Consider the following 115343-nt stretch of genomic DNA (forward strand, 5'->3'; position numbering starts at 1 on the left):
CACGGGTTTTTGTTGGGTCCAGGCAAAAATCAAGCTGTGTTTTGGGGACAACATAAGGTGTGGGTTGATAATCTTCCAAACGATAAATGGGAATAGTTGGTTGTTTCATAAGTTTTTCCTTATTGTATTTGGGAATATAAGTAATTAAGCGTTTGTGTTTTAAGAAGAGAAGAAGCCAATGAGTTACAAAAGATTATTAAGGCGGTTTTTTACTTCTAGAAAATCCATCCATGTGAGCTTTTTTTGACTAGGAGTTCGTAGAAGATAAGCAGGATGAAAAGTTGGCATAACAGGTATTTTAATGTTATTTGTGCTTTCATAAATATGCCATTTTCCTCTTATGCGAATAATTCCACCTTGAGCCCCCGTAAGAAACTGCGCAGCAGTTCCTCCTAGTGCAATAAGAACACGGGGATTAGCCAGCTCAATTTGCCGTTCAATAAAGGGGCGGCATAATGCAACTTCTCTTGGTGTTGGTGTACGATTTCCAGGTGGACGCCATGGAATAGTGTTTGCTATGTAAACGTTTTTTCTTGTTAGACCAATAGATGCCAATATTTTGTTAAGTAACATTCCTGCTTTTCCAACGAACGGAATTCCTTGGATATCTTCGTCTCGTCCTGGTGCTTCTCCTATAAGCATAAGCGAGCTTCCTGCTGTTCCATCTGAAAAACAAGTGTTTTTAGCTGTCAATTTCAATGAGCAACCATTGAAAGAGAGGAGGGCAGATTTTAATTCATCAAGTGTATGAGCATTTTTTGCCATCTCTATAGCTGAAAGTGCACCATGTGCTTTATTGTCAAAGCTATGTGGCGATTGGCTATGCAGTTTTATCGTTTGTGAATTTTGTTTATGATGGGTAGAGCTTAATGTCTGTTTTGATTTTTGCTCTAAAATAGCAGATTGGCTAAAACGATCAATAGGCGTATCGTTAAGCGCAGCATCTACACCACTTTCTTTATAAAAGCTTAATAGTTCTTCATATGAGATTAAACATTGAGTTTGTTCTGACATTTCGCTTTTTTACTTGTAAACAATCCATTAATGGATAAACTAAGCAGAATTATTCTTCAAGCTTTATAATGTATTTTATTACAAATGAAGATGTAGTATATACTGTTCGATGATTTCTTAGAAACTGATCTGAAATTATAAGATTCAATAACAGAAGTGATTATAGTTTTTCTTCGGTGTATAAATGACTGGAACTTTTATTTGTAACCTTATTGATATATAGGTTTTCTGTATGATTTATGTAATGTACAAGATATAAGGATCAAAACAATTTTTTGAAGAAATGGAATAGTGTTGCAGTTTTAATGATCTTTTTGATGGTAGTTTAAAAATAATGTATAGAGATATTCTTTTGCTTTTTTTACGGCTGTCGTTATAGATTTGTTAAATGCCAAATGCGCAGTAATAGCACTTGAAAGGATGCAACCTGTTCCACGCATTTCTCCTTTTAAACGTGGGGCAGAGATATTTATTACTTGGTTTTTATCAATTAAAATGTCAGTTGCAAGGGTACCGTTCGCATGCCCACCTTTTATCAATATATGGCGTGGACCAAATGAAAGAAGTTTTTTGGCTTGTTGTATTGCTTCTTCACAATTAGAAGCTAATGGGCTTTGGCTAAGAAGAGCTAATTCTTCCATATTAGGTGTTAAAAGTTCAATATGAGGAAGCAGTTTATTAAGCATAATTTCTATAGTTTTTTCTGTTGTAAGTTTCCCTCCTGATGAGGCGGTAAGAACAGGATCAAAAACAACAGGGATATGGGAATGGTCTTCTAATACGTTGCAAATTGCTGCTATAATTTCTTTAGTACCTGTCATCCCGATTTTGATTGCACTTATAGGATTAGCTTCTAGGGCTACGCGCATTTGTGCGCTAACAAATTCTCCACTCATGGGTGTAATTTTAGCAACGTGATTGTTATCTTGCACATTAACACAAGTGATAGCCAAACTGGTTTTTGTTTGAAAATGTGCAGCTGTCTCTATATCGCAAACAATGCCAGCACCACCTGTTGGATCGGTACCTGCAACAATAAGAATAGAAGGAATCAGCGCCATTTTTGAGTCATCTTTATCCATTGTTGGGTGCGCTCTTCTGGTTTTTTATGTAAAATAATATCGGTTACAACAGCAGCGCTATTAGCTCCTGCTTCCAAAACATCAATCGCACGTTCTGGTGTCAAACCACCAATGCCAACTAAAGGCAGAGAACCAATGCGTTTCTTCCATTGTTTAATTTTTTCTAATCCTTGCGGAGCCCATTTCATTTTTTTTAAAATTGTCGGATAAATAGGACCAAGTGCAATATATTCAGGAGCAACAGACATACTAATATCCAATTCATGTTCATCATGAGTACTAAGACCAAATTTGATACCATTTTTACGGATTGTAGGAATATCAGCGTTGCACAAATCTTCTTGTCCAAGATGAATAAAATCGCACTTTTCATCAATTGCTATTTTCCAATAATCATTAATGATTAATTGTGCTCCAAATTTATCGCATATGTTTTTTGCTCGTTTTATATGGTGATTTATTATTTCTATATTTTTGTTTTTTATACGTAACTGTATAAGTTTGACCCCAAGAGGAACCAAACGTTCAACCCAGTCGGCACTGTCAACGATGAGATAAAATGGATCAAGTTTCATGAAAATACGGCTTGCCCAATAACTGGTGTTGAAGGTACAGCTACATTGCGTGCTTCAAGGATTCCTGCTTTATAACCCATACGTCCTGCTTTAATAGCTTGAGAAAATGCTTCAGCCATTAATACAGGATCATTTGCTTTGGCAACAGCGGTGTTGAGTAATACTGCATCATAGCCAAGTTCCATAGCAACAGCGGCATGCGATGGCCGCCCAATGCCTGCATCAATAACAAGAGTAAGATCTGGCAAGTAAGCACGGATAGAACGCAATCCATCAGTATTACAGGGGCCTTTGGCAGATCCAATAGGAGCACACCAAGGCATAATGACACGACAACCAACTTCTAAGAGTTTTTCAGCTACAATAAGATCATCTGTTGTATAAGCAAAAATTTGAAATTCTTCATTGTTTAGGATTTTTGCGGCTTCGACTAAGGCAAAAACATTTGGCTGCAATGTATCCGAATTACCGATAATTTCGAGTTTAATCCAAGGTGTTTTAAAGAGATCTCGTGCTAATTGGGCGGTGGTAACAGCTTCTTTGACAGTATAACAACCGGCAGTATTAGGAAGTATTGTTACATTAAGTTCTTTTAAAAATTGCCAAAATTGTCCCCCCTGTTTTCCGCCTGCGGTTTCTCGACGCAATGAAACTGTCACAATTTCCGTATTAGATTTATAAATAGCTTCGCGAAGGATTTCTGGTGAGGGATATTGGGCTGTTCCCAATAAAAGGCGGGAAGAGAACTGAGAGCCGTAAAAATTCAACATATAGCTTCAACCTCCTTGCATCGGACTTAGAATTTCAATTCTATCTCCTTCATGCAAAACAAATTGATTTCGTGCATCCGCAGGAACAACTTCAGAATTTACAGCGGTTGCTAACCAATTTCCTTCATAACCTAATTCTTCAAGAAGTAAATTGAGATAAGTTACTTCTGTGTGGAGCATTTGACCATTGACAAATATTTGCATGCTTTATTCCAGTGCTAGTTTTACTGCTTGTTTTGCCATTTCTGGAGACAAAAGAAAACCATGTCTATAAAAACCATTAATAAAGATGTGTTTACCATGTCTGTTAACACAAGGTAAATTATTAGGATAGCATGGACGTATACCAACACCAGACTCTATAATTTCTGCTTCGGCAAAAGCAGGATGCAAAGTATAGGCAGCGTTAAGAAATTCCATCATTGATCTTGCTGAGATTGCACTATTACAGTCACTTTCAATCATTGTTGCTCCAACCATAAAAATATTATCTTGTCGAGGAACGACATAGAGTGGAATACGTGGATGAAGAAGCCGAATGGGGCGAGAAATTTGAATATCTATACTGCGTATTAAAAGCATCTCGCCGCGTACTCCCCGTATATTTTTGTCTTTTCCTAAACGCGCTATTCCTGTTGCATCAATAATAATATCAAAATTCTTTTCAGATACTCCTATATCAGTAAAACATGCACCATTTTTTATGAGGATTTCTTTTAAAGTAATCAGTGCTTTACGGGGATCGATATGCGCTTCATTTTCATAAAAAAGTGCACAGTTAAAACGTTCTGAAAGGTCAGGTTCAAGATGAGCTATTTCTGGACCTTCTATGATTTTGTAATTATTGGTGCGCGCTGAAAATCGTTTAAGTTCTGCTATATCTCGTGTGGGTGCAATAACTAAAGTACCTTTTTGTATCACAATTTTAGGAAGTGTTTCCTTCCACCATTGCACGCCTTGTATACCAAGATCTTCAATAATTGGTTCAGAGCTTTCCCTTTCACAATAAGGTGCTAGCATACCTCCTGCATACCAGCTTGCAGTCTCTATGGGGGAATGGGAGGGAGAAGATATAGTAACGGCCACACCTTTTTGTTGTAACATAAAGGCAACTGTTAAACCGCCTACACCTGCACCTTTTATAAGAATATTTTTCAACCGTTTACTATTTCTTTTTTTTCAGGAACAGCTTTTTTTATATAGAGATCGCCGTTCTTTCGATATTGTTCGGCCATGGCGACCATACCTTCATCTTTTACTTTTTTTGTTGCTACTGAATCACGGATATCATGAGAAATGCGCATTGAGCAGAATTTGGGTCCACACATAGAACAAAAATGGGTCAATTTATGCGCTTCTTTAGGCATTGTTTCATCATGAAAAGCACGTGCCGTATCTGGATCAAGTGAAAGATTGAATTGATCATACCACCTAAAATCAAACCGTGCACGCGAAAGAGCATCATCACGCAATTGAGCTCTAGGAAGACCTTTAGCAAGATCAGCAGCATGAGCAGCAATTTTATAAGTGATAACACCAGTTTTTACATCATTTTTATCTGGTAGCCCTAGATGCTCTTTAGGTGTTACATAGCAAAGCATGGCAGTTCCAAACCAACCGATCATAGCAGCTCCAATTGCCGATGTAATATGGTCATATCCGGGAGCAATGTCAGTTGTAAGTGGGCCTAAAGTATAAAAGGGTGCTTCATGACAAAGAATTAATTGTTGTTCCATATTTTCTTTAATTTTATGCATTGGCACATGACCAGGTCCCTCGATCATAACCTGCACGTCTTTTTCCCACGCGATTTTTGTCAATTCTCCTAAAGCTTTAAGCTCAGCAAATTGGGCTTCATCATTTGCATCAGCAATAGAACCAGGACGAAGTCCATCACCCAATGAAAGAGAAACATCATATGTGCGTGCAATGTCACAAATTTCATCAAAATGCTCATATAAAAAGTTTTCTTTGTGGTGATGCAAACACCACTTAGCCATAATAGATCCACCACGTGAAACAATACCTGTTACGCGATTAATAGTAAGAGGAATAAAAGGTAATCTTACTCCTGCATGGATAGTAAAATAATCAACACCTTGTTCTGCTTGTTCAATGAGGGTATCTCGAAAAATATCCCATGTTAAATTTTCAGCAATACCGTTCACTTTTTCAAGCGCTTGGTAAATAGGAACGGTTCCAATGGGTACTGGGGAATTTCGAATAATCCACTCACGAATATTATGGATATTACGGCCTGTTGAAAGATCCATAACTGTATCTGCTCCCCAACGAATGGCCCAAACCATTTTTTCAACTTCTTCTGCCATAGATGAAGTGACTGCTGAATTGCCAATATTGGCATTAATTTTAACACGAAAATTACGCCCAATAATCATTGGTTCGCATTCTGGATGATTGATATTTTTAGGAATAATAGCTCGTCCACAAGCAACTTCATTGCGTACAAATTCTGCAGTATAGATTTCTGGTATTGATATACTAAATGCCTTATTTGGTGCTGTTTTTTGCTGGTTTTGTTCAGTTGAGCCTTCATTTTCACGGATAGCAACATATTCCATTTCTGCAGTAATAATACCTGCACGTGCATAAGCCATCTGTGTAATTGTTTTTCCATTTTTTGCCCGCAAAATGGGTCGCTTTTGTCCAAAAGCTGGTGTGTGAGTATAGCCATTATCTTCAGGTTTGACTAATCGAGCAGGATAAGATTCAGTGTCAGCACGTTCAGACAGCCAAGGTTCACTGATTGCAGGAAGTCCTTTAGTGATATCAATGATAGCATCTTTATCAGTATAGGGTCCTGAAGTATCGTAGACATTTAAAGATTGTTCGTCACAGCCATCTGTCAGTGAAATCTCGCGTAATGGTACATGCACATTAGCAAAGAGAGGACTCTGTTGATAAATTTTGCGTGAGGCAGGAAAGGGATTGCAACTAACTGATGGAGTGTTTTTCTGCACAAGTTTTTTCCTTATAAATCCATAATTAAAAAACGTATTGCAGGTTAACAGAAATGTATTTACCTCATAAGGTACATTTTAGTGAGGTTACATACAATATCACTTCTACCCTCAACACGTATCTAATCAAGCTCTGAAGATTTCATTTTGAGAAAATCAATAAAAACTTATATATTTGCTTATAATATCCCAACTATGATCAGAACATTTTATTTGCCAATTATGATCAGCTTAAATGTTTGTGTTGTCAATCGCAAAGATGTGTTCTCAACGATTTTAGAATATTTTGGAGGGATGAAGAAAAAATCATTGCAAGTAACTAGCTAACAACATTAAAAATTCTTCTTAAAAGAGTAATGTAAAGAATATGTTATTATTAGTTCATATATTATGATATCCAACGTAAAAGATGAGATATCTATTATTACTTATGCACTCTTGATATATGTTATAAGGTTCAACAGCGGTTTGGGATCAAAGAGCAAGCAGGACACAATACATTTATCAAGTAATACTAGATATAATAACTCCAATTTTGAGAAATATAATTGCTATTTCATAAGCGTATATCTCAATCTTAAAAAGATTATTAAAACTATATAAAATGGTGATTGATTTTTTGAATAGCTGTTATTGATGGATAATCTCAGTCTTATTATATGTGCGGATAAAATTCTCAACAGTATGTCGGGATTTTTAAATAAGCATTTAAAGATATCTACTATAATTTTATAAGAGATTGTTTGGTTGAGTAAAATTTACACTTAATTTCTTATGACTTATATAGAGGTTGAAATGTGTGTTTTATTAATACACTATCGAATTAATTCGTATAAATAATTTCCATAAAGCAATTTATTTGTGTCATAGAATGATAAATCCAAGGTGTTAAGATGCTTTATGACTGTTATGAATGTTTCTAAAAAATAAAAAAACTGGCAGTTTAAACTGCCAGTTTCTAAGAATATAATTCTAAAGCTTAGAATGAACGCTGGAAGCGAATCATACCTTGTAAAGCATTTTTTCCGTTTAAAGCAGCTGTATAGCTTCTTTCAGAAGCACTTTTATTTTCGAAACTGCGATTATCGTTCCAAGAAATATAGGTTAATTCAGGTGTAATAGTGAAACCTGGGACCAATGTGTATGCAATATTAACAGAAGTCGAGAAGGTTTTTGCTGCACTATAGGAAATTTGAGCATTTAACTTTGCTTTTGGCAAGATTTTATAGGTTGCACCAGCCCACGCAGCCCATTTACCACCCCAGTTTGCATAGATTGTAGTGTTTTCTCGTGACAATGAGTTGTCATCACTTACTGTGTAATAGTCAAGGTTGTTTTTGTAACCACCCATGGCCCAGAGGTTTAAATAGTCATTAACATTGAAGTCAACACGCATTTTACCCGCCCATTTTTTATAGTAAGCGTCGTAAGCAGCAACTGTTGACACGCCTCCCCATTCTTGGAAAAATTTCGCACCCAAAAGGATATTTGGAGTATAACCTTTTATATGTTTACTTGGAAGATCAATAACATCGGTAATTACACCGTTTTTATCAATGTAGTAATAGTTATTTGTAGAAGAAGGGCCTGAAGCATTACCTGACTCAGCTCCGATAATAGCAGAAAAGCCAGTGTTGCTACTGAAAGTGTAAGAAATAACATTGGTACGTGTATTTCCTGCTGGTGCTATAAGGTCATCATTCATGACGTTACCATAAAAATCAGTCCAATGATTGAAAATTGTGTCATCAAGACCTATACGAAAACCACCGAGTTCAATATAAGCAGAACGAAGCTCTCCACCACTTTTGTTTTTTCCACTGTTCCATTCTGAACGGATTTCTGCACGTGAACGAAGTGTCCCTAATTCAGTTTCAGAAGCTGTTTGAAAAATAAGGGTTAAGCGTGAGGCTACGCGATAAGTTTTTTGATCATTATTTAAATCGGCATTAGTTTTTGCATCAATTTTCTCCCCACTTTTGAAGTCAGCACGAACATAACCTGATAAACGAATGCATGTTTCTGTTCCAGGAATATAGAAATATCCTGGGCCGTATGCATCACAAACACGGACATATTCTATAGGTTTTGATTCTGCAACAACTGCTGAATCTGCGTGTGCTCTAGAGATTTCTGCAAGAATTACCGCAGAGCCTAAAAGAAGAGCTTTAACATTCATAATTAATCTCCAAATTGAAGTTTAGTTTTAAAGGCAAGATCATGCAGTCTTTGAATTGATTAAGATAACAACATCAAGAGAGATTCGCCCCCTCCTTAACTGCAACATACTAGTCTTTGCTCGATATACATAATACGAAATGGTTTTATTAAAAGTTATCCATGTATTATTTGGAGTATTGTGGCAAAAAGGTTACAATATATTCATTGAATATTTATTTCTTAACTTTTCAGTTTAATAAGATGCAAAAAAACTAAAATTCCAGATTTTTTGAAAAAAATCGAAAATGTCTTGAACTTTTTATCAATACCGTTTATGCACCGCTCTTGGAGAGGTGGCCGAGTGGTCGAAGGCGCTCCCCTGCTAAGGGAGTAGGGCTCAAAAGGCTCTCGAGAGTTCGAATCTCTTCCTCTCCGCCAGATTCTAAAAGTCACTAATAGTTAAAGTTAGGGATTTTTGATTCTGTTAGCTTGTTTTTTGCTATCTTACTCTTTTTGAGATTTTTGGTTACTTCTTTTGCAAATTGTTTTCTGCTAGGTGTTTTTGTATGAAGTGATGGTATAGTATTTATCTAACTTTTATTTGTAAAATTGTAGCTCTTGTGAATGCGCGCATTGTCATTCATTTTCTCACTCTATACGCTGATTTTTGATATTTGCTTGGTATAGGCTTTATAAGATGCTTTATAAAATTTTGCGTAATTAACTTTTTGCTTATTTCCAATAAATAAAGGTTTTATATCAATTGAGGCGACTTCAATATTATAAACTTATCTATGCCAAATCGACAAAACAGCTACCCAAGATTGACTTTTTTACTTCATGACTGACAATATCTGTTACATTTTCCAGATACTACAAGTTAGATTACTTCATTTACAAGCTCATATAGATAGAAATATAAATCCTATGTATTGATTGTGAGTTATGAGGCTAACGACGACAATATATGTTAGACGTTTTTTAAAGCTTATCGTAATTTAGACATATAAAAGAGCTTTCTATAATCGAACATAATTTTTGAAAAGTGTGTTACCATTAATTGTTATGATAGAGTACGAAAAAAATGAAAAGCCAATTAAATTGGCTATGATTGTAGTACATGATTTGATTTGTAACTTACTACAATATTCCACATCTTACTTAAAAAGCTATATATCTTAGCAACAACTCAATTGACATATTCGTAGTATGCTCATTTTCTTTTCACATCAATTTCAACATTTGTGAAACAAAAAAGTTGAAATTGTTACTCTAAATCAAGAGGAAAAAGAGCAATTTCTGGGAGGATTTAACAAATACCTATTGTTCAATAAGATATGATTTTTAAAAATTTCTTTTTAAGGGAAATTATACGAAATAATGAAAATGGATGGTTCTAAAAGAGAGTACATATTGGTTTTGTTGTTGATTATATTATGTCTTATGTTGCTGGGTGGGTATATACATAACTTCAGAGTATCTTATCTTTATTGACCTTGATTGAGAGGATAGATGAGAAGAGAGGGCCCTTTTAAATATCAAATAAAACAAAAGTAATGGCTAACTATAGTTTTTGTACAGGTGTTAGTTTTGTAATGACTGGTAATGTTATTTTACGTGCAAAGTACCATTACTCAAGTTTTGGAAAAAGTTCTCTAAAAACGGGTGAGGGGCGACTTTACTATAATACTATAATAGCTTTCCCGTTGGTGTAGCTTATAAATTTTAATTTTTATAAGACTCAATCCTGAAAGATATACTCAAAGAGAAGTTTTTTATTTTAATCATTTTTTATTATAAAATATTATCTTTTCAAGGTAAGTGTAGTGTATTTTATAGAGATAGCTTAAAAAGTTTTATACTTTAATTTTATTATAAACTCCATAGTCATTAGCATATCAAAAATCAATATATTATGAGAGTTATGATTTAATTTTTCCTCTTTTCCACTTTAGATTTTTGCATATTAATCAAAATATAAAAGAGAAAAGGTCTTTTTTAATGTATTTTCTAAAATATAAAGGTTGTAAATTTATTTTTTTATATGTTGGAAAATAAGTAGCGTAAAACTATAATATTTTATCATTTACGATAAAAAGAGCTTACTTAAAACAAAGCAATTCAAAAATGTTTTTTATGTTTTATTGTGCACTTATTTTTCCATTTAATCAAATATATCAGAAAATACACTTATTTCATGCTTATAAGTGAGTTGCTGTTTGTGGTAATATAAAGGGAATATCTGTTTTAGGTAATGTAGAAACGCTTAAAGGACAATGATAAACCTCACGCAAATTTTGCGTTGTTAAAACAGAAGAAGCGCTTCCTTCACAATAAACTTTCCCCTGATTAAACAATATTATTTTATCTGCATAACAGGCAGCCAGATTAAGATCATGTAGCACAGCAAGAACGCCACCACCACACCGAGCAAAATTTTGAGCGATATTCATAACAATGAGCTGATGTTGGATGTCAAGGTTAGCAATAGGTTCGTCCAATATCAGCCAATGAGGGATTTTATTATAAACAGGTGTCCACACTTGGCAAAGTACACGGGCAAGCTGTACTCTAGCTTGTTCTCCACCTGATAATTCATGATAATATAGATCACTATAGTTAGCTAAACCAACGCGTTCTAAAGCTTTTTGAGGTAAAATTTTCAATTCTGTTTTTGGTATATCGTGTTGGTGAACAGAAAGTCCAAGTTTTACCACTTCATGAACTAAGAATGGAGAAGTTAGTGTTGTTGATTGTGGCAGAATTGCACGCATCATTGCCATTTTACAAACTTTTGTCTTGGTAACATCATGACCATTCAATGTCATTTTTCCACTGTAGGGAATCTCTCCACTCAAGGCTTTAATGAAAGTGCTTTTTCCAGATCCATTTGGACCAATAATAACAGTGAAAGTACCACTTTTAATTTGAAGATTAATGTGATCAATAATATATGTTTTTCTGCGTTGAATGCAAATGTTAATTGCCTCAATCATAAAATCTTTATCCCCCGTTGATATATAAGGATCCAAAGGAAAAAGGGTGCTCCAAAAAGGGCTGTAACAATTCCGATTGGTAATTCTGCGGGGACAATAATAAAGCGCGCAAATGTATCAGCAGAAATAAGAAGAGCTGCTCCTAAAACAGTAGAACAGGGAATAAGATAGCGATGATCAGGCCCAATAAGCAGACGCAAAATATGCGGAACTACAATACCAATAAAACTAATACCACCACTGACAGCAACTGCACCACCGCACATGAGAGCAACAAGTAGAATAGAAATATTTTTAACTCTTTGAATATGGAAACCAATATGGCTAGCGACAGCTTCTCCAAGAGACAAAGCATTCAATGCGCGTGACAAAAATGGAGAAAAAAAGAGACCAATTCCAACAAAAGGCAAAATAAGTCCAACTTTTAACCATGTCGCACCCGCAAGAGATCCAAGGTTCCAAAAAGTAATATCACGTAATTGCTGGTCGTTTGCGCTAAAGATTAAAATTCCAACAATAGCGCTATTTAAAGCGCTAAGAGCAATACCTGCAAGAAGCATTGTTGCAATAGAAGTACAATTATGACGTGTTGCGATTGCATAGAGAATAATTGTTGATAAAAGTCCGCCCAAAAAAGCACTTATAATAACTTTATAAGATTCCAGAAAAGGTAAAAATAGGGGTGGGAAAGTAACGCCGACAATTGCTAAAACAGCACCAAGACTTGCACCTGCTGACACACCTACAACTCCAGGATCTGCGAGGGGATTACGGAAAATTCCCTGCATGAGAACACCAGAAACAGCTAAAGCTGAACCAACCAATAATCCCAAGATAATACGGGGGAGCCTTATGTCAATAAATACAAGATAATCACGGGTTTTACTGCTTACTGAAAAATCTTGTGTAAGAATTACGTGAATAAGATTAATAAAAGAAACATTTGATGCACCATTTAATAGCCCTACTAAAATGCTAAAAATAAGAAATATTATTAGACTTAATAATGCAATTTTTCCTCGGTTTGCACGTTTTTCTTCTTTTATTTCAGGCACTTGTGTTGAAGAGATGCTGTTGATCATTTTTATCAGTTCTTACCATTTTAATTCTCACTATAAAGCATATTAATCAGTTCTTTTGACGCTTCTGCAGTACGTGGACCAAAACTTAAAAAATACATAGCATCTATTTGTTTAATAGCGTGATTTTGTGCTGCAGATGTGGCCTGAATTGCTGGTATAGCTAAAATTTGATCAATTTGAGATGAATTTTTAGGGTGCGTCATAAGCAAGATAACATCGGGGTTTGATTGTAATAAAGTTTCATTATTTAAAGGCTTATATCCTTTATAACTAGAGATGGCGTTAATACCGCCTGAAAGTTTTATCATACCATCAGCAGCTGTATTTGTTCCAGATACCATGAGACGCCCATTTTGCATTGAAAGAACAACAAGAACGCGTTTTGGTTTAGTTATTTTTGCCAAAAGCATATCATTATCCATGAAGCTACGATTTACCTTTTTAATCAATGCAGCTGCTTGTGTTTCTCGATGAAGGGCTTTGCCAACAAGGCGAATCTTTTCTATTACATTTTCACGAGAAAAGTTTTCTGGTACGATCACTAACGGTATTGACGTTTTTTTGAGGATGTCAATTGTTAAAGAAGGACCACTTCCTTCAATCAGCAATATACCTTCTGGAGTGAGCGATAAAACTCCTTCGGGTGAAAGGGCTCGCATATATCCAAGTTCAGGAAGTTTCAGTGCTTCTTGAGGATATATGCTTGTACTATCGCGAGCAACAAGCTGATCTTTGGCTCCTAATGCATAAACAATTTCTGTGAGCGATCCACCAATGGAAACAATTCGTGCGTTTTTAGGAAAATTAGTTGTAAGTTCAGCAGTTGCTTGTTGAGAAAAAAAGGTGAAATAAAACAAAATAAAACTAAGAATAAGGTTTGATAATCTGTGCAAAAAAAATGTAGACATTTCTTATCTTACCTTTTTAATAAGTAATTGCTGTCTTTAATATAGAGGGAAAATCATTCAATAAAGAACGCCAATCTTCACGTTCTTTTTGGCCTTCTTTTCTTATACCAAAAAATTGAACAATCATTTCATCATTTTTATCAAAAACTTCAAGTGAACTAACATAGCCATCGCGAGTAGGCTTACGGACACGCCATATTTTATTGATGCCAGAAATGAGCAGATGAAGATTAAATTTTTCATCGAGAATATTAAGCCAAGGACCTATCTGCTTAATATTTTTGATTTGTCCACTAAAAATTTGAATACATCCTTTATTACCAACAAAACACATAATTGGTGTTTTTTGTTGTGCAATTTTGTTTAGCATCATTTTAAGAAATTCTATATTTAATTCATCAGCAAATTCGTTACCAGCATATTTCACAGCTTCATGTCGATTGATTTTAAATTCTGAAATAATTTCATGGAGCTGATGTACATCAGTCATTTGTCGCCAACGATCACGGAATTGTTCAACATTTATATCTACTGTATTATGCTGTGTGGGGGTAGGAGAGGATTGAATTTCAAGATTAGGTAATTGGTCTTTGCTGAGCAATTTTTTAACAAGTATATTCCATTCTTCCATATTTGTTGTATCTTTGGAATAGATTTTGAAGATAGCAACACCGTGTTGATCGAAAAATTGCAAACTTTTAATGGGTTTTCCAGAAACAACCATTTCATATTCAAAACCAAATTTCCATTGTTTTGGAAAAATACGCAAATCAATTTCACCAAGCGTTATAGGAACATGTTTGTTTTGCACAATTTTTTCAAAACATCCTGTTTTTTCATGAACAGCATATTCATTACGTGTTAATGCCATAATTGTTCCAATTTTAGGAGCGTTTTCAAGGAGAGTAGTCACATCAGCATTTAATTTTTTTGCTTTTTCTGTAGTACAATAAGCAGCAACGAGCTCTGCTTCAGATATGCCAATCGAAGTAGCAAAATCGCGATTACGCATTTCTTTTTTTTCTCGTAGTCTAATAATTTCTTCAGCTGTGTACAACATAAGTTTTCCTTGAGTCACTTATTTAGGGTAGACTTTCCATATTTTTATAATCTTAAAACGATAAGCTGAACTATTGCACAACTATAGTTCAGCTTATCATCAAACAAATCTTTATTATGGATAGTAGAACAATCAAAAAACAGGCAAATTAAAAACTAAAATACAATACCTCTCCTTTTATTAATATAATTTTTAAAATTACTAACAAAAGTGATTAAAATTTTTGCACAAGCGATACTTTAAAGTTACGACCTGGCTGACTGAAATAATCTCTAGGTGGTGGTGCCATACCCCTAGGTGAAGCAGAAGGAAGATCAACTGCATTCCAATATTTTTTATTGAAAAGATTATAAATACCAACCCTTATAATAGGACCTTTTTCACCAAAAGGCTCCCACCAGCCTAACACATCAACTAAACTATAGCTTGGAGTTTTTGCATAATCAGAGTTCTTTTCTACTTTATCACGTTTAGCGGCTAAAGTGAGCATAATATCAGCTCCCCAGGCCTCTTGTGCATATCCAACCCCTATAATAGCTTTTAAAGCTGGGATTGAGTTAAGATATTCATTTTTATCAAGATCTTTTCCTTGTGCATATGCAAAGGAAAAATTGCTATGGAAATTTTCATTAAGAGCTAAATATGTCTTTGCTTCAACACCAGAAATGCGGACATGAGCGCGATTTATATAATGTCTGCGCGCTAACATAAATTCCTGTGATGGTCCTTTATCTATAATATCAATAAAGTTTTTATATTGATTGGTAAAGACACTAATAGAACCATCAAAATTTACATTTCCATATTTTATACCAATGTCATATCCATTACTGATTTCTGGTTTAAGATTGGGATTGCCAGTCATATAATAGAAAGTAGGATTAATATAGGTGAGGTAGAGTTCTGAAACACTTGGTGCACGGAAAGCTTGCGCCCATTGACTATAGAACGTCACTTGATCATTAGCATCCCACTCTATACGCAATTTGGGAGAAAAATGTGAGCCACCATTTGTTTTAGGCTGTTCTTTAGAAACGGCTATTTTTTTATAAGAAGGCGTTTTTTGTGGGACGTGTTTATACCAGTCATAGCGAATTCCAGGTATAATGCGAACATGGTTATTAGAAAAACCAATTTCATCTTCAAAAGCTAAACTAAAACCATGGCTATGAGTATCTGGTGTATCAGATTGATTGGTGTGCAAAAAAGCACATCCACGAGCGTTTTCTCTCAAATGACAATTATCTTGACCAGACGCATATTGATGAAGCTTGGATGCAAAAATATCAGTAGAAAATTTCAGTGCATGATTGATGGCACCTATATCAAATTTCTTGAGACTATTGGCATTAAAGCCATAATTAATATTACGTATAAGGTTGTCTCTTACATAGTCCCCTTGTGGTTGTTTAATACGATGACCTTTTAAAACTTGGTTATTTGACAATTTCTGCCAATAAAGTTGCCCCTGAAATGCATCAAAAATAGCATCTCTGTTACCACTATAATCGTAAGAAAGTGAAAAACGCTCACGATATTTATTATTCTTGTTATAGACTGAACTTGGAGAATATGTTGTGGAGGAAGCATTCAATAAATGAGTGTCTTTATTATAGTGAAAACGCTCTGCCGTAAAACCAACTTTATGATTGCTGTTAAAATATTGATGAATTTTAAAGAGCAGATTATTTTGATCAAAATCAGCAGGATTGGCACGCGTACGCTCACTTCCGTAAACATCTACAGTTCCCATATTTTTACGTTCATGACCTCCTGCACGAGATCCTTGGAAAAGTAGAAAGGTTTGATAAGCTCGTACCGCAAAAGCTTCATCTATATGCCAGCTATCATCAGCAGAATTATAACTGCCCTTTGTAAGACTGCCCCAATTTTTCTCTTCTGTGAGAAGATCTTCAGGATCAAGAGTGCGCAAGGCGACGATTCCACTTAATGCTCCAGAGCCATAACGACTAGAATCTGATCCTCGAATGATATCAAGTGTAGAGAGGGCATTAAAGTCAAACATTGAACTCCCCCCCTTAATACCACGGACTCCATCGTTAAGCCATGGAAGGGGAATGCCATCTATTGTTACAAGAACACGATCAGCATCTAAACCGCGAATCACAAAACTATCATTATTTGAATTATAGGCTATAGACGGATTAAGACGTCCAATATCATGAACATCATTTATTTGTTTTTGTTCAATATCTCGAGCAGTTTCACGGTCGGTTAAAATTGTTATTGTATCCAGAGGATTTGCAGTTTTTCCTTTTTCAATCACAATTGGTTTGAGCCCAATTATAGCATTTGGATAGCTGTTTTGTGAAAGAATAATATTACTGTTTTGTGCAAAAACGAAAGAGGGAATCCAAATTGATAATGCGCTTAAAGCTATACAACTTTTATAAACACTTTTTGGTTTTGTTTGCATAAGACACCGTTAAAATTTTTTAAATTTCTCTTTAATGCCCCGCAACTTAAAATATTTCACACCACAAAACCCTGTCTCCAACCACAAAGATTAGTTAACCAAGTAATAATGATCCCAATATGAAATAAAGTTAATATATTAAACATGATAAAAAGCGTCAAGAAAAAAGTTGTAATTTGAAAATGATCAGTTTTAATACAATTAAGTACTAATTTAATATAGAATATTGGTGGATGGAGGTTATGAATTTTACAAATACTAGGCGGTTATCAATCCTTTGGATAGGGGCATTTATAAGCGCTCTTTCTTTACATACTGCGTTGGGAATACAATTTTATTTTCGCAATGTTGATGTGAACAATAGTGTACTTCCATCAACGATTATGCTGACTTTTGCACAAGAAATCACACGCCCTAATATTAATACGGATTTAGAAGTGTTGCAGTCTAGTTTTTCAGAGCAAGAACAAAAGATATCAGAATCAGCGCTTAATGAGATTCAATCAGAAGAGATTCAGTCTTCACAAGAGACTCAACCTATTATAGAAAAAAACGATTTTATAATACAACAAACTTTGAAAAAATCTCAAACTTCTAAAATAGAACGTAAAGCTCTTGTCAAAAAAGCGTTATCAGTGTCAAAATCTGCCGCAAAGCGGAGTGATGCAAAATCAGTACATTCGGTTGCTGTTAGTAAGGGTAATTATACCGAGCTTGATGATGCTTTATCTATGCAGTGGTTGGTAAAGGTGCAAGCGCAATTAGAAAGGCAAAAAAATTATATTATGAGACAACGTACTACTCACGCCAAAGGAGTAGTACAATTAGAATTTAAAGTGCATAAACAGGGGAATATTTTTTCCAAACGTATTGCACTTTCTTCTAATAATCAGGAACTTGATCGATTGGCTATGGCAGCACTTCAGCGTGTTGGTACTCTTCCTCCTCCCCCATCTTCAAAAGAAAATAAAATTATTAGAATATCTTTAATATTTAACTGATTTTTGTACAGCTTTATCTGTGAACAGAATATATCTTTTTACAAAAAAGATTAGATTAAGTTTGGTGGTATTTCATAAATCTTGTTGTATTAGACTTCTAAATCAGTTTTTATAGTGTATATTTTGAATTATGATGGCACTGTAATTTATGAATAACTAGCAATCAGAAAAATTTAAATGAATTAAATTTATAATTTTTAATGTCCAGTAACAAGGTGCGTTCTAATATCTGTTTCTCCATTGAAACGGGTTTTGTAAACTACATAATTCTCCATAACGCGCATTACATAGTTACGTGTTTCTGGATAAGGAATCCGTTCAATCCAATCGACAACTTTATCAAGAGATTGTCCTCTAGGATCGCCGTAACGTGCTATCCATTCATTTGCACGACGAGGTCCTGCATTATAACCAATAAACGTTAATATATAAGATCCGTTAAAACGTTCCAATTGTTCACCTAGAAAATGAGCGCCTAACGTAATATTATAACTAGCGTCGCTACTAAATTTTTGCGATGACCACGCAATCGAATATTTATCTGCAAGTTCTTTTGCTGTTGTTGGTAATAATTGGAGCATACCTTGGGCTCCTGCTTTTGAGGTAGCTATTGGATTAAATTCGCTTTCTTGGCGTGCAATAGCATAGACGAGAGCTTTTTCTGTTGCAGAAATATTAGCAGATGGCGGAATGGCACCGATAGGATGGGATAGTGCACCGACATTTTTACCTTGAACAACAGCAGTTTTACCTATTTTAAGACTGGTATGATAATCGCCATTTTTTTCTGCCATAACAGCCAGAAGAGCTAATTCCCCAGGGCTTTCTATTTCTTTACTGAGTTGTCTATAAAAAATGTTAGCAAGATCAGCGTACCCAGCAGCCTCAAGTCGTTGAATAGCTTTCACAGCTTGTCGAGTGCTAAAACGTTGCCGTTCAGCGGTTGTTGGTTTAGGAAAAGAAATGTTGAGTTTTTTTTGATTGAGTCGTGAAGCTGCTAATTGACCGTAATAAGTTATATTAAAACGGGCAGCACGATGAAAATAATGCTGAGCATTTTCATGATCACCTAAGATTTCTGCCGTTCGTCCCATCCAATAATAACCGCGAGATTTTGAAAAATGGTGATGAGATAACTGAGGAATACGTGTGAAGTGGAGCATTGCCAATTTAGGATCATGAAGAAATCTTAGTGCATACCATCCTGCATGGAATTCAGCGTCAGCTGCTAATGAAGGAGTTAAACCGGTATGAGTTGCAACAAGTTGATAAGCAATTTTAGGTTTGTTTAAGTCAAGCATTTCGCGGGAAATAGTGCGTCGTTCTATCCACCATGTATCAGGGTTGATAAGACTTGCTGCATCTTGGGGTGCTTTCATCATAAGTGTTGCTGCAGCACTATATTGTCCAGTTCGTCTAAGATAGCGAATATGAGCGAATTGTAAAAGAGGATCTTGTTTCCAAGATCTATCAACATTTTGTAATTTTTGTGCAGCTTTAGGGTCATTGTTTGCAACTGCAGCAAAGGCATTAAAAAGAGATTGGGCACGAGCCAACGTTGCGATGCGTCTAGCTGAATCAATACGATTTTCATAAAGCATAATCTGCATGCGTTTCAGATGGTCAATAGGTTTTAATGCAGAATCTGCGTTTTTAAGGATAAGCTCTTCTTCTTTTGCGTTAAGTTGTGCTTTATACCACCATGGTGCAACTATTTGTCGTGCACGGGTAGTTTTCCCAGTTGCTATAAGTGCTCTAGCAAGTGCAGCCATACCTTGTACTGTAAGGGGGGAGGTGTGAGCAAATTTTTGAATGATTATTTGTGGGGAATGAGTTTCATTGATAAAAGCACGTTCAGCATTACGTTTTATAATGGCCATGCCAGGCCACCCTTTTAATTCATTAATTGCATTAAATAGTTCAAAACTGGGTATGTCAGCATAATTTGATGTACTAATTGCCCATGTTAAAATATGGCGGTCAAGACTATTTTTCGCCATTGCATTACGAAGAGCTATCGTTTTTGCAATATTTTTGTTTGAAAGGGCATCTAACCCTAATTTAAGTTGGTTGACTGAAATGATATTGTTAATTGTAAGACTGTTGTTAATTGTATTGTTAATCGATTTAAGTGGTTTTTTAGGTTTTTCTGTTATTGTAAATGGGTAAGGTCGAGCCAAAGGGATTGGTAATTTTTCCGGTAGTAAAACTGTTTGAGCAAATGCATTTAAGCACAAAATTGCCAATATTAATGTAGTAAAAATTGGTATAAAAGAATGGGCAAAGAATATACGCATCGAAAAAATCTTCAGATTTTGCTTTTTTTAAGCATTTTATAAACTTTAAAATAGAAGCATGAAAAACGCGTTAACGGATTATAATATTTTTAAAAATGCTCGAAATTGAATAATATATTAAAGTTGTGAAAGCATTTATGGAGTTCTTCTTGTTTCAATTATATAGCAAGATTATGCTCTATAATAGGTAGTAAAAGACAACTGTTTTTTAATGAAACTTGAATTACGAGGAGTTTATCATGCTCGAGGGAGCGCTGACTGCACTTATCACACCATTTGATGAAAATGGTGCTGTTGATGAAAAAGCGTTTTGCAATTTTGTCGAGTGGCAGGTTATACAGGGTATTAATGGTGTAATCCCTGTTGGAACAACGGGTGAGTCACCGACTTTAAGCCATGAGGAACATAAGCGAGTTGTAGAGTTATGTGTTGAGCAGGTTGCTAAGCGTATTCCTGTCGTTGCGGGTGCAGGGTCAAATAGTACAGATGAGGCTGTGGAACTTGCACAACATGCAGAAAAAGCAGGTGCGGATGCAGTTTTGGTTGTAACCCCTTATTATAATAAACCTAATCAAAGGGGATTATATGCTCATTTTGCTGCTATTGCGAAAACTGTTTCTATTCCGATTGTAATTTATAATATTCCTGGGCGTTCTGTTGTTGATATGACTGTGGAAACTATGAAAAATCTATATCAGGATTTTAACAATATTATTGGTGTCAAGGATGCGACAGGAAACATTGAACGGGTAAGTAAACAACGCAAAGAGTGTGGCAAGGATTTTGTGCAGCTTTCTGGTGATGATAGTACAGCATTAGGTTTTAATGCACATGGCGGTATGGGATGTATTTCAGTTTCATCCAATGTTGCTCCAAAGCTTTGTGCACAGCTTCAAGCTGCTTGTCGTCGTGGTGATTATAAGATGGCGTTAGAATTAAATAATCGTTTAATGCCTCTAAATTATGGAGTGTTTATTGAACCAAATCCAGCAGGTATTAAATATGCTGCTGCAAAATTAGGGCTTTGTCGTGATACTGTTCGTTTACCGATTGTTCCCTTAGAAGATACTACAAAAAGGATTATAGATGCTGCTCTGCAATATGCTGGCCTCATTTAAGAATAAGATGGTATTGAAATAGCCATGAACAGAAAAAAAAATGCACTAGTGCGTACAGTAATTGCTTATAATCGTAAAGCTCGTTTTAATTTTGAAATTTTAGACAATCTTGAAGTTGGGCTTGTTCTTCATGGAACTGAAGTTAAATCTTTGCGTTCCAATAATGCTAATATTTCTGAAAGTTATGCTAGCTTTGAAAATGGAGAATTATGGTTAGTCAATGCCTACATTCCTGAATATACGCAAGCTAATCGTTTTAATCATGAACCACGTCGTTTACGTAAATTATTGCTTTCAAAGCGTGAAATGGCACGTTTTTTTAATGCAGTTTCTCGTGAAGGGATGACCATTGTTCCGCTTCAACTTTATTTTAATGAAAAAGGATGTGTTAAATTAGAGATTGCTATGGCGCGTGGTAAAAAGCTTCATGATAAGCGTGAAACAGAAAAAAAACGTGATTGGGGGCGTGAAAAGGCCAGATTGTTGAAAAACTACAGATAATTCGATTGGTTTATATATCTTTTTTTTAAGTATTAAGGGAATTTCAGCATTGATCTAAATATGCTTTTGCCGTTTGAAAGATTTGATGAAACATAGTATCTGTCAAACGGTTAGTATTGGTATTATAGCGGGAACAGTGATAGCTTGAGAAGATGCGTAATCTACCAATATCGTTTATTGCTCCGTGACCGAAAGGGTGTTCTAGGACTTTTGCATTTAAAGCGCGTACAGTTGAATGATGAGCAATGGTGCCAAGGGTAATAACGGCTTTGAGTTGAGGAAGATTTGTTAAAAGAGGTGCAAAAAAATATCGGCAAGTTTTAATTTCTGTGTTGGTAGGTTTATTTTCTGGGGGTACACAACGAACAGAGTTAACAATTGCTGCATCAATCAATTCAAGATTATCATCAGGTCTTTCTTCAAAAGTTCCCTGAGCAAAACCGAATTTTTTTAAAGTAGAGTAAAGCAGTAGACCTGCATAATCACCAGTGAAAGGGCGTCCAGTTCGATTTGCTCCACGTAATCCAGGGGCAAGTCCAACAATAAGAAGACGTGTTGTTGCAGCGCCTTTATAGGGAAAGAATGGGCTCACAGGTGCATTGTGCCAATGAGGTTCTTTTATACGCCAGCCAGAGATAAAGTTGTGTAAACGGGGGCATAAGTCGCAATTTTTCGGTGGTTCTGGGCAAAATGTTGTTAATTGACTATTCATGATCGTGGCATTAATCATCTTTAAAAAATTTTTGAGTTATTTGGGGTATACGGCAGATATTATTTTTGTAAATAACTTAATGATTTGTTTGATCACTAAAGTGTTGATTGGCACGATGTTAAATAAATTCAAAGCTTTTATTTTAGATTCATACGACTATAAGTAATACATTACAGTATTGTAATTCAGAAGATTTTTAAGAAATTTGAATAATTATATATAATTTCACAGTTGTGGAATCTGAAAGAGCTTCATTTTTGTTAATGGAGAGGGTTATTTTTGCGTTTGACCAATATCGTTCAATTTATTTTAGGAGTACTATTAGTCGCTTAATCTTAATTGATTGTGTTGTTTTTATCAATTACATTATCAAGCAGTTTCTACAAAAAAATGCTAAAACTTATATTGTTTTTCTTGTTTTTTGTTTTGATTATTGTATATACTCTAGAATTAGTATTGGATTTGAACTTTTAGAAAGGGGCATAAATGGCCCGCGTAACGGTCGAAGATTGTGTTGATAAAGTTGATAATCGTTTTGAATTGGTGCTTTTAGCCGGGCATCGAGCGCGCCAGATTTCACAAGGTGCACAGATTACAGTTGATCGTGATAATGATAAAAATCCAGTTGTAGCTCTACGTGAAATAGCAGATGAGACTTTATCGCCTGCTGATTTAAAAGAAGATCTTATTCATTCATTGCAAAAGCATGTTGAAGTGGATGAGCCAGAAACAGTTAATGAATTTATTTCTCACTCAAGTGAGTCTGAAAGTGCTTTTAGTACTGTACAGGAAGAGTCAAAATGTTCATTTGATTGTATATCGGAAGAGGGTCTTTTAGCAGGTATTGAGGGTTTAGTTGTGCCCGAAAAAAACGACGATTATTAATTTTGTAGTTTATTGAATGAGTATTGCTATACTTTGTTTAGAAGTGCCTATTTTATTTTAGACCTTTTACTGATAGAATATTCAATAATGTTCAAATTATGAAATTTCTGAGGATGTACCTATATGCTGCGTCAGCATGAGCTTATTGAGCGGGTGCGACGTTACAAGCCTGACGTAAATGAGGCTTTATTAAATAAAGCTTACATTTATGCAATGGAAAAGCATGGGCACCAAAAGCGTGCTTCGGGTGATCTTTATTTTTCTCATCCTTTGGAAGTTGCTGCTATTTTAACGGATATGCGCGTGGATGAAGCAACAATTGCTGTTGCTCTTTTGCATGATACGATTGAAGATACAAGCGCTACACGAGCAGAAATTGATCAACTTTTTGGATCTGAAATTGGTAAGTTAGTTGAAGGGCTGACAAAGCTCAATAAGCTTGATTTTGTCTCAAAAAAGGCAGTGCAGGCAGAAAATCTTCGTAAGCTTCTTATTGCTATTTCTGATGATGTCCGTATTCTTTTAGTCAAACTTGCAGATCGTCTTCATAACATGCGTACTCTTGGTGTTATGCGTGATGATAAACGTCGGTGGATTGCTGAGGAGACGATGGACATTTATGCACCGCTTGCTGGCCGTATGGGTATGCAAGATATGCGCGAAGAGTTAGAAGATCTTTCTTTTTTTTATTTAAATCCAGAAGGTTACCGTATTATTACTGACAGAATTTCTGAATTATCGAAGTGTAATCGAGATTTACTTTCCACAATCGAAAACGAATTGACGAGACTTTTTTCTCAGCATGGTATTAAAGTTGATGTTAAAAGCCGTCGGAAAAAATCTTATTCAATTTTTCGTAAAATGGAAAGCAAGGCATTATCTTTTGAGCAATTATCTGATATTTTTGGATTTCGTGTGATTGTTGAAACAGTAGATGATTGTTACCGTGCCCTTGGTATTATCCATACTACGTGGCCAATGGTACCCGGTCGTTTTAAAGATTATATTTCTATACCTAAACAAAATGAGTATCGTTCAATTCATACAACAATTGTAGGACCTTCAAGGCAACGTGTTGAATTGCAAATTAGAACCAATGCGATGAATACAATTGCTGAATATGGTGTTGCAGCGCATTCCATTTATAAAGATTATGGTTCTAATTATTCAGTTTCGAAGTTGTCGAAAGAAACCAATGCTTATGCGTGGTTGCGTCAAACAGTTCAATCTTTATCAGATGGGGATAATCCGGAAGAATTTTTAGAACACACAAAGCTTGAGCTTTTTCAAGATCAGGTTTTCTGCTTTACACCAAAAGGGCGGTTAATTGCGTTTCCAAAAGGCGCTACACCTATTGATTTTGCTTATGCAGTTCATACCGATATTGGTAATTCTTGTGTGGGGGTAAAAATTAATGGTCGTATTATGCCTTTAATGACCAAATTGAAAAACGGTGATGAAGTTGATATTATACGTTCACAGGCTCAAGTTCCACCGATAGCGTGGGAATCTTTTGTTGTAACGGGAAAAGCACGTTCCGCAATTCGTCGGGCAACACGTGCAGCAATGCGTAAGCAATATTCAGGTTTAGGTTATCGTATCCTTGAGCGTTCGTTTGAATGCGCAGGAGAACAATTTTCAAAGGATACACTTAAGCAAGTTCTGCCACGTTTGGCACGCAAAGATGTGGAAGATGTATTAACAGCTGTTGGGTGCGGTGAATTGTCTTATGTTGATGTGGTTAAAGCAATTCATCCAGATTATCAAGATCACAATGTAGTGCATAGATCGTTTTTTAAGTCTGAAGAAAAGGGGCGGTTTAATATTGAAAATTCTCAAAGTATGACTTTTAAAGTGACTGAAAATGAAAAGGAGGAAATTTTAGAAAAGAAAGATCAATACAGAGCATTACCTATTCGAGGAATTAGTGGAGATATTCCAGTACGATTTTCTCCTGAAGGAGCTGTACCAGGGGATCGAATTGTTGGTATTATGCAACCGGGTGCAGGTATTGTTATTTATCCAATACAGTCTTCAGCTTTGATGGCTTATGATGATCAGCCAGAACGGTGGATTGATGTACGCTGGGATGTCGATACCGAAATAAGCGAACGTTTTCCTGCTCGGATAAATATTTGGGCTATTAATAGTCCTGGCTCTTTGGCTAAAGTAACTCAGGTTATTTTTGCAAATGATGCTAATATTCAAAATTTATCTTTAGTCCGTATGGCTTCAGATTTCACGGAAATTGTGCTTGATTTGGAAGTTTGGGATCTAAAGCACTTGAATCGTATTCTTTCTCAGTTAAAAGAAACAGGCTCAGTTAGTGCGGTGAGTCGGGTGCACGGATAAAAGATATGAGATTTTACAATGAATACACAAGATGTAATTGATATTTTTAAACAGGCAGATGCGATTTTAGAAGGGCATTTTATTTTAACATCAGGTCGCCATAGTTCTATTTATATGCAGAAGGCGAAAGTGTTCATGCATGCTGATCTAACCGAAAAATTATGTTGTAGTTTAGCTCAAAAAATTAAGGATTGTGTTGAAGGAAAAATTGATTATGTGGTTGGTCCTGCAATTGGTGGCCTTATTCCTTCTTATGAAACTGCGCGTCACCTTGGTATACCTTCTATTTGGGTGGAACGTGAAAATGGTATATTTCAGTTGCGTCGTTTTGAAATTGAAAAAGGGGCAAGAGTTGTAATTATCGAAGATATTGTAACAACTGGTCTTTCTATTCGTGAGACAATTGAAGCTTTAATTAGGGAAAAAGCTAATGTTGTGGCAAGTGCATGTATTCTTGATCGCTCTGGTGGTAAAGTTGATGTTGGAGTTCCATTGATTTCGCTTGCAGAATATGAAGTAGTATCTTATGCAGCTGATGCAATACCTTCTGAGCTTGCTTCCCTTCCTGCAATTAAGCCAGGAAGTCGCAATATTTAACTATTTTTAAATATGCTTTGTTTTGTGCAAAAACTTCATTGAAATTAATTTGAATAACAAAGATTGTTTTGTATGAAGAGTATATGTATGAGTATCTTATGCTTTTTCATCATCGAAAATCAGTAGGTTTTAGAGAGCGTATTCGGCTTTGGTTTTGGTTGCGTCGCTCATTTTGTTATATGCGTAAACGTATTTTGCGCATATCAGAAACGCGACATAAAGTAGCGTTGGGGCTAGCTATTGGCATTTTTTCAGCTTGTTCACCCTTTTTTGGATTGCATATTATTTTGGCACTATTTTTTTCTTGGATTTTACGTGGTAATTTTACTGCAGCGATTATTGGGACCGTTTTTTCAAATCCGCTAACATTTTTGCCTATTGTTATGCTTAATTATAAAATAGGCTATCTGTTTTTATCACTTTTTGGAGATGTGGATAAAATTTCTCTTTCCCAGATTCGCACTATGTTTGGTGATTTGACGTTTTCGAAGGTGTGGATAATTTTTGAAAATACATGGGTTTCTATTATGCTGCCAATGATTTTGGGCGGCATTCTTTTAGGTTTTATCTTTGGAGGTTTATCTTATATAGGTGTTTACAGGGCAATAGGTCGTTTTCAGCAAAAAAGGTATCAGAAGATGATGCAAAGAATGCGTTTGCGGCGAGAAAATTCAAGTAATGTTTTATGATTATAGGTCTTGGCAGTGATATAGTTGATATAAGGCGAATTGAGAAAATGTTGGTTCGTTATGGTGACTATTTTATCCAACGCATTTTTACAGATATTGAACGGGCCAAATCTGAGAATGTCCAAAAAAGTTCTTTTTCTTATGCTAAAAGATTTGCTGCAAAAGAGGCGTGTGCTAAAGCTTTAGGGACAGGTATCGCCTGTGGTATTAGCTGGAAAGACATGGAGGTAGTTAATTTACCGTCGGGAAAACCGACTATGCAATTAACAAATGGTGCGCAGCTGCAATTACAGAAGTTATTACCTCCTGAGCATAACGCTATCATTCATCTCAGTATAACAGATGATTTTCCTTGGGCACAGGCAGTTGTTATTATAGAAACACTTCCACGTGGATAGACAGTGGAGGAGATTGTGCTTTTGTTATTTGAGCATTATGATGAAAAACAAATTTATTTATAACAAGAAGGCAGTGTATGATGAGTCAAAAAGAAAAAGTACAAAAAAAGAAAGAGAAAGGTGGAGTCTTTGAGTTGATTTCTGTTCTCATTCAGGCTCTATTTTTAGCTGTTCTTATTCGCACACTTTTTTTTCAACCCTTTACAATTCCTTCTGGTTCTATGCGTCCTACTTTACTTGTGGGGGATTATCTTTTTGTTTCCAAATATGCATATGGATATTCTCGTTTTTCCATTCCTTTTTCTCCTCCTATTTTTTCAGGACGTATTTGGGCATCTCAACCTGAACGCGGGGATGTTGTAGTATTTCGCTTGCCTAGTAATCCAAATGTTGATTATATTAAACGTGTTGTGGGATTACCCGGTGATTATGTTCAGGTTCGTCAAGGCGTTCTTTATATCAATGATAAAGCTGTTTCGCGTCAATTAATGGGGCAGATTGATGATCCTGATGTAACAGAAGTTAACCGCCCTGTGGATGTTTATCGTGAGACAATGTCTAATGGTGTAAGTTACAATACGCTTGATTTAGGTGTTTTTCCACAAGTTGATAACACAAAAGTTTTTGAAGTTCCTCCAGGGCATTATTTTATGATGGGTGATAACCGTCATAATTCAGATGATAGCCGTTTGGATGTAGGCTATGTTCCAGAGGAAAATCTTATTGGCCGAGCAAATTTAATCTTTTTCTCTATAAGTAATGGTTCAAGTGCATGGCAAATATGGCGTTGGCCGTTTGATGTACGTTGGGCCCGTTTATTTTCTTTTATTAATACTATTCACTATTTTCCACTGACTAAGTAGGGTTCAATGATGAAGCGTCACATCATTGATCAGCTTGAAAAGCTTACGGAGCATCGCTTTAAGAATGAAGATAGATTAAAAAGAGCTTTGACACATTCTAGTGTTCAAGGGCTAGAAGAAGGCAATTATGAGCGGTTGGAATTTCTAGGTGATCGCGTTCTTGGGCTTTTGGTTGCAGAAATGCTGTATCAATTTTTTCCACAAGCTAGTGAAGGTGAGTTATCGGTACGTTTAAATGGTTTAGTGAATACGCAAACATGTGCTGATATTGCACTGGAAATGAGTTTGCCTGACATGATTCACGTTGGTTTTGAAATGAAAAACTTAGAGGGTCGCCGGGTAGCTAATATGTACGCTGATGTCATTGAAGCGTTAATTGCTGTAATGTACCTTGATGAGGGGCTAGAGAGTGTAAGACCGTTTATCCGAAAATATTGGCAAGATCGAGCAAGGAAGATGGATGCTGGTCGGCGTGATGCCAAAACAGAATTACAAGAGTGGGCTCATACACAAGATGGTGTACAGCCGCAATATCGAGTTGTAAAGCGCTATGGACCAGATCATGATCCTATTTTTATGGTGGAAGTAAAAGTTTTTGGTTTTGCACCTGAGATTGGAGAAGGCAGTTCTAAACGACATGCTGAGAGAGTAGCTGCTGAAAAAATTTTACGACGTGAAGGTGTATGGAAATCAATAGAGAAAAGTGATCATGAATGATGTTATCAAAACACGCTGTGGTTTTGTTGCGCTCATTGGGGTGCCCAATGCTGGTAAGTCGACATTAGTTAATCAATTGGTTGGAACAAAAGTTTCAATTGTAACCCATAAAGTGCAAACAACACGAACTTTAGTACGTGGTATTGTTATTTATGAGAATACCCAAATTGTTCTCATTGATACCCCAGGTGTTTTTCGTCCTCATAAGCGATTAGAGCACGCTATGGTTTCTGCTGCTTGGAGTGGCGCTAGAGGTGCTGATATCTTGTTAATTTTAATTGACGTTCAAAATGGTCTTTCAGACGAAGTTGATGCAATGTTGAATATTTTAGAAAGTGTTAAACAGGATAAAATTCTTGTTCTGAATAAGATTGATACAGTTGCTAGACCATCTCTTTTAGCGTTAACAGCTAAAATTAATGAACGAATGAAGTTTTTGCAAACATTTATGATTTCAGCATTAAATGGTTCAGGTTGTAAGGATTTGCTTCATTATCTAGGTACAATGATGCAAGAAGGGCCGTGGTATTATTCGGAGGATCAAGTTTCGGATATGCCTATGCGTCAACTTGCTGCTGAAATTACGCGTGAAAAACTTTTTCTTCGTCTCCATGAAGAAATTCCTTATTCTTCAACAGTTGAAACAGAAAATTGGGAAGAGCGTTCAGATGGATCAGTTAAAATTAATCAAGTTATTTATGTAGAGCGTGATAGTCAGAAAAAAATTGTTTTGGGAGCAGGGGGGGATACAATTAAAGCGATTGGTCAAGCAGCGCGTAAGGAATTAATGGAAATCATGGAACAAAAGGTTCATCTTTTTCTTTTTGTGAAAGTACGTGATAATTGGAGCACTAATCCAGAGCGCTACCAACAAATGGGATTAGATTTTTTAAAATAAAATGAGATGGAAAGAGCAGGCTATCATCCTTGGTACACGCCAACATGGTGAAACAAGTGTTATTCTTGAAATTATGACGCGTCAGCATGGTCGTTATATGGGAATGGTAAAAGGGGGGCGTTCGCGTAGTATGGCAGCTCTTCTTCAACCTGGAAACTTTGTTGAGGCTGAATGGTGGGCACGTTTGGATGAGCATTTGGGGTTATTTAAGCTTGAAGCACTTGATTTACATGCTTCACGATTAATACTTATACCAGAAGCACTTTATACTTTGCAATTGATGGCTTTTCATTTACGACTTCTTCCTGAGCGTGATCCTCATCCTATTTTATATGATATGTTGCATATTTTTATGGAGAATTTTGATGAATGGTTTATCAATGCTGAATTACTTATACGTTTTGAAATGCGACTTCTTAAAGAACTTGGCTTTGGTCTTGATTTATCTTGTTGTGTTGTAACAGGCCGTCAGGAAAGCCTTCATTATGTATCACCAAAATCAGGGCGTGCTGTATGTGAGGAAGTAGGGCACCTTTGGAAAGATAAGCTTTTACCTCTACCGCAGTTTCTTATACACAGAGCCAGTCGTCCTATTGATTTTAATGATATGAAAAATGGGTTTTCTCTAACAAATTTTTTTTTAACACGCCATGTTTGGGAACCAAGGAGGATAAAACAACCATCGGTTCGCGTTAATTTAATAAAATTATTTGAACGACGATTTTGTATAAAAGAGTCAATTTACTGATTTTGTAAAATAGGTATAATTTAAATATGCAAATTTTAAAAACAATTGCTGAAGTACGGCAATGTATCGCAAAGGAGAAGCGTTTAGGATTATCGATTGGTTTTGTCCCGACTATGGGAGCATTGCATAGTGGTCATCTTGCCTTAGTGCAGCGGGCGAAAGTAATGTGTGATCGAGTATTAGTTTCTATTTTTGTTAATCCGAAGCAATTTGGCCCTCATGAGGATTTTGATACATACCCAACGGACCTTATGGGCGATTGTGTTTTGTTGGAAAAAGCGGGTGTTGAATATGTTTTTGCACCTTCTGTGGAAGAAATGTGGCCACTGGGAAATGAAACAGTTGTAAAAGTAGAAAAATTATCACATGTTTTAATGGGAAAACTACGTCCAGGACATTTTTGTGGTGTAACCAGTGTTGTTGCTAAGCTTTTTAATATTGTGCAGCCAGATAAGGCTTTTTTTGGGGAAAAAGATTTTCAACAGCTTCTTATTATTCGTCGTATGGTTAAGGATTTAGCTTTTCCTGTTGAAATTATTGGTGTACCTATTTTACGCGATGCAGATGGTGTAGCCAGCTCTTCACGCAATCAGCTTTTAACATTAGAAGATCGCAAAGCTGCAAAAATTATTCCTGAAAGTGGTAAGACTGTTATAAGGTTTTATAACCAAGGCGAACGATCAGTTAATAAACTGTGCAAAATTGCCCGTGATGTTTTGCAGCAAGAACCACGTGCTATCATTGAATCGATAGATTTAAGAGACATGGAAACTTTATGCGTGTTTAAAGGAAAACTGAATAAACCTGCGGTTTTATTATTATGCATTCGCTTTGGTAAGGTCAGACTTATTGATCAATATATTTTACAATAGGAAAATATAAAAATGACTTCATATAAAACCATAAATCGTATAATTGCTTCTGAAATACGATCCCAAAAGGGCCAAGAGCCTATTGTTTCTTTAATGGTTTACCAAGCTTATAGTGCGCGAATTGCTGACCCATATTGCGACTTTCTTTTAGTGAGCGACAGCGTTGCTATGATTGTGCATGGATTTGATACAACATTGCCTGTTGATGTAGATATGATGATTTTGTACAGAAAGGCGGTTATGCGTGGATCTGAGCGGGCGCTTGTGGTTGTTGATATGCCTTTTGGTTCTTATGAAGAAAGTCCACAACAGGCTTTTAGGAATGCATCACGAATTATTGCAGAAACAGGGTGTGGTGCAGTTAAACTTGAAGGTGGTGTTCATATGGCCGAAACAGTTAGATTTTTGTACAAACGCGGTATTCCCGTTATGTGTCATATTGGTCTTATGCCACATACAGCTCGTTTAGAAGGTTTTAAGGTGCAAGGGCGCGATGAGCAAAGTTGGCTCCAAGTTGAAGCTGATGCATTAGCAGTTGAGGAAGCTGGTGCTTTTGCTGTTATGGTGGAAGCTGTAGTAGAACCATTAGCAATAAAGCTTACAGAAAAGCTCTCTATTCCTGTTATTGGTGTTGGTGCGTCCAATCAGTGTGATGGGCAGATTTTGGTAATGGAGGATATGTTAGGTTATAATACTTGGTTAGGTTATGGTAGTTGGATGCCTAAATTTGTGCGTCGGTATGCTTCTTTTGAGGAAGTGATGGATGTAGCGGTAAAAGAATATGCAAATGATGTTAAATCACGCGCTTTTCCAGCAGATACAGAGGTTTATAAGCATTAAATTGGACTTTTAAAAAGCTCTATGAGAAACGTATTAGTGTTAAAGTTGGATGTAAAGAGAGTTTTTTGGGGTGTATTTTGCAACTTTATTGCTAACTTTTACTTTGGTGAAGTCAAACTTATTGATTAATGTGTTTTGCATATGGAAACTAAAAAATGAATTCACATAAAGCTATAAAGCGTGTTTCTGCTTCTGAAATACGGTCGAAAAAGGGACAAGAACCAATTGTTGCTCTAACAGCCTATCAAGCTTATAGCGCACGGGTTGCTGACCTATATTGTGATTTTCTTTTGGTTGGTGATAGCGTTGGTATGGTTGTGCATGGTTTTAATACAACATTGCCTGTTAGTGTGGATATGATGATTTTACACGGCCAAGCAGTTATGCGTGGATCTGAGCGAGCGCTTGTAGTTGTTGATATGCCTTTTGGTTCTTATGAGAAAAGTCCACAGCAGGCTTTTGAAAATGCTTCACGGATTATTGCAGAAACAGGGTGTGGTGCAGTCAAGCTTGAAGGTGGCATTTATATGGCGGAAACAATTGATTTTTTATGTCAGCGGGGTATCCCAGTTATGGGGCATGTTGGTCTTACACCACAAGCGGTAAATCGTTTTGGTAGTTTTAAAGTACAAGGGCGTACTGAAAATAATCGGTTAAAGATTGAAGCTGATGCAGTAGCAGTTGAAGAAGCAGGTGCTTTTGCTGTTGTGTTGGAAGGAGTAGTAGAACCGTTGGCAGTGAAGATCACAAAAAAGCTCTCTATTCCTACTATTGGTATTGGTGCATCTAATCAGTGTGATGGGCAAATTTTAGTAATGGAAGATATGTTGGGCTATGGGGCTTGGGTGCCTAAATTTGTACGTCGTTATGGTGCTCTTGAACAAGCAATGGATACGGCGATTAGAAATTATGCAGATGATGTTAGATCACGTGTTTTTCCATCTGATTTAGAAATTTATAAGCTTAAATAAAGTTAAGTTTAGGAGGAAAAACCTATAAAAATATGTTAATTGTTGAAGTCTAAAATAAAAAAATTTTCTTAAATACATTTTTCTTACACTGAGTTGAATTATTTTTTCATACGACTATTACGTTTTTATATCTTATTGATAAATGAAGTCATGAAATCTTTTGGTATGGCCTGAGAGAATTTATAAAAAAGCATAAAGATATTAATAATATTCATTTTTTTGTAGAAGTCAGGCACATATAAAAAAGGGCATAAATTATAGAGCAATGCAAATATTTATTGGACAAATAGATTAAGAAGGAAGGTTAATTTTTCTCTCATTTATAGGTCATATTCAAGTTAAGGTATGAATATGGTAAACAATGATACAATGTATCCAGAATGCTTTTTACATATCAGTAAAAATAAAAGTAAGATGGCGTTTATTGAAATATAGAAAGTTGCATGAGATATTTAATATTTGTCAAAATGGTAAAACTATAAGCTAAAATGCTTTGTGGTTTCTTCTGGTTACAACAAAAAAGATATGAATATCATCTTTGACTGTCTATATTACGAAATCGGGTTAAAAAGGCTTTTTCGATTTGTTGTGTAGAACAGGATTGCAAATTAAGCTTATCGGGTGAAATATTGCTTGGAGAACCAAAATAGCGAAGGGCTTCCTTTGTATTAAAGCCAGCAAGAGTGATAGCTTCATAAAAAGCAGCAATACGATCAGCTTTTTTGATTTTTTTTAATAGCTTTTGAGGTGGGTTAACAGGTAAAGAAAAGCGTATACAGATGGTATCTTGTATACGTTTTTCAACAAGCTGATACTGTTTTCCTATAACAGCTTTAAAAGGTGAAATCATGTCACCAATAACATATTCTGATGCATCATGGAGAAGAGCTAAAAGACATTCGTCATTGTGGGATTGTGGGAAGAGTATCTGAAATATTTGTTCCACTAGAAGTGAATGTTGTGCGACAGAATAGGTATGTTCGCCATGTGTTTGACCATTCCAACGTGCTACACGAGAAAGGCCGTGCGCAATATCTTCAATTTCGACGTCAAAAGGAGAAGGATTAAGTAAATCAAGCCGACGACCAGAAAGCATTCTTTGCCACGCACGTGCTGTTCCATCTTTTGATAATTCAGCTTTAGCCATTAGTTAGTTTCCACGGTGTTTTCAGGAAAGCTGAAGTTCATATTTTCAGCAATACTTATTGTTACAGGAAGGTTTTCTATTGTAAACGGGATATGTTTGTTCATAACATCTTTGACATGATCAATACGCATTAAAGCTAAGGCTTCATTTTCTACACATGTTCCTAGTTCACCAAGTATTTTAGTGCCTGCTTCAATGGTGGATCCTGGCTTTAAATTGTGTTGGCCTTTTACTATCAAAAGACGACGACGAGCCGCTTTGCGGTGGTACATTCGTGAAACAACTTCCTGTCCTATGTAACAACCCTTATTGAATGATAGTCCACTGATTTGATCATAATTGATATCATGAGGAAAGACTTTACCTATTTCATAGTCTTGCCCACTTTCTGCGATTGCATAACGGATACGCATTCGGTTCCAATTATCATTATGTTCTGGGGCAAAAAAAGGTATTTTTTCATAGATACGTACCATTTTTTCTTTTTGTGGAAATCGTTTATCAATAAAACTTGAATCAAAATCAAAAGTATTTATTTCATTTTTCCAAGAAACGCTAATAACTTCTTGTAATGGTTGTGTAATTTCTACTTTTGCATGTAATTTATAAAGGATAAGACGTTTTTGAAAACTATCGGCTAAAGGTGCTGAGATATCGATCATATAGCCTTGGTCTATTTTACCAATTAGAAAATCAGCGATAATTTTTCCTTGTGGTGATAAAAGAGCACTAGGGAAGAGTTCTTGAGAGTTGATTTTTTCAACATCTATTGTAATCAAGGCTTGTAGGAAGCGTGTTGCTTCTTCACCTATAATTTTAATAATTTTACGATTTTTTAGGCTAATAGTATTTTGTTTTTCGATCATGGTCCTTGCCTTTCTGCTCAGAGTTACATAATCGGTAAAGAAGTGATTGTGTAAGGAGTATGGCTGTGTTTAAAACATTTGATACAATTTTTAAAGGTGCAACACTTGTTAATCATGATGGAAATGGCAAGCGTGATATTGGTGTCACGAATGGCCGTATTGCTGAAATTGGTGATCTTACACGTGCATCTGCTAATGAGGTAATCGACTGTACGGGGCTTCATATTTTACCAGGTATCATTGATAGTCAAGTTCATTTTCGTGAGCCAGGGCACATACATAAGGAGGATCTAGAAAGTGGCTCTCGTTCTGCAGTTTTAGGAGGGGTTACAACAGTTTTTGAAATGCCTAATACAAATCCACTGACGATAACAGAAGAAATGTTGACTGATAAAGTTAAACGTGGATTTCATAGGATGCATTGTGATTTTGCGTTTTGGGTTGGAGGAACACGTGAAAATGCGCATGAATTGGCTGAGTTAGAAAAACTTCCTGGAGCTGCTGGAATTAAAGTGTTTATGGGGTCTTCTACAGGTAATCTTTTGGTAGATGATGATGAAGGTGTTCGTCTAATTTTGAAGAATACACGTCGTCGTACAGCTTTTCATTGTGAAGATGAGAAGCGGCTTAATGAACGTAAAACGCTTTGTGTTAAGGGAGATGTGTCATCACATCCAGTTTGGCGTGATGAAATTGCTGCTTTAAAATGTACACAACGTTTAATTAAAATTGCACGCGAAATGGGGAAGCGTGTCCATATATTGCATCTTTCTACAGCGGAAGAAATTGATTTTCTGAAAAATCATAGGGATTTAGCAACGGTTGAGGTAACTCAACATCATTTGACCTTGACTTCTGATGATTATCAAAGGTTTGGCACATTGATTCAGATGAATCCACCCATTCGTGAAAGTCGCCATAGTAAAGGTCTTTGGTACGGTGTTCAGCAAGGTATTATTGATGTTTTAGGTTCAGATCACGCTCCTCATACGTTTGAAGAAAAGCAAAAGTCTTATCCTCTTTCACCTTCGGGCATGACAGGTGTTCAAACTACAGCAGCAATTATGCTGACTCATGTGAATATGGGAAGGATATCTCTTGAACGCTTTGTTGATCTCACTTCACATGGTCCTAGTCGCGTTTTTGGTATAAGCTGTAAAGGGCGCATTGCAGTTGGGTATGATGCTGACTTAACCATTATTGACCTTAAGAGGGAAGAGATTATAACCAATGCACATATTGGTTCACGTGCAGGGTGGACCCCCTATGATGGCAAAAAAGTTAAAGGTTGGCCAGTTGGGACAATTATTCGTGGGATGCGAGTTATGTGGGAAGATGAAATTGTTACACCTTCGCAAGGTGAGCCTGTTAAATTTATAGAAGCATTGGCATAAAAGACTGAAAGTTTGATCTATTGTTGAATAATTGTTTGATTGTAAAAAGGGTATTTATAGTAATTTTGTCACGCATATACAAAAACAGCTTAGAGTTCATTTTTCTGATTATGTTTTATGAAGGTGTTGATATTATGAACATGGTATATCAAAAACAGTTGTTACAAGAATTTCTGATTTAATACCATTTATAAGTTCCATCAAAATTTACGTTTCAGTTTTGAATAATTATTGTTTTTACAAAGTAAGTCCAAAATTTGTCAGCACGCGTTATCTTATCTATTTTTCACGATAATTTGCTACGCATTAAGAATTCATTCCTCTTTAGATTTGCAATGTGATATTGATTATTGGTATTCAATATTCGTTCGGAAATAATGAAAAAGAGAGAACAACCTTTATTTATTGCATTGAATTGTTGACGTATGATGATACCGACAAACGCATTCTCTAAAAGTAAAAATGTGGTGTGAAAAAATCATAGCTTTATTTGTTAAATAAAGGTCTCATTGGTTCAGATAAAGTTTATGAAAATATAAAATGATACGAAAGAATTGCAAAAAATACTATAGTGATCATTATACGTTTATCTGTTTAAATAATATTATCTTCCATTTGTCATTTTATGCTTACGATTATAAGTTGTAACAGTGTTATGCAGTGATTTGATTGTTATTGTTGGAAGACAAGATATATAGAATTTATCAAAATGTCAGAATACTGTAATTTTGAGTTTTATTCTGTTGCAGATGAAGTAAATAATATAACTTATATATCACCATATATTCTTGAAATAGTATCATTTGCTAAATGAAATGTTTTGTTTATCCAATATCAAAATGATAAATAGCTTGATCTGTTTTAATTGCTTTATGTACGTATAATGTATTTATTAATTATCGTTGATTAATATTTTTTGCATTATATGGATCAAATAGTTCGATGTTAGAAATAGAAAATCCAATATAGTGATATTTTTTCAAGTAGCGTTCATTAGTTTCATAATATGAGTAAGTTTTGTTGGAGCAACACCAAGCAATATCACTACGGAGTATAATTATGGGAAATTTGCGGTTTTATAATACGCTTACACGCAAAAAAGAAGATTTTACACCGATTGATGCTGCTAGAGTACGTCTTTATGTTTGTGGTCCGACAGTTTATGATTATGCTCATATTGGTAATGCACGTTCTGTAATTGTTTTTGATATTTTATTTCGTTTATTACGTCATGTTTATGAGAAGGACCATGTTGTATATGCTCGTAATATTACAGATGTAGATGATAAGATTAATGCACGTGCAGTTCAAAAATACCCAGAGCTTGCATTAAATGATGCTATTCGTCAATTAACAGAGTGTACATATGACCAATTTCAAAAAGATACAGCAGCGCTTGGTTGTTTATTGCCAACCAGTCAGCCACGAGCAACCGATCATTTGGAAGAAATACGATCTTTGATTGAAAGACTTCTTGAGAGAGGACACGCTTATATAGCAGGAAATCATGTATTATTTTCTATAAATAGTATGGGGGACTATCCCCGTTATGGTGAATTTGCAAAACGATCGCTTAATGAAATGAGAGCAGACTCACGCATAGATATTGCTATTTATAAAAAGGAGAAAATGGATTTTGTTTTATGGAAACCTTCTCAGGAATGGGAACCAGGTTGGCCATCACCAGCAGGAATTCCTGGTTTAGGGCGCCCGGGTTGGCATATTGAATGCTCAGCAATGTCGATGGCAAAGTTGTTGGCTCCTTATGGTGGTGGTTTAAATTGTGATGATCCTGCAGCAAATGTTTTTGATATCCATGGTGGTGGTATTGATTTGCTTTTTCCTCATCATGAAAATGAAATTGCACAAAGTTGTTCAGCTTTTGGGACTGAGCGAATGGCTAATTTTTGGATGCATAATGGTTTTTTGCAGGTTGAAGGCCAAAAAATGTCTAAAAGCCTTGGTAATTTTATCACTATTCGTACTTTATTAGAAAGTGATTTTTTTGAATTCAATGATGCTTTGACAGATGAAATAAGACAAAGCTGGGCGGGTTTGTCTATCCGTTTTTCAATGTTGCAAACTCATTATCGTGAACCTCTCAATTGGACAGCTCATCGTTTAGCGCAATCTAGTAGCGAATTATATCGTTGGTATGAGTTGCTTCGTGATAAGACAGATTGTTTAGATAATAATGAATCTATAGATGAATCTTTAATTAATACATTAAGTGACGACCTTAACACTTCAAATGCATTTACTATTTTACGAAAATTTTATAAAGAAGGAAATGCTATAGCTCTTGCACGTGGTATGGATTTATTTGGGTTGTTACGGCAGGAATGGGTTCAGGAAATAGAATGTCCACTTTTTGTTAAAAAGACATGCCTTGATTCAAAATTTATTGATCAGTGTATTGCCGAAAGGTTACGACTTATCCATAATAAAGAATGGGAAGCTGCGGATAAAATTCGTGATGAGCTTGCGGTAGGAGGGATCTCATTAAAAGATGGAAAAGATCCGCAGACTGGCGAGCGTATTACTACGTGGGAGATAAAATGACAATAATTCCCGTATTCCAGCAGCTTTCATAAAAAGGAGAGAGTTTGATGGAATTTTTACATTTTTATGGATATATCGCGTTTAAGTTAGTTGTGGGTCTTATTGCTTTTTTGTTGATTTTAAGAACAACAGGTCGCGGTAATCTCAGTCAAATGACGCCAATCGATTTGGTGAGTAATTTTGTAATGGGGGGCATTATTGGAGGGATTATTTATAATCCAAGTATTAGTAGTATTCAATTATTGCTTGTTTTATTTATTTGGCAAACTTTAATTACATCTCTTAATTTTTTTGCACGATATTCGGTTTTTTTTCACCGACTTATTGCGGGAGGAAGTGTTGTATTAGTTTCAGATGGTATATTTCAAATAGATAAAATTAAGCGTTTGCGCATTAGTATAAGCGATCTAATTACAATATTACGTATTAAAGGCTGTAGTTTGCATGAGGCAGCTTTTGTTCGTTTGGAAACCAATGGTGATTTTTCTGTAATTAAAAAGGAAGAAGGCAAGAGATCTACTATTGTAGTACAAAATGGTGAAATTCTTGAAGAAGGCCTTAAAGCAATTAATAAATCAAAAACGTGGCTTAAAACAGAATTGAAAAAAAAGTATGTAAAAGTAGAAGATTTATTCGCAGCAGAATGGTACGAAAATACAGATAAAAACGATAAATCCTATAGCGGATTGTTTCTTGTTCCTTTGTCTAAAATAGTCTAACCTTAAATATTCCGTAAGCACATAGGTTTTTTAGAGGTGAAGGAAAGATATAAATAATCTATGAAGAGCAGTTTTAAGAATTATTTTTTGCATGTTTATAAATAATAAAAGAAATTAAAGGCTTTATGAAACAGAATGAAATAGTAAAAACCATTTCAGTAGATTCAGATCAAACTCTACGCACCCTTTATAATTTGTGGCCTTATATGTGGCCATCAGCTAGGTCTGATCTGAAAATGCGTGTGGTATGGGCAATATTTTATCTTATTTTGTCCAAACTTATTCTCATATCTGTGCCATATTTTTTTAAATATGCTACAAATGCGCTAGATGTAAATTTTTTTCAGCTATTTGCGAGGCCTTCATCCATTTGGGTCATACCTATTATGTTGGTGTTGGCATATAATGTTGCTCGCATCGTTCAAGCTGGATTAAATCAGTTACGTGATTCTCTTTTTGCAACTGTTGGTCAATACGCTATTCGTCAATTAGCATATAAGACTTTTGTTCATATTCATGGATTGTCTTTGCGCTTCCATTTAGAGCGGCGAACTGGTGGGCTTTCTCGTGTGATTGATCGTGGCACAAAGGGAATTGAGGCCCTTGTTCGATTTTCAATTCTTAATACAGTGCCGACCATTTTAGAATTTGTTTTAACAGCATTTGTTCTTTTGATAAATTATGGGTGGCGCTATTTTCTTGTTGTTGTGGTGGTGGTTGGCTTGTATACTTGGTTTACAATCAAGGCGAGCGATTGGCGCATTAATATTCGGCAAGAAATGAATACGGCTGATACTGAAGCAAATACACGTGCAGTTGATTCTCTTTTGAATTTTGAAACAGTCAAGTATTTTGGCAATGAAGCTCTAGAAGCAAGCCGATTTGATTCTTCTATGGCGGGATATGAAAAAGCTGCAACAAAAATCTGGACATCTTTAAGCTGGCTTAATTTTGGTCAAGCTCTTATTTTTGGCATTGGAATGACAATCCTGATGTTAATGTCGGCTTACGAAGTTTTGCATATGACGCAAACTTTAGGAGACTTTGTTTTTATTAATGCGCTTTTAATACAACTTTCCATTCCGTTGAATTTTATTGGCTCGATTTATCGTGAAGTTCGGCAGAGTTTAAGTGATATTGAAGCTATGTTTGATCTTTTAGATGTTCAGCAAGAAATTGTTGATAAACCAGATTCTAAACCATTGATAGTGAGTAATGGTACTATTCGATTTAATCAGGTAAAATTTTCCTATGATTCAGATCGTTCAATTCTCAAAGATATTGATTTTGAAATTCCTGGAGGTAAAACAGTTGCAATTGTTGGGCCGTCAGGCGCTGGTAAATCAACGATTTCTCGATTACTTTTTCGATTTTACGATATAGAGTCAGGCTCGATAATGATTGACGGACAGGATATTCGGGATGTAACTCAAAAAAGTTTACGTGAAGCAATCGGTATGGTGCCGCAAGATACAGTTTTATTTAATGATACCATTGAGTATAATATTCGTTATGGGCGCCCTAGTGCAACAGATGAAGAGATGCGCAAAGCTGCTGAAATGGCACAGATATTAAAATTTATTGAAATGCTTCCAGAAGGTTTTCAATCCACAGTAGGTGAACGAGGTCTTAAATTATCCGGTGGTGAAAAACAACGTGTGGCGATTGCGCGGACACTTTTAAAAGCGCCTCCACTTCTTATTTTGGACGAAGCAACTGCAGCTCTTGATACGACGACAGAACAAGAAATTCAGCGAGCGTTGGATATTATAAGCCGTGGTCGTACGACATTGATTATTGCTCATCGTCTTTCTACTGTTATTAATGCTGATGAAATCTTAGTATTAAAAAATGGTCGTATTATTGAGAAAGGAAATCACACTGATCTTTTGAGCAAGAAAGGTTTATATGCTTCTATGTGGAATAAGCAACTTGAAGCTTCACAGGCTGAAGAGAAATTACGCAAAATACGTGAAGAAGATGAACTAGGCATTGTTAATCGTAAGAAATGATCTAACATGGAAATCATATCTAGTTTTATATAAAGTAATTGATTAAATATACAAAAGAGAAGAGGGGAAAAATAGGAGTTATTTATTGTTCAATCATTCTTAAATAGGAAATTATATGCGTATTGTTCAATCTATCTGTAATGGTTTTGTCCCAATTCATAAAGAAGGCTATCCTTTTATTATAACATTTTTTATTATTTCACTCGTTTTTAGTTGGATATGGAGCCCGTTGTTTTGGTTTGGCCTTATTTTAACAGTTTGGTGTATATATTTTTTTCGTGATCCAGAGCGTATAACGCCTATAAATTCAAATTGGATTATTTCTCCTGCTGATGGCCGTATTTCGTGTATTAAATCATGCGTTCCTCCTGAAGAGTTAGGGTTGGGGAGCAACGAAATGATTTGTGTTTCTGTTTTTATGAATCTTTTTTCATGCCATATAAATCGCATTCCTATAAGCGGTACAATAGAATCTATTGTTTATCATCCGGGTAAGTTTGTGAATGCTGAGCTTGATAAAGCCAGTCAATTTAACGAGCGTAATGGGGTGGTAATTAACAGCGAACACGGCAAGATTGGTGTTGTACAAATAGCAGGATTGATTGCTCGTCGAATTGTTTGTTGGTCTCAAAAAGATGATGCCGTTATTACTGGGCAACGTTTTGGGTTGATACGTTTTGGTTCTCGTCTTGATGTTTATATGCCTACTGAAGTAAAATTATGTGTCGGTGTTGGTCAGGTAGCAATTGCTGGAGAAACAGTTTTAGGTTCTTTTGGTGATGCTGCTGAGATAACTGATTTTAGACGAGATTAGGATGAGTCATGAAATTTTTTTCGCTATTTTCTTCATTTGATCCTGAAGAGCAACGTGGCGATATTACGCATCGGTTACGTTCACCCATGCCGATGCGGTTTGTTATTCCTAATATTATCACTATTTTAGCAATTTGTGCTGGGGTAAGTGGTATTCGTTTGGCTTTTGAACATCACTATGAGTTAGCTATTTTGATGGTGTTTTTGGCAGCAGTTTTAGATGGAGCTGATGGTCGTGTTGCGCGTTTGATGGATGGTAGTTCATCTTTTGGAGCACAGATGGATTCACTTGCTGATGTTATTAATTTTGGTGTTGCTCCTGCTCTTGTTGTTTATTCTTTTATTCTTGCTCAGGTTCATCAAGTAGGCTGGGTTGCAGCGCTTGTGTATTGCGTTGCTTGTTGTTTGCGGTTAGCTCGTTTTAATGTCATGTTAGATAGTACTGATATGCCAAAATGGCGGAGGAATTATTTTGTTGGTGTTCCTGCACCGGGTGGGGCATTATTGCTTTTGTTACCTGTTTATTTAGGGGCTCTTGGTTTGATACCCAATAGGGGGTGGGCTTTATTTTTTAGCTTATATACTGTGATTGTCGCTTTTCTTTTAGTAAGCCGCTTACCGGTATGGAATGCAAAAGAAATTGGTCAAAAGTTAAGGCGTGATATTGTTATACCGTGTATGCTGATTATTGTTATTTATGTTGGTTTTCTTGCAACTTACACATGGTGTACTTTATTGATAACAGCTGTTGGCTATATGATTTTTCTACCTTGTAGTGTTTTAGCATATAGTAAACGCGCTGCTTTAGAAGCAAAGAAAATAACTGCTCAAACTGACCAAGAGTCGTAAGATTTTATCTGATTTTAAGAAGTAGAGTAAAATTATAGAAGTTTAGTTCGGTATATAAACTGTTATCAATGAGGTGTATGATAGTTTATGAACTGGTTTTTACGAACATCAAAAAGCCTACCTGTTTCTTTTAAATCAGGTGAAAATAAATGGACTATTTTTGCAGCGACTTCTTGGGGAGGTGGTAAGGTCTGAGGATTTTCATCAGGCATAGCTTGTGCTCGCATTGCAGTGCGTGTTGCACCTGGGTTAACGCAATTAACTTTGATTGGCGTTTCCTTAAGTTCTTCTGCCCAGCAACGAGCAATAATTTCTAAAGCAGCTTTGGAGGCTGCATAAGGTCCCCAAAAAGCGCGTGCACAGTGAGCAACGCTTGATGATAAGAAAATAGCGCGTCCGGCGTCAGATTTGCGTAATAAAGGTTCAACTGCTTTCATTAAACGCCATTGATTAATGAGATTCACCTGAAACACTTCTTCAAATACCGTATTTTCAATATCGGTTATTGGTGAAAGAATTCCTAAAATTCCTGCATTTACAACCATAATATCAAGTTTTTTCCAACATTCAGCAATTGAAATACTTAAAGTATCAATGGCTTTTGTGTTATGTAAGTCAAGTGGCACCAGCGTTGTGGAGGAACCTTTCTCTTGGATTTGGGTATCAAGCATGGTTAAATCATTAATTGTTCGTGCAAGGGCTATAATGTGAGCACCCCGTGCTGCTAGCTCTAATGCTAAATGATACCCAATTCCTCTAGAAGCACCTGTGACTAGTGCGACACGTCCAGAAAGGTTAAAATCAGATTTCTTCATTATTAATTTCTTGTTTTCAGGACAGATAATTTATGAATTTTTGGAATACTTTTTTGATCAGTAAGATGTGTGGGATAGTGGCCGGTGAAATAATGGTCAGTAAATTGAGGGGCAGAATTATTTCGTTTTTCTCCTATAACAGCGAGGTAAAGGCCATCAATTGAGAGAAATTCTAATGAATCAGCTCCAATGAAATTACACATAGATTTTAAGTCTGGATATTTATTAGCTAAAAGATCTTCAATTTTAGGTGTATCGATTCCATAAAAATCAGGATAAAAAATCATTGGGCTGGAAATGCGCATATGAACTTCTTTTGCTCCTGCATCACGGAGCATGCGTACAATTTTAGTAGATGTTGTTCCACGCACAATAGAATCATCCACTAAAATGACACGCTTTCCTTCAATAATAGGGCGATTGGCAGAATGTTTTAATTTCACGCCAAAAGCACGAATTTGTTGAGTTGGTTCTATAAAAGTGCGACCAACATAATGATTGCGAATAATGCCGAGTTCAAAGGGAATACCAATTTTTTGTGCGTAGCCAATTGCAGCAGGTGTTCCTCCATCAGGAACGGGGACAACAATATCACCCTCACATGGTGCTTCTTGTGCTAATTGGATGCCCATATTTTTACGAACTGTGTAAACACTACGCTCTCCAACGATTGAGTCAGGTCGGGCAAAATAAACATATTCAAAAAGGCAAAGTTTTTCTGGTTTTTCTATTTGTGGTTTAATAATTTTTGTAGTGATTTCACCATTGTCTTGTATTTCACATATGATGATTTCACCATTTTTGACATCACGAATATATTTTGCTCCAATGATATCAAGTGCACAGGTCTCTGAACAAAAGATTGGTTTACCATCAAGTTCACCTAGAACGAGTGGTCTAATACCTATTGGGTCCCGTGCAGCAATAAGCTTGGTGCGTGTTAGCGCCAACATGGCATATCCACCTTCCACTTGGCGAATGGCATCAACAAAACGATCAGATGATGACTCATAGCGTGAGCGGGCAATAAGGTGGAGAAAGACTTCAGAATCTGAAGTGGATTGACAGATAGCACCAGAGGCAATTAATTTATGGCGTAGTGTAAGACCATTTGTTAAATTACCATTATGCGCAATAGCAATACCTCCAACTTTTAATTCAGCAAATAGAGGCTGTACATTGCGTAGTGCTATTTCTCCTGTTGTTGAATAACGAGTATGTCCAATCGCACGATCTCCGGGCAAACGGGCAAGTGTTGCAGGATTTGTGTAGTGATCTCCAACAAGACCTAGGTGTTTTTCTTGATGAAACATCTTGTTATGATAAGAAACAATTCCAGCAGCTTCTTGTCCACGATGTTGTAGTGCGTGGAGTCCAAGAGCTGTTAGTGTTGCTGCATCTTTGTGTCCAAGAATACCAAACACTCCACATTCTTCATGGAGGGTATCGTCATCAAATAAGTGTTCCTGATAAGGAATATTAATTTTTGTCATCATATTACTTTCAGTAATGATGTTAAATGATTAATATCACACACACTACACTACATATTATTTAAGATTAGTTCTCAATAAAAACTATAATTCATTCTGTAGAGATATGTTTTGGTTAGTATTTTTAAAATCTTTCGGACAAGTCATCTTTGTCAAAGAGCTTTTCTAGTTTTTCGAGGACATAATCGGGATTTTTAGGCAACAATTCCCAAATCTGTTGGCTTAATGAATCCAAAATAGGCTTTGTTTTTGCATCTTTCAGCCAATCAGATTGTTGTTCGGGTTTAATAAGTGCGTTAATTAATAAAATACCAATAACTGCGATTAATAAGCCGCGAAATGCTCCAAAGATAAAACCAATGGTGCGATCAAGTTTGCCGATTCGACTATCAATGATAAAGTCAGAAATTTTCATTGTAATGATAGAAACAATAATCAAAGTAATAATGAAAATCGTAACTAATGTAGCTATTAATGCAACTGTTTCGTTAGAGAGATATTGTTCAGCAAAAGGCAATACAGGTTTAAATAGAAACAGTGTAATAACGGCTGAAATTACCCAAGAAAGCAATGATAAAACTTCGCGCGAAAAACCTCGGAGCATGGCTAAAAAAGAAGAAAACATAATGATTGTAACGACAATACCATCAAGAACTGTTACACTCATTTATTTGCTCCTTATATAGGTTGTATAAAATTACGTTCTATTTTAATTAGTATAAAAGTGCGCAGAAAAACATTTTCTGTTATGTCAGTTTTTATTTTATAGCAAGGCTCTTTTGTACTTAATAAAGGCTGATTCTTGATTCTATATTATTATTTGTATGACAATCATTTTTTACTTGCAACAATAGTGGCAACAAATTCAGAAAGGTCGGAAAATGTTTTTTGTTGAAAGTTTATTGACTTTATAGTTTCAGTTGTTGTTGCAGGCTGAACAGCACCTTGAAAGCCAAGTTTTTGAGCTTCTTTAACGCGTTGTCCTGAGTAGGTAACGGCGCGGATTGTTCCTGAGAGGCTAACTTCACCAAAATATACATAATGAGTTGGAAGAGGAATATTTACAAGGGAAGATACCAAAGCTGCTGCAACGGCTAAGTCAGCTGCGGGTTCTGATATTCTATAGCCACCTGCAACATTAAGATAGACATCATGTTGTCCAAAGCGAACACTGCAGTGAGCTTCTAATACGGCAAGAATCATTGAAAGACGATTTCCATCCCATCCTAAAACAGCACGTCGTGGTGTACCAAGCGAAGAAGGAGCAACAAGAGCTTGGATTTCTACTAATATAGGGCGTGTTCCTTCCATTCCTGCAAAAACAGCAGCTCCTGGAGCTTTTTCATTACGTTCACCTAAAAATAGTTCGGATGGATTGGTAACTTCTTTTAGTCCTTTGTCGGACATTTCAAAAACACCAATTTCATCAGTTGGTCCGAAGCGATTTTTCACAGTTCTAAGAATTCGATAATGATGACTATTCTCGCCTTCAAAATAAAGAACACCATCAACCATGTGTTCAACAACACGAGGGCCAGCAATTTGCCCATCTTTTGTAACATGTCCAACAAGAACAACAGCCGCTCCTGTTTTTTTAGCAAAGCGGATAATCGCTTGAGCGCTAATGCGTACTTGTGTCACACTTCCAGGAGCTGAATCAGCTACATCTGACCATAGGGTTTGAATTGAATCAATAATGACCAGATCAAGTTTTTTATGTGCACTTAAAGTTGTTAAAATATCTTCAACATTAGTTTCTGCGGCAAGTTTAACTGTTGTATCATCTGCACCAAGCCTGTGCGCCCGTAAACGGATTTGTGCAACAGCTTCTTCACCTGAAACATAAATGATATTATACCCTTTTCGCGATAATGCAGCTGCTGTTTGTGTAAGCAATGTTGATTTGCCGATACCTGGATCTCCACCAACAAGTAACGCTGATCCGCGAACAAAACCACCACCGGTCACACGATCAAGTTCAGAAATACCAGAGTGAATACGTGGAGCATCCTCAAGATTTCCAGAAAGAGAAGTCAGTGTTATGATACGCCCTTGACGAATATTTTGTGTTGGGCCGCTACCAATGCCACTGTTTGTACCTTCTTCGACAAGGGAATTCCATTCACCACAAGAATCACATTTGCCAGCCCAGCGTGAGTAGACGGTATTACAATTTTGACAGATAAATTGAGTGCGATTGCGTGCCATAGTGGTTTAATTACGTTGTTCTGGAAGATAATCACTTTCTGCCAAGTCGCTAAAACGTGTAAATTCTGACTGAAAAGCAAGATGAGCTGTTCCTGTTGGTCCGTGTCGTTGTTTTGCTATAAGAATATCAGCTATTCCGAAAACTTTTTCCATTTCAGCTTGCCATTTTAAATATTCGGGAGTTCCTTCTTTAGGTTCTTCGTTTTTGAGATAATATTCTTCACGATATACAAAAAGAACAACATCAGCATCTTGTTCAATCGAGCCAGATTCACGTAGATCTGATAGTTGTGGGCGTTTATCGGTTCGGTTTTCGACTTGACGTGAAAGTTGTGAAAGGGCAATAATAGGAACATTAAGCTCTTTAGCTAAGGCTTTGAGCCCTGTAGTAATTTCTGTAATTTCTTGAACGCGATTTTCAGAGGAACGTTTTGAATTGCTTGTCATTAACTGTATATAATCAATAATCAATACATCTAAACCATGTTGTCGCTTCAGGCGACGTGCGCGCGCAGCCAATTGAGGAAGCGATATACCACCAGTTTGATCGATGTAGAGTGGCGCTTTTTGTAGGCGACGCGTTGCATTTACTAGTTTTTCAAATTGTTCTTCTGAAATATTACCACGCCGAATTTCAGAAGAAGATATTTCTGTTTGTTCAGAAATAATACGTGTTGCAAGTTGTTCTGATGACATTTCAAGCGAGAAAAATCCGACAATACCTCCTTCATTTTCTTGTGATGAATTATTCATTTTAGCGTCATGATTGTAAGCGTCAGCGATATTAAAGGCTATATTGGTTGCAAGAGAGGTTTTACCCATACCGGGGCGCCCAGCTAGGATAATCAAATCAGAGGGCTGCAATCCTCCCATTTTTTCATCGAGTTTTTTCAGATGGGTAGCTATACCTGATAGGTGCGAAGACCGTTTTTTGGCAGCAGATGCCATATTAATGGCTTTTTGGATAGCGTCATTAAAACTTTCAAATCCACCACCATATTTTCCCGTCTCTGCCAATTGAAATAAATTACGTTCGACAATCTCAATTTGTTGGGTTGGTGTAAGTTCAATGGGAGCATCAAAAGCTGTATTTACAATTTGATTGCCAATATCAATCAAAGATCGCCGGATAAAAAGATCATAAATTACGCGTCCATAATCTTCAGCATTAATGATGGTAACTGCTTCTTTGGCTAAACGGATAACGTAATTAAATACAGTGATATCTCCAATTTTCTCTTCAGCTGGAATAAAAGGTTTAATGGTAACAGGATTTGCAAGTTTTCCTTTTTTTATAATTTGTGATAAAATATCAAAAATTTTTTGATGCAATGTTTCGAAAAAATGTTCTGGTTTTAAAAAATCTGAAACACGATCAAGTGCATCATTGTTAATGAGAATAGCACCAAGGAGTGCTTGTTCGGCTTCAATATTATATGGTAGTTGCCGGAAAGACGAAGTCTCTTCTTTATGTAAAGGACTGAAATTAAGGATGCTTGTTTCTTCCATTAAATTTTTTTCCTAAGATTTTAAGTTTAGTTATCTTAGACAACGGATTGAATGCTGTACATTAAAAGAGCAAAATTGCAAATTTTCACTTTCAATTAAAATCACATTTTTAATTTTTAATGATACTTTTTTCAACAAATCAATCGCTTATAACGTGTAATTTATATTGTTGTATTTTATATTTTATAATTACAATTGTTTTTGGCAAAATATCAGAAGCTATTTTATATAATATAGTTATGGGTGTGGAGGGTATAATTTGTATACAAACTATTTGAATTTGAAAAAACACAATTTTCTATCAGAGAAAAAGAATATTTTCAGAGATTATGAAAAGGTATTCCATAAAATTCAAATGGATGCTCTAAAGGAATTTTTATTTCTCCCAGAATTCTAAAAAATACAAAGTTATATTTTTAATATTTTAACTATAATACAATCTCAAAATTATTATTAGCTGAAAATAAAGTTACTTTTCTCATAATAGGAATAACTTCAGATAAAGTAGGGATATAATCATTTTCCCTTTAATATAGGTTTTTCTAATTGGGGTATGATATTTTAGATCATTGTAAATACCCTGCTTAAAAACAGGGTATTTTGTAAGATAGCAATATACTAAATAGTAAAAATAAGAACAGAAAATCAACCAGATAGGAAAGATATCTATTAAGCTTTTTCATTCACGCTTTTTTCATCATTGTCATCAATTTCTTCTGTTAATGGCTGTTCTTGAATACCATATGTTGCTTCAATTGAGGTGAGATTTTCACCTTCTGCTTGACGCTGTGCTTCATTAGCCGAACGTGCAATATTAATTGTTACAGAAATTTGAACTTCAGGGTGTAGACTAATTGTGATGGTATGAAGACCGATTGTTTTTATTGGGTGATTAAGCTCAATCTGATTACGTCCAACAGAAAAGCCTTCTTCCGTTATAATTTCTGAAATATCACGTGTTGATACAGAACCGTAAAGTTGACCTGTTTCACCAGCAGAACGGACAACAATAAATGATTGACCATCAAGTTTTTCAGCCACTTTTTGAGCTTCATTTTTACGCTCAAGATTACGGGCTTCAAGCTGTACGCGTTGTGTTTCAAAATATTTTTTATTAGTTTCATTAGCTCGTAAAGCTTTACCTTGAGGCAACAAAAAATTACGTGCGTAACCATTTTTAACTGAAACAATATCACCGATTTGACCAAGATGAGGAATGCGTTCAAGTAAAATAATATCCATAGTTTATTCCTTTCGAATAAATAAATTAATGAAGTTTTTTGTATGATTGGAAGTTGTGTTGAATAGTTGCCCAAATGCCCATTAGCATGGTCATAAAAGCAATAGGTGGGGCAAAAACAACTGTTAAAGCAGCTATATAAACGAGCGATAATATAATTATCCGTCCACTTATCCTTTTTGTAATATGATGGAGATACGCTAAGCCACTGATTGATATAACAACAGTATATGCAGTGGTGAAAACGCGTGTACCTAAATTAAGAATAGGACCGAGTTCAAGCATTGATGCTATGCAAACGATGATAAAAATAATGAGTCCAGCAAGTGGGAGGCGAAAAGTTTGTCTCCAGTCATCACGAGGTCTTGTCAACAATTTCATATGTCGCGCTGTTGTCATTGAAAAATAAAGATTACCAATGAGAAAAATCAAACTGTAGGTAGTAAGTGCAATAGCTGTTAAGGTAGCTGCATGTGTTGTTAAAAGTTCGCTAAATGCAAGAATATCAGCTTCATTTATAGACTGCGATTGACGCATAACTTGTACTATGTTTGCAGTAATTTCTTGTGCAGCGATAGGAGTTATTGGGTGCATTTGCACATAGGTTCCAACGAGGGTTAGTGTAAGAGCAATAAAATTAGTTAAAAAGAAAATAACTGATGGTAATGGATACCATATAAGCGCATTTTCTTCTTGCACTAGTCGTGCAAGTCCGAAGAGCCAAGAAGTGTAGACGGCAGGAAGAAAAAATAGCAACATAAAACCAAAACCAATATAAATATTATTAGTGATGGTGAGAACAAAAGTGGCACTTATCAAAGCAATAAGACTGGGTAATGTTCCAAAGCCGAAGGCCACAACAAAGATTGGAAGTGAAATAAAGCAACCAAGAAGAAGAGAAAAATAAGGCGCAATATTGGCAACACTAATGATTGCCATTCCTATAACAGCAGCAAATAGTCCCGCTAAAATACCAATCATTATTTTGTAAAAATGAAAATGTTCCATTTATCGCTGTCCTGCCTTTTGCAGTTAGAGGCAATGCCCCAACTTTGGGTGTTTTATACGTTTATGTACTTGTATATGAGTAATATGTGTTTCTAACATACCAATAAAAACAGTTAAGAAATATTCTGATTCTATTTTGTATATGTAATAGTCTATTTAATAACATATGGAAGCAACCCGAGAAAACGAGCACGTTTGATAGCATTAGCTAATTCGCGCTGTTTTTTCTGGCTAACGGCTGTAATACGTGAAGGAACGATTTTGCCACGCTCTGAAATGTAACGTTGTAGTAGCTTAATGTCTTTATAGTCAATCTTTGGAGCATTTGCACCTGAAAACGGACACGTTTTACGACGACGATGAAAAGGACGACGTACAGGGGTTTGATTAATTTCAATCATTATTCCATTCCTTCCGTGGTGTCTTCACGTTGGTGACGTGTAAGGCGAGACCGCTCTTCATCTTTGTTAAAGGAGTCTTCATGATTAGATCGTGAAAGCATAGCAGACTGTTCTTTTTCATGCTTTTCTACGCGGATTGTCATATAACGCAAAACATCTTCATTAATACGCATTTGGCGTTCAATTTCAGCAATTGCTGCAGCTGGAGCGTCAATATTAAGCAATACATAATGAGCTTTGCGATTTTTGCGAATACGGTAAGCAAGAGCACAAAGACCCCAATTTTCAACACGCCCGATTGTTCCTCCGTGCGCTTCAATAACATTTTTATAAGTTTCTAAAAGTTCATCAATTTGTTGTGGTGTGATACCCTGTCGGGCAAGAAACACGTGTTCATAAAGAGCCATTAATTCTGCCTTTCTTCAATTAAACTTCACCAGTTTTGGCGCAAAGCCTCTGCGACTTGCCTTTTCAGGAAACCTAAAAAGAAGAAAGGACGCATTTACAATTCGAGACATTCGAGAGTGGAGATACGGGAGGTCGGAATTATTACATTTCCTACTGGTATTTTCCAGCCCTCCGTTCAACCTCCAGCCAAAATGCTGGTAATGAGCAGCTGATATTTACAGCTTATCTCAAAAAATAGCAAGTTGATGATTACAAAAAATGTGACTTAATTAAGTTTTGATATATTTTATATATCTGTTGCTTTTAAATATATAAAATAACAGCCTGTGGGTTGTGAGAATGAAAGAGGTAAAAATGGTTTTTTTAAACCAGATTGATGTAGCGCTTTTTGAGATTCTTTCTGGCAATCATCAAATGGGGATGGTGTTGGTTTGGATTAGTATTATTTGCGCAAAGTTTTTAATTTATGTGATTCCTATACATCTTTGTGTGCTGTGGTTTTGCAATGGATATGTAGAACGGCGTGTAGCGCTAAGTATTTGTGTTAGCATTTGTGCTGCTCTTCTTTTTAGTTATTTTATTTCTCTTATTTATTTTCGTCCACGTCCGTTTGTTGCAGGTTTAACACAGTCATTGATTGAACATCGAGCAACAGCTTCTTTTCCTAGCCATCATGCTCTAGTTATTGCGTCTTACACTACCTGTCTTTATTTATATAGATATAAATTTATCTCTAGGTTTGCATTAATACTTTTGTTTTTGATTTGTTGGGGGCGTATTTTTACTGGCGTACACTATCCTTTTGATGTTTTGGGTGGCGCAGTTTTAGGAAGTCTAATAAGTTGGGGCGTTATTAGATTAATTGCACCATATTTTCCTGAGTTTTTGTATCAAATTCCACCCTTGAAATATAATTTTAAGGCAAATATCTGTCCTAAATAGGTTGCTTTGTTTTGATTTATGCTTATTTGTTGGGGCAATAAACAAATATTAATGCTCGATTGAGGAGTTAATTGATGGTAGCGGCATTTACTTTTCCAGGGCAGGGAAGCCAAGTTGTCGGTATGGGTAAAGTGCTTGCAGAGCAATTTGTTGAAGCACGTATGGTCTTTGAGGAAGTTGATGATGCTTTAGGTGAAAAATTATCACATATTATTTTCGAAGGACCTGCAGATGTTCTTGCATTAACAATGAATGCACAGCCAGCGTTGATGGCTGTATCGCTAGCAATTGTTCGTGTGATGGAAAAATTAGGGTTAGATATAGAATCAAAGGTAAAATTTGTTGCAGGGCATTCTTTAGGGGAATATTCAGCGCTTTGTTCGGTTCGTACATTGAGTTTGACTGATACAGCAAGGCTTTTACGAATTCGTGGAAATGCTATGCAAAAGGCTGTCGCTGTTGGTGAAGGTTTAATGGCAGCACTTATCGGTTTGGATGAGAAAGATGTTGAAAAAATTTGCAGCGCTATTTTAGGAGAAGGTCTATGTCAGATCGCTAATGACAATGGTGGTGGGCAAATTGTTATTTCAGGTGAAGCAAAAGCTGTTGAAGCGGCAATGAAAGCTGCTTTAGAAAAAGGCGCTAAGCGTACGATTCTTTTACCGGTTTCAGCGCCGTTCCATTCAGCTTTAATGCAACCTGCTGCTGATGTAATGAAAGAGGCACTTTTAACTGTTAACAAAGTAGCGCCTATTGTTCCGATTGTTGCAAATGTTTCTGTTGCACCAGAAAGTGATCCAGAACGCATTCTTATGCTACTTGTTAAACAAGTGACTGAGCGAGTGCGGTGGCGCGAAACGGTTGAGTGGTTTGAAACCAACGGAGTTGATACGCTTTTCGAAGTTGGTTCTGGAAAAGTGTTAACAGGTTTAGCTCGACGTATTAATAAAGATATTAAGGGGTTAACAATTGGTACGGCTGAGGAAATTGAAGAAGCATTACGGGTGCTAGGTGTTTAATTTTAGGAAGTTTGAAAAATGTTTAAATTAACAGATCGTAGAGCTCTTGTAACGGGAGCATCAGGAGATATTGGTGAGGCAATTGCACGTTTTTTTCATGCGCAAGGAGCAATTGTTGGGCTTCATGGAACACGTGAAAAAAAGCTCCAAGAAATTGCTGCAGATCTTGGTCAGAATGTTTTTGTCTTTCCTGCTAATTTTTTTGAGCGTGAAAGCATTAAACAATTGGCTGAAACGGTGGAAAAAGAGATGGGTGGTGTCGACATTCTTGTTAACAATGCAGGAATCACTAGAGATGGACTTTTTGTGCGTATGCAAGATCAACATTGGGATGATGTACTGGCTGTCAATTTGACAGCTACTTTTGCTCTGACGCGTGAATTGATACATGCTATGATGCGGCGTCGCTATGGACGTATTATTAATATAACATCTGTTGTTGGTGTTGTTGGTAATCCTGGGCAAACAAATTATTGTGCTGCGAAAGCTGGTGTGATAGGTTTCTCTAAATCATTGGCACAGGAAATTGCATCACGAAATATAACTGTTAATTGTGTTGCTCCAGGATTTATTAAGTCTGCGATGACTGATAAACTTAATGAAAAACAGAAAGAAGCAATTATGGCTACAATTCCCATGAAGCGTATGGGAATAGGTGAGGATATAGCTTCTGCAGCTGTTTATTTAGCGAGTGATGAAGCAGCGTATATTACAGGCCAGACTATCCATGTTAATGGTGGTATGGCAATGATCTAAGTATTTATTTTTCTACGTTGATTTATAAGTTTTATTATTTTAGATAATGATGAATGAAATAAAGCGATGCGTTTATTTCTTTGACGGGGTGGTTGCTCAATCTTATATCGGTATGCAAAATTAGTTCATTTTTAAGGGATATCCACAGAGTGTTCTAAAAATCATCGTTAAAATTTTGAAGCAATGCATCTATTGCTTGATTAGATGAGCCTATATCGTTAATCAAACAGGGAAACAATACAAAATTGAGGATTTCAATATGAGTAATACAGAAGAGCGCGTTAAAAAGATTATCATAGAGCATCTTGGAGTTGACGCAGATAAGGTTGTAGAGAATGCGAGCTTTATTGATGATCTAGGGGCAGATAGCCTTGATACGGTTGAGCTCGTTATGGCTTTTGAAGAAGAGTTCGGTATAGAGATCCCAGATGATGCTGCCGAAACAATTTTCACAGTTGGTGATGCTGTAAAATTTATTGATAAAGCTTCTGTGTAATTTTATGTAAAACGGCAAGAGTGGTAGAATGCTTTTGCCTTTATTCTTTACTTAAAGCCATTTGAATTTAAACATATGGTTTTGAGGGGGTGAAGGGTTTATTCAAGGTTAAAAGTATGAGACGGGTTGTTGTTACTGGTTTGGGATTAGTGTCTCCGTTAGCTGGTGATGTCGAATATAGCTGGAAGCGGCTTCTTGAAGGGAAAAGTGGTGTTCGACGTATTACAGAGTTTGATGTAACTGATTTACCGTGTCAAATTGCTGGACGTATTCCTTTGGGGGATGGAACAGACGGTACATATAATCCTGATTTGCATATGGAGCCTAGGGAACAGCGTAAAGTAGATGCATTTATTACTTATGCAATAGCTGCTGCCGATCAAGCACTTGCAGATGCTGAATGGTATCCCAAAAATGATGAAGACCAAATTCGTACAGGTGTGATGATTGGTTCTGGTGTCGGCGGTATTGAAGGCATTGTTGAAGCCGGTTATACACTTCGAGATAAAGGACCAAGGAGGGTTTCTCCTTTTTTTATTCCAGGGCGTTTGATTAATCTTGCATCTGGTTATGTTTCTATTAAATATGGTTTACGTGGTCCTAATCATTCGGTTGTAACAGCCTGTTCAACGGGGGCACATGCGATTGGTGATGCGGCTCGTTTGATTGCATTAGGTGATGCGGATGTAATGGCGGCAGGTGGCGCTGAATCTCCGATCAATCGGATATCTCTTGCTGGTTTTGCTGCGTGTAAAGCTCTTTCTACTGGCCGTAATGATGATCCTGAACGTGCATCACGTCCTTATGATGCAGATCGTGATGGTTTTGTTATGGGAGAAGGGGCTGCGATTGTTGTTTTAGAAGAGCTTGAGCATGCAAAAAAACGAGGTGCTCGTATTTATGCTGAGGTCATTGGTTATGGTTTGTCTGGTGATGCTTACCATATTACAGCTCCTTCAGAAAGTGGTGAGGGTGCTCAACGCAGTATGGTAGCTGCTCTTAAGCGTGCACAAGTGAATGTGAGCGATATTGATTACATTAATGCCCACGGTACATCAACAATGGCTGATGTTATAGAATTGGCAGCTGTTGAGCGCGTTTTGGGTAATCATGCATCGCAGGTATCAATGTCATCAACAAAATCATCTATTGGACATTTACTTGGTGCTGCTGGCGCGGCTGAGGCTATTTTTTGTATTTTAGCGATACGGGATAATATAGCGCCGGCTACCCTTAATCTTGATAATCCATCAATTGAAACAAAAATTGATCTTGTGCCACATAAACCACGTGAACGAAAAATTGATACGATTCTTTCTAATTCATTTGGTTTTGGAGGAACAAATGCGTCTTTGGTGATGCGACGCTTTGGGGAATAATAAACATTTTTTATTATTATCGCTTCTTGAGTTTTTTTCTTTATAATAAATTTAAGATGAAAAATGATAGCGTAATACTTAAAAGTTACTGAAATTAATAAATTATGTCCGATGCGAAAAACGAAATACCGCCACAGGACGTAAATGATTCTTTATTGAATCATTTGCTAAGTAATAGTGATGCGTTACCGTGTAAAAAACGGAAAAGGTCGTCTATTTCTCGTAATCCATTTGTCATTCTCGGTAATTTTTTTCTAATGTTGATGATGGTTATTATTTTGGCTATCAGCATCCCTCTTTATATTGGGAAAGGTATATTTGAAGGAAAGGGAACAGCTGAGAAAGAAGAAGTTATTTTGATCCATCCTGGAACAGGAATTCGCGAAATTGCATCATTACTTGAGCAACGTGGTCTCATTCGATCGTCTGATGTCTTTGTTTATGGGGTTGGTTATCATCAGAGTACGACACGTCTTAAAGCGGGTGAATATTTAATTCCAGTTCATGCTTCGATGAAGGATATCATGAATATTCTTGTGAAAGGAAAGTCTATTGAGCACACATTTACAGTTCCAGAAGGTTTAACGGTTCAACAGGTTTTTGATCGGTTAGCTGCTAATGAAGTGTTGGTTGGTGATCTTCCTGAGGTTTTGCCTCCAGAAGGGAGTTTGATGACTGATACCGTTCATTTCATTCGTGGTACAACGCGTGCAGAGATTATAAAGAGGTTACGTGAAGAACAAACAAAATTAATTAATGCGATATGGGAATCTCGTTCTTCCGATTTACCAATCAAAACTATTGACGAATTTGTTATATTGGCATCAATTGTGGAAAAAGAAACAGGGATTGTATCAGAAAGGCCGCAAATTGCTGCGGTATTTTATAACCGTCTTTCTAAGGGTATGCGCCTTCAATCCGATCCAACGGTAATTTATGGTATTTTTGGTGGAAAGGGCAAACCTTCAGGTCGTCCGATTTATCGTTCTGATCTTGAAAAGGAAACTCCGTATAATACTTATAAAATTGATGGGTTGCCACCAACAGCTATTGCAAATCCAAGTCGTGATTCTTTAAAAGCAGTAGCGCATGCACCAAAAAGTGATGCACTTTATTTTGTGGCTGATGGTTCAGGTGGGCATATTTTTTCTAAAACTTTAAATGAGCATAATATGAATGTCCGCAAGTGGCGTACATTAGAGAAAGTACGTTAAATCTCTTTAAAATCTAAAAATTCATGACTGAAATTTTAATATATCGTTTTAGAAAAAAGCTTTAAAAAAAGAGTGACATGATGACATTGCTAGATAGTAAATTAAGCGCTCAAACAACAAATAAACGTCGTGGTTTTCTATTTATTCTCTCTTCGCCTTCAGGCGCTGGTAAATCAACTCTTTCTCGGTTAATGCTGAAAGATGAACAACTAGAACTATCTATAAGTGTAACAACACGACAAAGACGTCCCAGTGAAGTAGATGGTATCCATTATCACTTTATTTCAAAGGAAGAATTTGAACATATGCGTGATAAAGATGAGTTTATAGAGTGGGCTGAAGTTCATGGAAATTATTATGGAACTTTACGTAAAAACGTTGAAAATGCACTGATAAATGGTCAAGATATGTTATTTGATATTGATTATCAAGGGACCGAACAACTTCAAAAAAAAATGCCAGGGGATACTGTATCGGTTTTTATCCTTCCCCCATCAATGAAAGAGCTAGTCTCCCGTTTACATCGTCGAGCAGAAGATAATCAGAATATCATTGATCTGCGGTTAAATAATGCACGAACAGAGATACAACAATGGCGTTCTTACGATTATGTTGTAATTAACGAAGATTTAAATCAGTCCTTATTGCTTATTAAATCAATTTATCTAGGAGAAACAGTGAAACGTGAGCGTTGCAGCTTTGTTGAATCTTTTGTTAATACACTTATTACTGAAAAGATTGATTGAGGCATTATTATTAAAAAAAGCTTTTATATGAGCACAAGTTTAAAGCTTTTAAATAACTAAATTTGCTAAAGACACAAATTCAGAAATAGAGAGTGTTTCAGCTCGACGTGTTCCATCAATTCCGGATTTTTCTAAAAGCATTTCGCCTCCAATAGTTTTAAGACTTTGACGAAGCATTTTTCGTTTTTGTCCAAAGGCAGCTTTTGTTACAAAGCTTAATTTTTGTGTTGAGCAGGGGAGAGGTTGTGGGCGTGGAATAATGTGGACAACGGAAGAAGTAACTTTAGGTACTGGCGTGAAAGCTTGTGCAGGAACGTCAAAAGCAATTTTTGCAATGGTACGCCAACCAATTAATACACTAAGACGGCCATAGTGGGGAGATTGAGGAGTGGCGGTAATACGTTTGGCTACTTCACGTTGAAACATCAGAGTCATGGATTTATAAAAAGGAGGCCATGGTTCAGTTAAAATCCAGTTTAATAAGAGCTGTGTTCCAATATTATATGGAAGATTTGCAATGATATGTGGCTTTTCTGAACATGTTTCAAAAATCTCTGAAAAATTTTGCTTTAGTGCATCATTACAAATAATCTTTAATTTTTGCGGATAGTGCTTTTCTATATCTAATAGCGCCTGTAGACAGCGTTCATCACGTTCTATTGCTGTTACAATGGCACCTTTTGCGAGCAAGGCACGTGTTAAACCTCCGGGGCCTGGGCCAACCTCAATAACAGGTTTTCCTGCTATATTTCCTGCTTGTTGGGCTATTTTAGATGTTAAATTAAGATCAAAAAGGAAATTTTGACCAAGAGATTTATTAGCTTGCAATCCGTATGTATTAATCACTTCGCGCAGAGGAGGGAGGTTATCTATTGGCATGTTGTAAAACTATTTTTAGCAAGTTGATTTGCAAGTGTAAGAGCAGCAATAAAACTTTCAGGAGAGGCTATTCCTTTGTTGGCAATATCAAAAGCAGTTCCGTGATCTGGAGATGTTCGAATAAAAGGCAATCCTAAGGTAATATTAACGGTGGTATCAAAATCTAAAGTTTTAACAGGAATAAGAGCTTGATCGTGATACATACAAAGAGCAACATCATACATTTGTCTTGCACGTTGATGAAACATTGTATCGGAAGGCAAAGGACCTATGATATTAAGTCCTTTTTTCTTAAGGTATTCAATTGCAGGAGAGATAATTTCAATATCTTCTTTTCCCATTGTACCATCTTCTCCAGCATGAGGGTTAAGACCGGCTATAGCTAAACGGGGCGCGGTGATAGAAAATCGCTTTCTTAAATCATTTTCAACAATTAATGCAGTTTGAGTGATTAAATTACAATTGAGACGTGAGGGAATTTCATTGAGTGGAATATGAACAGTAATAGGCACTGTTTTTAATTGTGGCCCAGATAACATCATAACTGGGTGATGATGTTTATTTGAAGCTTTATAAGAAAGATAAGCAAGAAATTCAGTATGACCTGGAAATTTAAATCCAGCGTCATAAAGGCTTTTTTTTGCAATAGGGCACGTGACTAGTGCGCACGCATGACCATCTTGAATCAATTGAACACCGCGTGTAATAGCTTCAATTATTCCAAAGATATTGTTTGATGAAGGCATTCCTAGTTGATGATTTTGCCTATTTTTTAATGGCATTATAGGGAGAGCCGTTTGGAAGTTTTTTACAAGATTATCTACAAAAACAGATTCTATATCAACATTAAGTTGCAAAAAATGAGCACGTGAGCGCATAACTTCAGGATCAGCCAAAAGAACAAAAGGTGGAATATGTCGTACATTACGCATACTCCACGCTTTTAAAACTATTTCAGGGCCAATACCAGCTGGATCACCACTACTAACGACTAGCGGAACCATGATGATTTTGAATATACGCTCTTTGTCGCAATTCTTTCAAATATTTCTCACTTAAAGCTTCAAGTTTTTGGGGAGTTCTTTTTTGACTGTCTTGAATAGAAAACATAAGTTGGGCAACACGATCGTCAGAAACTTTTTTTATTTGGCATACAGCAAGTGCTTCAATACCATTCGCAGTCTCGTGCGGCTGAGTCATTTTCCCAGCGGGTGTTGCACGAATAGTTTGTTCCCAATCTGTAGGAAGTTGGGGTTCTAAAAATTTACCTAAATTACGAACAGTAACATCTAAAATGCCTCGCACTTGCTTTTTGGTGTTATTACATCCTTGGAAACGTGCACGAAAATTATTTATTTCTTCCATACGTTTTGTGAGAAGTTCTGCACGACGATGAGCAGGAATAACAAAAATAATTTGCTGTAATGTATATTCATTTGTTGAAGGTTTTATACCGCCATTTTTTAATATTCTATGTGCGGCTTCTTGTTCAGTAAGGTGCCCATCTTCAGATTGATAACGTGCATTAACAAGGCGCCCCCACCCCATTTGTCCACGGATATATGCTTTAAAGTGCTCTTCTGTAACCTCGGTTTGATCCAACATTTCGCGAAGCTGGTCAACGGTCATATTATTTTGTTCTGCAAAATTTTCAAAAGCACTATTAACTTCATTATTGCTAACTTCAATATTAAGACGCTTTATTTCAATATCCTTAAGCATTTCATCAATAAGTTCATTTTTGGCTTGTGCAGAAAGATCACCTTGTTTTTGTTGTAATTTGAGAAAAGCTATGCGCCTTTGAATATCGTAGTTTGTAATAGCATTACCATTAACTGTGATAGCAATTGTTGTTTGCGCGAATACTGATGATATAAAAAGTGCTTTTGTATGGTTACTTATACTCAAAGCAGCGATACAAAATGCTAAAATAGAGGTACAAAATAAAACAAAAGAATTATTTTTTAATCTGTTCATATAAGTAAAGTTTCACATTGTTTATCAATTTTCATTGGCTAACTAAGATATATGTTTTCCTATATAAAGACAACAATAAGTTAAAGTATTTCTACATTGTTACTACATTCATTATAAATCTGATTTTATCTTTTGCTCAATATCTGTAATTGTACGCAATGAAAGAGAGAAATTAAAATTCTGCAAAGGTGCATTTCTTCCTGGATTAGTTATCTGTTGATAGCCGATTTTTATCTCAAAACATTCATCTTTATAATTTAGATTTATTCCTCGTTTTACAAATGTACTAGATACTAAGTCATAACTAACATTATTATATATAGACCAATACTTAGAAAATTTAATACCAGTTTGAAAAGAAATTTCTTGACGATCCTGTGTATATTCATAATTGGGTTGGTTGTGTATATACGCATATTGTAAGGATGCTCTAAAATTTGCCCATTTTTGAGATGCTTCTACTTCACCACGGCGGACTTGACCTGTCTTTTTATCAAAACGTCCACGAGATTCTAAAGAAAAACCACTATCATGGTTTGCATTAAGCATAGCAACATAGTCTGAGTGTGATGTTTCAAGACCAGAATTAGCACTTACATTGGCAAAGTTTTTTTCTGCAAAAGAATTTTTTCCTGCAAGATGAAAAGATTGTCCAATAAGACCATAAAGAGACCAATCATTGTTGAAACTTCCAGAATATCTTAAGCCTATATTTGCTCTTGTTCCGCCTTCGACACGGTCATAGCCAGAGAATTTATCGCGTTGAAATAAAGTGGTTGCATCAAATATAAAGCTTTGCGCATCTTCATTTGGTAATAATCCGGCATATTGTTCATTATTGCGTATAAAGAGTTGTGCTGTTGGTTCTAAGATATGTGTAGAGATTCCAGAAGTTACAAGGAGGGGATAACGTAATTCTAAACCTGCCGTTGCCATGCTGCGGATAGCTGGTGAGGCAATGTTAAATTTTTTCGACGAGTCATGTGTAAAATAGGCAGTATGATTTTCGTGAGTATTTGTTGTTATTGTATCAGTACGTAATGCGAGAATAGGGGTGATTATTAACCCGTTTTGTGTGTAAAAACGTTTTTTCCATTCTATTTCACCTGTTAACCTAAAACTATTTTCAGGTATATCAGAAGGCCGAGAGGTATGGAGGGGATGGTCTTGCCAATCAGTATAGTTGAAGTCAGCATGATTACGATAAATTGATTGCATATTACCATGAAAAGTGAGTTCTCCAGTGTAGATTGATTTATCTGGTGTGAAAAAATAATCAATGCGAGGTAGAACCCATGCTTGTTGAGAATAACGTTTGTTAAAGGTATTTGTAGGTATCGAATCTTGAACTGTGAAATGGTAAAAACGCGTGTCAAAATAATTTTTTGCTCCAAGGCCGTTCAAGTAAAGCTGAGAAAGTTGTACAGGATTACTATAGTTTTCAAGTTTATATGTACGGCTAAAATGCTGATCTGACTGGGCAAAAATATCCCAACCATAAGTCCAACGTGAATTAATACGGAAATCACCTTTTGTTGCCACCATATAACGGTTGTTTTTTTGTGCATCAATTATATCGTTATCGAATTTATAAGGATTGATTTGATATATATGAGCAAAACGGATGTTATAATTGCCTGTTTTTAAACGCTGACGCCATTCTCCTTCAATTAAAAGCCCTTGTTTTGTGTAGAAAGTGGGGGAAAGTGTAAAATCATAATAAGGAGAGAGGTTCCAGAAATAAGAATTCTTGATGCCAATACCAAGATGATCAGTGTAGGAAAAATGAGGAGCAAGTAAACCGCTGACGCGTTTTACATTTGGATCAGGGAGTTCAAAAACAGGAAATCGGACAACTGGTACACCAAAAATTTCAAAATGACCGTCTTCAAATCGAATTATTTTAGTGGTGTTATTCCATATGATCTTTTTTGCTTTAATTTGCCAAAGGACTTCGTTATCTGATTTGTAATAATGAGGTTCACACGCTGTATAGACAGCATTATTAAAGATTGTAACTTGACCGCCCTTGCGTTCAGCATTTTCAGCTGCAAAATGTGTGTTGTTAATAGCTTCAACGCGTAAAAAGTTTACAAATCCTTCACCAAGATCTTTGGTCATATCAATATAATCAGAATAGACTTTATTACCATCCTTTTGAACAATTTCAACATTTCCTTGCGCTATAACACGTCCTGTTTTTTGATTGTAAATGACTTTTTGGGCAATAACTTTATTGTTATCATATTCAATTTGAACATTTCCTTCAGCGGAGACAGTATCTGCATCATAGTTGTAAGTGAGTTTGTCGGCAGAGAGTAAAAAGGGGGATGTTAAGGATTGAATGTGATTTTGAGAAAAAAGATTAGAATTTTGCGCTATTGCAGCATAAGATAAGATTATTCCTAAAACAAAACTAATAGCACTTTTAAAAGCCAATGTGCTCAGTTTTGTCAAAATTATCCTCTTACTTGTTAGTAATTTCACCTAACCATCCTCTTTGTGAAGTAAAAAGGAAACTCCAAAAAACAACGCAATGACAACTGGTGTCCAGGCAGCAATAACTGGAGGAATATATCCAGCATTACCAAAAGCTTGAACGAGTACGGAAATAACATAAAGCATGAATCCAGCGATTACACCACCAAGAATTAATATTTTAGATTGTCCAAGACGTGTGAATTTTAGCGATACTGTTGCTGCGATAAAGGTCATTGCTACAAGTAATGCTGGTAATGCAATCAATGATTGCAAATACATATTGAACTTGTTTGCAGAATAACCGAATGATCGTGCAGCTGAGATTTTTCTTGGTAGTTTGTAAAATGGAATAGTTGCAGGATCGGCTAAATATTCAGTTAAAAACTCAGGCTTTAGATTTGTTTTTATCCGAAATTCAGTAAATTTTTCAGGAACATGCCCTGTTTTATAGATTGTTCCATTTGTTAATAACCAAGCGCCATTTTTTAATGTTGCTTGTTTTGCGTGGATCCAATTCTTGATTGTTGCATTATCATTATATTGCACAAAGGTTGCATCAATAAGAGAGAGACCTTGCTGTGTGATTGATCTGGCTCCAATAGTTGTTATCCCTAAATTTGTATGTTGTGTTAACCATGGGATACGATTCTTGTTGATAGATGTTTGAACATTATTACTACGCCATTCAGCAATTATTTTTTCTGCTTGAGAAGATCCCCATGCGGCAAGTGGATTTATAAAAAGAATCGAGAATAACCCAAAAAGAAAAGCTCCAAAACAAGCGGGTATGAGGAACTGCCATGCAGAAACACCAATTGAACGAGCAACAACAAGCTCAAATTTTTTGTTAAGCGATATTAGCATGGTCATTGCAGAAAATAGTGCAATGAAAGGAAAGAGTTGCTGCATAATGAAAGGAATACGCAATGCTGAAATGAGAAGTGCGCCTTTTACTGTATAATGGGGAAGAGAAGCTAATCGACCAGAATTTTCCGTAAAGTCAATTAAAAGGGCGAGAATAAAAATACTCAATATAAAATAACAAGTTATTTTGATATAACGTACAAAAAAATATCGTCCAAGCGTCCATCCAATCATGATGTTTTGTCCGAAGAATGATGAGATTTTCGATATCCAGATTTGTTCGTCATTTTTTGAAAAAGTGCTTGAATAGTATCATTAAGTTTTGCAGGCATACTAGTTTTATGGTTTGTCAGTAGCATAAAAAAGATTAATGTGCTTACTCCTATTGGTATAATATAGAGCAGAGGGATGTAAGTGAGATCATTCTTTGTTTTTTCAGCAAAAAAATATTCTATCCAATAAATCAGCAAGGAAAAAGTAATAGTAAAAATAACTGCCGATGTGCGTACTTGTCGATGTGAACGCGCATCTCCTGTTGCAGCCACTGCAATTAACGCAAAAACAATTGGGTAAAGCCACTCTGTAAGTCGACGGTGAAGCTCGGCTTTATATTGAAGCGGGTTACGCTGATAGTAGGGGTCATATGGGTCAGGATGTAATAAATAAGAAAGAGGTCTGTCTTTAGGATAAATAGTTGGTCCTCCATTATTGGGGATGAATTCACTTAAACTAAAAGTATAGGAGTTAAATTTAATAATTGAAACACTATCATTTTGATAATTAAGTCTTTCAATTTCACCGTCATTGAGGACTAAAAAATTTCCATTTTTATTACTAACAATTGTACCTTTGGTTGCGTAATAGAGAAGATCAATTTTAGCGTCACGCTGATCAGCAATAAAAAGACGTCCAATGGTTCCATCTGGGTACCGTTCGCCAATTTCTATATAAAGATTGTTTGTTAGTGCTTGAAAGCTGCCTTCACGAATAAAAAGATTAATGAAGTCCGAGTGAGTATTTGCCAGCATTTGTCGCATATTAAGGCGCGCGTGAGGAGCAACAAAATTAGCGATTGAAAAGGACGTGCATGCAGTAAGAATAGCTAAAAGAAGAATTGGTTTTAAAACAGTGTTTTTGGAAAAACCAGAGGCACTGATAATAGCTAACTCTGAATCTTGATTCATTGTTGAAAGGATAGTTGTAATCGCAATCACTAATGCAAATGGGATAATAAGGGAAATAACAGGAGGAACCAATAACGATGAAAAATATAAAACTGTTAGGAATGTTTGTCCACTTGTTGTAAGAAAATCAATTCGTGCAAGGATTTGCACTGTCAAGCTAATACCGATTGCTGCAACCATCACAGCACTAAATAAAATAAAAACACGCTTTAGGATGTATAACTCAATAATACGCATAAATTGGGTAACATCCTTAGTCTTTAATTTAAAAAAAGATACTATATAATGTGCCAAACTAAGACATAGTAGTCAAAATTAAAAAACAACCTCTTTGTACTCTTTTTTCTAATAAGTAACAGGAGATAATTAAATAATTTTAATTCATTTTACCATGTTTTTTTTAAGCGTGGTATCAAGAAAAGCTAAGAAAATGGCACAGAATAAATTTTTTATTTATTTTAAAAATTATGATTCTTCTTCTTTCTTTTTACTATCATTTAATACATTGAATAGAAGACGATATGCATAATGAGAAAAAGGAGAAATTATAGTGTTCCGAGCCATTCCTTCTCTTTTTAGAAATATAGAAATGTTTCAAAAAGAGTGCTATACTTTTTCAATAAAAAGTGATGAGGGTTAAGAGGTGGATATTCTATTCTATCATTTAACACAGTCAACACTAGAAGATATTTTGCCAATGTTGGTAGAACGTGCTCTTGCACGTTTTGATAGAGTAACAATACAATGTATAAGTGAAGAACAGCGTGATGCCATAGATGCTCGTTTATGGGTTTACGCTGAGGGAGCATTTATTGGGCATGGAACTGAGTGTGATAAATATCCAAATTTTCAGCCTGTATTTCTCACTACGGGACATGAGAATCCCAATGATTCCAAAATACGCTTTCTTATAGAGGGAGCAGTTTGTCCGGATATTAATATTTATCAAAGGCTTGTAGTGATATTTGATGGTCGTAACGACGAGCAATTAAATCTCGCTCGTGCACAGTGGAAGGAATATGTCACAGAAAACCATAATTTAACTTATTGGAAGCAGACTGAAAATCGCTGTTGGGAGAAACAAATTTGATATACATTCTACTATTCTAATTTTTATTGATATTACTGTGATAATTAATAATAAAAAACTCTTCCTTATGAAAGGATAGGAAGAAAGTTGTTAGGTTTTTAGTGTTATTTTGGGGGGGAGGGAGCAATAAAAATTGTTGCCTGTAATTATAATATTCAAATGGAATAATAGCGGTGGTTGATCGGATTTTACTTGCTTTATGGGCAGTAATAGTGGCTTTTTTTTGTGTTTCGTGGTTGGGTACAACGCATATTCTATCACAGATATTTTCTATTATTCATATTGATTATATTGTAGATATTTTATTCTTTTTTCTTTGTATATTATTTTCTGGGATATTATGGTGGCGTGTGCCTAGACCAATATCTTTAAAAATAAAATTGGCGGCATTTCTGCCGCCAGCGTTAATCTTATTATACTTCATTGTATGTTAGTAAGATATCTCTTTATCTGTAAAGCAAATAAAGCAAATAAGTGAAATAAAAGCAGAAAAGAAGAGATAATAGCCAACGTAAGTTACATCAAAATACCGCACCAAAGATTCTGCAATATAAGGTGCAAAAGATCCACCAACAATACCAGCTAAGTTGAATGTTAAAGATACACCAGTGTACCGAATGGCTGTTGGGAATGGTGAAGCAAGAACGGTACCCAACGGACTATATGTAATTCCTAGAAGCATTAAGCCAATGATAGACATTGCAAGGACGCCCACGATTCCAGAATGCAAGAAGTAAGGGATTGCAAAAGAATAAATACCAGTACTTATTGTTACCCAAATCATCAAAGTTCTGCGGTTAATACGATCAGCAAATTTTCCTGTGAAGGCAATAGAAAGGCCAAAAACAATAGCTCCAATCATTTCTATTTGCAGCGTTTGATTAAATGGCAATTGTAAATGATTTTTTGAATAACTTAATAAATAAGCAGTGACCAAATAAAACAAGACAAATGCTGTCATGCTGGCAAATGTACCAAGAAGCACAATCCGTGGATGTTTGAAGAATACATTGATGATAGGTACTTTGACGCGCTCTTCATGATCAAGCGCTTTTTTAAACTCAAGTGTTTCACCAATTGAAGTACGTACCCATAATCCTAAGATGATGAGAAAAGCTGAAGCAATAAATGGAATACGCCATCCCCACGTGAAAAGTTGGTTAGAATCAAGCACGTTCCACAACCCAAAATAAACTACAATAGATAAAAGTAAACCAACTGGAGACCCTAATTGCGGAAACATTGCATACCAACCACGTTTTTCTGGCGGAGCATTTTCTGTTGCAAGTAAAACAGCTCCACCCCATTCTCCTCCTAATCCAATTCCTTGACCAAAACGACACATAGTTAAAAGAAAAGGTGCCCACCAACCGATTGTTTCATAAGTGGGGAGAATACCAATGATAACTGTTGAAATACCCATTGTGAGAAGAGCAGCGACGAGTGTTGCTTTCCGTCCGATTTTATCACCAAAGTGTCCAAAAATAATAGATCCTAGAGGACGGGCAAAAAAAGCGACACCAAAAATAAGGAAAGATTGTAGAATAGCAAGTTGACTGTTTTGCTGTGGAAAAAACAAGTAAGGAAATACAAAAGCTGCAGCAGTTGCAAAAATATAAAAGTCAAAATATTCAATTGTTGTACCAACAAGGCTTGCCAACAGAATTCGAATAGGTGAATTTGTTTGATTTACGCGCTGTCTTTCTACGCTTATAGACATGAATAGGATATTCCTTTGATATAGATAATTAAAATATTAAGATAAGATTTTAATAGTTATAAGAATTTCATATTAGTGTCGAGTCAGTATTATTACGATTTAAGTGTATCAGAATAAATAATAGGGTACGATAAGAGTGAGGGAATATGTATCGTTAATACCAATCATGCTATTTATTAAATTTAACATTAGATTAAATGCGATAAGAAATCTTTTCTTTAAAACTATAAAATATATCATCCTACATAAACGACTTAATCTCTCAATTGTTTCATTTTGTATTTTTAATTGAAGAATGTTGTTCTCGTTTTTTTCATACAGTTTTTCTTTCACAATCCAAAATAAGCCGTTAAAAAGCACTTTAGTAGTATCTAATTAAAATTTATTACTACTGCAAATAAGATACATTACGACATAAATAAAACACATTATGATATAAATAGGAACGACCTATTAAGAAGGAGGGGTGTTTATCTGATTGTTGATAATGGAGTGTGTATTGTGCAGCACAAATATAAACTAAGTTTTTCAATATTATTAATGAGCAGCAGCTTTCTCCTACAAGATGCAAATGCACGTGAAGAAATTACTGAAAATGTAGATGAGCTGTTAAAAAAATTAGTGCTTGATAAAGGGAGGGTCCAAGGAAACGTACGCACTATTACTTTTAGTAATAATTCTAAAATTGGAAGAGATGATATTGAGATTGTTAAACACGGATATTCAATGAATGCTACCGTTACCGAAGGTGGAAAACAGATAGTTATGGGCGGAGCTACTGCGATGGATACTAAAATCGCAGGTGGTAAACAATTTGTTTTCGGGGAGAGTGATTCTAAAAGTAAGAAGAGTAGTGCTTATAAAGCTGTAGTTTCTGGTAAAAATGGAATTTGGGGGCAACAGAATGTATATGATGGTGGGGAAGCTTGGGAAACAAAAGTTATGCAAGCAGGAGAGCAAAATATTTATAAAGTACAAACAGGAAAGGGTGGTACTGCATCAAATACTGAAGTCTCTGAAAATGGTAGACAGCGCATTTTGGCAGGAGGTGAAGCAAAAGGTGTTACTTTAACAGACAACGCTATTCAAATAGTATATAGGGATGGGGTTGTAGAAGATCTAACGATTAAAGGTTCTGCTAATTCATGGGTGTATACTGGTGCAACATTAAAAGGAAAGACAATAGTTAATAATCCTGGACATCTTCATCTTTATGCTGGTGATCCTAAACATCATATCACCAAGGAGGATATTACTGTAACTGGGCAACCAAATATATCGTTGTTTTCTGTTGGTGCGTGGAGTGATGCAAATAACTCTCGGATTAATATTGAAAATTTAAGTGGGGATGGAACTGTTAGTTTTACTTCTGTTGGATATGATCCTCACCATTTACATCTTTATGTTAAAGATCTTTCAGGCAATTTACATTTCCAGTTTAATTTAAGTGACGTAGGGAATCCTAGTGATTACCTTTTAGTTGAGAATGGTGCAGGTAATCACAAAATAAGCGTTACCGATTCAGGCACTGAAATTACAGACTCTTTCTTACAAAAAAACAATAGAGTTTCCGAACTCAATTTAATTACGGATAAAAGCGGAAAAGCTAATTTTACTTTGGTAAATCAATCTGGCAAAAATATTGGTGCTATTGATGGTGGAACTTACATGTATAATTTGTACTCCAGGGAAAATATGAAAAATGGAAAAAATGAAAAAATTTGGTATTTAAGTGCAGGTATTACTGAGTCAAAATATCTGAGCCGATCTCGTCGGCATGTGAGCTCACAATATCTAATTGCTAATCCGTCAACTGATCCATCTGCAGAAGATCAGACAACTGAACCTAGATCTCGAAGGCGTGCTCCTCGACATTTGAGTCAGCATGAGCCTGAAGCTCCGGTGTTTAGCTCAGAAGATTCACAGTTTTCTGATCTGCCAACAATTACTTCATCTGCAGAAGATCAGATCGCTCAGTCTAAATCTCGAAAACGTTCTCGTCGACATGTAAATCAGCATAAACCTGACGTTGCAGTATTTAACTCAGAAAATTCACAAGTTTCTGCTATATCCACTGCTCCATCTATGGAAGATCAAACTACTGAGCCTAAACCTAGAAGACGTTCTCCTCGGCATGTGAGTCAACGTGAGCTTGATATTCCGATGGTTAGCTTAGAAGATTCACAAGCTTCTAATTTTTTAACTACTCCTTCGACTGATGCAGTACTGTCTCTAGCAGTTGCTCCTGAACTTGTTTTTAACAATGAGTTACAAAGCTTACATGTTGGAAGGGGCATTTTAGATAGAAATATAGAGAATGCGGCTCTCTGGACATATACGATCAAGAGCAAAGAACGAATTGCTACAGGTCATACACATTTTAAACTGGATCAAGCAGGAATAATGTTGGGTACTGATCGGGTCACACAGTTGCTATACGGAAAGCTCTACATTGGTGGTTTTGGCAGTTATGATCAAGCACATATTACCCATGCTCGTCGTGGTGTCAGTGGTGTGGATACTTATAGCTTTGGAACTTATGCTACCTATTTAACTGAGTATGGTTGGTATTTGGATAGTATTTTGAAATATAATCATTACCAAAATCATCTTAAAGCAGTTTCCACAAGTGGTTTGGCTATTCAAGGAAATTATAATCAATGGGCGATAGGTACATCCTTTGAAGGAGGTTATCGTTTTCAGACAGGGCAAAGCACTTGGGTGCGTCCTTATAGCCAATTCATATGGTTACAGGTCAAAGGTAAAGAAATACAGCTTTCCAATGGTATGACAGGTGATATAAGCTTATCTACTTCATTACGTAGTGAAGTTGGATTATCTATCAGGCATACATTTAATTTTAATACAAATACTTCGTTTATGGGTTATATAACAGCCGCTTGGTTGCGTGAGTATATAGATAACAATCATACGACAGTTAATAAACTGCATAAATTTATTACAGACTTGTCTGACAATGCAGGTAAATTGGCAATAGGTTTGAATAGTTTTGTCAGCAAAAACTTAACATTTTATACAGAAGCTCAATATCTTAAAGGTCACAAGATGACGCAATCACTTCAGGGTATTTTGGGTATACGCTATAGTTTTTAAGTATGCGGTTATTTGTACTCTGATCAACTTTGGGTATGTATTTGCTTATTTGTAAATAAGTAAATGCTGCAAAAAATGTGAGAACCATTTTTGAAAAGTGTATTTTGTTATAATAAAACTTATACATTATTGTGGGTTGTGTTTTTGTATTTTGCTCTCTTGTTTGATCCTTGATCTTAAAAAGGGGCATATTTTAGAACAGACAGGGTGTTATTCTATATTCTTAAGTCAAGTAAATCTCATGGGATGAAAAGAATAGCTTTGTTTTTCTTGCTTTTGAAATATATGCGTGATTTGATCTAATTAATTGATAAGGAAAATTGAGGGTACAAAAAACATCCCTTTTATAAAAGAGAATATAAATGAAATAGTAATAGCCTTTAATTCTTACGTTTATTTGTATTTTATATTGATTAAACAATATAAATTAATGCGTTTGAAATCTTTTTATTTTTTATGCTTGTGCATATTGTATATGCTTTTTCAAAGAATAAGTTATAAAAATAGGTAAAAGTTCATTTTTCGTTGAGCTATGCAGTTTGTTTATTGGAAACTCTTATCGACACTTTGGTTTTGGTTATTTATGTGTGTAATAAATAGGATTGGAGTGTTTTTAAGGGTGTTGTTTTATTGGTTTTTTAGAAAGAAAAGCTGTTTTTCTTAGATAAAGTTAAAAACTTTTATTAAGCATTATATTTAATAAAAATAATAGATATAAAATTAGTTACTAATTTTATTGTGAAAAAAGATAGAGCATATTTTGTCTTAGCCAGAACAATTTCAAGCAAAAGGTTATCCGTTTTTGTACTTCTTAGATAGTTTACCAATTCGCTACTTTGCAATATGATAATATCCATTATTTATGATTTATGGGTGAGAGGCCACCTGTAGTGGTGTGAGAAAGATTAATTTCCAAGTGCTATGCTGGTGAATAGATCGAGTTTTGGGATAAATGAGAAAAGCCATGTTGGAGCGTACCCAATCAAAAACATCTAGCTATCTGTATGAAGTATTATTGGATATTAAATGGAATGGAAATTCTTCCTTTTTTATTGGATTTTTAATCAATACAATTAAATTGGACTTGTAAAAAATAAAAAATGATTTTGTAAGTGTGAAGTCATTAACTGGTAGCATTTCTATTTTTAGTAGGCTCTATAAAAATTACAATTTTAAAATTGATATAGATTCACTAACGGTTACTTGGCAAAAAGCTCTTTATAGAATAACAAGATAATTTTTTATGGAAATTAAAGGTAATCAAATGGCTGTAGAACGTACTTTTTCGATGATTAAACCCGACGCAACACGTCGTAATTTGACAGGAGCAATTACAAAAATGCTTGAAGATGCAGGTTTGCGTGTTATTGCATCTAAGCGCGTGTGGATGAGTCAACATGAAGCTGAGGGGTTTTATGCGGTTCATAAAGAACGCCCATTCTTTGGAGAGTTAGTAAAGTTTATGTCTTCTGGTCCAACTGTTGTTCAGGTTTTGGAGGGTGAAAACGCAATCGCTAAAAACCGTGAAGTTATGGGCGCTACAAATCCTTCTGATGCACAAGAAGGAACGGTTCGTAAAGTATATGCTTTATCGATTGGTGAAAATTCTATTCATGGTTCAGATAACGCTGAATCTGCAAAAATAGAAATAGCTTATTGGTTTTCCGATATTGAAATCGTTGGTTAATAAAAGCGTGTAAGAAAAGTAGAAATCCTGAAATAATGTTCAGGATTTTTTCTTACTAAGTTATGAATCTTTATTCAAAGGTTAGTAAACATCATATAAATTTTTCGATTATTTTGAGATAATACTCACTTTCAAATATATGCAATGAAGTGCTTTTATCACGGCAAGAGTTCGAAAATGCATCATTATGATAGATGGCTTTATTATTTGCATATTTTCCGATTTTACCCATTGATATTTAAAAATATCGCGCTTCAATATAGATGATATCGAATATTTCTTTGGCTGCTAATTAAGGCACAATTTTATCATTTATCTTTTATATAATAACGTGTTTTAAGCCTGCACGAAAATAATCCCATCCTGTCCACAATGTGAGAAGGGCTGCAATCCATAGCATAATTATACCAAATTCCATTGTGTAAGGGAAAATTTTATTACCAGCTGGGCCTGCTAAGAGAAAGACAATGGCTACCATTTGTACAGAAGTTTTCCATTTTGCAAGACGGGAGACAGGAACGCTAACTTTTAATTCAACCAAATATTCACGTAATCCTGATACAAGAATTTCCCGGCAAAGAATGATAATAGCTGCCCAAAGTGTCCACCCAGCGATAGTACTATCTGCAGCAAGCAAAAGCAAACAGGATGAGACGAGCAGTTTATCAGCAATTGGATCTAGCATACGGCCGATGTTGGATGTCTGTTCCCAAATACGGGCAAGATAGCCATCCAAAAAATCTGTAATAGATGCGATCACAAAAATAAAAACAGCAATCCAACGTCCAATATCACTTGATTGTAGCCGTCCTTCTAAAAAAAAACACGCAACAACTAGTGGAACCGCAACAATTCGTGCGTAAGTCAGAATATTTGGAAAAGAAAAAGTGTGATTTTTCATCGAGCCGTTTTCAGTCCTTTGTGAAGTACAGCATATTTTATAAACGTAACAAGGCAATGAATATGAAGCAAGTCCTTATTTTTCATTAAAATGGTTATGAATTTTTTGTGCAATTGCGGTGGAAATACCTGTCACTTTGTTTAAATCTTCGACAGAAGCATTGGCAATGGCTTTGGTGCTTCCAAAATGATTAAGCAAAGCGTATTTTCGTGTGGGTCCTATATTTTCAATTTCATCAAGTAGATTTTTAAATGTTTCTTTTTTTCGTTTTGTTCTATGGGTTTCGAGTGCGAAACGGTGTGCTTCATCACGTAAACGTTGCAAAAAATAAAGAACAGGATCATGTGGGGGGAGTGTGAAAGGTGGTTTTCCTTTTATAAAAAATCGTTCACGACCAGCGTTACGGTTAGCACCTTTAGCTATACCGATTGCTGTGACAAAATCACCTAATCCCAATTGAGATAATAATGTACGAACGATATTTATTTGTCCTTCACCACCATCAATCAAGATAAGATCAGGCCAAATGGCAAAAGAATTATCACTATCATTTTTTGTATCTTTATTTTTATTAGGCAAGCCATGTTCTTTGATAAGGCGTGAAAATCTTCGTTCAATAACTTCTTTCATCATACCAAAATCATCACCAGGTGTAATATCGGTTGAACGAATGTTGAATTTACGGTACTGATTTTTAATAAATCCTGTTTGATCAAAAACAACCATCGCACTTACCGCATTGGTACCCATGATATGTGAGTTATCATAGATTTCTATACGGCGTGGAGTATGAGGTAGTTGAAATGTTTCAGCAACACTCTGAAGGAGTTTTATATGTGTTGCTGTTTCAGCAAGTTTGCGTCCCAGAGCTTCATGAGCATTGGTATAAGCGTGGTTAACAAGAGATTTGCGTTCACCTTTTTGCGGTAAGGATAGGGATATTTTGTGATTTGCTTTTAGATTTAATGCTTCTGTAAGAAGTGCCTCTTCTTCGATTTTTTCCGATAAAAGAATGAGTTTTGGAATTGGCTTATCATCATAAAATTGGGTGATAAAACTCGATAAAATTTCAGCGTTAGAGAAAGATGAATCTGCTTTTGGAAAATAAGCTCGATTTCCCCAATTTTGTCCCATGCGGAAAAAAAATACTTGAATACAAGTCATTCCTCCTTGTTGTGCAATTGCAAATACATCCGCTTCTTTTATCGTTTGAGGGTTAATGCCTTGATGGCTTTGTACATGAGAAAGGGCTGATAAACGATCGCGATACGCAATAGCTTGTTCAAAATCAAGATTTTCTGAGGCTTTATGCATAGCTTGAGCCATATCTTTTTTTACCGATTGGCTTTTTCCAGAAAGGAAAGCTTTTGCTTTTTGAACCAGTTTTATATAATCGCTATCATTGATTTCATGTGTACAAGGGGCTGAACATCGCTTGATTTGATAAAGCAAACAAGGTCGTGTACGATTGTTAAAAACTGAATCAGCACAAGTCCTTAATAAGAAGGCGCGTTGCAAGGCATTGATTGTTTGTGCAACAGCACTAGAAGAGGCAAAAGGGCCAAAATAATGGGCTTTTCGTGTTCGAGCACCACGATGTTTGTAAAGTGCGGGTGCTCGATGATCGTTAGTGATAATGATGTAGGGAAAGCTTTTGTCATCACGCAGCAATACATTAAAACGTGGATGTAATCTTTTGATGAGATTAGCTTCTAAAAGTAATGCTTCTGTTTCTGTATGGGTAACAACAAATTCCATATGACATGTCGCACTAATCATGCGGATAATACGGTTATTATGCCCTTGTTCACGGGTGTAGCTTGAAACACGTTTTTTTAAGTTTCGTGCTTTACCAACATAAAGAACATCACCATTTTCATTAAACATTCGATAAACCCCTGGTTTATGAGGAAGATGTTTAACAAATTCTTGTATGAGTGCAGCTCCTTTAAGTTGAGGATTATCATTTCTTTGGTGAGCGTTGTCCCATGTGATGTTGGATAGAAAAGATAGTTTTTTTTCTTTATTTGGAAGACAGGATGTATCGTTTTTCAGGGTCATTCAATTTTTCCAACAAGATTTTTTGCATTTGCCACATGAAATGTTGTTTTCTGTCAAGTATTATTATTTGTTGTTTGAAGTTTTATCTCCCAATAAATAAACGCAATTATAATATTAATGCTATGATTTTTAGTTATCATTTTAACCAAAAATCACCAAGCTGATTCCGTAAAGCAGCCTATAAACTGGCTATCTTACTTATAAATTAATTGAAAAAGTAAGTCTAATTGCGATCTGATTACCAAAAATTTTTAGAATGTTTTGTTAAAAAGAAGATCAAATTTACACTGTTAGCTATCATAGCTATTTCTATTTTATGGTCATCTTCAAAGGTTGCAGAATTTATAGTGTAGTAAGTTTTTTTAATAAGCTTGATAAATTTATTTTCATTGTGAAGAGTGCTTTGTTTTAAAGTAAAATACTTTCATATTATAATTATTCTTTATTGAGCCATTTATAAGTAATTTGTGCGCTCTTATCTTGTCCAAGACGGTTGATAAGGAAGGGGCTAAGTTTTTGTATTTCTTTTTCAAGAAGATAAGGAGGGTTGATAAGAATCATACCGCTCCCATTCATTGTTGTTGGTGTTAATTTTTTTCGAATACACATTTCAAGTTGGAGAATTTTTGGAATTCCTGTTTTATGTAGTGCGTGAAGAAAATTCTTAATTTCTTTATTGTATTTAACAGGATACCATAAAGCGTAAGTACCTCCAGAAAAACGTTGATGTGCTTTCACTACTCCATCAATGAGGCGAGAAAATTCACCAGATTTTTCAAAAGGTGGATCAACAAGAATAAATCCACGTTTTTCTTTTGGTGGTAAGTGAGAATTTAAGGAAAGCCAGCCATTTAAATGCAAAACTTTTGTTTGATAATCGCCGGCAAAGTTATTTGCTAGAGCTTTATAATCTTCATTGTGCAATTCAATTGCAGTGAGCCGGTCTTGTTTACGCAATAATTGGCGAATAAAGATAGGTGATCCAGGATAAAATATGAGTTCTTTGTTTCCTTTATTCATTGTAGAAATGATATTATACCATGGATGTAAGAGTGTTTTTATGTCTTCTGGAATGGGCGTTGACAAAAGTCTTCCCACACCATCGCGCCATTCTCCTGTTTTATGTGCTTCTGGGGAAGAGAGATCATAAAGCCCAATTCCTGCATGTGTATCTATAACACGAAAAGCTTTTTCTTTACGTTTGAGATACTCTACAATGCGTGTGACAATAATGTGTTTAAAAACATCAGCAAAATTGCCAGCATGATAAATATGCCGATAATTCATAACCAAATTTTATCATAAATATATATTGATTACTAACCAAGATTCTTTTTATTGCTTTTTAAAGCTCTTTTTGATGAAAAGGACAAGTTTATTATCAATGAGAGCTCTATTATAAAAACAATATATTGATTGAAAAGGCTGATGCATTTGGAAAGCTATCAGTGTTATGTATTGGCATTTGTCTATTATATTATTCTTTATATCGATGCGATTTATATAAATGAAGTTCATCATTAGTATTCAATCAGCTATCAAAACAATGTAAAAGAAAAAACACAAAATTAGTCACTCCAATTGAAATGCTAATTTATAAGGCTTTGTAATTTTTTATTTATTTTGAAAATTTAGCACGTTAGAGAATATCTGATGATGAATACAAACAAATAATTACAAGCAAGTTCGCTTCTCAATAAAACAATATTAATTTGTGAAGAAAATGTAGTTATTTTATCGGAACTTTTTTCAAATTATAAGATCATAGCGAAAAAACCTCTATCTTTTATTAATATGATTATCTCGTGTTAAAATAATAAGATGACTGTACATGATATTTATCAGGATATGACTTTTAAAATTAGCATGGGTTTGAAAGATCTCAGTTTACTCAAAATTTGTTGAGTGAATAATTATAAAATAAACGTTAGGGGTTCGTAATAATGTTAAAAATGAAAGCTATGATTACCGGTATTTCAGGTCCGGCTCTAACAAATGATGAAAAGGCATTTATTACTGAGCATAAGCCTTGGGCTTTTATTTTGTTTGCGCGTAATATTAGTACCTTAGACGATATCAAAGCGCTTACTACATCTTTATATGAAGTTAGTGGACGTGATGATATTTTTATCTTTATTGATCAAGAGGGGGGAAGGGTACAGCGCTTGCGCCCACCTTTAACACCTAATTATCCAATGGCTGTGACTTTAGGAACTATTTATAAAAAAAATCAGGAAAAAGGGCTTCGTGCTGCTTGGATTATGTCACGACTTCATGCTTTTGATTTGATGAAGTTTGGCATTAATGCAAATTGTCTTCCGCTGTTAGATGTACCAGTGGTAGGAGCTCATGATGTTATTGGAACGCGTGCTTATGCTCAGGAACCAGAAACGGTTACTGCTTTGGGGTGTGCAGCTGCTAAGGGGCTTTTAGATGGTGGTGTTTTACCAGTAATGAAACATATTCCCGGACATGGTCGGGCATTGTGCGATACGCACTTAAAGATGGCACGTGTAGATGCATCCCTTGATGTTTTAGAACAGTGTGATTTTATGCCTTTTAGAAATTTAGCAGATTTTCCAGCTGCAATGACTGCTCATATTGTTTATGAGGCAATTGACGATAAAGTACCTGCAACACTGTCTAAGAAAGTTATAGAGGATATTATTCGTCAAAAGATTGGTTTTGATGGTCTTTTAATGACAGATGATGTGTCAATGAAAGCTCTTTCAGAGAGTACATGTTCGAATGATCTTTCAGATTTAACACATAAAATTTTTGCAGCAGGTTGTGATATTGTTCTTCATTGTAATGGTAATTTGGAAGAAATGCTTGTCATTGCTCATGCTGCTCCATTTTTATCAGGAAAAGCCTTAGAGCGTGCTTATAGTGCTCATGCTAGGGTTGGGAAACCTGATGCATCAGATGAAGTTTCTTTAAGAGAAGAATTTTCAAGTCTCTTAGCTTTTGCTTAAATAAATGCCTCATTTTAAGTTGGTTGGGTTTATTTAGATATACTGAGTAAGAGTGAAAATAGCGTAACAATATTAGTTTGAGACAATCGATGTTTTGTTAAATTTCATTTAGGAAAGAAATATACAAATAAGATATGATTATATTTGAAATATCACTTATATAGTGGGTATTCATTTTTATGAATATGAATGAATTAAGCCAAATTTAAAAAGTGTAGAGAGAGTGGTGGGTAATATTTTCACCAACATATTTGATTATAATTTTACTTATTATTCTGGTACTTTTCGGGCATGGTAAGGCCTCTGAATTGATGGATGATGTTGCTAATAGTATCAAGGCTTTTTTTAAAAATATGAAGGAGGAAGAAGGCAGTGTTGAGAATAAGCTTGAAGTAGCTAGTTATTTCACAATAATTGATGTTGATTTCTCAACAATTTCAATTGTTATCAGTAAAATGTGCAGCAAGTGCCAAAAAAGTTCTTCTTCCGTTAAAACAGAAAAAAAGTCTGTGTCTAAAAGGTAATATGTGAAGTTATAAAGACAAAATCACAATTTTAGCATTGAATCATTTTAAGTGAGGAACTCAAGTGTAAACAATGTTTGGAATTAATGGTGCAAAGTTTTTAGTTATCTTACTTGTTTTCATTATTGTAGTTGTGCCAGAAGATTGGTCTAAAATGCTAAATAATAGTAAAAGCTAATGCATATATATGTTCCACAGCCAATGAATTTCGATATCAGTTTGATGATGCAATGAAACAAGCTGAATTGAATGATTTGCAAAAGATATTATAGGATGGACAAAATCTTAGTTTTTACAATGAATTAACAAAATTTTTTGATTCAATTCATGATGTAATGAAGGATGTTCACGATAGTCTGGATGTGAATACAATATTTCATCAATTGGAAAAAGATAAAGACGTTTTTGCATGCTATAAAAATGCATCGGATTCGGATAAAGTTATAACAGTATCTGTTGACCTTCATAAAGTCATGAGGTTATCAGTATGACTTCTAAGGATAAAAAAATAGAAAAAATGCGTTGTGAATTTAAAAAAGATACAATTAATACCAATACGGCATCGATTTTAGAGCATTTAATTGAATTACGTCAGTGAATTAATTGCATCTCTAATTGCGTTTTTATCGCTTTTGTGATGTATTGTCTCATCAAGGATTATATTTTGAATTTTTTGATGTGGTCTTATCAGGGGGTGATAAAGATATCGAGTGGTGATCTTAAAAATATTCGCCTTCAATCAACGCAAGTGTGGAAAACTTTTTTAACAAAAGTGCAACTTTCTGCTTTTGGAGCAGTTATTTTATCATTTCTCTATATAGTTTTTTACCATTTCTTATTAGCGCACCGGTTTTATTTTTGATTGGCAATGCGTTTTTTTATGATTTATTAGCACTTCTAATACTTTAGTTTAGTCTTTCTCAGCAATTTCTAGCGGACCTTCATTTAAGAATAGAATTTATAGTTCGTATCTCTGATTATCTGAGCTTTATGACATCATTTATCTTGATTTTTGGTTTTATTTTTCAATTATCTTTTATTGCTAGCCTGTTAACGAAGGTTGGATTGTTGACATCTCATATGTTATCATCCAAACAAAAATGGGCCATCCTGATTTTTTTATAATTGCGGCTGTGGTAACATCATCAATTTTTTCTATGTTTGCGTAGTTTTGCCGACGATAATTCTTTATGAAATATCAATTTTAATTGCTGCTGAATGGAAAAGAAAAAGAAATCTTCTTAATAAAAGTTTAGATTTTGTATGATAAACAATCAAATAGAAATGATGTAAATAAGGAGTTCTAATGCTCGATATTAAATGGATCCGTGAAAATCCTGAAAAATTAGATGCAGCACTAGAAAGTAGGGGTATTGAACCACAAGCCCAAAAGTTGACAGAGCTTGATCTTGAACGTCGGTCGCATGTTGCAAAAATACAATGTGCACAAGAACGTCGTAACGTAGCTTCAAAAGAAATAGGGCAAGCTTTAGCTGCGGGTGATCAGAAAAATGCTGAACGCATTAAAGCTGAGGTTGAAGAAATTAAAGATTTTCTTTCTACTGCTTCAATAAAAGAAAAGCAATTGACTGAAAACTTTGAAAAGACTCTTTCAGCTATACCAAATATTCCATTAAATGATGTTCCAGAAGGCAAAGATGAAAGCGCTAACATTGTCGTTCGGTACTTTGGTAAACCTACAACATTTGATTTTATACCGAAGGAACATTTTGATCTTGGTCAGAATCTTCAACAAATGGATTTTGAGCGGGCAAGTCGTTTGTCTGGTGCACGCTTTACAATACTTTCAGGTGCATTGGCGCGGCTTGAACGTGCATTGGGTCAATTTATGCTTGATATGCATGTGGATGAACATGGTTATACAGAGGTTTCATCACCTCTTCTTGTACGTGATGAGATTGTTTATGGAGCAGCACAATTACCAAAATTTTCTAAGGATCTTTTTCGAACTACAGATGGCAGATGGCTTATTTCCACAGCAGAAGTACCATTAGTTAATTTAGTAAATAGTGAAGTTCTTGATGTATCTGATTTACCTCTGCGATTTTCTTCTCTAACACCTTGTTTTCGTTCAGAAGCAGGGGCGGCTGGGCGTGATACACGTGGGATGTTACGTCAGCACCAGTTTTGGAAGGTAGAGATAGTATCAATTACCACTGAGGAACAATCCTTAATTGAATTAGAGCGTATGACAGAGTGTGCTGAAAGTGTGTTGAAGCGACTTGGGTTGCCCTTTCGTACTGTACTTCTTTCTACTGGTGATATGGGATTTGCTGCCCGTAAGACTTATGATATTGAAGTTTGGCTTCCAGGCCAGGGGTGCTATCGTGAAATTTCAAGTTGTTCAGTTTGTGGAGATTTTCAAGGGCGACGTATGAATGCTCGATATCGTAAAAAAGGTGAAAAAGCGTTACACTTTGTGCATACTCTAAATGGTTCTGGAACAGCTGTTGGTCGTTGTCTTATCGCTATTCTTGAAAATTATCAGCAGGCTGATGGGTCAGTTATTGTCCCAGATGTTTTACAGCCTTATATGAAGGGAATAAGTCGTATCACTATTTAATTTTTGAGAAATGAGCACCTATACACATTTTGTTACTGCTAAGTGGTAATAGTGTTTATTCGAAAAAATTTAATGTTTTTAAAAAATAATGCGCATGTGAATAGAGTAGTTGTTGCGTTAAAAATCGAATAATATTATGGAGCAGAAGAGAAATTTACAATTTCGTGAGGAATTGGCAAGCCTTGTACTGAAAATGCGCAGTAAAGGGGTTGATGATTTGCGCTTTTTTGCTGCGTTTGAGAAAGTTCCACGTCATCATTTTGTTGCTGTTCCTTGGCTTAAGAGTGCATATGACAATAAAATTATTCCAATTGAGTGTGGTGAATATATTGAGCGCTTAGAAGAACAACTTTTGATTCTCGCTGCGTTATCGTTGAAAAAAAAACACCGTGTTTTGGAAATTGGTACAGGTTCTGGTTTTTGTACTGCTCTTATGGCATGCCTTAGTGATCGAGTGGTAACGGTTGATCGTTATAAAACACTTGTTGAGTTAGCACGACAAAGATTTCACACTTTAGGGCTTGGCAATATTGTTGTGCAGCAGATTGACGCAAACAAAGGTGTTACGGGTTTTGGATCATTTGATCGTATTCTTATTTGGCCATCACGTTCTAATGAACCGGAAGAGTTTCTAGAAATTTTGACCGGAAATGGAATTCTCATTCAAGCTATTGGGCCAGATGAGGGAGTACAAACTGTTATGCGTTATACAAAAATTGGTAGTCAGTTTGAGCGTTCAGAAATGTTTCAAGTGCGTTATCAGCCTTTTATTAAAAGCGTTGCAGAAATACTTTGATTTTTAAATTAAAAGGTTGTGAAACAGCCTACGTGCTCTATTTATAATGAATTCATTTTGATATTTTTGTGAAATTTTTATAAGTAAAGTATCTAATCTTTAACTCTTAGGTAATATTAGCAAGATTTAATAGAATGAGTTGGGTGTTGGCCAAATAAATAAACCATATATTTGAAATTTTTGAGTAACATTATGCGATATAATTTTCAGGGGATAGCTCTTTGGGTGGTAGCAACGATAATAACGGGTTGTAGTGCCGGTACGCAGCGTTTTCATGATGGTTTTTATAAAGAGCAAACTCCTGCTCAGTTGACTACGCTCACAACGATGTCTAATGATCCAAAGATGTTATCACAAGGTGGAGTAATACAAAGCAGTGAACTACCGCCTGTGGAGTCACCTTATAATTCAGGGATTAACGATAGTTCATATAATTCTCTAGAGCAGGAAGCCACATCTTATTCTGATGGGCATAGAGAGTTTTCACCTGATGGGCGAATTATGGGTTCTCCACCGAAAAATCTTGGAACACTTTCTCGTTCACAAGTGAATAATTCTTTTACTTCTAGGCGAGGGTCTTACATTGTACAGAGTGGAGATACTCTGTTAAGTATTGCACGGCAGGTAGGAGTTAGTGTTGAAGCCTTAAAATTAGCAAATGGTATGAATAATCATTCGATCCATGTTGGTCAGGTTCTCATTATCCCAGATGAACGTACAGTTGTATCTTCGAGTGCTCCTAATAGTGCTCAAATAACATCAACAACTCCATCCCCAACTCGATCTGCAACTGTTTCTTCTGTTGAAAGCAAAAAGGATCCATCATCTTATGGAACTCCTGTAAAAACATCTGCTACAAAAACTGATCCATCAAATATTAAGCAGGATTCTTCTACGCAAAAGCCTGTAACTGCTTTATCAGATACAATGGCTGATTCAGATAATGTTGTTGCTCCGCAAGCAACAGGGATTTCTAAAATGCGTTGGCCGGTACGAGGACGTTTGTTAAGCCATTTTGGTCAAAAGAAGGGAACGGTAGTCAGTCGAGGAATAGAAATTACTGTACCTGAAGGTTCATCAGTAAAGGCAGCGGAAAATGGTGTCGTTATCTATGCAAGCGATGGATTAAAAGAGCTTGGAAATGTTGTCATGATTCGGCATGAAAACAATATTATTACTATTTATGGACATAATAATAAACTTGTTGTTAGTAGAGGGCAAAAGGTACGACGTGGTGATGAGATTGCTAAGTCTGGTATTTCAGGAGATGCTACAACGCCGCGCATTTATTTTGAAGTCCGTAAGGACACTGTACCTGTCGACCCTATCAAATATTTAGAAAATTAACGAAGAGTCATTTTTTATATAAACTAAGCTCCTCTGAATTGCTTTTTGTTGTGTATTAAAACAAAATTTTAGACTGTTGTTCAAGTTCTTATCTGTTATAATTTTGCTATTTTTATACTAGAATGATTTTTACATATTATTGCTCATTCTAAAATGTGATTATGAGTTTTTTCGATGTTCAGTGTATTTGATTACACTTATAATTTATTGAATCACTAATAACTGGTCTATGTTGCATATACTCTACAGCCCCATAATAAATAGGCTGCTCTTTAACAAATTATAATGTGTTTTCAGTGAGATGTTTTTTGTATTGAAGATTACAAATAAAGTTTATATCAACATTAATTGATGTTATTTACGAACCCAAAATGTAATTTACAGGAAGTTAAAAATAATCAGCTCAGCTAGTTACTTAAGTGAAAGATATTATACGATTGGGGTTAGTGATCAATTAACCTAATTTTGGAAACAAAAAATTATTTTATATTAATTATTTTTTTGATTTATTAAAGATTTTATATTTTTGTATGTAATGGACAGAATGAAATCGTTTTTTAGAAGTATTTACTTGTTGTATTTTAGCTTTTAAGGCTTTATTCCCTTTGGAAAAGCTAAAACTGTATGATGTAGTGGTTAGAATATATAGTATCTAAGGATTTTTTCTTTCTCTAAGTCAAAAGCTTATTTTAGTAGAGGAGAAATATATGAAGTTTAATCTATAGGAGATCAAAATGTTTATTACTAGCGCTTATGCTCAAGCTGCAGGCGGCATTTCCGGTGGGTCGTCACTTATTACTTTTGTTCCTTTCATTCTGATTTTTGCGATTATGTATTTTTTAATTATTCGCCCACAGCGTGCGCAAATGAAAAAAAGACAGGAAATGCTTAATGCTGTGCGCCGTGGTGATACAGTTGTAACAGGTGGTGGTATTATCGGCAAGGTTACAAAGGTTTATGATGAACAGGGTGAGTTAGAGGTTGAAATTAATGACAGTGTACGCATTCGTGTTGTTCGTTCAACATTGGCTGATGTTCGTGTTAAAGGTGAGCCACTTTCAGAAGAGAAGCCGAAATCTACTGCTAAAGTAAAGGCATCAAAAAAAACTGAAACCAAAATTGTAAAGCAAGCAAGTACGGTAATAACGAAAAAAGAAAAAGCTGCACCAAAAGGAGATAAACCGAAACTATAATTGCAGTTTGTAAGATTTTTCACCCTTATAAAGGTAAAATGGCTTTTCATAGAAAAGCCATTTTTATTTTAAGGAATATTGTAAGCTTAATAAATGAAGATTGTATCTTTGTGTATTATTCTATGAGGGGGTGTTTTGTTTAAATTATGAAGGATTATAGCAATTTTAGCTATTAATATAATTGTTATGTAACTGAAATTATTTATTTTTAAGAAAATAGGCTGAAATAAAGCTTCCCTTTTTTAATATAGTTATTTAAATATCATTTATAATATTTTTGCGTATTTATCTGCTTTATTTGTTCATTTTGAGATAAGATTATGTATCAGTGTTGTTATAAGAGTTATTATAGCGACTTAATTTATCAGTAGTCTTTTGTTGTTTTTTTAAAAAAAGGCGCTTATTATGTTTCATGCAATTCAAATCCGTGAAGCACATTTTCCAGGACGTGCACCTATTGATGCTTATGGAAATGGTGGTTTTCGTTTTGCTGATATGTCACATCGTGGTTCTATTATGTGTGTACCATCGGGCGTTTACGGTATTGATATGGTAGAGCCTATACCTACTCAGGATAATATTTTTCGTATTTTAGAAGAAGCAGATCAAATTGAGGTTTTGTTGGTGGGTACTGGAGTTGAATTATTGAGGTTACCTGAAACATTACGAGCACTTTTACGAGAAAAGCATATTTCAACAGATACAATGAGTACAGGGGCAGCAGTGCGTACATTTAATGTTCTTTTAGCCGAAAATCGTGCAGTTGCTGCATTGTTGTTTGCAGTAGAATGACAAATTTTCTTTCTTATTGTCTTGATATTTTACGTGCTACAGATCGTGATCGCTATATATCAGTTTTATTTGCACCTAAAAAAAAGCGCAGAGCATTAGCTGCTCTTTACGCTTTTAATGCAGAAATTGCTCGTATTCGTGAAAGTGTACACGATCCGCTTATTGGTGAGATACGGTTACGTTGGTGGTATGATTCTATTGCTAATGGTGAAATAAAAAATAATAAATATAATCCGATTTTGAACGATTTGTTGACAACAATTGCTTTGTTTAATTTACCTAAGACAGCTTTTTTACATTATTGTAATGCACGAGTTTTTGATCTTTATAATGAGCCAATGACAACCATTCATGATCTTGAAGCTTATTGTAATAAGACAGCAGGTACAATTTTACAGCTTGCATGTCAGATATTAGATTTTGATGCAGCACAAAATTTCACAAAAACATATGAACATGGAGGAATTTCTCAGGCATTGAGTGGTATATTGCGTCTTTTATCGTTTATGCAATTACGATATCAATGTTATTTCCCTTCTGATATGTTACAGGCTCTAGGGGCGGAAAGGGAAGAATTGGAGGCCAATCGTATCAATAATGAACAAAAACATCATATCATTAAAGCTATGGTAGCATTATCGAAAGACCATTATCTTAAGTTTTACGAACATTTTATTACTTTACCTAAAACACTAAAACCAGCATTTCTTCCATTGGCAATTACACCAGCATCTCTTCGAAAAACGATGCAATTAGGAGCTGCAGCTTTTCAAGAGAATGCAACTTTATCACAGCTTCATCGCTATTGGTTAATAACAAAAGCAGCAATGAGTGGTCATTTTCCAAAATTATTATAAATCATATCATTTGGTAAAAAATATCATCTGGGAAAGAGTTTATTTCAGTTTTTCCATTGTTAAGTAAAACGCTTATTATAATTTATCATTGATACATAAAATTGTTCATAAACTTTTCACTAAAAAGTATTGAAGATATGGTTATAATTAGAATTGTTAATTTTCACCGGGTGTTCTTTATTTGCAACTTGGAGTATTTCTAGCTTTAAATCTTCTCTTATCATCATATCCAGATTAGTACGAACATCAGGTGAAATAGCTTGAGCAGTGATATTGTCAGGTACCATAGAGGTAGTTATTTTATAAATAATACGGTTTGTTGTGACTGTACCTTTTGCGATACCATAATGACCTTTAGGATTAGAAAATAATGCTTTAATGTCTTCAGGTCTAAAAACTTCTGATGAATCTTGGCGCCGTAAAGCTTGAGTCGTTTGTTTTCTAACGCCAAATTCAGCAGCAAGAAAATCAAGACTTTTTCCTTTATTTAGCTGTTTGAGAGCGTTTTCAGCTTTTTCGTCAAGAAGACGTTGGATTTCTTCGTTTTTCCATTGAGCGATAGCATCTTGTTTTACTTCTTCAAGTGTTCTGTCGCGGACAGGGGTAATCATATCCACTTGATACCAGAGATATCCTCCTCCTTGAAGAGAGAGCACGTCTAGCTCAGCTTCTGCATTTGATTGATAGATAGCATCTAACAAAATGTCTTTTTCAGGTAAATCTGTCAGTATTATCCCTTCAATTGTTTTTCCTTTTTTATCAATAGTAATTTTACGGAGAGGCAATTTATATTGATCGGCGATTTCTTTAAGAGAGGCTCCTTCAAAACGAGCATTTTCAATTTCTGTATACTTATTATGCATATCAGTAGCAGCGCAGTTTTGTGCAAGTGTTTGGCGAATATTCTTTTCTACCGTTTCAAAAGGAATAGGACTCGAAGGTATAATATCTATAACACGAATGATTACAGGACCTTGCAGATCATCGATAACAGTACTAACCTGCCCTTTCTTGAGTTCAAAAATCTCAGATTCCAGATGATTAGGACGTTCACTTTTTAATAAAGGCCCTTTTTTAATGTCGTTGAGAGTCTTTTTTTCAGCTTTAACTAGGTCATCAAAACTTAAACCATCGGCTATTTTGTTTGCAGCCTTATCAGCCGCTTCACGTGTAGGAAAGCGTAATTCTTCAATTATACGTTTCTCAGGATTTGTAAAACGTGAGATATTCTGAGTGTAATAGGCTTTAGCTTCATCTTGAGAGATATCTTCTAATTGCACAAACTTTTCTGGCGTTATAGACAATAAAGAGACAGTGCGATATTCCGGGGCGCGAAATGCATTTTTGTGCGTATCAAACCATTTCTGCAATGTTTCTTGATCGGGATCGGCAGTGATTTCTTTTTCTTTTAGATCGATAATAAGATAATCAGCGATACGCGTTTCTTCCTGATAAATAGCAAAGGTTTTATAGAAAAGCTCTGGCATCTTCATACCAGAGAGTAAAGCTAGAGTAAGCTGATTGCGTTTTTCTTTTTGAGTATAATACTCAAAAAAATCACTTTGGTTGATACGTAATTGCTGAAGAAAATTGAGAAATAAATCTCTACTAAAGGCTCCGTTTTCCTGAAAAATACTGTCAGCACTAATGGCTTTTGCTATCATATCCTTTGAAAGGTTGATTTTCATTTTACGTGCTTGTTCATTAAAAAGTATATCGTGTTGTAACTGATTAAGAACAAAAGAAGGAATTCTGTATTGTTGTATTTCCTCTGGGGTAAGCATTCGTCCAAGACGTGAATTGAGTGCTAAACGTACACTCTGATCAGCAAGTGCAAGGCGATAACTATCAACAGTTACTGTCGATTTGCCAGAGGTGAGTAAATCTCTCTCGCCTTGTGTGTATAACTGTGGTATACCCCATAAAAAAATGAAACATAGAAGTAAAATAGCAAAAAAAAGCCTAGCAAACCAAGAATTTTTAGCGCTTCTTAGGGTATTAAGCATCGTTTAATTCCATTTATGTGCACAATGATTATCAAAGTAATGGCCGAATTTGCAATAAAGATGCACAAGATGCAAGCTTAAAGACTTGCTTTCGTTTTATAATTTGGTACTTAAAGCGGTAATTTTTTGTAAAAAAGCTTTTGAGGTAGAAACATGACTCCAAATATTCGGCCTTTAATTGCTGGAAATTGGAAAATGAATGGAATAGGTGAATCTCTTAAAGAGTTACATGCCATCGCTACTGGTATTCGCTCTGATTTAGGTTGTTTATTTGAAGCGCTTATTTGCGTTCCAGCAACGCTTCTATCTCGTGCTTCTAATACATTGAGCGGTGAAAAGTTGCTTTTAGGAGGGCAGGATTGTCATTTCAGGGATAGTGGTCCTTATACTGGGGATATTTCAGCTGTTATGCTTAAAGAGGCAGGGGCTAGTCACGTTATTATTGGACATTCGGAACGTCGTACAGCTTATCATGAAAGTAATGCAATTGTTTGCGCTAAAGTACAAGCTGCATGGCGAGAAAATCTTGTTGCTCTTGTTTGTATTGGTGAGACATTGGAAGAGCGCGAAAATGACAAAATATTGGATGTAATCGCACGCCAGCTTGAGGGTTCTATACCAGATAACGCGACAGCACAGAATACAATTATCGCTTATGAACCTATATGGGCTATAGGTACGGGTAAAACCCCTACTACAGGGGATGTTGCACAAGTGCATAGTTTTATTCGTGATAAGGTCAGCTATCGTTTTAGTGATGATGGATGTAACATGCGTTTGCTTTATGGCGGGTCAGTTAAGCCATCAAATGCACTTGAACTTTTGAGTACTGCTCATGTTAATGGTGCCCTAATTGGTGGAGCAAGTTTAAAAGCGGTTGATTTTTTAACTATTTGCGATGTTTATCGTCAATTATAAGAAGAGAATTCATAATTGTCTCTTGGATTATAGGCAATTTGTATATAAATAACTATAAGAGTTTATAAAGAGCAGAGCAGAGTTTATGCAAACAGTACTCATTGTAATTCATTTTTTGATTGTTATTACTTTAATTGGCGTTGTGTTGATTCAGCCTTCGGAAGGTGGCGGACTCGGTACTAGTGGTGGTTCAGGACTTATGAGTGTTCGTGGGACCAAAAACATGTTGACACGTTTAACGACTATCTTGGCAATTTGTTTTTTTACGGTATCCATTATACTTGTTGTAGTTGGCAATATATCCAACTCTGATTCTGATATTCTTAATCGTATTCCGATTAATTCAGAACAAAATCCGGCAAACAAAAATACGTTAGAAGAAGGTAAGCCATCATCTACTCAAGGTTCCAAGCCTTCTATTCTCGAACAATTAGGTGGTGCTTCGACATCTTCTCAACAACAAAGTAAGCCTGCTACTCCTACAGGTGAAAATCCAATTCCATCACCAATTGGGAATTCAAGTAGTGATGGCGTCAAATAATTTTAAAAATCAAGTATGGATTTTAAAAAATATTGTTTTTGCACCTTTTTTAGTTTGAGAAGATAAAAATTACTTTTTAGTACTTTTTTGACTAGAAAAATTATAATAAACTGCTTATTACCGTAAGCCCATGGCACGTTATGTTTTTATTACTGGTGGTGTGGTTTCTTCTCTTGGGAAAGGCATTGCTGCGGCAGCTTTAGCTGCGATACTACAGGCACGTGGATATCGTGTACGGATCCGTAAACTTGATCCTTATTTGAATGTTGATCCAGGCACGATGTCGCCTTATCAGCATGGTGAAGTGTTTGTTACCGATGATGGTGCAGAAACAGATCTTGATCTTGGTCATTATGAACGTTTTACTGGGCGTTGCGCTAATAACCAAGACAGTATCACGGCAGGGCGTATTTATCGCAATATCATTGAGAGAGAGCGCCGCGGTGATTATTTAGGGGAGACAGTTCAAGTTATTCCTCATGTTACAGATGAAATTAAGGCATTCATTACTACAGGAAACGAAGAGTTTGACTTTGTCTTATGTGAAATAGGTGGAACGGTTGGTGATATTGAGGCGATGCCTTTTTTAGAAGCAATTCGTCAACTGCGTAATGAGTTGCCAAGGCAAAGCGCTGTTTATATGCACCTTACATTAATGCCTTATATTGCTTCTGCAGGTGAATTAAAAACTAAACCAACACAACATTCTGTTAAAGAGTTGCAATCGATAGGTATTGCTCCTGATATTTTATTAGTGCGCGCAGATCGACCTATTCCAGAATCAGAACGGCGTAAATTATCACTTTTTTGTAATGTTCGTCCAAGTGCAGTGATCCAGGCGTTGGATGTTTTGACTGTTTATGATGTTCCCATAGCATATCATAAAGAGGGTTTAGATTCAGAAGTTCTTTTTGCTTTTGGAATTGATTCGGCACCTCAACCAAATATGAATTGTTGGGAGGATATTACATATCGCATTCATCATCCTGAAGGGGAAGTAACGGTTGCAATTGTTGGAAAATATATAGGTTTGAAAGATGCTTATAAATCTCTTATTGAGGCAATTGCGCACGGTGGGTTAGCTAATAGAGTGAAGGTTAATATTGAATGGATTGAAGCAGAGCTTTTTGAAAAAGAAGATTCTGCACCTTATTTACAAAAAGTCCATGGGATTTTGGTTCCTGGTGCTTTTGGTGGACGTGGCGCAGAAGGTAAAATCCGAGCAATTCAATTTGCGCGAGAACGTAAAATACCATTTTTGGGCATTTGCTTTGGAATGCAATTAGCTTGTATCGAGGCGGCTCGCAATCTTGCAAATATTAAAAATGCTTCATCGAGTGAATTTTGTGAGACAAAGGATGCAGTTGTAGGTTTAATGACGGAATGGCTTAAGGGGGATTTGCTTGAGAAACGTACAGCATCTGGAAATCTTGGTGGAACGATGCGTCTTGGTGCTTTTGCGGCTCAATTAAAAGAAGGTAGCCGTATCTCTAAAATTTACGGAACAACAAATATTTACGAGCGACATCGCCATCGTTATGAAGTTAATATTCATTATAAAGAAAGACTAGAACAATTTGGATTTATTTTTTCTGGTATATGTCCAGACGGTATTTTACCAGAAACAATAGAATATGTAGATCATCCATGGTTTATTGGGGTTCAATATCATCCAGAGTTAAAGTCACGTCCATTTGATCCGCATCCACTTTTTTCTTCTTTTATTGAGGCCACTGTGGAACAGAGCAGATTGGTTTAGTTTTATAAATTTGTGTGCTCACTTTTTGAGGAATAAAATGTCTACACCAAATATTTGTGTTAAAGTTGGAAATGTTGTTTTTTCCAATGATGCGCCTCTGTCTTTAATTGCAGGTCCTTGCCAGATGGAAAGTCGAGATCATGCTTTTGAAATAGCAGGTCGGCTTAAAACAATTACAGATCAAATTGGTATTGGATTTGTTTATAAATCTAGTTACGATAAAGCCAATAGGACGTCTCTCAATGCAAAGCGTGGTATTGGTTTTGAAAAAGCAATGATTATTTTTTCTGATCTTAAGAAAGAATTTGGCTTTCCGATATTGACTGATGTACATACAGAAGAACAATGTAAGGTAGTCGCTTCCACAGTAGATGTTTTGCAGATACCAGCTTTTTTATGTCGTCAAACAGATCTTTTAATTGCAGCAGCTAAAACGGGGCGTGTGATCAATATTAAGAAAGGTCAATTTTTAGCTCCTTGGGATATGGAAAATGTCTTAAAAAAAGTAACTCAAAGCGGTAATCCTAATGTTATGCTTTGTGAACGTGGCACTTCATTTGGTTATAATCGTCTTATTTCTGATATGCGCTCGTTGCCAATTATGCGCTCATTTGGAGCGCCTGTGATTTTTGATGCAACGCATTCTGTTCAAGAACCAGGTGGTAAGGGTGATTCATCTGGTGGGCAAAGGCAGTTTGTTGAAGCATTAGCACGCGCGGCTGTTGCTGTTGGTGTTGCAGGTATTTTTTTAGAAACACATCAAGATCCAGATAATGCGCCATCTGATGGGCCTAATATGATTAAAATTGATAACTTACAAAGATTGCTTGAAATTTTGATAGATTTTGATTGCTTAGCAAAAAAAAGACATTGAATATCAAGTATAGATAATTTCTATGAATGACGTTATGAATAATGTGAATCAGATATTCATTATATAAGAGAATTTGTATGACTGTAATTGTAGATATCATTGGGCGTGAAGTGCTTGATAGCCGTGGTAATCCAACTGTGGAGGTTGATGTTTATTTAGAAAATGGAGTTTTTGGTCGTGCCATGGTTCCTTCAGGAGCGTCAACTGGTACGCATGAGGCAGTGGAACTTCGTGATGGTGGTATGCGCTATCAAGGTAAGGGTGTTCAAAATGCTGTTGCTGCAATTAATGGCGAAATTCTTCAAGAACTTAGTGGGCAAGATGCAAAAAATCAAATGACAATTGATCAAGCAATGATTACTTTAGATGGAACTCCTAACAAAGCACGTCTTGGTGCCAATGCTATTTTGGGTGTTTCATTGGCAGTTGCAAAAGCGGCGGCAAAATCATTAGGTTTACCTTTGTATCGTTATATTGGTGGGACGCGAGCGCATCTTCTTCCTACACCGATGATGAATATTATTAATGGTGGTGTTCACGCTGATAATCCAATTGATTTTCAAGAGTTTATGATTATTCCAGTGGGAGCATCAACATTCAAAGAAGCAGTTCGCTATGGTGCTGAAATTTTTCATATACTAAAAAAACGTTTACAGGATGCAGGCTATAATACCAATGTTGGTGATGAAGGCGGTTTTGCACCTCATCTTAAAAGCGCTGAACAAGCAATTGATTTTATTATAGAATCCATTATTGCATCTGGGTATAAACCAGGTGAGCAAATTGCCATTGGTTTAGATTGTGCTTCAACAGAGTTGTATAAGAATGGTTCGTATTTTTATGAAGGTGAAGGTAAGTGCCGTAATACACACCAACAGGTGGAGTATTTAGCTCAGCTTGTTGATGCTTATCCCATAATAACAATTGAAGATGGAATGGCTGAGGATGATTGGGAAGGCTGGAAGCTTCTTACTGATTCGATCGGTAAAAAATGTCAGCTTGTTGGTGATGATTTATTTGTAACAAATTCAGTGCGTTTGCGCGATGGTATTAAAATGGGTGTTGCCAATTCTATTCTTATTAAAGCCAATCAAATTGGCACGTTAAGTGAAATGCTTGATGCTATAGAAACAGCCTATAAAGCAGGTTATCGTGCTATTATATCTCATCGTTCAGGCGAAACGGAAGATTCTTTTATCGCCGATCTTGCAGTTGCAACAAATTGTGGGCAGATTAAAACTGGTTCGCTTGCACGTTCAGATAGATTAGCAAAATATAATCAACTTATTCGTATTGAAGAAATGCTTGGAACACAGGCCCATTATGCGGGTGATTTATATCGTTAATGGCTGTTAGACAAAATTATTATACTCTTTATATTAACAGCATTTTTTAAGTTTGCTATTTTATTAATGGCTTTGCTATTCTATTAATAACAAGTAAATAATAATTTTATAGGTGGTGGTGATGAGAGGAAGAATTATTAGTCAAGAACAGGGGACATACCTTATTTCAGGAGATGATGGTGAACGTTATCAATTTGCACTTTGTGATTGGTTAGGAAAAAGCTCACCAAAAGTTGGTGATTATCTTGACTTTGTAGGCAAAGATGGTGCTGCCACTTCTGTTTTTCCATTGGTGAAACAACAATATTCAAAATTAGTTCTCGCACTCGTTTGTCTCTTTATAGGTACTTTGGGTGTTCATCGTTTTATAGTTGGTAAAACTGGGACTGGTATTTTTATGCTTATTCTATCTTTATCTATTTTGGGGTTACCTATTTCTGGAATTTGGGCATTTATTGATTTTATCGTCATTTTAACAGGAGGTTTTACTGATAAAGATGGAAATAAAATCAAAAGTTAACGAGTGCTTTGTGTTTCAATATAAAATGTGATATTTTTATTTTTGATGATAAAATTAATATAAACTGTAAAAACAAGGTGCGTGCTGTTGTTTTGATAATAAGCTGTTAATCAAAGTCATGCATAAATTTGGATAGAGTATTTAAAAAAGATCATGACTGTTATGTGGACAAAACAAAAACGTAGATCAATTACAGCACGCTTTATTCTACCATTTATGACGGTTGGAGTTTTAAGTTATTTTGGTTATCATATTTACCATGGTGATTATGGGCTTTCTGCGCGCAGCAAAATTGTTCAGCATATTACTGAATTGAATGAGGAGCTTCATAAAATAGAAGCTGAGCGAGTGTCTATTGAAAAGCGTATTTCTCTTTTACGTGATGGGCATATTGAAAAAGATATGTTGGATGAGTATGTGAGGAGGAATTTAAACTTTTCCAAATCAAATGAATTGACAATTTTAATTTCTCCTGACGAGATAAAAAGTTAACTAGAAATCGATTAATTTAAAAAAATAATTTAAAACAGTCACTTATGATGAGATGTGAACTGATCTTATAATACTTGTAACTTTTGTTCGTAAAGGTTATTTCTAGATAATCATCGAAGGGAGTTTAATATGGCAGAACGGGCTAAAAGAAAATCTGCGCCAGTAATACAAGCCACATTATCAAATATTACCAAAACAGCCAAGAAAGCTAATTTTACAAAAGATGAGGCAATTGCTGCTTATCGTGAAATGCTTTTGATTCGTCGTTTTGAAGAAAAAGCAGGTCAGCTTTATGGTATGGGCTTAATTGGTGGGTTTTGTCACCTTTATATCGGGCAAGAAGCCGTTGTTGTTGGCACATTAAAAGCGGCAAAAGAAGGTGATCAGATTATCACATCTTATCGTGATCATGGACATATGTTGGCAGCTGGTATGAGTCCGCGTGGTGTTATGGCAGAATTGACAGGGCGTCAAGGTGGCTTTTCCAAAGGAAAAGGTGGCTCAATGCATATGTTTTCCAAAGAAAAGAATTTTTATGGTGGGCATGGCATTGTTGGTGCGCAGGTTCCAATTGGTACAGGTTTGGCTTTTTCGAATCAGTATCTTGGTAAAGATAATGTGACACTGGTTTATTTTGGTGATGGCGCTGCAAATCAGGGGCAGGTTTATGAAAGCTTTAACATGGCTTCGCTTTGGAAGCTTCCTGTTGTCTATATTATTGAAAATAATCAATACGCTATGGGAACGTCAGTTTCTCGTGCATCTGCGGAAACGGATTTTTCTCGTCGTGGTCTTTCTTTTGAAATTCCAGGTATTGTCGTTGATGGTATGGATGTTCATGCAGTAAAAGGGATTTCTGATGAGGCAATTGCTTGGGCACGTTCAGGGAAAGGGCCTATCATTCTTGATATGCAGACTTATCGCTATCGTGGCCATTCCATGTCTGATCCAGCAAAATATAGATCAAAAGAGGAAGTGCAGAAAATAAAAGAAGAGCACGATCCGATTGATCAAGTAAAGCAACAAGTTATAAAACAAGGTTGGGTTAGTGAAGACGATTTGAAGTCTATTGATAAAGAGGTTCGTGCGATTGTTGCTGATGCAGCAGATTTTGCACAAAATGATCAAGAGCCAGATGCTTCTGAGCTCTATACTGATATTCTAGTTTAAAGTGGGGAACGTGAATATGTCTATTGATATTTTGATGCCAGCACTTTCACCGACGATGGAAGAAGGTAAATTGTCTAAATGGCTCAAGAAAGAGGGTGATACAGTCAGTTCCGGTGATGTGATTGCTGAAATTGAAACTGATAAAGCAACAATGGAAGTAGAAGCTGTTGATGAGGGTACTATTGGTAAAATTTTGGTTCCTGAAGGTGCTGAAGGTGTGAAGGTTAATACTGCTATTGCTGTATTGTTGGAGGAGGGTGAAAATGCTGAAGACATTTCACAAAGCACAACTAAAAAGACAGAAAAAGTTTCTCTTTCTTTATCAACGCCGGTTAGTCCTGTTTTTAATGGTGCGAGTGATCCTGATATTCCCGCGGGCATTGAAATGGTTACAATGACGGTGCGCGAAGCACTGAATCAAGCTATGGCTGAAGAAATGCGACGCGATGAGATGGTCTTTTTAATGGGTGAGGAAGTAGCGCACTATCAAGGTGCTTATAAGGTTAGCCAAGGTTTGTTAGAAGAGTTTGGTACGCGCCGAGTTATTGATACGCCAATTACAGAGCATGGTTTTGCGGGGTTGGGTGTTGGTGCCGCATTTGGAGGTTTGCGTCCTATTGTTGAGTTTATGACATTTAATTTTGCTATGCAGGCAATTGATCAAATTATTAATTCAGCAGCGAAAACTCGTTATATGTCTGGTGGACAGATGGCTACTCCTATGGTTTTTCGTGGTCCCAATGGTGCTGCAGCACGTGTAGGGGCTCAGCATTCACAGTGTTATGCTGCATGGTATAGTCATATTCCGGGTCTCAAAGTTGTTATGCCTTATAGTGCAGCCGATGCAAAAGGTTTGCTAAAGGCAGCTATTCGTGATGATAATCCTGTTATTTTTCTTGAAAACGAGATTCTTTATGGTCATCAATTTGAAGTTCCTAAAATGGATGATTTTGTTTTACCTATTGGTAAGGCACATATTCATAAATCTGGCCAGGATGTGACAATTGTTGCTTATGGAATTGGAATGCACTATGCAATTCAGGCATTACCGGAAGTTGAGAAACTTGGCATTGATGTTGAATTAATTAATTTGCGTACTATTCGCCCAATGGATCTTCCAACAATTATTGCTTCAGTTAAAAAAACTGGTTGTTTAGTAACGGTTGAAGAGGGGTACCCTCAATCGTCTGTTGGTACTGAAATAGCAACACGTGTTATGCAGCAGGCTTTTGATTATCTTGATGCGCCAGTTTCTACAATTGCTGGAAAGGATGTTCCCATGCCTTATGCTGCTAATCTTGAAAAATTGGCTTTACCGGATATTACTGAAATTGTCGAAGCTGTTAAGGCTGTGACTTATCGAGCATAACGAAGGAAAACGCACTATGCCTATTAAGATTACAATGCCTGCGCTTTCTCCTACAATGGAAGAAGGAAATTTGTTAAAATGGAATATCAAGGAAGGCGATAAGGTCTCTACGGGTGATGTTATTGCTGAGATTGAGACAGATAAAGCGACGATGGAAGTAGAAGCCGTTGATGAAGGAACAGTCGCAAAAATTGTTGTTCCTGCTGGAACGCAGGGAGTTAAAGTTAATACTTTAATCGTAGTTTTAGCAGAAGAAGGCGAAGACTTAAATGAAGTAGCTAAAATTGCGGAAGATAAGTCTTCTTTTGTTTCACAGAGAGTACCAGTTGATGAAAAACAGGTAGAATCAAAGGGTGTGCAGGTTTCTGATTCATCACAAACTCAGCTATCAATGCAGAAGAATGAAAATAATATGCGTCTTTTTGCGTCACCTTTGGCGCGGAGGTTAGCGGCTCAAGAAGGTGTCAATTTATCACTTATTTCTGGCACAGGCCCTCATGGGAGGATTATTAAGCGTGATGTTGAGAAAGTCCTAAGTGATGGTGATCTTAAAGCTTCTTGTTTATTACAAGTGGGGCAGCCAATAGAAACTGGTGTTGCGGATGAACAAATAATGAAACTATTTAAAGAAGGTGAATATACGTTTACACCTCATAATAGTATGCGTAAAACAATCGCTAAACGTTTGACTGAATCAAAGCAAATGGTACCGCATTTTTACGTAACAATAGACTGTGAGCTTGATGCGTTGTTAGCGTTACGTGCGCAACTTAATGCTGCTGCTCCAATGGTTGAAACGCCAGAAGGTGCTAAACCCGCTTATAAATTATCCATAAACGATATAGTTATTAAAGCTATAGCACTTTCTTTAAAAGCTGTACCTGATGCTAATGTATCATGGCTTGAAGGTGGAATGCTTTATCACCAACACTGTGATGTTGGTGTTGCTGTTTCTATTCCAAATGGGTTAATTACGCCAATTATTCGCCATGCAGAAGAGAAATCTTTGTCTACTATTTCCAATGAGATGAAGGATTTTGCAATGCGTGCTCGTGAGCGTAAATTGAAACCAGAAGAATATCAAGGCGGAACAACAGCGGTATCAAATATGGGTATGTATGGTGTGAAAGAGTTTTCTGCCATTATTAATTCACCACATGCAACAATTTTTGCGATTGGTGCGGGTGAACAACGTGCAGTTGTTAAAGATGGTGCATTAGCGATTGCTACTATGATGTCAGTTACACTTTCCACTGATCACCGTGCTGTTGATGGTGCGTTAGCAGCAGAACTTGCTCATGCCTTTAAAAAACTAGTTGAAAACCCATTAGCAATGTTAATGTAGTGATTTTTAAGTACTCCACATAAATTGTGTATGTAACCACAAGAATGGGGAATATGAAAAAAAGCAGATCTAAATAGTTTTAATGGTAGTTTTACGGCTTCTTTTGATTTAATGAAGGTGTTCATGTTGGTTCTTAGAACAAGATATACGAAAAAGATTTATCCTTTTGGTTTTCTGTTTTAAGCTCAGATAGTCTGGATCCGTTTGTATATGTCCATGGAGGGATTACTGTGGCAAATCTTTACGATATAATTGTGATTGGTTCAGGACCGGGTGGATATGTAACTGCAATTCGCGCGGCACAATGTGGTTTCAAGACAGCGATTGTCGAACGTGAACATTTAGGTGGTATTTGCTTAAATTGGGGTTGTATTCCAACAAAGGCCCTTTTACGTTCAGCGGAAATGAAACATTTTGCTGAACATGCGAAGGATTATGGGCTAAAACTTAATGGTTCAATTGAAGTAAATATTAAAGATGTTGTAGCACGTTCACGTGGGGTTTCAGCACGTTTAAATGCTGGTATTGGTTTTCTGATGAAGAAAAACAAGATTGATATTGTTTGGGGTGAAGCAAAGTTAACTAAAGCAGCTAAGGGTGGTCAGCTTGCAGAGATTGTAGTTTCTCCATCATCAAAAACGATTATGCAGCCGCAAAATCCCGTGCCTAAGGGAACATTAGGTGAGGGGACTTATCAGGCAAAACATATAATTATTGCAACTGGTGCTCGTCCACGTTCTATTCCCGGTATTGAGCCAGATGGGAAGCTCATTTGGACTTATTTTGAAGCGATGGTACCGCATACATTACCAAAGTCACTATTGGTGATGGGGTCTGGAGCAATCGGTATTGAATTTGCTTCTTTTTATCATGATATGGGTTCTCAGGTGACTGTTGTTGAAATGATGCCTCAAATTATGCCGGTCGAGGATATTGAAATTTCAACATTTGTGCGTAAACAATTAGAGACAAAAGGCATACGTATTTTAACTGAAACAAAAGTGACAAAGGTTAAAAAAGCTGTTGATTCTATTACGGTGCATATCGATGTTAAAGGTAAAACAGAAACATTGACGGCTGATCGATTGATTTCAGCTGTTGGAGTTCAAGGTAATATCGAGAATCTTGGATTAGAAGCATTAGGTGTCAAAACTGATCGTGGATGTATTGTAACTGATGAATGGAGCTGGACAGGTGTGGAAGGGATTTATGCTATCGGTGATGTGGCTGGCCCTCCTATGTTAGCTCATAAAGCGGAAGAAGAAGGCGTAATCTGCGTTGAGCATATTGCAGGTTTAAAAAGTACGCATGCGCTTGATAAAAAGAAAATTCCTGGATGTACCTATTGTACACCACAAGTTGCTTCTGTAGGGCTTTCAGAAAAGGCGGCAAAAGAGGCGGGCTACGATATACGTATTGGTCGCTATTCTTTTTCGGCTAATGGTAAGGCAATTGCTTTAGGTGAAGATCAAGGACTGGTTAAGACTATTTTTGATAAAAAAACAGGGCAGCTTCTTGGTGCCCATATGGTAGGGACAGAGGTAACAGAACTTATTCAAGGTTTTGTTATTGCCATGAATCTTGAAACAACTGAAGAAGAATTAATGAGCACTATTTTTCCACATCCGACGTTGTCGGAGATGATGAAAGAAAGTGTATTAGATGCTTACGGTCAGGTTTTAAATGCTTGATGGTGAGATTATGTGAAAAATTTTGCATTTTTTGGTTTTTTATCAGCATTTGCTATTGAAAAAGCAGAGGTCTTAGATGGTTACGGTGGTTGATAGAGTTACGAACAGACGTGTCCGTCATCCTGAAAAGGCACATCGTCCAGATACGATTATTCAGAAAAAACCAAATTGGATTCGTGTAAAAGCACCAACATCACAGATCTATAAAGAAACTCATAATATTGTACGTTCCAATAAATTGGTGACAGTGTGTGAAGAAGCGGGCTGCCCGAATATTGGTGAATGTTGGAGCCAGCGACATGCTAGCTTTATGATTTTAGGTGAAATATGTACGCGAGCCTGTGCTTTTTGCAATGTTGCAACGGGTATTCCACTTGCAGTTGATGATGATGAGCCAGAGCGTGTGGCAGATGCTGTTGCGCAGATGGCGTTAAAGCATGTTGTTATTACATCTGTTGATCGTGATGATTTGGCTGATGGTGGTGCACAGCATTTTGCGAAAGTTATTCACGCTATTCGTCAAAAGACTCCTACAACAACAATTGAAGTCCTTACACCTGATTTTCGCCATAAGGATAATGCGTTAGAAATTGTAGTTGCTGCTAAACCTGATGTTTTTAATCATAATTTGGAAACAGTTCCATCTAAATATTTGAAGGTGCGTCCAGGAGCACGTTATTTTCATTCAGTTCGATTGTTACAACGCGTTAAGGAACTTGATCCAACAATTTTTACAAAATCGGGAATTATGGTTGGTCTTGGGGAAGAGCGGAATGAAATTTTTCAATTGATGGATGATTTACGTTCTGCTGATGTAGATTTTATGACAATTGGACAGTATTTGCAGCCTACGCGAAAGCATCATCCTGTCATTCGTTTTGTAACTCCTGATGAATTTGAATCTTTTGCCAAGGTTGGTAAAGCGAAAGGTTTTTTACATATGGCTTCCAATCCTCTGACACGTTCATCTCATCATGCTGGAGATGATTTTAAAGCTTTGCAAAAAGCACGTGCTGAAAAATTTGCCTGATTAGAGAGAGTTATGCCAACTTTTACAACACATCGGCAAATTGCCCATACTGCTCATGAAATGTTTAACCTTGTTGCAGATATTGAATCTTATCCTGAATTCTTACCAATGTGTGAAGCTTTAATAATACGTTCTCGAAAGGAGTATGAGGAAAAAACACTTCTTCTTGCTGATATGACAGTTGGTTATAAAATGATTCGAGAAATGTTTACGACGCAAGTGCTTCTTCAACCTAAGAAAAATCTTATTGAGGTTAAATATATTGATGGTCCATTTAAATATCTTGAAAATCATTGGGTATTTAATCAAATCCAAAATATGAATGCATGTAATGTAGAGTTTTTTATTAATTATGAATTTAAAAGTAAAATGTTAGAACTACTGACGGGATCGATGTTTGATGTCGCTTTTCATAAATTTACTAATGCTTTTGAGAAGCGTGCTCATCAGATTTACGGTGTTTTAGAGGCATAATAATTGGGTTAGCTTAAGACGCGTAATGAATATTACATTTTGCGGGTTGCATTATAACAAGACTAAAAACTAAAACTTGAATGCAAACAATATTATGAAAATGCACAAATTTCATAGATTTATTGAGGTGCTATTTTTAAAATTTTTCATGTTTATAACGAACTTGGAATTATCGTCTTTTGAGTATTTTTTTATTTTTAGCTATTAGTAGGAACAAATTTTTGCAAAATGACAAAGTGTATTTATAAATTTAGTGCATATGCTCATAGGTTTGTTTTAATTTCATTTGAATAAACAATAAATTTATCAATTGGATCTCTCCAATGATTTTATGATATCGGTAGGATTTATAACAGTGATTTCTCTATAAAGATGCTATAATTATGAGTAACAGATCTTTTGAATGATAAGTTGTTTAAATTACATGAGTCTGCATTTCACAAATGCATATCATTTTGAAATTTCTCCTGGATAAATGACAGTAGCCGTTGCAAGAGAAGCAATACCTTCTTCACGACCAATGAATCCTAGTTTTTCATTAGTTGTTGCTTTAATAGAAATACGATCGGCTGAAATTGTGAGTATATTCATAAGGTGTGTTACCATCATATGACGATAGGAACTGATTTTAGGTTTCTCGGCAATGAGCGTGATATCAACATTAGCAATACGGCCTCCTGCTTGCTTAATAATATTAACAGCATGGCGTAGAAAAATTTCTGATGGTGCATTTTTCCATTGAGGGTCAGAGGGAGGAAAGTAAATGCCGATATCTCCTGCGCCTTGAGTAGCTAAAAGAGCATCTGTTAGTGCATGAAGAGCAACATCAGAGTCTGAATGTCCATTTAATTTCTTTGTAAAAGGAATTTTTACGCCACATAATGTAATATAATCACCATCTATAAAAGAATGGACATCATAACCATTTCCAGTGCGAATATCAGGAAACATGGGTGCTCTTTTCTGGAGATATGAATGTGCGGTTTCAAGATCTTCCGGCCATGTAATTTTTATATTATTAGGATTTCCAGGAATGATTCGTATAGGAATACCAAACCATTCGGCGATTGCTGAATCATCGGTGAAATTTTGTTTGCAAGATTGTATCGCTTTTTCATGAGCTGCTAAAATAAGTTCAAATGGAAAACATTGTGGAGTTTGTGCACTATAAAAATTGCTACGCGGGATTGTTTCTAAAACATAATGTGCATTATTTGCACGTTTAAGTGTATCGGAAATAGGAAGAGCAGGAAGCACACCTTCTTGATGGTTGATAGTAGCGTGAATTTGCTCAAGAAGCTTATTTTCAACAAAAGGGCGTGCACCATCATGAATATGGACATATTCTGGTTTGATATCTTTGAGTGCATGAAGTCCGCACAAAGCAGATAATTGACGTGTAGCACCTCCTTCCACAATGATGAGATCTTTCTTAAAATCAGCTATAGCATTTTTACATATTTGGTGGTCATCTGGGTGGATAACCAAAATAACGGTTGTGATAGCTGAATGTTGTAAAAAACAACGCACGGTATGATAAATAACCGGCTTGTGTCCTAAAAGCCAGTATTGTTTGGGACTATTTTGTAAAGATCTCGCTCTTTTGCCACGTCCAGCGGCTAATATTATAGCTGCAATAGAAATACTTAATTCCTTTTTGAAATTTGATTTAAACTAATTATTTTGTGGTTTTTCTATGATCAACTCTTTATTAGCGTTGTAATAATGGTTGTTGCAAATCAGAAATGGATGTTGTTGATAATACATCAAAAAAAGCATTTAATGCATTTTTGAGTACGATATTTAAATTACAAGAATTAACCAGTGGGCAATTAACTTCTGTTTTATCAAAACATTCTGCCATGGAAAAATTATCTTCTATTATTTTCACGACATCAGCCACTGAGATCTCTGTTGCTGGTTTAGCTAATTTGATACCACCATTGCGTCCGCGTACTGTTTGCAAAAAGCCTGCTCCCACTAATGGTTGAAGAATTTTAAATAAAAAAAGCTCGGAAATGGCATATGTTTTAGCAATTTCAGGGATAGAACTTAAACTATCCTGATTAGACGCGCAGTACATGAGTATTCGGAGAGCATAATTTGTTTTTTTTGTTAATCGCATGACATCTCCTTGAAAAGTATTAATCAAACATACTTTATTTTAAAACTCTTTCAAAAATGTAGAAATTCTTTCTTAATTTTTGAATTAGTTATATTGTAAACATAGCATTACTAATTTTTATCACAAAGGGTTGTGTGAGAACAAGGAGATAAGTAACGTAAGATCATCATGAATACAACATCTGTGACAGATCTCCAGGATATAAACCAAAATACTTATAGCGATGAGACGCGTCGTTTAAGTAATATGTATACATTTTGGGGTATCACAATTATTATATTAGCTTTGCTAACAGCTTTTGTTTCATTTATTATTCTTGTTGGATTGACCTCTATTGTACCCAATAGAGCTGTGACACTAGTCCTTATAGGAATTAATAGCATTTGGATTTTGGTGCTGGGAGTCATTGTTTTATATGAGATAGTTCCTATTATTCGTGCGTGGCGGTCAGGGCGTGCTGCTTCACGTCTTCATGTGCGCCTTATTTCGTTATTTGCGCTTGTTGCAACATTGCCTGCTGTTGCTGTTGCTCTCATTTTAGGGCCTGCTCTTAATTTAGGGCTCGATCGGTGGTTTGATACAACAACTCGGCAAATTGTGGGTTCTTCTATCGATTTAGCTAATGCTTATGCCGATGAAATGCTTCAAAATTTGAAAAATTTATCTTATGCTATGGCGTTTGCGCTTGATAATAAGAAGCTCCTAGCACACAATCCAGTTGAATATCGGTTACAATTAACACGTCATGCTGCAGGTCGCAATCTTCGTGGTGCGTTTTTGTTAAGCTCGACAGGGACTATTTTTGCTTCAAGTGATCTTGGTGATGAAGATAAATTGCCCATTCCACCATCTCATCTTATTGCTCAAGCAACCAGTGAAAGACCTTTTTCTTTTCAGCCGGGAGTTCATGATTATTTTGGTATCGTTTTGAAATTTACAAATATCTCAAATACGTTTTTATATTTGGTGCGTGATGTTGATAAAGATGTATTATCTGCTTTACGTTTAACGGAAATCAATACAGATCGTTATCGTGATTTGAATAAAAATCGTCTACCAACACAAATTGCGTTTGGTATGCTTTATTTATGTCTTTTTTTAAGTTTATTTTTATCAGCTATTTGGGCTGGTATCGCCGTTGCTGATCGCTTGGTACGTCCCATTCGGCTTCTTATAGGTGCAGCTGATGATGTTGCTTCTGGGAATATGGAAGTGTTTGTGCCGGTACGTGCGAGGGATGGGGATATTGGGCAGTTATCAAAAACTTTTAATTACATGGTCAACGAACTTAAAAGTCGGCGTAATGAGTTGATAGCAGTTCGCGATCAAATCGATGAAAGGCGACGTTTTTCTGAAGCTGTTTTATCTGGTGTAACAGCAGGTGTGGCCGGAATTGATGATAATGGGAATATTACAATTATTAATAGGTCTATTGAGACAATGTTTGGTATTAATTCTGAACAAGTTATAGGACACAGTCTTTTATCATTAAGTGCTGAAATCGGGAAGGTTTTTGAGTTCGTTCGTTCGTCAGGGCGCAAAAACCATCGTGAGCAGGTGACTTTAAACGTGGCAGAACAAGAGCGTGTCTGTAATGTACAAATTACAATGGAGGAAGATGATGGGCAAGGGCAATCTTGGGTTCTAACAATTGATGATATTACAGACCTTGTAGAAGCGCAACGTTCATCAGCGTGGGCAGATATTGCACGCCGTATTGCGCATGAAATTAAAAACCCACTTACACCTATTCAGTTATCGGCTGAGCGTATTCGTAGGCGTTACGGTAAAATTATTACGCAAGATCAAGAAGTTTTCAATCAGTGTGTTAATACAATTATTCGACAGGTTGGAGATATTGGGTGTATGGTTGATGAATTTTCTTCTTTTGCACGTATGCCCAAACCACACATGCGTTTTTCAGATATACGTGGGTTACTGCGTGAAGCGTGTTTTTTGATAGAAGTTACACGACATGATATCCATTTTGAGCAAGATTTTGGCGATATACCACTTATAGGTGAATTTGATAGTCGTCTTATTGTTCAGGCATTTAGTAATGTCATTAAAAATGCAAGTGAAGCAATTGATTCAGTTGCGCGAGAAAAAGGTATTCACGGCCATATTTGGGTACGTTCTTATCGTCAAAGAGAGCATTTAGTTGTGGATGTTATTGATAATGGTAAAGGGCTTCCTAAAGAACAAAGGCAAAAATTATTAGAGCCTTATATAACAACGCGAGAAAAAGGAACAGGGCTTGGTTTAGCTATTGTTCGTAAAATTATTGAAGATCATGGTGGCTACATGGAATTGCATGATGCATTAGATAGTTTTTATGAAGGTCGTGGTGCGATGATTCGTATGGTATTTCCGGCGGGTCGAACAAGATAGTATGGCACAAACCACAAATCATAAGATAAGGGAATGAGATGGTAGCAGATATCTTAATTGTTGATGATGAAGCAGATATTCGTGAGCTTATTGCTGGTATTTTGAATGATGAAGGCTATGAAACACGTATTGCGTGTCATGCTGATGAAGCGTTAGCACAAATTAGTGAGCGTGTTCCAAAACTAATTTTTTTAGATATTTGGTTGCAAGGAAGTCGTCTTGATGGCTTAGCATTGCTTGATGAAATCAAAGCTCGACACCCCACTCTTCCAGTAGTTATGATTTCTGGTCATGGTAATATTGAGACAGCTGTTTCTGCTATAAAACGGGGTGCGTATGATTTCATTGAGAAACCTTTTAAGACTGATCGTCTTATCTTAGTTGCTGAACGAACTCTTGAAAACTCAAAATTAAAACGTGAGCTTTTAGAATTACGACAACGCTCAAATGAGGCACAAGAATTACTTGGAACATCGACTGTTATGAAGCATTTGCGCCAAACTATAGAAAAAGTGGCGCCAACCAATAGTCGTGTCATGATTACTGGTCCTTCAGGGGCAGGGAAAGAAATGGTGGCACGTACTATTCACGCACTTTCAACACGTTCTAATGGACCATTTGTTACGATAAATGCCGCAACGATTGTTCCCGAGAGAATGGAAATAGAATTATTTGGTAATGAAGTAGAAGGTAGTGAACGTAAGATTGGTGCACTAGAAGAGGCCCACGGCGGGATATTATATATTGATGAAATTTGTGATATGCCGCGTGAAACTCAGGGTAAGATTCTTCAGGTATTGACGACACAAACCTTTGAAAGGGTTGGTGGTACAAAGCGTGTCAAAGTGGATGTTCGTGTGATTTCTTCAACAGCGCAGAATATTGAAAATTTAATTTCTGATGGGCGTTTTAGAGAAGACCTTTTTCATCGTCTTGCAGTTGTTCCTATTTGTGTTCCACCTCTTTGTGCGCGTCGTGAAGATATTCCGGAGCTCGTTCAGCATTTTGTTAGAACAATATCACATCAACTTGGTATTAAACCGCGTGAAATTAGTGATGATGTTATAGCTGTTTTGCAAGCGCATACATGGCCAGGTAATGTACGCCAATTACGTAATAATATTGAACGCCTTCTCATTCTTGTGCGTGATGATAAACCAATAACAACAGAATTACTTCCTGTTGAAGTGAGTGATTCTTTTCCACGTGTTCAAATAGATACAGATGAAAATATAATGGATTTACCATTGCGTGAAGCACGTGAATTATTTGAAAAGAGATATTTAGTGGCACAGATCGGACGTTTGGGTGGAAATATATCTCGTACTGCTGAATTTATAGGTATGGAGCGCTCAGCTTTACATCGTAAACTTAAAGCGCTTGGAGTTTCGTAAATTATGCGTGTTATTATTTGTGGGGCAGGGCAGGTCGGTTATGGGATAGCAGAGCGTCTTTCTGCTGAAAATCATGATATAACCGTTATAGATGTTGAAGCGAGATTAGTTGAAAAAATTCGCGATGCGTTAGATGTTAGAAGTTTTGTTGGTTATGGTTCACACCCTGAAGTTCTTTTAGCCGCAGGCGCTGATGAAGCTGATATGTTGATAGCAGTAACTTTATTTGATGAAGTCAATATGGTGGCTTGTCAGGTGGCCCATTCGTTATTTAATGTTCCAACTAAAATAGCTCGTATTCGTTCACAATCGTATTTAGAGCCATGTTATAAAACTCTGTTTGCGAGAGAGAATATTCCTATTGATGTAGTTATTTCGCCAGAAGTTGAAGTTGGGGAAATGGTTCTACGACGCATTGCCTTGCCTGGGGCGATAGATGTTCTCTATTTTTGTAATGATGATATTGTTGCGTTTGCTTTGGAATGTATGGAGGATTGCCCAGTTATTAATACGCCTCTGCGGCAGTTAACTGAGCTTTTTCCCGATCTTCGAACAACAGTTACTGCTATTAAGCGTGGTTCAGAATTACTGGTAGCGCACTCAGATACACAATTGCGCATTGGTGACGTTATTTATCTTATTGCAGCTCGCGATCAGGTACGTCGTGCAGTTGGACTTTTTGGTCATAAAGAACAAGAAGCACATCGCATAATTATTGCAGGGGGTGGTCACATTGGTCTGTATGTTGCTCAGGCTATTGAAAAACGCCTGCATAAGTTAAAATTGAAGATTATAGAGGCGGATAGAGAGAGAGCACTAACAATTGCCGATCAACTCGAAAAAACGACGGTTTTATATGGTGATGTGTTAGATCCGGTAATTCTTCAAGAAGCTGGAATTGACCAAGCTGATTTAATGATTACATTAACCAATCAAGATCAGGTTAATCTTTTAAGCGCTATTATAGCTAAAAGACTAGGGTGCAAAGCCAATATGGTTTTGATTAATAATGTTGCTTATCAAGAATTTAGTCGTACAGTTGGTGTAGATGCGCACTTAAATCCTCGTAGTGTTACTGTATCAAAAATTTTACAGCAAATGCGTCGTGGACGCATTCGTGCTGTCCATTCGGTTTTTAATGGCACTGCAGAAATTATTGAAGCTGAAGCAATGCAGACTTCCTCACTAATTGGTAAGTCATTATCAGAGCTTAAGTTATCAGAAGGTTTAAGAATTGGTGCAATTTATCGCAATAATACAATTATACAGCTTTTAGCAGATACGCGTATTTTACCTGGTGATCGAGTAGTGATATTTGCTCTTGCTGATAGTGTTCGTGATGTTGAGCAATTATTTCGTGTAAGCTTAGAATATTTTTAATACGCTTAAGGTATTATACTTTTCAGTGTTATGCGTATTCAGTTGGTTAACTGGCTTTTGTTAAGCAATCAAGGATTGGGTTTGGGTTAGTATGTTAAGTTTAGTGATGAAAAAATGCACTTTTGCCTATTTGTATTAATCATATAAAGCGCGAATCGCTTCTATAGTGTTTTTAGTACACTATCGCTTTGACTCTAATTTTTTAAGTTATGATCACGATTATATAATTGCTCAATTTACAGATTTTTTTTGCGTTATATTCATGTCAAATCAATAAAATTTTTGGTTAGATCTAAATATTTATTTTGAAAATGGTTTCAGTTGATAGTGAATCAAATATGATTAGCAAGAACAATACTACAGAAATAAAATTTTAGCGTTTTATTATTCATTCTGATAACCTCGTGAATAAAAATGTTTGAAGGTTATTTTGCAAATTCAAAAATTATTTCTGATATTAATTGAAGTTTAAGCACTGTATTGAAAACCATAATTAAAAAAGAAAAATCCTTAATTCTACCAAGAAAGCTTGGAATAAAGATATTTCGCAATAATGATATTGCATGATTAACTAAATAATATGATTTTTCATGAACAAGAAAATTATTATTAAACAAGATGCAAAACTGAAAGGATTTTTAACTTTAAAATAATGAATAAATTACCTTGCATAGAGTTTCATTATACAAAATATTAGAAATGTCTCATTTAAAAAGAAAGTTTTTAGCATTAGGCAAAATTACGCATGTCTGATGCTCAGAGTTTTTTTTGGAGTGGAGTTTTTATAACTATTTTAACTGTTGAGATTTTAATTCTATTTTATCATGATTGATTGTGGCTTGCGTCAGGGAGTATTGGTAGCTTATGACTAATACAATTAAATGCGTTAATAGCAATTCTTATTAATGGAAGTAAAAAGTATGAGCGATCCAATAAAAACAGCGCTGAATCTGGTTCCTATGGTTGTTGAACAAACTAATCGTGGTGAACGTGCTTATGATATTTTTTCCCGCCTTTTGAAAGAGCGAATCATTTTCATTAATGGCCCTGTTGAGGATGGTATGGCAATGCTTGTGTGTGCTCAATTGCTTTTTTTGGAAGCGGAAAATCCTAAAAAGGAAATCAGTCTTTATATTAATTCACCAGGTGGTGTGGTAACATCTGGAATGGCAATTTATGACACTATGCAGTTTATTCGTCCTCCTGTTTCTACGTTGTGCATGGGGCAAGCTGCATCTATGGGGTCGTTACTTTTAACAGCTGGAGCAAAGGGTCACCGTTTTTCGTTGCCAAATGCACGTATCATGGTACATCAACCATCTGGTGGTTTTCAGGGGCAAGTCTCTGATATTGAACGGCATGCGCAAGATATTATAAAGATGAAACGACGTTTAAATGAAATTTATGTTCAACATACAGGTCAGGATTATGAAATTATTGAAAAAACGCTTGATCGCGATCATTTTATGACAGCAGAAGAATCTAAAAAATTCGGTCTAATCGACGATGTTATACAATATCGTATGGTAACTGAAAAAGAAGAGACAGATTAAGAATTTTTATAGAAAAAATAGCTAATTCTGAAGTACATAAAAATTGCCTTTAAAATAGCTATTTTAAAATATAGATTTTGTAAAAATTGTCATAAAATAATAGGGAAATACTCAAAAATATTGTGATAATTGTAGTTTTGTATATATTTGGGTTGTTGTTATAAAAAACCTCTTTGTGAAGATAAAGTATTCAGATATTGAGGTGAAAGGAAAATGAGATGAGCAAAGTTGGCAATAGTGGGGGCGAATCAAAAAATACTCTCTATTGCTCATTCTGCGGCAAAAGCCAGCATGAAGTGCGTAAACTCATTGCAGGACCTACTGTATTCATTTGTGATGAATGTGTAGAACTTTGTACAGATATTATTCGTGAAGAAAATAAATCTTCAGGGGTTAAAGCACGTGATGGTGTTCCTACTCCACAAGAAATTTTAACAGTTCTTGATGATTATGTTATTGGTCAGCGGTATGCAAAGCGTGTTCTTTCTGTTGCTGTTCATAATCATTATAAACGTCTTGCGCATCAATCTAAGAATAGTGATATTGAATTATCTAAATCGAATATTCTTCTTGTTGGACCAACAGGATGCGGTAAAACTTATCTTGCACAAACATTGGCACGCATTATTGATGTGCCTTTTACTATGGCAGATGCAACCACTTTGACTGAAGCAGGTTATGTGGGTGAGGATGTTGAAAATATTATTTTAAAACTTCTACAATCTGCAGATTATAATGTTGAGCGTGCACAACGCGGCATTGTTTATATTGATGAAGTTGATAAAATTTCTCGTAAAGCTGATAATCCTTCTATTACAAGAGATGTTTCGGGAGAAGGTGTTCAGCAAGCATTATTAAAAATTATGGAAGGTACAGTGGCTTCTGTTCCTCCTCAGGGTGGGCGTAAACATCCGCAGCAAGAGTTTCTTCAGGTTGATACAACAAACATTTTGTTTATTTGTGGAGGTGCTTTTGCTGGTTTAGAACGAATTATTTCAGGGCGTGGTGAAAAAACTTCAATAGGTTTTTCTGCTACTGTGAAGGCTCCTGATGAGCGTCGAGTTGGTGAAATTTTTCATGATTTAGAACCTGAAGATCTTGTAAAGTTTGGTTTGATACCAGAGTTTATTGGTCGTCTTCCTATTATAGCTACTTTAGAAGATTTAGATATTAACGCACTTGTTCAAATTTTATCACAGCCCAAAAATGCGTTAGTTAAGCAGTATAAGCGCCTTTTTGAGATGGAAAATATTGAATTGACATTTCATGAAGATGCTTTGCGCGTTATTGCCAATAAAGCGATTGAACGTAAGACTGGAGCACGCGGTTTACGCTCTATTATGGAAAAAATTCTTCTTGATACTATGTTTGAGTTGCCAACCCTTGAAGGGGTCCAAAAGGTGGTGATCTCGAGTGATGTAGTTGAAGGAAAGGCTTGTCCTCTTTACATTTATTCGGAGTGTGCAGAAGATAAAGAAAACGTATCAGCATAACGTTATAGTAAATATCGTTAATGAGTACTATTTTAAAGTAGATCTTCTGAGTATTATAGCGTAACGCTTGATTTGTTTATTCGTAATTACTACTTCATTTATTATAAAGAAGCTGCTATTTTTAAAGATAAGCTTATGTGGGGGTGAATTGTAGGCTCCAGAAAGGAAAAATATGCAATATATTGATGAAAAGACAAAAAGGGTAACAGAAGAGCTTTACGCTGTTTTACCGCTTCGTGATATTGTTGTTTTTCCGCATATGATTGTTCCACTTTTTGTTGGTCGAGAAAAATCAATTCACGCTCTTGAAGAGACGATGATAGTAGATAAGCAGATATTATTAGCCACACAGAAGAATGCTTCTGACGATGATCCAAAGTCGGAAGATATTTATGATATTGGTACTTTTGCCAATGTTCTTCAACTTTTAAAACTTCCTGATGGAACTGTAAAAGTTTTGGTTGAGGGTACTGCGCGTGCAAAAATTAATCAATTTACTGAAAATGAAAATTATCATCAAGCTTATGCAACTATTATAGAGGAGTCTGAAGAGAATGAAGTTGAAATTGAAGCTCTTTCTCGGTCAGTGATTGTTTATTTTGAAAATTATGTAAAGCTTAATAAGAAAATTTCTCCTGAAGTTGTAAGTGCTATCAGCCAGATTGATGATCCTTCTAAGCTTGCTGATACTATTGCTTCACATTTGGTGATTAAACTTTCAGAAAAACAAGAAATTTTGGCACTATTGTCTGTTCGTGATCGTCTTGAACGTATACTTTTCTTCATGGAAGGAGAGATTTCTGTTTTACAAGTTGAGAAACGGATTCGTTCACATGTCAAACGGCAGATGGAAAAAACTCAACGGGAATATTATCTCAATGAGCAGATGAAGGCTATTCAGAAAGAACTGGGAGCGGGCGATGATA

Annotated in this window: 100 protein-coding genes, 1 tRNA gene and 1 pseudogene (2 of these 102 only partly in view); 62 read left to right on the forward strand and 40 right to left on the reverse strand. The window is 35.9% G+C overall.

The genetic code is table 11. The features are described 5' to 3' along the window. The 9 genes from pepN to BBBE_RS02180 form a co-directional block, all read right to left on the reverse strand. Nucleotides 1-109, reverse strand: partial view of an aminopeptidase N gene (pepN, locus tag BBBE_RS02140; RefSeq protein ID WP_010700974.1) — the start only. 2519 nt of this gene lie to the left of the window's left edge; 109 of the gene's 2628 nt are visible here — the first part of the coding sequence; the start codon lies at nucleotides 107-109; the stop codon falls past the left edge of the window. Nucleotides 110-183: 74 nt separating this feature from the next. Further along, nucleotides 184-1014: a uracil-DNA glycosylase gene (locus BBBE_RS02145; RefSeq protein ID WP_010700975.1), complete on the reverse strand. Its 831-nt coding sequence runs from the start codon at nucleotides 1012-1014 to the stop codon at nucleotides 184-186. A gap of 302 nt (nucleotides 1015-1316) precedes the next feature. Beyond that, nucleotides 1317-2075: a hydroxymethylpyrimidine/phosphomethylpyrimidine kinase gene (locus tag BBBE_RS02150; protein WP_010700976.1), complete on the reverse strand. Its 759-nt coding sequence runs from the start codon at nucleotides 2073-2075 to the stop codon at nucleotides 1317-1319. After that, nucleotides 2066-2671, reverse strand: coding sequence for a thiamine phosphate synthase (locus BBBE_RS02155; RefSeq protein WP_010700977.1), 606 nt, complete (start codon nucleotides 2669-2671; stop codon nucleotides 2066-2068). The genes BBBE_RS02150 and BBBE_RS02155 overlap by 10 nt, the downstream gene beginning before the upstream one ends. Beyond that, a complete protein-coding gene (locus BBBE_RS02160; RefSeq protein ID WP_010700978.1) occupies nucleotides 2668-3441 on the reverse strand; it encodes a thiazole synthase in 774 nt (257 codons plus the stop codon). Before BBBE_RS02160 ends, BBBE_RS02155 begins: the two co-directional genes overlap by 4 nt. A gap of 6 nt (nucleotides 3442-3447) precedes the next feature. Next, nucleotides 3448-3645, reverse strand: a complete 198-nt coding sequence (gene thiS / locus BBBE_RS02165; protein ID WP_010700979.1) for a sulfur carrier protein ThiS — start codon at nucleotides 3643-3645, stop codon at nucleotides 3448-3450. Nucleotides 3646-3648: 3 nt separating this feature from the next. Continuing rightward, the gene (locus BBBE_RS02170) at nucleotides 3649-4599 is read right to left on the reverse strand and encodes an FAD-dependent oxidoreductase (RefSeq protein WP_010700980.1); all 951 of its coding nucleotides are present in this window, start codon (nucleotides 4597-4599) and stop codon (nucleotides 3649-3651) included. Continuing rightward, complete coding sequence (gene thiC / locus BBBE_RS02175) at nucleotides 4596-6422, reverse strand: phosphomethylpyrimidine synthase ThiC (RefSeq protein ID WP_010700981.1); 1827 nt, start codon at nucleotides 6420-6422, stop codon at nucleotides 4596-4598. Before thiC ends, BBBE_RS02170 begins: the two co-directional genes overlap by 4 nt. A 979-nt stretch (nucleotides 6423-7401) precedes the next feature. Beyond that, nucleotides 7402-8601 carry a porin gene (locus BBBE_RS02180; protein WP_010700982.1) on the reverse strand — a complete coding sequence of 400 codons (1200 nt, stop codon included), beginning with the start codon at nucleotides 8599-8601 and terminating at the stop codon, nucleotides 7402-7404. Nucleotides 8602-8929: 328 nt separating this feature from the next. Between BBBE_RS02180 and BBBE_RS02185 the strand changes: the two genes are divergently transcribed. Next, nucleotides 8930-9020, forward strand: a tRNA-Ser gene (locus BBBE_RS02185). 1763 nt (nucleotides 9021-10783) lie between these two features. Here BBBE_RS02185 and BBBE_RS02190 read toward each other — a convergent pair. From BBBE_RS02190 to BBBE_RS02210, 5 genes are all read right to left on the reverse strand, one after another. Further along, nucleotides 10784-11578 carry a heme ABC transporter ATP-binding protein gene (locus tag BBBE_RS02190; RefSeq protein ID WP_010700983.1) on the reverse strand — a complete coding sequence of 265 codons (795 nt, stop codon included), beginning with the start codon at nucleotides 11576-11578 and terminating at the stop codon, nucleotides 10784-10786. Next, a complete protein-coding gene (locus tag BBBE_RS02195; protein ID WP_010700984.1) occupies nucleotides 11575-12660 on the reverse strand; it encodes a FecCD family ABC transporter permease in 1086 nt (361 codons plus the stop codon). Before BBBE_RS02195 ends, BBBE_RS02190 begins: the two co-directional genes overlap by 4 nt. 20 nt (nucleotides 12661-12680) lie before the next feature. Beyond that, nucleotides 12681-13568 (reverse strand): heme/hemin ABC transporter substrate-binding protein, encoded by an 888-nt coding sequence (locus tag BBBE_RS02200; protein WP_010700985.1) that lies wholly within the window; start codon nucleotides 13566-13568, stop codon nucleotides 12681-12683. A gap of 16 nt (nucleotides 13569-13584) precedes the next feature. Continuing rightward, nucleotides 13585-14628, reverse strand: coding sequence for a hemin-degrading factor (locus BBBE_RS02205; protein WP_010700986.1), 1044 nt, complete (start codon nucleotides 14626-14628; stop codon nucleotides 13585-13587). Nucleotides 14629-14842: 214 nt separating this feature from the next. Further along, the gene (locus tag BBBE_RS02210; RefSeq protein ID WP_010700987.1) at nucleotides 14843-17065 is read right to left on the reverse strand and encodes a TonB-dependent hemoglobin/transferrin/lactoferrin family receptor; all 2223 of its coding nucleotides are present in this window, start codon (nucleotides 17063-17065) and stop codon (nucleotides 14843-14845) included. A gap of 242 nt (nucleotides 17066-17307) precedes the next feature. Here BBBE_RS02210 and BBBE_RS02215 point away from each other — a divergent pair, with 242 nt between their 5' ends. Beyond that, nucleotides 17308-18066: an energy transducer TonB family protein gene (locus BBBE_RS02215; RefSeq protein ID WP_010700988.1), complete on the forward strand. Its 759-nt coding sequence runs from the start codon at nucleotides 17308-17310 to the stop codon at nucleotides 18064-18066. Between the two features lie 197 nt (nucleotides 18067-18263). Here BBBE_RS02215 and BBBE_RS02220 read toward each other — a convergent pair whose 3' ends face one another. Continuing rightward, the gene (locus BBBE_RS02220) at nucleotides 18264-20363 is read right to left on the reverse strand and encodes a lytic transglycosylase domain-containing protein (protein WP_010700989.1); all 2100 of its coding nucleotides are present in this window, start codon (nucleotides 20361-20363) and stop codon (nucleotides 18264-18266) included. Nucleotides 20364-20602: 239 nt separating this feature from the next. Between BBBE_RS02220 and dapA the strand changes: the two genes are divergently transcribed. Further along, nucleotides 20603-21481: a 4-hydroxy-tetrahydrodipicolinate synthase gene (dapA, locus tag BBBE_RS02225; protein WP_010700990.1), complete on the forward strand. Its 879-nt coding sequence runs from the start codon at nucleotides 20603-20605 to the stop codon at nucleotides 21479-21481. Between the two features lie 24 nt (nucleotides 21482-21505). Then, nucleotides 21506-21982 (forward strand): SsrA-binding protein SmpB, encoded by a 477-nt coding sequence (gene smpB / locus BBBE_RS02230; protein ID WP_010700991.1) that lies wholly within the window; start codon nucleotides 21506-21508, stop codon nucleotides 21980-21982. 43 nt (nucleotides 21983-22025) lie between these two features. On the opposite strand, the gene BBBE_RS02235 is transcribed toward smpB, so the two are convergent. Further along, entirely contained in the window at nucleotides 22026-22694 is a 669-nt protein-coding gene (locus tag BBBE_RS02235; RefSeq protein ID WP_010700992.1) for a uracil-DNA glycosylase, read from the reverse strand. Nucleotides 22695-23180: 486 nt separating this feature from the next. Here BBBE_RS02235 and rpoZ point away from each other — a divergent pair, with 486 nt between their 5' ends. The 12 genes and pseudogenes from rpoZ (at nucleotide 23181) to panB (BBBE_RS02295) (ending at nucleotide 33524) form a co-directional block, all read left to right on the forward strand. Continuing rightward, nucleotides 23181-23579: a DNA-directed RNA polymerase subunit omega gene (gene rpoZ, locus BBBE_RS02240; protein ID WP_010700993.1), complete on the forward strand. Its 399-nt coding sequence runs from the start codon at nucleotides 23181-23183 to the stop codon at nucleotides 23577-23579. A 123-nt stretch (nucleotides 23580-23702) separates the two neighbouring features. Then, complete coding sequence (locus tag BBBE_RS02245) at nucleotides 23703-25931, forward strand: RelA/SpoT family protein (protein WP_010700994.1); 2229 nt, start codon at nucleotides 23703-23705, stop codon at nucleotides 25929-25931. Between the two features lie 18 nt (nucleotides 25932-25949). Next, a complete protein-coding gene (gene pyrE, locus BBBE_RS02250; RefSeq protein WP_010700995.1) occupies nucleotides 25950-26528 on the forward strand; it encodes an orotate phosphoribosyltransferase in 579 nt (192 codons plus the stop codon). Nucleotides 26529-26626: 98 nt separating this feature from the next. Next, entirely contained in the window at nucleotides 26627-27217 is a 591-nt protein-coding gene (locus BBBE_RS02255; protein WP_010700996.1) for a DUF2062 domain-containing protein, read from the forward strand. Beyond that, nucleotides 27214-27615: a holo-ACP synthase gene (acpS, locus tag BBBE_RS02260; RefSeq protein ID WP_010700997.1), complete on the forward strand. Its 402-nt coding sequence runs from the start codon at nucleotides 27214-27216 to the stop codon at nucleotides 27613-27615. Before BBBE_RS02255 ends, acpS begins: the two co-directional genes overlap by 4 nt. 80 nt (nucleotides 27616-27695) lie before the next feature. Further along, a pseudogene (gene lepB, locus BBBE_RS02265) lies at nucleotides 27696-28507 on the forward strand (signal peptidase I). Continuing rightward, a complete protein-coding gene (rnc, locus tag BBBE_RS02270; protein ID WP_035464486.1) occupies nucleotides 28488-29195 on the forward strand; it encodes a ribonuclease III in 708 nt (235 codons plus the stop codon). The pseudogene lepB and the gene rnc overlap by 20 nt, the downstream one beginning before the upstream one ends. Further along, a complete protein-coding gene (gene era, locus BBBE_RS02275) occupies nucleotides 29188-30093 on the forward strand; it encodes a GTPase Era (RefSeq protein WP_010701000.1) in 906 nt (301 codons plus the stop codon). The genes rnc and era overlap by 8 nt, the downstream gene beginning before the upstream one ends. A gap of 1 nt (nucleotide 30094) precedes the next feature. Then, the gene (gene recO, locus BBBE_RS02280) at nucleotides 30095-30841 is read left to right on the forward strand and encodes a DNA repair protein RecO (RefSeq protein ID WP_010701001.1); all 747 of its coding nucleotides are present in this window, start codon (nucleotides 30095-30097) and stop codon (nucleotides 30839-30841) included. Nucleotides 30842-30867: 26 nt separating this feature from the next. Beyond that, nucleotides 30868-31713, forward strand: coding sequence for a pantoate--beta-alanine ligase (gene panC / locus BBBE_RS02285; protein ID WP_010701002.1), 846 nt, complete (start codon nucleotides 30868-30870; stop codon nucleotides 31711-31713). Between the two features lie 12 nt (nucleotides 31714-31725). Further along, the gene (gene panB, locus BBBE_RS02290) at nucleotides 31726-32553 is read left to right on the forward strand and encodes a 3-methyl-2-oxobutanoate hydroxymethyltransferase (RefSeq protein WP_010701003.1); all 828 of its coding nucleotides are present in this window, start codon (nucleotides 31726-31728) and stop codon (nucleotides 32551-32553) included. A 155-nt stretch (nucleotides 32554-32708) separates the two neighbouring features. Then, nucleotides 32709-33524: a 3-methyl-2-oxobutanoate hydroxymethyltransferase gene (gene panB, locus BBBE_RS02295; protein ID WP_010701004.1), complete on the forward strand. Its 816-nt coding sequence runs from the start codon at nucleotides 32709-32711 to the stop codon at nucleotides 33522-33524. 532 nt (nucleotides 33525-34056) lie between these two features. On the opposite strand, the gene BBBE_RS02300 is transcribed toward panB (BBBE_RS02295), so the two are convergent. Then, nucleotides 34057-34671, reverse strand: a complete 615-nt coding sequence (locus tag BBBE_RS02300) for a YfbR-like 5'-deoxynucleotidase (RefSeq protein ID WP_010701005.1) — start codon at nucleotides 34669-34671, stop codon at nucleotides 34057-34059. After that, on the reverse strand, nucleotides 34671-35537 hold the full coding sequence (gene ygfZ / locus BBBE_RS02305) for a CAF17-like 4Fe-4S cluster assembly/insertion protein YgfZ (protein ID WP_010701006.1): 867 nt from the start codon (nucleotides 35535-35537) through the stop codon (nucleotides 34671-34673). Before ygfZ ends, BBBE_RS02300 begins: the two co-directional genes overlap by 1 nt. Nucleotides 35538-35602: 65 nt before the next feature. On the opposite strand from ygfZ, the gene BBBE_RS02310 reads away from it, so the two are divergent. The 6 genes from BBBE_RS02310 to BBBE_RS02335 all read left to right on the forward strand — a co-directional run bounded on the left by BBBE_RS02310 (nucleotide 35603) and on the right by BBBE_RS02335 (nucleotide 43886). Continuing rightward, complete coding sequence (locus BBBE_RS02310) at nucleotides 35603-36931, forward strand: dihydroorotase (protein ID WP_010701007.1); 1329 nt, start codon at nucleotides 35603-35605, stop codon at nucleotides 36929-36931. A 1059-nt stretch (nucleotides 36932-37990) separates the two neighbouring features. Beyond that, nucleotides 37991-39493, forward strand: a complete 1503-nt coding sequence (gene cysS / locus BBBE_RS02315) for a cysteine--tRNA ligase (RefSeq protein ID WP_010701008.1) — start codon at nucleotides 37991-37993, stop codon at nucleotides 39491-39493. A 47-nt stretch (nucleotides 39494-39540) separates the two neighbouring features. Further along, nucleotides 39541-40212, forward strand: coding sequence for a DUF421 domain-containing protein (locus BBBE_RS02320; protein WP_010701009.1), 672 nt, complete (start codon nucleotides 39541-39543; stop codon nucleotides 40210-40212). Between the two features lie 125 nt (nucleotides 40213-40337). Then, nucleotides 40338-42224 carry an ABCB family ABC transporter ATP-binding protein/permease gene (locus tag BBBE_RS02325; protein WP_010701010.1) on the forward strand — a complete coding sequence of 629 codons (1887 nt, stop codon included), beginning with the start codon at nucleotides 40338-40340 and terminating at the stop codon, nucleotides 42222-42224. A 115-nt stretch (nucleotides 42225-42339) separates the two neighbouring features. Next, on the forward strand, nucleotides 42340-43038 hold the full coding sequence (locus BBBE_RS02330; RefSeq protein ID WP_010701011.1) for a phosphatidylserine decarboxylase: 699 nt from the start codon (nucleotides 42340-42342) through the stop codon (nucleotides 43036-43038). 8 nt (nucleotides 43039-43046) lie between these two features. Beyond that, nucleotides 43047-43886 carry a CDP-alcohol phosphatidyltransferase family protein gene (locus BBBE_RS02335; protein WP_010701012.1) on the forward strand — a complete coding sequence of 280 codons (840 nt, stop codon included), beginning with the start codon at nucleotides 43047-43049 and terminating at the stop codon, nucleotides 43884-43886. A 65-nt stretch (nucleotides 43887-43951) separates the two neighbouring features. Here BBBE_RS02335 and BBBE_RS02340 read toward each other — a convergent pair whose 3' ends face one another. The 9 genes from BBBE_RS02340 to rpsF all read right to left on the reverse strand — a co-directional run bounded on the left by BBBE_RS02340 (nucleotide 43952) and on the right by rpsF (nucleotide 52967). After that, the gene (locus BBBE_RS02340; RefSeq protein WP_010701013.1) at nucleotides 43952-44701 is read right to left on the reverse strand and encodes an SDR family NAD(P)-dependent oxidoreductase; all 750 of its coding nucleotides are present in this window, start codon (nucleotides 44699-44701) and stop codon (nucleotides 43952-43954) included. Nucleotides 44702-44703: 2 nt separating this feature from the next. Beyond that, nucleotides 44704-46197 (reverse strand): amidophosphoribosyltransferase, encoded by a 1494-nt coding sequence (purF, locus tag BBBE_RS02345; RefSeq protein WP_010701014.1) that lies wholly within the window; start codon nucleotides 46195-46197, stop codon nucleotides 44704-44706. 121 nt (nucleotides 46198-46318) lie between these two features. Further along, nucleotides 46319-46861: a CvpA family protein gene (locus BBBE_RS02350; protein ID WP_010701015.1), complete on the reverse strand. Its 543-nt coding sequence runs from the start codon at nucleotides 46859-46861 to the stop codon at nucleotides 46319-46321. A gap of 164 nt (nucleotides 46862-47025) precedes the next feature. Then, nucleotides 47026-48402 (reverse strand): DNA repair protein RadA, encoded by a 1377-nt coding sequence (gene radA / locus BBBE_RS02355; RefSeq protein WP_010701016.1) that lies wholly within the window; start codon nucleotides 48400-48402, stop codon nucleotides 47026-47028. Nucleotides 48403-48408: 6 nt separating this feature from the next. After that, entirely contained in the window at nucleotides 48409-49911 is a 1503-nt protein-coding gene (locus tag BBBE_RS02360) for a replicative DNA helicase (RefSeq protein ID WP_010701017.1), read from the reverse strand. Between the two features lie 669 nt (nucleotides 49912-50580). Beyond that, on the reverse strand, nucleotides 50581-51153 hold the full coding sequence (gene rplI / locus BBBE_RS02365; protein WP_010701018.1) for a 50S ribosomal protein L9: 573 nt from the start codon (nucleotides 51151-51153) through the stop codon (nucleotides 50581-50583). Nucleotides 51154-51178: 25 nt separating this feature from the next. Then, on the reverse strand, nucleotides 51179-52159 hold the full coding sequence (locus BBBE_RS02370) for a hypothetical protein (protein WP_010701019.1): 981 nt from the start codon (nucleotides 52157-52159) through the stop codon (nucleotides 51179-51181). 152 nt (nucleotides 52160-52311) lie between these two features. Continuing rightward, nucleotides 52312-52560, reverse strand: coding sequence for a 30S ribosomal protein S18 (rpsR, locus tag BBBE_RS02375; RefSeq protein ID WP_010701020.1), 249 nt, complete (start codon nucleotides 52558-52560; stop codon nucleotides 52312-52314). Next, nucleotides 52560-52967, reverse strand: a complete 408-nt coding sequence (gene rpsF / locus BBBE_RS02380; RefSeq protein ID WP_010701021.1) for a 30S ribosomal protein S6 — start codon at nucleotides 52965-52967, stop codon at nucleotides 52560-52562. Before rpsF ends, rpsR begins: the two co-directional genes overlap by 1 nt. A 355-nt stretch (nucleotides 52968-53322) precedes the next feature. Here rpsF and BBBE_RS02385 point away from each other — a divergent pair, with 355 nt between their 5' ends. From BBBE_RS02385 to gmk, 7 genes are all read left to right on the forward strand, one after another. Then, entirely contained in the window at nucleotides 53323-53910 is a 588-nt protein-coding gene (locus tag BBBE_RS02385; protein WP_010701022.1) for an undecaprenyl-diphosphatase, read from the forward strand. 74 nt (nucleotides 53911-53984) lie between these two features. After that, on the forward strand, nucleotides 53985-54929 hold the full coding sequence (gene fabD / locus BBBE_RS02390; protein WP_010701023.1) for an ACP S-malonyltransferase: 945 nt from the start codon (nucleotides 53985-53987) through the stop codon (nucleotides 54927-54929). Nucleotides 54930-54947: 18 nt separating this feature from the next. Continuing rightward, nucleotides 54948-55685, forward strand: coding sequence for a 3-oxoacyl-[acyl-carrier-protein] reductase (gene fabG, locus BBBE_RS02395; protein WP_010701024.1), 738 nt, complete (start codon nucleotides 54948-54950; stop codon nucleotides 55683-55685). 259 nt (nucleotides 55686-55944) lie between these two features. Next, on the forward strand, nucleotides 55945-56181 hold the full coding sequence (locus tag BBBE_RS02400) for an acyl carrier protein (protein WP_010701025.1): 237 nt from the start codon (nucleotides 55945-55947) through the stop codon (nucleotides 56179-56181). A 116-nt stretch (nucleotides 56182-56297) separates the two neighbouring features. Continuing rightward, the gene (fabF, locus tag BBBE_RS02405; protein ID WP_010701026.1) at nucleotides 56298-57560 is read left to right on the forward strand and encodes a beta-ketoacyl-ACP synthase II; all 1263 of its coding nucleotides are present in this window, start codon (nucleotides 56298-56300) and stop codon (nucleotides 57558-57560) included. A gap of 104 nt (nucleotides 57561-57664) precedes the next feature. After that, nucleotides 57665-58774, forward strand: a complete 1110-nt coding sequence (gene mltG / locus BBBE_RS02410) for an endolytic transglycosylase MltG (protein ID WP_010701027.1) — start codon at nucleotides 57665-57667, stop codon at nucleotides 58772-58774. A gap of 80 nt (nucleotides 58775-58854) precedes the next feature. Continuing rightward, nucleotides 58855-59520, forward strand: a complete 666-nt coding sequence (gmk, locus tag BBBE_RS02415; RefSeq protein WP_010701028.1) for a guanylate kinase — start codon at nucleotides 58855-58857, stop codon at nucleotides 59518-59520. A 48-nt stretch (nucleotides 59521-59568) separates the two neighbouring features. Here gmk and rsmA read toward each other — a convergent pair whose 3' ends face one another. From rsmA to lptF, 6 genes are all read right to left on the reverse strand, one after another. Next, nucleotides 59569-60399 carry a 16S rRNA (adenine(1518)-N(6)/adenine(1519)-N(6))-dimethyltransferase RsmA gene (gene rsmA, locus BBBE_RS02420; protein ID WP_010701029.1) on the reverse strand — a complete coding sequence of 277 codons (831 nt, stop codon included), beginning with the start codon at nucleotides 60397-60399 and terminating at the stop codon, nucleotides 59569-59571. Further along, on the reverse strand, nucleotides 60390-61403 hold the full coding sequence (gene pdxA / locus BBBE_RS02425; protein WP_010701030.1) for a 4-hydroxythreonine-4-phosphate dehydrogenase PdxA: 1014 nt from the start codon (nucleotides 61401-61403) through the stop codon (nucleotides 60390-60392). Before pdxA ends, rsmA begins: the two co-directional genes overlap by 10 nt. Beyond that, entirely contained in the window at nucleotides 61384-62376 is a 993-nt protein-coding gene (locus tag BBBE_RS02430; RefSeq protein ID WP_010701031.1) for a peptidylprolyl isomerase, read from the reverse strand. The genes pdxA and BBBE_RS02430 overlap by 20 nt, the downstream gene beginning before the upstream one ends. 111 nt (nucleotides 62377-62487) lie before the next feature. Next, nucleotides 62488-64863: an LPS-assembly protein LptD gene (locus BBBE_RS02435; RefSeq protein ID WP_010701032.1), complete on the reverse strand. Its 2376-nt coding sequence runs from the start codon at nucleotides 64861-64863 to the stop codon at nucleotides 62488-62490. Next, a complete protein-coding gene (gene lptG / locus BBBE_RS02440) occupies nucleotides 64864-65955 on the reverse strand; it encodes an LPS export ABC transporter permease LptG (protein ID WP_010701033.1) in 1092 nt (363 codons plus the stop codon). It abuts the gene before it with no gap. Beyond that, nucleotides 65952-67142 (reverse strand): LPS export ABC transporter permease LptF, encoded by a 1191-nt coding sequence (lptF, locus tag BBBE_RS02445; RefSeq protein ID WP_010701034.1) that lies wholly within the window; start codon nucleotides 67140-67142, stop codon nucleotides 65952-65954. The genes lptG and lptF overlap by 4 nt, the downstream gene beginning before the upstream one ends. A gap of 406 nt (nucleotides 67143-67548) precedes the next feature. On the opposite strand from lptF, the gene BBBE_RS02450 reads away from it, so the two are divergent. Together BBBE_RS02450 and BBBE_RS07520 are read left to right on the forward strand one after the other, a co-directional pair. Then, on the forward strand, nucleotides 67549-67995 hold the full coding sequence (locus BBBE_RS02450) for a DNA polymerase III subunit chi (RefSeq protein WP_010701035.1): 447 nt from the start codon (nucleotides 67549-67551) through the stop codon (nucleotides 67993-67995). 173 nt (nucleotides 67996-68168) lie between these two features. Beyond that, nucleotides 68169-68429, forward strand: coding sequence for a hypothetical protein (locus BBBE_RS07520; RefSeq protein ID WP_010701036.1), 261 nt, complete (start codon nucleotides 68169-68171; stop codon nucleotides 68427-68429). Here BBBE_RS07520 and BBBE_RS02460 read toward each other — a convergent pair. Beyond that, on the reverse strand, nucleotides 68426-69715 hold the full coding sequence (locus BBBE_RS02460; RefSeq protein WP_010701037.1) for an MFS transporter: 1290 nt from the start codon (nucleotides 69713-69715) through the stop codon (nucleotides 68426-68428). The two genes, BBBE_RS07520 and BBBE_RS02460, sit on opposite strands and share 4 nt — an antisense overlap. Nucleotides 69716-70216: 501 nt before the next feature. Here BBBE_RS02460 and bafA point away from each other — a divergent pair. Both bafA and ndk read left to right on the forward strand, forming a co-directional pair. Further along, a complete protein-coding gene (gene bafA / locus BBBE_RS07190) occupies nucleotides 70217-72829 on the forward strand; it encodes a BafA family autotransporter (protein WP_010701038.1) in 2613 nt (870 codons plus the stop codon). A 1264-nt stretch (nucleotides 72830-74093) separates the two neighbouring features. Then, on the forward strand, nucleotides 74094-74516 hold the full coding sequence (ndk, locus tag BBBE_RS02470) for a nucleoside-diphosphate kinase (protein WP_010701039.1): 423 nt from the start codon (nucleotides 74094-74096) through the stop codon (nucleotides 74514-74516). 319 nt (nucleotides 74517-74835) lie between these two features. On the opposite strand, the gene pgsA is transcribed toward ndk, so the two are convergent. The 3 genes from pgsA to BBBE_RS02485 all read right to left on the reverse strand — a co-directional run bounded on the left by pgsA (nucleotide 74836) and on the right by BBBE_RS02485 (nucleotide 78765). Beyond that, nucleotides 74836-75417, reverse strand: coding sequence for a CDP-diacylglycerol--glycerol-3-phosphate 3-phosphatidyltransferase (pgsA, locus tag BBBE_RS02475; protein ID WP_010701040.1), 582 nt, complete (start codon nucleotides 75415-75417; stop codon nucleotides 74836-74838). A gap of 75 nt (nucleotides 75418-75492) precedes the next feature. Then, nucleotides 75493-77478, reverse strand: coding sequence for an excinuclease ABC subunit UvrC (gene uvrC / locus BBBE_RS02480; protein ID WP_010701041.1), 1986 nt, complete (start codon nucleotides 77476-77478; stop codon nucleotides 75493-75495). 435 nt (nucleotides 77479-77913) lie between these two features. After that, entirely contained in the window at nucleotides 77914-78765 is an 852-nt protein-coding gene (locus tag BBBE_RS02485; RefSeq protein ID WP_010701042.1) for a 23S rRNA (adenine(2030)-N(6))-methyltransferase RlmJ, read from the reverse strand. 656 nt (nucleotides 78766-79421) lie between these two features. On the opposite strand from BBBE_RS02485, the gene nagZ reads away from it, so the two are divergent. The 10 genes from nagZ to BBBE_RS02530 all read left to right on the forward strand — a co-directional run bounded on the left by nagZ (nucleotide 79422) and on the right by BBBE_RS02530 (nucleotide 88546). Then, on the forward strand, nucleotides 79422-80453 hold the full coding sequence (nagZ, locus tag BBBE_RS02490; protein ID WP_010701043.1) for a beta-N-acetylhexosaminidase: 1032 nt from the start codon (nucleotides 79422-79424) through the stop codon (nucleotides 80451-80453). Nucleotides 80454-80686: 233 nt separating this feature from the next. Then, nucleotides 80687-80977, forward strand: a complete 291-nt coding sequence (locus BBBE_RS02495; protein ID WP_035464491.1) for a twin-arginine translocase TatA/TatE family subunit — start codon at nucleotides 80687-80689, stop codon at nucleotides 80975-80977. A 664-nt stretch (nucleotides 80978-81641) separates the two neighbouring features. Next, complete coding sequence (locus BBBE_RS07655; protein WP_420806241.1) at nucleotides 81642-81839, forward strand: hypothetical protein; 198 nt, start codon at nucleotides 81642-81644, stop codon at nucleotides 81837-81839. Nucleotides 81840-81946: 107 nt separating this feature from the next. Then, nucleotides 81947-82102, forward strand: coding sequence for a twin-arginine translocase subunit TatC (locus BBBE_RS07660; protein ID WP_420806245.1), 156 nt, complete (start codon nucleotides 81947-81949; stop codon nucleotides 82100-82102). A gap of 181 nt (nucleotides 82103-82283) precedes the next feature. Continuing rightward, nucleotides 82284-83561: a serine--tRNA ligase gene (gene serS / locus BBBE_RS02505; RefSeq protein ID WP_010701045.1), complete on the forward strand. Its 1278-nt coding sequence runs from the start codon at nucleotides 82284-82286 to the stop codon at nucleotides 83559-83561. Nucleotides 83562-83697: 136 nt separating this feature from the next. Continuing rightward, on the forward strand, nucleotides 83698-84357 hold the full coding sequence (locus tag BBBE_RS02510; protein ID WP_010701046.1) for a protein-L-isoaspartate(D-aspartate) O-methyltransferase: 660 nt from the start codon (nucleotides 83698-83700) through the stop codon (nucleotides 84355-84357). A gap of 165 nt (nucleotides 84358-84522) precedes the next feature. Further along, complete coding sequence (locus tag BBBE_RS02515) at nucleotides 84523-85704, forward strand: M23 family metallopeptidase (protein ID WP_035464494.1); 1182 nt, start codon at nucleotides 84523-84525, stop codon at nucleotides 85702-85704. Between the two features lie 734 nt (nucleotides 85705-86438). After that, on the forward strand, nucleotides 86439-86897 hold the full coding sequence (gene yajC, locus BBBE_RS02520) for a preprotein translocase subunit YajC (protein WP_010701048.1): 459 nt from the start codon (nucleotides 86439-86441) through the stop codon (nucleotides 86895-86897). A 405-nt stretch (nucleotides 86898-87302) separates the two neighbouring features. Continuing rightward, complete coding sequence (locus tag BBBE_RS02525; protein ID WP_010701049.1) at nucleotides 87303-87689, forward strand: Mth938-like domain-containing protein; 387 nt, start codon at nucleotides 87303-87305, stop codon at nucleotides 87687-87689. Continuing rightward, nucleotides 87686-88546: a phytoene/squalene synthase family protein gene (locus BBBE_RS02530; protein WP_010701050.1), complete on the forward strand. Its 861-nt coding sequence runs from the start codon at nucleotides 87686-87688 to the stop codon at nucleotides 88544-88546. The genes BBBE_RS02525 and BBBE_RS02530 overlap by 4 nt, the downstream gene beginning before the upstream one ends. 119 nt (nucleotides 88547-88665) lie before the next feature. On the opposite strand, the gene BBBE_RS02535 is transcribed toward BBBE_RS02530, so the two are convergent. Further along, the gene (locus BBBE_RS02535; RefSeq protein WP_010701051.1) at nucleotides 88666-90552 is read right to left on the reverse strand and encodes a peptidyl-prolyl cis-trans isomerase; all 1887 of its coding nucleotides are present in this window, start codon (nucleotides 90550-90552) and stop codon (nucleotides 88666-88668) included. A gap of 153 nt (nucleotides 90553-90705) precedes the next feature. On the opposite strand from BBBE_RS02535, the gene tpiA reads away from it, so the two are divergent. From tpiA to BBBE_RS02600, 13 genes are all read left to right on the forward strand, one after another. Further along, on the forward strand, nucleotides 90706-91470 hold the full coding sequence (tpiA, locus tag BBBE_RS02540) for a triose-phosphate isomerase (RefSeq protein WP_010701052.1): 765 nt from the start codon (nucleotides 90706-90708) through the stop codon (nucleotides 91468-91470). Nucleotides 91471-91555: 85 nt separating this feature from the next. Further along, a complete protein-coding gene (gene secG / locus BBBE_RS02545) occupies nucleotides 91556-92011 on the forward strand; it encodes a preprotein translocase subunit SecG (RefSeq protein ID WP_010701053.1) in 456 nt (151 codons plus the stop codon). A gap of 130 nt (nucleotides 92012-92141) precedes the next feature. Further along, on the forward strand, nucleotides 92142-93770 hold the full coding sequence (locus BBBE_RS02550; protein WP_010701054.1) for a CTP synthase: 1629 nt from the start codon (nucleotides 92142-92144) through the stop codon (nucleotides 93768-93770). A 37-nt stretch (nucleotides 93771-93807) separates the two neighbouring features. Continuing rightward, nucleotides 93808-94644, forward strand: coding sequence for a 3-deoxy-8-phosphooctulonate synthase (gene kdsA / locus BBBE_RS02555; protein ID WP_010701055.1), 837 nt, complete (start codon nucleotides 93808-93810; stop codon nucleotides 94642-94644). Between the two features lie 77 nt (nucleotides 94645-94721). Then, nucleotides 94722-95990, forward strand: a complete 1269-nt coding sequence (gene eno, locus BBBE_RS02560; RefSeq protein WP_010701056.1) for a phosphopyruvate hydratase — start codon at nucleotides 94722-94724, stop codon at nucleotides 95988-95990. A gap of 121 nt (nucleotides 95991-96111) precedes the next feature. Continuing rightward, nucleotides 96112-96510 carry a TM2 domain-containing protein gene (locus BBBE_RS02565; RefSeq protein WP_010701057.1) on the forward strand — a complete coding sequence of 133 codons (399 nt, stop codon included), beginning with the start codon at nucleotides 96112-96114 and terminating at the stop codon, nucleotides 96508-96510. Nucleotides 96511-96672: 162 nt separating this feature from the next. Next, entirely contained in the window at nucleotides 96673-97002 is a 330-nt protein-coding gene (locus BBBE_RS02570; RefSeq protein ID WP_035464641.1) for an FtsB family cell division protein, read from the forward strand. A gap of 129 nt (nucleotides 97003-97131) precedes the next feature. Continuing rightward, nucleotides 97132-98172 carry a pyruvate dehydrogenase (acetyl-transferring) E1 component subunit alpha gene (gene pdhA, locus BBBE_RS02575; RefSeq protein WP_010701059.1) on the forward strand — a complete coding sequence of 347 codons (1041 nt, stop codon included), beginning with the start codon at nucleotides 97132-97134 and terminating at the stop codon, nucleotides 98170-98172. A 16-nt stretch (nucleotides 98173-98188) separates the two neighbouring features. Further along, nucleotides 98189-99541, forward strand: coding sequence for a pyruvate dehydrogenase complex E1 component subunit beta (locus BBBE_RS02580; RefSeq protein ID WP_010701060.1), 1353 nt, complete (start codon nucleotides 98189-98191; stop codon nucleotides 99539-99541). A 16-nt stretch (nucleotides 99542-99557) separates the two neighbouring features. Next, nucleotides 99558-100886, forward strand: a complete 1329-nt coding sequence (locus BBBE_RS02585; RefSeq protein WP_010701061.1) for a pyruvate dehydrogenase complex dihydrolipoamide acetyltransferase — start codon at nucleotides 99558-99560, stop codon at nucleotides 100884-100886. A gap of 230 nt (nucleotides 100887-101116) precedes the next feature. Beyond that, the gene (lpdA, locus tag BBBE_RS02590) at nucleotides 101117-102577 is read left to right on the forward strand and encodes a dihydrolipoyl dehydrogenase (RefSeq protein WP_010701062.1); all 1461 of its coding nucleotides are present in this window, start codon (nucleotides 101117-101119) and stop codon (nucleotides 102575-102577) included. Between the two features lie 76 nt (nucleotides 102578-102653). Further along, the gene (lipA, locus tag BBBE_RS02595; protein WP_010701063.1) at nucleotides 102654-103607 is read left to right on the forward strand and encodes a lipoyl synthase; all 954 of its coding nucleotides are present in this window, start codon (nucleotides 102654-102656) and stop codon (nucleotides 103605-103607) included. Nucleotides 103608-103619: 12 nt separating this feature from the next. Further along, the gene (locus BBBE_RS02600) at nucleotides 103620-104081 is read left to right on the forward strand and encodes a type II toxin-antitoxin system RatA family toxin (RefSeq protein WP_010701064.1); all 462 of its coding nucleotides are present in this window, start codon (nucleotides 103620-103622) and stop codon (nucleotides 104079-104081) included. A 450-nt stretch (nucleotides 104082-104531) separates the two neighbouring features. Here the strand turns inward: BBBE_RS02600 and BBBE_RS02605 are convergent, their stop codons facing one another. Together BBBE_RS02605 and rirA are read right to left on the reverse strand one after the other, a co-directional pair. After that, nucleotides 104532-105725: a bifunctional 2-C-methyl-D-erythritol 4-phosphate cytidylyltransferase/2-C-methyl-D-erythritol 2,4-cyclodiphosphate synthase gene (locus BBBE_RS02605; protein WP_081632652.1), complete on the reverse strand. Its 1194-nt coding sequence runs from the start codon at nucleotides 105723-105725 to the stop codon at nucleotides 104532-104534. Nucleotides 105726-105792: 67 nt separating this feature from the next. Continuing rightward, nucleotides 105793-106206 carry an iron-responsive transcriptional regulator RirA gene (gene rirA / locus BBBE_RS02610; RefSeq protein ID WP_010701066.1) on the reverse strand — a complete coding sequence of 138 codons (414 nt, stop codon included), beginning with the start codon at nucleotides 106204-106206 and terminating at the stop codon, nucleotides 105793-105795. Between the two features lie 168 nt (nucleotides 106207-106374). On the opposite strand from rirA, the gene BBBE_RS02615 reads away from it, so the two are divergent. The 6 genes from BBBE_RS02615 to lon all read left to right on the forward strand — a co-directional run. Beyond that, nucleotides 106375-108597 carry a sensor histidine kinase NtrY-like gene (locus BBBE_RS02615; protein WP_010701067.1) on the forward strand — a complete coding sequence of 741 codons (2223 nt, stop codon included), beginning with the start codon at nucleotides 106375-106377 and terminating at the stop codon, nucleotides 108595-108597. 38 nt (nucleotides 108598-108635) lie between these two features. Next, a complete protein-coding gene (ntrX, locus tag BBBE_RS02620; protein WP_010701068.1) occupies nucleotides 108636-109991 on the forward strand; it encodes a nitrogen assimilation response regulator NtrX in 1356 nt (451 codons plus the stop codon). Between the two features lie 3 nt (nucleotides 109992-109994). After that, entirely contained in the window at nucleotides 109995-111371 is a 1377-nt protein-coding gene (gene trkA, locus BBBE_RS02625) for a Trk system potassium transporter TrkA (RefSeq protein WP_010701069.1), read from the forward strand. Between the two features lie 920 nt (nucleotides 111372-112291). Further along, nucleotides 112292-112924 (forward strand): ATP-dependent Clp endopeptidase proteolytic subunit ClpP, encoded by a 633-nt coding sequence (gene clpP, locus BBBE_RS02630; protein ID WP_007477567.1) that lies wholly within the window; start codon nucleotides 112292-112294, stop codon nucleotides 112922-112924. A gap of 218 nt (nucleotides 112925-113142) precedes the next feature. Beyond that, nucleotides 113143-114417, forward strand: coding sequence for an ATP-dependent Clp protease ATP-binding subunit ClpX (clpX, locus tag BBBE_RS02635; RefSeq protein ID WP_010701070.1), 1275 nt, complete (start codon nucleotides 113143-113145; stop codon nucleotides 114415-114417). A gap of 172 nt (nucleotides 114418-114589) precedes the next feature. Then, nucleotides 114590-115343 carry the beginning of an endopeptidase La gene (gene lon / locus BBBE_RS02640; protein ID WP_010701071.1) on the forward strand. It continues 1670 nt past the right edge of the window, so 754 of the gene's 2424 nt are visible here — the first part of the coding sequence; it begins with the start codon at nucleotides 114590-114592; its stop codon lies off the right edge, out of view.

Source organism: Bartonella bovis 91-4 (assembly GCF_000384965.1).
Taxonomy (GTDB): domain Bacteria; phylum Pseudomonadota; class Alphaproteobacteria; order Rhizobiales; family Rhizobiaceae; genus Bartonella; species Bartonella bovis.

What these genes read in the sequence shown, in the direction of transcription:
- BBBE_RS02145 (WP_010700975.1), bottom strand. Translation starts at nt 1,014, where the DNA reads ATGTCAGAACAAACTCAATGTTTAATCTCATATGAAGAACTATTAAGC.
- BBBE_RS02150 (WP_010700976.1), bottom strand. Translation starts at nt 2,075, where the DNA reads ATGGCGCTGATTCCTTCTATTCTTATTGTTGCAGGTACCGATCCAACA.
- BBBE_RS02155 (WP_010700977.1), bottom strand. Translation starts at nt 2,671, where the DNA reads ATGAAACTTGATCCATTTTATCTCATCGTTGACAGTGCCGACTGGGTT.
- BBBE_RS02160 (WP_010700978.1), bottom strand. Translation starts at nt 3,441, where the DNA reads ATGTTGAATTTTTACGGCTCTCAGTTCTCTTCCCGCCTTTTATTGGGA.
- thiS (WP_010700979.1), bottom strand. Translation starts at nt 3,645, where the DNA reads ATGCAAATATTTGTCAATGGTCAAATGCTCCACACAGAAGTAACTTAT.
- BBBE_RS02180 (WP_010700982.1), bottom strand. Translation starts at nt 8,601, where the DNA reads ATGAATGTTAAAGCTCTTCTTTTAGGCTCTGCGGTAATTCTTGCAGAA.
- BBBE_RS02190 (WP_010700983.1), bottom strand. Translation starts at nt 11,578, where the DNA reads ATGATTGAGGCAATTAACATTTGCATTCAACGCAGAAAAACATATATT.
- BBBE_RS02195 (WP_010700984.1), bottom strand. Translation starts at nt 12,660, where the DNA reads ATGATCAACAGCATCTCTTCAACACAAGTGCCTGAAATAAAAGAAGAA.
- BBBE_RS02200 (WP_010700985.1), bottom strand. Translation starts at nt 13,568, where the DNA reads ATGTCTACATTTTTTTTGCACAGATTATCAAACCTTATTCTTAGTTTT.
- BBBE_RS02205 (WP_010700986.1), bottom strand. Translation starts at nt 14,628, where the DNA reads ATGTTGTACACAGCTGAAGAAATTATTAGACTACGAGAAAAAAAAGAA.
- BBBE_RS02210 (WP_010700987.1), bottom strand. Translation starts at nt 17,065, where the DNA reads ATGCAAACAAAACCAAAAAGTGTTTATAAAAGTTGTATAGCTTTAAGC.
- BBBE_RS02215 (WP_010700988.1), top strand. Translation starts at nt 17,308, where the DNA reads ATGAATTTTACAAATACTAGGCGGTTATCAATCCTTTGGATAGGGGCA.
- BBBE_RS02220 (WP_010700989.1), bottom strand. Translation starts at nt 20,363, where the DNA reads ATGCGTATATTCTTTGCCCATTCTTTTATACCAATTTTTACTACATTA.
- dapA (WP_010700990.1), top strand. Translation starts at nt 20,603, where the DNA reads ATGCTCGAGGGAGCGCTGACTGCACTTATCACACCATTTGATGAAAAT.
- smpB (WP_010700991.1), top strand. Translation starts at nt 21,506, where the DNA reads ATGAACAGAAAAAAAAATGCACTAGTGCGTACAGTAATTGCTTATAAT.
- BBBE_RS02235 (WP_010700992.1), bottom strand. Translation starts at nt 22,694, where the DNA reads ATGAATAGTCAATTAACAACATTTTGCCCAGAACCACCGAAAAATTGC.
- rpoZ (WP_010700993.1), top strand. Translation starts at nt 23,181, where the DNA reads ATGGCCCGCGTAACGGTCGAAGATTGTGTTGATAAAGTTGATAATCGT.
- BBBE_RS02245 (WP_010700994.1), top strand. Translation starts at nt 23,703, where the DNA reads ATGCTGCGTCAGCATGAGCTTATTGAGCGGGTGCGACGTTACAAGCCT.
- pyrE (WP_010700995.1), top strand. Translation starts at nt 25,950, where the DNA reads ATGAATACACAAGATGTAATTGATATTTTTAAACAGGCAGATGCGATT.
- BBBE_RS02255 (WP_010700996.1), top strand. Translation starts at nt 26,627, where the DNA reads ATGCTTTTTCATCATCGAAAATCAGTAGGTTTTAGAGAGCGTATTCGG.
- acpS (WP_010700997.1), top strand. Translation starts at nt 27,214, where the DNA reads ATGATTATAGGTCTTGGCAGTGATATAGTTGATATAAGGCGAATTGAG.
- rnc (WP_035464486.1), top strand. Translation starts at nt 28,488, where the DNA reads ATGAAGCGTCACATCATTGATCAGCTTGAAAAGCTTACGGAGCATCGC.
- era (WP_010701000.1), top strand. Translation starts at nt 29,188, where the DNA reads ATGAATGATGTTATCAAAACACGCTGTGGTTTTGTTGCGCTCATTGGG.
- recO (WP_010701001.1), top strand. Translation starts at nt 30,095, where the DNA reads ATGAGATGGAAAGAGCAGGCTATCATCCTTGGTACACGCCAACATGGT.
- panC (WP_010701002.1), top strand. Translation starts at nt 30,868, where the DNA reads ATGCAAATTTTAAAAACAATTGCTGAAGTACGGCAATGTATCGCAAAG.
- panB (WP_010701003.1), top strand. Translation starts at nt 31,726, where the DNA reads ATGACTTCATATAAAACCATAAATCGTATAATTGCTTCTGAAATACGA.
- panB (WP_010701004.1), top strand. Translation starts at nt 32,709, where the DNA reads ATGAATTCACATAAAGCTATAAAGCGTGTTTCTGCTTCTGAAATACGG.
- BBBE_RS02300 (WP_010701005.1), bottom strand. Translation starts at nt 34,671, where the DNA reads ATGGCTAAAGCTGAATTATCAAAAGATGGAACAGCACGTGCGTGGCAA.
- ygfZ (WP_010701006.1), bottom strand. Translation starts at nt 35,537, where the DNA reads ATGATCGAAAAACAAAATACTATTAGCCTAAAAAATCGTAAAATTATT.
- cysS (WP_010701008.1), top strand. Translation starts at nt 37,991, where the DNA reads ATGGGAAATTTGCGGTTTTATAATACGCTTACACGCAAAAAAGAAGAT.
- BBBE_RS02320 (WP_010701009.1), top strand. Translation starts at nt 39,541, where the DNA reads ATGGAATTTTTACATTTTTATGGATATATCGCGTTTAAGTTAGTTGTG.
- BBBE_RS02325 (WP_010701010.1), top strand. Translation starts at nt 40,338, where the DNA reads ATGAAACAGAATGAAATAGTAAAAACCATTTCAGTAGATTCAGATCAA.
- BBBE_RS02330 (WP_010701011.1), top strand. Translation starts at nt 42,340, where the DNA reads ATGCGTATTGTTCAATCTATCTGTAATGGTTTTGTCCCAATTCATAAA.
- BBBE_RS02335 (WP_010701012.1), top strand. Translation starts at nt 43,047, where the DNA reads ATGAAATTTTTTTCGCTATTTTCTTCATTTGATCCTGAAGAGCAACGT.
- BBBE_RS02340 (WP_010701013.1), bottom strand. Translation starts at nt 44,701, where the DNA reads ATGAAGAAATCTGATTTTAACCTTTCTGGACGTGTCGCACTAGTCACA.
- purF (WP_010701014.1), bottom strand. Translation starts at nt 46,197, where the DNA reads ATGATGACAAAAATTAATATTCCTTATCAGGAACACTTATTTGATGAC.
- BBBE_RS02350 (WP_010701015.1), bottom strand. Translation starts at nt 46,861, where the DNA reads ATGAGTGTAACAGTTCTTGATGGTATTGTCGTTACAATCATTATGTTT.
- radA (WP_010701016.1), bottom strand. Translation starts at nt 48,402, where the DNA reads ATGGCACGCAATCGCACTCAATTTATCTGTCAAAATTGTAATACCGTC.
- BBBE_RS02360 (WP_010701017.1), bottom strand. Translation starts at nt 49,911, where the DNA reads ATGGAAGAAACAAGCATCCTTAATTTCAGTCCTTTACATAAAGAAGAG.
- rplI (WP_010701018.1), bottom strand. Translation starts at nt 51,153, where the DNA reads ATGGATATTATTTTACTTGAACGCATTCCTCATCTTGGTCAAATCGGT.
- BBBE_RS02370 (WP_010701019.1), bottom strand. Translation starts at nt 52,159, where the DNA reads ATGGAACATTTTCATTTTTACAAAATAATGATTGGTATTTTAGCGGGA.
- rpsR (WP_010701020.1), bottom strand. Translation starts at nt 52,560, where the DNA reads ATGATTGAAATTAATCAAACCCCTGTACGTCGTCCTTTTCATCGTCGT.
- rpsF (WP_010701021.1), bottom strand. Translation starts at nt 52,967, where the DNA reads ATGGCTCTTTATGAACACGTGTTTCTTGCCCGACAGGGTATCACACCA.
- BBBE_RS02385 (WP_010701022.1), top strand. Translation starts at nt 53,323, where the DNA reads ATGGTTTTTTTAAACCAGATTGATGTAGCGCTTTTTGAGATTCTTTCT.
- fabD (WP_010701023.1), top strand. Translation starts at nt 53,985, where the DNA reads ATGGTAGCGGCATTTACTTTTCCAGGGCAGGGAAGCCAAGTTGTCGGT.
- fabG (WP_010701024.1), top strand. Translation starts at nt 54,948, where the DNA reads ATGTTTAAATTAACAGATCGTAGAGCTCTTGTAACGGGAGCATCAGGA.
- BBBE_RS02400 (WP_010701025.1), top strand. Translation starts at nt 55,945, where the DNA reads ATGAGTAATACAGAAGAGCGCGTTAAAAAGATTATCATAGAGCATCTT.
- fabF (WP_010701026.1), top strand. Translation starts at nt 56,298, where the DNA reads ATGAGACGGGTTGTTGTTACTGGTTTGGGATTAGTGTCTCCGTTAGCT.
- mltG (WP_010701027.1), top strand. Translation starts at nt 57,665, where the DNA reads ATGTCCGATGCGAAAAACGAAATACCGCCACAGGACGTAAATGATTCT.
- gmk (WP_010701028.1), top strand. Translation starts at nt 58,855, where the DNA reads ATGACATTGCTAGATAGTAAATTAAGCGCTCAAACAACAAATAAACGT.
- rsmA (WP_010701029.1), bottom strand. Translation starts at nt 60,399, where the DNA reads ATGCCAATAGATAACCTCCCTCCTCTGCGCGAAGTGATTAATACATAC.
- pdxA (WP_010701030.1), bottom strand. Translation starts at nt 61,403, where the DNA reads ATGGTTCCGCTAGTCGTTAGTAGTGGTGATCCAGCTGGTATTGGCCCT.
- BBBE_RS02430 (WP_010701031.1), bottom strand. Translation starts at nt 62,376, where the DNA reads ATGAACAGATTAAAAAATAATTCTTTTGTTTTATTTTGTACCTCTATT.
- lptG (WP_010701033.1), bottom strand. Translation starts at nt 65,955, where the DNA reads ATGATTGGATGGACGCTTGGACGATATTTTTTTGTACGTTATATCAAA.
- lptF (WP_010701034.1), bottom strand. Translation starts at nt 67,142, where the DNA reads ATGCGTATTATTGAGTTATACATCCTAAAGCGTGTTTTTATTTTATTT.
- BBBE_RS02460 (WP_010701037.1), bottom strand. Translation starts at nt 69,715, where the DNA reads ATGTCTATAAGCGTAGAAAGACAGCGCGTAAATCAAACAAATTCACCT.
- ndk (WP_010701039.1), top strand. Translation starts at nt 74,094, where the DNA reads ATGGCTGTAGAACGTACTTTTTCGATGATTAAACCCGACGCAACACGT.
- pgsA (WP_010701040.1), bottom strand. Translation starts at nt 75,417, where the DNA reads ATGAAAAATCACACTTTTTCTTTTCCAAATATTCTGACTTACGCACGA.
- uvrC (WP_010701041.1), bottom strand. Translation starts at nt 77,478, where the DNA reads ATGACCCTGAAAAACGATACATCCTGTCTTCCAAATAAAGAAAAAAAA.
- BBBE_RS02485 (WP_010701042.1), bottom strand. Translation starts at nt 78,765, where the DNA reads ATGAATTATCGGCATATTTATCATGCTGGCAATTTTGCTGATGTTTTT.
- nagZ (WP_010701043.1), top strand. Translation starts at nt 79,422, where the DNA reads ATGTTAAAAATGAAAGCTATGATTACCGGTATTTCAGGTCCGGCTCTA.
- serS (WP_010701045.1), top strand. Translation starts at nt 82,284, where the DNA reads ATGCTCGATATTAAATGGATCCGTGAAAATCCTGAAAAATTAGATGCA.
- BBBE_RS02510 (WP_010701046.1), top strand. Translation starts at nt 83,698, where the DNA reads ATGGAGCAGAAGAGAAATTTACAATTTCGTGAGGAATTGGCAAGCCTT.
- yajC (WP_010701048.1), top strand. Translation starts at nt 86,439, where the DNA reads ATGTTTATTACTAGCGCTTATGCTCAAGCTGCAGGCGGCATTTCCGGT.
- BBBE_RS02525 (WP_010701049.1), top strand. Translation starts at nt 87,303, where the DNA reads ATGTTTCATGCAATTCAAATCCGTGAAGCACATTTTCCAGGACGTGCA.
- BBBE_RS02530 (WP_010701050.1), top strand. Translation starts at nt 87,686, where the DNA reads ATGACAAATTTTCTTTCTTATTGTCTTGATATTTTACGTGCTACAGAT.
- BBBE_RS02535 (WP_010701051.1), bottom strand. Translation starts at nt 90,552, where the DNA reads ATGCTTAATACCCTAAGAAGCGCTAAAAATTCTTGGTTTGCTAGGCTT.
- tpiA (WP_010701052.1), top strand. Translation starts at nt 90,706, where the DNA reads ATGACTCCAAATATTCGGCCTTTAATTGCTGGAAATTGGAAAATGAAT.
- secG (WP_010701053.1), top strand. Translation starts at nt 91,556, where the DNA reads ATGCAAACAGTACTCATTGTAATTCATTTTTTGATTGTTATTACTTTA.
- BBBE_RS02550 (WP_010701054.1), top strand. Translation starts at nt 92,142, where the DNA reads ATGGCACGTTATGTTTTTATTACTGGTGGTGTGGTTTCTTCTCTTGGG.
- kdsA (WP_010701055.1), top strand. Translation starts at nt 93,808, where the DNA reads ATGTCTACACCAAATATTTGTGTTAAAGTTGGAAATGTTGTTTTTTCC.
- eno (WP_010701056.1), top strand. Translation starts at nt 94,722, where the DNA reads ATGACTGTAATTGTAGATATCATTGGGCGTGAAGTGCTTGATAGCCGT.
- BBBE_RS02565 (WP_010701057.1), top strand. Translation starts at nt 96,112, where the DNA reads ATGAGAGGAAGAATTATTAGTCAAGAACAGGGGACATACCTTATTTCA.
- BBBE_RS02570 (WP_035464641.1), top strand. Translation starts at nt 96,673, where the DNA reads ATGTGGACAAAACAAAAACGTAGATCAATTACAGCACGCTTTATTCTA.
- pdhA (WP_010701059.1), top strand. Translation starts at nt 97,132, where the DNA reads ATGGCAGAACGGGCTAAAAGAAAATCTGCGCCAGTAATACAAGCCACA.
- BBBE_RS02580 (WP_010701060.1), top strand. Translation starts at nt 98,189, where the DNA reads ATGTCTATTGATATTTTGATGCCAGCACTTTCACCGACGATGGAAGAA.
- BBBE_RS02585 (WP_010701061.1), top strand. Translation starts at nt 99,558, where the DNA reads ATGCCTATTAAGATTACAATGCCTGCGCTTTCTCCTACAATGGAAGAA.
- lipA (WP_010701063.1), top strand. Translation starts at nt 102,654, where the DNA reads ATGGTTACGGTGGTTGATAGAGTTACGAACAGACGTGTCCGTCATCCT.
- BBBE_RS02600 (WP_010701064.1), top strand. Translation starts at nt 103,620, where the DNA reads ATGCCAACTTTTACAACACATCGGCAAATTGCCCATACTGCTCATGAA.
- rirA (WP_010701066.1), bottom strand. Translation starts at nt 106,206, where the DNA reads ATGCGATTAACAAAAAAAACAAATTATGCTCTCCGAATACTCATGTAC.
- BBBE_RS02615 (WP_010701067.1), top strand. Translation starts at nt 106,375, where the DNA reads ATGAATACAACATCTGTGACAGATCTCCAGGATATAAACCAAAATACT.
- ntrX (WP_010701068.1), top strand. Translation starts at nt 108,636, where the DNA reads ATGGTAGCAGATATCTTAATTGTTGATGATGAAGCAGATATTCGTGAG.
- trkA (WP_010701069.1), top strand. Translation starts at nt 109,995, where the DNA reads ATGCGTGTTATTATTTGTGGGGCAGGGCAGGTCGGTTATGGGATAGCA.
- clpP (WP_007477567.1), top strand. Translation starts at nt 112,292, where the DNA reads ATGAGCGATCCAATAAAAACAGCGCTGAATCTGGTTCCTATGGTTGTT.
- clpX (WP_010701070.1), top strand. Translation starts at nt 113,143, where the DNA reads ATGAGCAAAGTTGGCAATAGTGGGGGCGAATCAAAAAATACTCTCTAT.